This is a genomic window from Vibrio penaeicida, assembly GCF_030689305.1.
Classification (GTDB): Bacteria; Pseudomonadota; Gammaproteobacteria; order Enterobacterales; family Vibrionaceae; genus Vibrio; species Vibrio penaeicida_B.
Genome location: NZ_JAUYVM010000003.1, coordinates 288,357 through 402,622 on the forward strand (window position 1 = coordinate 288,357; position 114,266 = coordinate 402,622).

The 114,266-nt window shown below is 43.1% G+C and carries 110 protein-coding genes (2 of these 110 cut by a window edge); 66 read left to right on the forward strand and 44 right to left on the reverse strand.

What is annotated here, in order from left to right; all coding sequences use genetic code 11:
- Positions 1-445: the 5' portion of a hypothetical protein gene (locus Q8W40_RS07240; protein ID WP_305396526.1), read on the reverse strand. Its footprint begins 173 nt before the window's first position; the window shows 445 of its 618 coding nt (coding positions 1-445); the start codon lies at positions 443-445; its stop codon lies off the left edge, out of view.
- Positions 446-734: 289 nt separating this feature from the next.
- On the opposite strand from Q8W40_RS07240, the gene Q8W40_RS07245 reads away from it, so the two are divergent.
- From Q8W40_RS07245 to Q8W40_RS07310, 14 genes are all read left to right on the forward strand, one after another.
- Positions 735-953: a DUF6500 family protein gene (locus tag Q8W40_RS07245; protein WP_101110134.1), complete on the forward strand. Its 219-nt coding sequence runs from the start codon at positions 735-737 to the stop codon at positions 951-953.
- 824 nt (positions 954-1,777) lie between these two features.
- Entirely contained in the window at positions 1,778-2,299 is a 522-nt protein-coding gene (locus Q8W40_RS07250) for a hypothetical protein (RefSeq protein ID WP_305396527.1), read from the forward strand.
- 1 nt (position 2,300) lies between these two features.
- Positions 2,301-4,523 carry a UDP-forming cellulose synthase catalytic subunit gene (gene bcsA / locus Q8W40_RS07255; protein WP_305396528.1) on the forward strand — a complete coding sequence of 741 codons (2,223 nt, stop codon included), beginning with the start codon at positions 2,301-2,303 and terminating at the stop codon, positions 4,521-4,523.
- Positions 4,516-6,567, forward strand: coding sequence for a cellulose biosynthesis cyclic di-GMP-binding regulatory protein BcsB (locus Q8W40_RS07260; protein WP_305396529.1), 2,052 nt, complete (start codon positions 4,516-4,518; stop codon positions 6,565-6,567). Before bcsA (Q8W40_RS07255) ends, Q8W40_RS07260 begins: the two co-directional genes overlap by 8 nt.
- A complete protein-coding gene (locus Q8W40_RS07265) occupies positions 6,558-7,583 on the forward strand; it encodes a glycosyl hydrolase family 8 (protein WP_305396530.1) in 1,026 nt (341 codons plus the stop codon). Before Q8W40_RS07260 ends, Q8W40_RS07265 begins: the two co-directional genes overlap by 10 nt.
- Positions 7,580-9,037: a hypothetical protein gene (locus Q8W40_RS07270; RefSeq protein WP_305396531.1), complete on the forward strand. Its 1,458-nt coding sequence runs from the start codon at positions 7,580-7,582 to the stop codon at positions 9,035-9,037. The genes Q8W40_RS07265 and Q8W40_RS07270 overlap by 4 nt, the downstream gene beginning before the upstream one ends.
- Positions 9,038-9,154: 117 nt before the next feature.
- The gene (locus tag Q8W40_RS07275) at positions 9,155-9,688 is read left to right on the forward strand and encodes a DUF6817 domain-containing protein (RefSeq protein ID WP_305396532.1); all 534 of its coding nucleotides are present in this window, start codon (positions 9,155-9,157) and stop codon (positions 9,686-9,688) included.
- A gap of 51 nt (positions 9,689-9,739) precedes the next feature.
- Positions 9,740-10,102, forward strand: a complete 363-nt coding sequence (locus tag Q8W40_RS07280) for an MmcQ/YjbR family DNA-binding protein (RefSeq protein WP_305396533.1) — start codon at positions 9,740-9,742, stop codon at positions 10,100-10,102.
- Between the two features lie 352 nt (positions 10,103-10,454).
- Positions 10,455-10,997, forward strand: coding sequence for a hypothetical protein (locus Q8W40_RS07285; protein WP_305396534.1), 543 nt, complete (start codon positions 10,455-10,457; stop codon positions 10,995-10,997).
- A 1-nt stretch (position 10,998) separates the two neighbouring features.
- Complete coding sequence (gene bcsA / locus Q8W40_RS07290) at positions 10,999-13,233, forward strand: UDP-forming cellulose synthase catalytic subunit (protein ID WP_305396536.1); 2,235 nt, start codon at positions 10,999-11,001, stop codon at positions 13,231-13,233.
- Positions 13,226-15,199, forward strand: a complete 1,974-nt coding sequence (locus Q8W40_RS07295; protein ID WP_305396537.1) for a cellulose biosynthesis cyclic di-GMP-binding regulatory protein BcsB — start codon at positions 13,226-13,228, stop codon at positions 15,197-15,199. Before bcsA (Q8W40_RS07290) ends, Q8W40_RS07295 begins: the two co-directional genes overlap by 8 nt.
- On the forward strand, positions 15,196-16,215 hold the full coding sequence (locus Q8W40_RS07300; RefSeq protein WP_305396538.1) for a glycosyl hydrolase family 8: 1,020 nt from the start codon (positions 15,196-15,198) through the stop codon (positions 16,213-16,215). Before Q8W40_RS07295 ends, Q8W40_RS07300 begins: the two co-directional genes overlap by 4 nt.
- Positions 16,212-17,669 carry a hypothetical protein gene (locus Q8W40_RS07305; protein WP_305396539.1) on the forward strand — a complete coding sequence of 486 codons (1,458 nt, stop codon included), beginning with the start codon at positions 16,212-16,214 and terminating at the stop codon, positions 17,667-17,669. Before Q8W40_RS07300 ends, Q8W40_RS07305 begins: the two co-directional genes overlap by 4 nt.
- A 65-nt stretch (positions 17,670-17,734) precedes the next feature.
- Entirely contained in the window at positions 17,735-18,553 is an 819-nt protein-coding gene (locus tag Q8W40_RS07310) for an alpha/beta fold hydrolase (protein WP_305396541.1), read from the forward strand.
- 137 nt (positions 18,554-18,690) lie between these two features.
- On the opposite strand, the gene Q8W40_RS07315 is transcribed toward Q8W40_RS07310, so the two are convergent.
- Positions 18,691-19,122, reverse strand: a complete 432-nt coding sequence (locus tag Q8W40_RS07315; RefSeq protein ID WP_305396542.1) for a hypothetical protein — start codon at positions 19,120-19,122, stop codon at positions 18,691-18,693.
- A gap of 327 nt (positions 19,123-19,449) precedes the next feature.
- Between Q8W40_RS07315 and Q8W40_RS07320 the strand changes: the two genes are divergently transcribed.
- Complete coding sequence (locus tag Q8W40_RS07320) at positions 19,450-20,295, forward strand: hypothetical protein (protein ID WP_305396543.1); 846 nt, start codon at positions 19,450-19,452, stop codon at positions 20,293-20,295.
- Between the two features lie 106 nt (positions 20,296-20,401).
- Here Q8W40_RS07320 and Q8W40_RS07325 read toward each other — a convergent pair whose 3' ends face one another.
- Complete coding sequence (locus tag Q8W40_RS07325) at positions 20,402-20,611, reverse strand: cold-shock protein (RefSeq protein WP_101110120.1); 210 nt, start codon at positions 20,609-20,611, stop codon at positions 20,402-20,404.
- Positions 20,612-20,961: 350 nt separating this feature from the next.
- Between Q8W40_RS07325 and dmpI the strand changes: the two genes are divergently transcribed.
- The gene (gene dmpI / locus Q8W40_RS07330; protein WP_305396544.1) at positions 20,962-21,165 is read left to right on the forward strand and encodes a 4-oxalocrotonate tautomerase DmpI; all 204 of its coding nucleotides are present in this window, start codon (positions 20,962-20,964) and stop codon (positions 21,163-21,165) included.
- 68 nt (positions 21,166-21,233) lie between these two features.
- Here dmpI and Q8W40_RS07335 read toward each other — a convergent pair whose 3' ends face one another.
- Positions 21,234-21,629 carry a rhodanese-like domain-containing protein gene (locus tag Q8W40_RS07335; RefSeq protein ID WP_305396545.1) on the reverse strand — a complete coding sequence of 132 codons (396 nt, stop codon included), beginning with the start codon at positions 21,627-21,629 and terminating at the stop codon, positions 21,234-21,236.
- Between the two features lie 206 nt (positions 21,630-21,835).
- On the opposite strand from Q8W40_RS07335, the gene Q8W40_RS07340 reads away from it, so the two are divergent.
- From Q8W40_RS07340 to Q8W40_RS07360, 5 genes are all read left to right on the forward strand, one after another.
- A complete protein-coding gene (locus Q8W40_RS07340; protein ID WP_305396546.1) occupies positions 21,836-22,771 on the forward strand; it encodes a helix-turn-helix domain-containing protein in 936 nt (311 codons plus the stop codon).
- A gap of 195 nt (positions 22,772-22,966) precedes the next feature.
- Positions 22,967-23,224: a hypothetical protein gene (locus Q8W40_RS07345; RefSeq protein ID WP_305396547.1), complete on the forward strand. Its 258-nt coding sequence runs from the start codon at positions 22,967-22,969 to the stop codon at positions 23,222-23,224.
- 13 nt (positions 23,225-23,237) lie between these two features.
- Positions 23,238-23,738 carry a GNAT family N-acetyltransferase gene (locus Q8W40_RS07350; protein WP_305396548.1) on the forward strand — a complete coding sequence of 167 codons (501 nt, stop codon included), beginning with the start codon at positions 23,238-23,240 and terminating at the stop codon, positions 23,736-23,738.
- Between the two features lie 101 nt (positions 23,739-23,839).
- Positions 23,840-24,250 carry a GFA family protein gene (locus Q8W40_RS07355; RefSeq protein ID WP_305396549.1) on the forward strand — a complete coding sequence of 137 codons (411 nt, stop codon included), beginning with the start codon at positions 23,840-23,842 and terminating at the stop codon, positions 24,248-24,250.
- Positions 24,251-24,406: 156 nt separating this feature from the next.
- Positions 24,407-25,045 (forward strand): hypothetical protein, encoded by a 639-nt coding sequence (locus Q8W40_RS07360; RefSeq protein WP_305396550.1) that lies wholly within the window; start codon positions 24,407-24,409, stop codon positions 25,043-25,045.
- A 78-nt stretch (positions 25,046-25,123) separates the two neighbouring features.
- On the opposite strand, the gene Q8W40_RS07365 is transcribed toward Q8W40_RS07360, so the two are convergent.
- Positions 25,124-25,672 carry a cysteine hydrolase family protein gene (locus Q8W40_RS07365; protein WP_305396551.1) on the reverse strand — a complete coding sequence of 183 codons (549 nt, stop codon included), beginning with the start codon at positions 25,670-25,672 and terminating at the stop codon, positions 25,124-25,126.
- A 97-nt stretch (positions 25,673-25,769) separates the two neighbouring features.
- Here Q8W40_RS07365 and Q8W40_RS07370 point away from each other — a divergent pair, with 97 nt between their 5' ends.
- From Q8W40_RS07370 to Q8W40_RS07390, 5 genes are all read left to right on the forward strand, one after another.
- Positions 25,770-26,684, forward strand: a complete 915-nt coding sequence (locus tag Q8W40_RS07370) for a GlxA family transcriptional regulator (protein ID WP_305396552.1) — start codon at positions 25,770-25,772, stop codon at positions 26,682-26,684.
- A gap of 8 nt (positions 26,685-26,692) precedes the next feature.
- Positions 26,693-27,112, forward strand: coding sequence for an N-acetyltransferase (locus Q8W40_RS07375; RefSeq protein ID WP_305396553.1), 420 nt, complete (start codon positions 26,693-26,695; stop codon positions 27,110-27,112).
- Between the two features lie 21 nt (positions 27,113-27,133).
- Positions 27,134-27,616: a GNAT family N-acetyltransferase gene (locus Q8W40_RS07380; RefSeq protein ID WP_305396554.1), complete on the forward strand. Its 483-nt coding sequence runs from the start codon at positions 27,134-27,136 to the stop codon at positions 27,614-27,616.
- Positions 27,617-27,797: 181 nt separating this feature from the next.
- On the forward strand, positions 27,798-28,538 hold the full coding sequence (locus Q8W40_RS07385) for a substrate-binding periplasmic protein (protein ID WP_305396555.1): 741 nt from the start codon (positions 27,798-27,800) through the stop codon (positions 28,536-28,538).
- An 84-nt stretch (positions 28,539-28,622) separates the two neighbouring features.
- On the forward strand, positions 28,623-30,176 hold the full coding sequence (locus Q8W40_RS07390) for an ATP-binding protein (protein ID WP_305396556.1): 1,554 nt from the start codon (positions 28,623-28,625) through the stop codon (positions 30,174-30,176).
- Here Q8W40_RS07390 and Q8W40_RS07395 read toward each other — a convergent pair.
- On the reverse strand, positions 30,169-31,083 hold the full coding sequence (locus Q8W40_RS07395) for a LysR family transcriptional regulator (RefSeq protein WP_305396557.1): 915 nt from the start codon (positions 31,081-31,083) through the stop codon (positions 30,169-30,171). The genes Q8W40_RS07390 and Q8W40_RS07395 overlap by 8 nt on opposite strands.
- A gap of 98 nt (positions 31,084-31,181) precedes the next feature.
- On the opposite strand from Q8W40_RS07395, the gene Q8W40_RS07400 reads away from it, so the two are divergent.
- Positions 31,182-31,529 (forward strand): DoxX family protein, encoded by a 348-nt coding sequence (locus Q8W40_RS07400; protein ID WP_305396558.1) that lies wholly within the window; start codon positions 31,182-31,184, stop codon positions 31,527-31,529.
- A gap of 63 nt (positions 31,530-31,592) precedes the next feature.
- On the opposite strand, the gene Q8W40_RS07405 is transcribed toward Q8W40_RS07400, so the two are convergent.
- The 3 genes from Q8W40_RS07405 to Q8W40_RS07415 form a co-directional block, all read right to left on the reverse strand.
- Positions 31,593-31,931, reverse strand: coding sequence for a DUF3316 domain-containing protein (locus tag Q8W40_RS07405; RefSeq protein WP_126607627.1), 339 nt, complete (start codon positions 31,929-31,931; stop codon positions 31,593-31,595).
- 315 nt (positions 31,932-32,246) lie between these two features.
- Positions 32,247-34,166: a monovalent cation:proton antiporter-2 (CPA2) family protein gene (locus tag Q8W40_RS07410; RefSeq protein WP_305396559.1), complete on the reverse strand. Its 1,920-nt coding sequence runs from the start codon at positions 34,164-34,166 to the stop codon at positions 32,247-32,249.
- Positions 34,166-34,783: an NAD(P)H-dependent oxidoreductase gene (locus Q8W40_RS07415; RefSeq protein ID WP_305396560.1), complete on the reverse strand. Its 618-nt coding sequence runs from the start codon at positions 34,781-34,783 to the stop codon at positions 34,166-34,168. Before Q8W40_RS07415 ends, Q8W40_RS07410 begins: the two co-directional genes overlap by 1 nt.
- Positions 34,784-35,238: 455 nt before the next feature.
- Here Q8W40_RS07415 and Q8W40_RS07420 point away from each other — a divergent pair, with 455 nt between their 5' ends.
- A complete protein-coding gene (locus tag Q8W40_RS07420) occupies positions 35,239-36,312 on the forward strand; it encodes a serine hydrolase domain-containing protein (RefSeq protein ID WP_305396561.1) in 1,074 nt (357 codons plus the stop codon).
- 271 nt (positions 36,313-36,583) lie between these two features.
- Complete coding sequence (locus tag Q8W40_RS07425) at positions 36,584-37,237, forward strand: Qnr family pentapeptide repeat protein (RefSeq protein WP_101110106.1); 654 nt, start codon at positions 36,584-36,586, stop codon at positions 37,235-37,237.
- 167 nt (positions 37,238-37,404) lie between these two features.
- On the opposite strand, the gene kduD is transcribed toward Q8W40_RS07425, so the two are convergent.
- From kduD to Q8W40_RS07450, 5 genes are all read right to left on the reverse strand, one after another.
- On the reverse strand, positions 37,405-38,160 hold the full coding sequence (kduD, locus tag Q8W40_RS07430) for a 2-dehydro-3-deoxy-D-gluconate 5-dehydrogenase KduD (RefSeq protein WP_305396562.1): 756 nt from the start codon (positions 38,158-38,160) through the stop codon (positions 37,405-37,407).
- A gap of 9 nt (positions 38,161-38,169) precedes the next feature.
- Positions 38,170-39,000 carry a 5-dehydro-4-deoxy-D-glucuronate isomerase gene (kduI, locus tag Q8W40_RS07435; RefSeq protein WP_305396563.1) on the reverse strand — a complete coding sequence of 277 codons (831 nt, stop codon included), beginning with the start codon at positions 38,998-39,000 and terminating at the stop codon, positions 38,170-38,172.
- 88 nt (positions 39,001-39,088) lie between these two features.
- Positions 39,089-40,366, reverse strand: a complete 1,278-nt coding sequence (locus Q8W40_RS07440; protein ID WP_305396564.1) for a TRAP transporter large permease — start codon at positions 40,364-40,366, stop codon at positions 39,089-39,091.
- Positions 40,363-40,992 (reverse strand): TRAP transporter small permease, encoded by a 630-nt coding sequence (locus Q8W40_RS07445; protein ID WP_305396565.1) that lies wholly within the window; start codon positions 40,990-40,992, stop codon positions 40,363-40,365. Before Q8W40_RS07445 ends, Q8W40_RS07440 begins: the two co-directional genes overlap by 4 nt.
- A gap of 70 nt (positions 40,993-41,062) precedes the next feature.
- Complete coding sequence (locus Q8W40_RS07450) at positions 41,063-42,058, reverse strand: sialic acid TRAP transporter substrate-binding protein SiaP (RefSeq protein WP_305396566.1); 996 nt, start codon at positions 42,056-42,058, stop codon at positions 41,063-41,065.
- A 481-nt stretch (positions 42,059-42,539) separates the two neighbouring features.
- On the opposite strand from Q8W40_RS07450, the gene Q8W40_RS07455 reads away from it, so the two are divergent.
- The 4 genes from Q8W40_RS07455 to Q8W40_RS07470 all read left to right on the forward strand — a co-directional run bounded on the left by Q8W40_RS07455 (position 42,540) and on the right by Q8W40_RS07470 (position 49,005).
- Positions 42,540-43,241, forward strand: a complete 702-nt coding sequence (locus Q8W40_RS07455; protein ID WP_305396567.1) for a FadR/GntR family transcriptional regulator — start codon at positions 42,540-42,542, stop codon at positions 43,239-43,241.
- 317 nt (positions 43,242-43,558) lie between these two features.
- Positions 43,559-45,949: a BNR-4 repeat-containing protein gene (locus Q8W40_RS07460; protein ID WP_305396568.1), complete on the forward strand. Its 2,391-nt coding sequence runs from the start codon at positions 43,559-43,561 to the stop codon at positions 45,947-45,949.
- Positions 45,950-45,992: 43 nt separating this feature from the next.
- Positions 45,993-48,320 carry a glycoside hydrolase family 88 protein gene (locus Q8W40_RS07465; protein WP_305396569.1) on the forward strand — a complete coding sequence of 776 codons (2,328 nt, stop codon included), beginning with the start codon at positions 45,993-45,995 and terminating at the stop codon, positions 48,318-48,320.
- A gap of 292 nt (positions 48,321-48,612) precedes the next feature.
- Positions 48,613-49,005 carry a hypothetical protein gene (locus Q8W40_RS07470; RefSeq protein WP_305396570.1) on the forward strand — a complete coding sequence of 131 codons (393 nt, stop codon included), beginning with the start codon at positions 48,613-48,615 and terminating at the stop codon, positions 49,003-49,005.
- A gap of 123 nt (positions 49,006-49,128) precedes the next feature.
- Here Q8W40_RS07470 and Q8W40_RS07475 read toward each other — a convergent pair whose 3' ends face one another.
- Positions 49,129-49,494, reverse strand: a complete 366-nt coding sequence (locus Q8W40_RS07475) for a nuclear transport factor 2 family protein (RefSeq protein ID WP_305396571.1) — start codon at positions 49,492-49,494, stop codon at positions 49,129-49,131.
- A 242-nt stretch (positions 49,495-49,736) separates the two neighbouring features.
- Between Q8W40_RS07475 and Q8W40_RS07480 the strand changes: the two genes are divergently transcribed.
- Entirely contained in the window at positions 49,737-49,943 is a 207-nt protein-coding gene (locus tag Q8W40_RS07480) for a DUF3565 domain-containing protein (protein WP_305396572.1), read from the forward strand.
- A 47-nt stretch (positions 49,944-49,990) separates the two neighbouring features.
- Here the strand turns inward: Q8W40_RS07480 and Q8W40_RS07485 are convergent, their stop codons facing one another.
- The gene (locus Q8W40_RS07485) at positions 49,991-50,500 is read right to left on the reverse strand and encodes a GNAT family N-acetyltransferase (RefSeq protein WP_305396573.1); all 510 of its coding nucleotides are present in this window, start codon (positions 50,498-50,500) and stop codon (positions 49,991-49,993) included.
- Positions 50,501-50,656: 156 nt separating this feature from the next.
- Between Q8W40_RS07485 and Q8W40_RS07490 the strand changes: the two genes are divergently transcribed.
- Entirely contained in the window at positions 50,657-51,190 is a 534-nt protein-coding gene (locus Q8W40_RS07490; RefSeq protein WP_305396574.1) for a MerR family transcriptional regulator, read from the forward strand.
- Positions 51,191-51,195: 5 nt separating this feature from the next.
- Here the strand turns inward: Q8W40_RS07490 and Q8W40_RS07495 are convergent, their stop codons facing one another.
- The 3 genes from Q8W40_RS07495 to Q8W40_RS07505 are packed head-to-tail and all read right to left on the reverse strand — an operon-like array spanning position 51,196 to position 53,761.
- The gene (locus Q8W40_RS07495) at positions 51,196-51,870 is read right to left on the reverse strand and encodes a 3-oxoacid CoA-transferase subunit B (protein ID WP_370693371.1); all 675 of its coding nucleotides are present in this window, start codon (positions 51,868-51,870) and stop codon (positions 51,196-51,198) included.
- Positions 51,864-52,523: a CoA transferase subunit A gene (locus Q8W40_RS07500; RefSeq protein ID WP_305396684.1), complete on the reverse strand. Its 660-nt coding sequence runs from the start codon at positions 52,521-52,523 to the stop codon at positions 51,864-51,866. The genes Q8W40_RS07495 and Q8W40_RS07500 overlap by 7 nt, the downstream gene beginning before the upstream one ends.
- A 26-nt stretch (positions 52,524-52,549) precedes the next feature.
- Complete coding sequence (locus Q8W40_RS07505) at positions 52,550-53,761, reverse strand: acetyl-CoA C-acetyltransferase (protein ID WP_305396576.1); 1,212 nt, start codon at positions 53,759-53,761, stop codon at positions 52,550-52,552.
- Between the two features lie 223 nt (positions 53,762-53,984).
- On the opposite strand from Q8W40_RS07505, the gene Q8W40_RS07510 reads away from it, so the two are divergent.
- Entirely contained in the window at positions 53,985-55,136 is a 1,152-nt protein-coding gene (locus tag Q8W40_RS07510; RefSeq protein WP_305396577.1) for a winged helix-turn-helix domain-containing protein, read from the forward strand.
- A gap of 21 nt (positions 55,137-55,157) precedes the next feature.
- Here Q8W40_RS07510 and Q8W40_RS07515 read toward each other — a convergent pair whose 3' ends face one another.
- The 4 genes from Q8W40_RS07515 to Q8W40_RS07530 form a co-directional block, all read right to left on the reverse strand.
- Positions 55,158-56,039 (reverse strand): LysR family transcriptional regulator, encoded by an 882-nt coding sequence (locus Q8W40_RS07515; RefSeq protein WP_305396578.1) that lies wholly within the window; start codon positions 56,037-56,039, stop codon positions 55,158-55,160.
- 121 nt (positions 56,040-56,160) lie between these two features.
- Positions 56,161-56,775 carry a maleylacetoacetate isomerase gene (gene maiA, locus Q8W40_RS07520; protein ID WP_101110087.1) on the reverse strand — a complete coding sequence of 205 codons (615 nt, stop codon included), beginning with the start codon at positions 56,773-56,775 and terminating at the stop codon, positions 56,161-56,163.
- A gap of 459 nt (positions 56,776-57,234) precedes the next feature.
- Positions 57,235-58,221: a fumarylacetoacetate hydrolase family protein gene (locus Q8W40_RS07525; RefSeq protein ID WP_305396579.1), complete on the reverse strand. Its 987-nt coding sequence runs from the start codon at positions 58,219-58,221 to the stop codon at positions 57,235-57,237.
- A gap of 76 nt (positions 58,222-58,297) precedes the next feature.
- Positions 58,298-59,431: a homogentisate 1,2-dioxygenase gene (locus Q8W40_RS07530; RefSeq protein WP_305396580.1), complete on the reverse strand. Its 1,134-nt coding sequence runs from the start codon at positions 59,429-59,431 to the stop codon at positions 58,298-58,300.
- Positions 59,432-59,695: 264 nt separating this feature from the next.
- Between Q8W40_RS07530 and Q8W40_RS07535 the strand changes: the two genes are divergently transcribed.
- Genes Q8W40_RS07535 through Q8W40_RS07550 form a run of 4 tightly spaced genes read left to right on the forward strand, consistent with a single transcriptional unit; the run spans position 59,696 to position 63,063 of the window.
- The gene (locus tag Q8W40_RS07535) at positions 59,696-60,727 is read left to right on the forward strand and encodes a TRAP transporter substrate-binding protein (RefSeq protein ID WP_305396581.1); all 1,032 of its coding nucleotides are present in this window, start codon (positions 59,696-59,698) and stop codon (positions 60,725-60,727) included.
- Complete coding sequence (locus Q8W40_RS07540) at positions 60,727-61,245, forward strand: TRAP transporter small permease (protein WP_305396582.1); 519 nt, start codon at positions 60,727-60,729, stop codon at positions 61,243-61,245. The genes Q8W40_RS07535 and Q8W40_RS07540 overlap by 1 nt, the downstream gene beginning before the upstream one ends.
- The gene (locus Q8W40_RS07545; protein WP_305396583.1) at positions 61,242-62,546 is read left to right on the forward strand and encodes a TRAP transporter large permease; all 1,305 of its coding nucleotides are present in this window, start codon (positions 61,242-61,244) and stop codon (positions 62,544-62,546) included. The genes Q8W40_RS07540 and Q8W40_RS07545 overlap by 4 nt, the downstream gene beginning before the upstream one ends.
- 52 nt (positions 62,547-62,598) lie before the next feature.
- Positions 62,599-63,063: a MarR family winged helix-turn-helix transcriptional regulator gene (locus Q8W40_RS07550; RefSeq protein WP_305396584.1), complete on the forward strand. Its 465-nt coding sequence runs from the start codon at positions 62,599-62,601 to the stop codon at positions 63,061-63,063.
- A gap of 7 nt (positions 63,064-63,070) precedes the next feature.
- Here the strand turns inward: Q8W40_RS07550 and Q8W40_RS07555 are convergent, their stop codons facing one another.
- Positions 63,071-63,811 (reverse strand): substrate-binding periplasmic protein, encoded by a 741-nt coding sequence (locus Q8W40_RS07555; protein WP_305396685.1) that lies wholly within the window; start codon positions 63,809-63,811, stop codon positions 63,071-63,073.
- A 137-nt stretch (positions 63,812-63,948) separates the two neighbouring features.
- Between Q8W40_RS07555 and Q8W40_RS07560 the strand changes: the two genes are divergently transcribed.
- A complete protein-coding gene (locus Q8W40_RS07560; protein WP_305396585.1) occupies positions 63,949-64,722 on the forward strand; it encodes a ferredoxin--NADP reductase in 774 nt (257 codons plus the stop codon).
- 33 nt (positions 64,723-64,755) lie between these two features.
- Positions 64,756-65,379 carry a hypothetical protein gene (locus Q8W40_RS07565; RefSeq protein WP_305396586.1) on the forward strand — a complete coding sequence of 208 codons (624 nt, stop codon included), beginning with the start codon at positions 64,756-64,758 and terminating at the stop codon, positions 65,377-65,379.
- A 21-nt stretch (positions 65,380-65,400) separates the two neighbouring features.
- Here Q8W40_RS07565 and Q8W40_RS07570 read toward each other — a convergent pair whose 3' ends face one another.
- Together Q8W40_RS07570 and Q8W40_RS07575 are read right to left on the reverse strand one after the other, a co-directional pair.
- Positions 65,401-66,081 (reverse strand): Crp/Fnr family transcriptional regulator, encoded by a 681-nt coding sequence (locus Q8W40_RS07570; protein ID WP_305396587.1) that lies wholly within the window; start codon positions 66,079-66,081, stop codon positions 65,401-65,403.
- A gap of 418 nt (positions 66,082-66,499) precedes the next feature.
- On the reverse strand, positions 66,500-67,429 hold the full coding sequence (locus Q8W40_RS07575) for a DUF3179 domain-containing protein (RefSeq protein WP_305396588.1): 930 nt from the start codon (positions 67,427-67,429) through the stop codon (positions 66,500-66,502).
- 207 nt (positions 67,430-67,636) lie between these two features.
- Between Q8W40_RS07575 and Q8W40_RS07580 the strand changes: the two genes are divergently transcribed.
- The 10 genes from Q8W40_RS07580 to map all read left to right on the forward strand — a co-directional run bounded on the left by Q8W40_RS07580 (position 67,637) and on the right by map (position 75,624).
- Complete coding sequence (locus Q8W40_RS07580; RefSeq protein ID WP_305396589.1) at positions 67,637-68,746, forward strand: ABC transporter substrate-binding protein; 1,110 nt, start codon at positions 67,637-67,639, stop codon at positions 68,744-68,746.
- 4 nt (positions 68,747-68,750) lie between these two features.
- Positions 68,751-69,821 (forward strand): FecCD family ABC transporter permease, encoded by a 1,071-nt coding sequence (locus Q8W40_RS07585; RefSeq protein WP_305396590.1) that lies wholly within the window; start codon positions 68,751-68,753, stop codon positions 69,819-69,821.
- Complete coding sequence (locus Q8W40_RS07590; RefSeq protein WP_305396591.1) at positions 69,821-70,579, forward strand: ABC transporter ATP-binding protein; 759 nt, start codon at positions 69,821-69,823, stop codon at positions 70,577-70,579. The genes Q8W40_RS07585 and Q8W40_RS07590 overlap by 1 nt, the downstream gene beginning before the upstream one ends.
- A gap of 31 nt (positions 70,580-70,610) precedes the next feature.
- Positions 70,611-71,396, forward strand: a complete 786-nt coding sequence (locus Q8W40_RS07595; RefSeq protein ID WP_305396592.1) for a nicotianamine synthase family protein — start codon at positions 70,611-70,613, stop codon at positions 71,394-71,396.
- Positions 71,397-71,399: 3 nt separating this feature from the next.
- Positions 71,400-72,698, forward strand: coding sequence for an opine metallophore biosynthesis dehydrogenase (locus Q8W40_RS07600; RefSeq protein WP_305396593.1), 1,299 nt, complete (start codon positions 71,400-71,402; stop codon positions 72,696-72,698).
- Complete coding sequence (locus tag Q8W40_RS07605) at positions 72,695-73,567, forward strand: DMT family transporter (RefSeq protein WP_305396594.1); 873 nt, start codon at positions 72,695-72,697, stop codon at positions 73,565-73,567. Before Q8W40_RS07600 ends, Q8W40_RS07605 begins: the two co-directional genes overlap by 4 nt.
- 72 nt (positions 73,568-73,639) lie before the next feature.
- Positions 73,640-74,050 (forward strand): GNAT family N-acetyltransferase, encoded by a 411-nt coding sequence (locus tag Q8W40_RS07610; RefSeq protein ID WP_305396595.1) that lies wholly within the window; start codon positions 73,640-73,642, stop codon positions 74,048-74,050.
- A complete protein-coding gene (locus tag Q8W40_RS07615; RefSeq protein ID WP_101110071.1) occupies positions 74,047-74,487 on the forward strand; it encodes a bifunctional diaminohydroxyphosphoribosylaminopyrimidine deaminase/5-amino-6-(5-phosphoribosylamino)uracil reductase RibD in 441 nt (146 codons plus the stop codon). Before Q8W40_RS07610 ends, Q8W40_RS07615 begins: the two co-directional genes overlap by 4 nt.
- 167 nt (positions 74,488-74,654) lie before the next feature.
- Positions 74,655-74,861, forward strand: coding sequence for a ParD-like family protein (locus Q8W40_RS07620; protein WP_104401706.1), 207 nt, complete (start codon positions 74,655-74,657; stop codon positions 74,859-74,861).
- Positions 74,854-75,624 (forward strand): type I methionyl aminopeptidase, encoded by a 771-nt coding sequence (gene map / locus Q8W40_RS07625; protein WP_305396596.1) that lies wholly within the window; start codon positions 74,854-74,856, stop codon positions 75,622-75,624. Before Q8W40_RS07620 ends, map begins: the two co-directional genes overlap by 8 nt.
- 140 nt (positions 75,625-75,764) lie before the next feature.
- On the opposite strand, the gene rsgA is transcribed toward map, so the two are convergent.
- The 7 genes from rsgA to malT form a co-directional block, all read right to left on the reverse strand.
- Positions 75,765-76,808 (reverse strand): ribosome small subunit-dependent GTPase A, encoded by a 1,044-nt coding sequence (gene rsgA, locus Q8W40_RS07630; protein WP_305396597.1) that lies wholly within the window; start codon positions 76,806-76,808, stop codon positions 75,765-75,767.
- A gap of 331 nt (positions 76,809-77,139) precedes the next feature.
- On the reverse strand, positions 77,140-77,604 hold the full coding sequence (locus Q8W40_RS07635; protein ID WP_305396598.1) for a copper chaperone PCu(A)C: 465 nt from the start codon (positions 77,602-77,604) through the stop codon (positions 77,140-77,142).
- 4 nt (positions 77,605-77,608) lie between these two features.
- Positions 77,609-78,217 (reverse strand): SCO family protein, encoded by a 609-nt coding sequence (locus tag Q8W40_RS07640; protein WP_305396599.1) that lies wholly within the window; start codon positions 78,215-78,217, stop codon positions 77,609-77,611.
- Positions 78,210-78,650: a hypothetical protein gene (locus tag Q8W40_RS07645; RefSeq protein ID WP_104401711.1), complete on the reverse strand. Its 441-nt coding sequence runs from the start codon at positions 78,648-78,650 to the stop codon at positions 78,210-78,212. The genes Q8W40_RS07640 and Q8W40_RS07645 overlap by 8 nt, the downstream gene beginning before the upstream one ends.
- A 193-nt stretch (positions 78,651-78,843) precedes the next feature.
- On the reverse strand, positions 78,844-79,761 hold the full coding sequence (locus tag Q8W40_RS07650; protein WP_101110064.1) for a DUF368 domain-containing protein: 918 nt from the start codon (positions 79,759-79,761) through the stop codon (positions 78,844-78,846).
- 674 nt (positions 79,762-80,435) lie between these two features.
- Positions 80,436-81,125, reverse strand: a complete 690-nt coding sequence (locus Q8W40_RS07655) for a hypothetical protein (protein ID WP_305396600.1) — start codon at positions 81,123-81,125, stop codon at positions 80,436-80,438.
- Between the two features lie 88 nt (positions 81,126-81,213).
- Positions 81,214-83,925 (reverse strand): HTH-type transcriptional regulator MalT, encoded by a 2,712-nt coding sequence (gene malT / locus Q8W40_RS07660; RefSeq protein WP_305396601.1) that lies wholly within the window; start codon positions 83,923-83,925, stop codon positions 81,214-81,216.
- A gap of 725 nt (positions 83,926-84,650) precedes the next feature.
- On the opposite strand from malT, the gene Q8W40_RS07665 reads away from it, so the two are divergent.
- The 3 genes from Q8W40_RS07665 (at position 84,651) to glgB (ending at position 91,824) form a co-directional block, all read left to right on the forward strand.
- Complete coding sequence (locus Q8W40_RS07665) at positions 84,651-87,128, forward strand: glycogen/starch/alpha-glucan phosphorylase (protein ID WP_305396602.1); 2,478 nt, start codon at positions 84,651-84,653, stop codon at positions 87,126-87,128.
- A gap of 142 nt (positions 87,129-87,270) precedes the next feature.
- Positions 87,271-89,454, forward strand: a complete 2,184-nt coding sequence (gene malQ / locus Q8W40_RS07670) for a 4-alpha-glucanotransferase (protein WP_305396603.1) — start codon at positions 87,271-87,273, stop codon at positions 89,452-89,454.
- A 195-nt stretch (positions 89,455-89,649) separates the two neighbouring features.
- Positions 89,650-91,824, forward strand: coding sequence for a 1,4-alpha-glucan branching protein GlgB (gene glgB / locus Q8W40_RS07675; RefSeq protein WP_305396604.1), 2,175 nt, complete (start codon positions 89,650-89,652; stop codon positions 91,822-91,824).
- 186 nt (positions 91,825-92,010) lie between these two features.
- On the opposite strand, the gene Q8W40_RS07680 is transcribed toward glgB, so the two are convergent.
- Entirely contained in the window at positions 92,011-93,849 is a 1,839-nt protein-coding gene (locus Q8W40_RS07680; RefSeq protein ID WP_305396605.1) for a methyl-accepting chemotaxis protein, read from the reverse strand.
- Positions 93,850-94,650: 801 nt separating this feature from the next.
- Between Q8W40_RS07680 and Q8W40_RS07685 the strand changes: the two genes are divergently transcribed.
- A complete protein-coding gene (locus tag Q8W40_RS07685) occupies positions 94,651-95,550 on the forward strand; it encodes an ABC transporter ATP-binding protein (protein ID WP_305396606.1) in 900 nt (299 codons plus the stop codon).
- Positions 95,543-96,550 (forward strand): ABC transporter permease, encoded by a 1,008-nt coding sequence (locus tag Q8W40_RS07690; protein ID WP_305396607.1) that lies wholly within the window; start codon positions 95,543-95,545, stop codon positions 96,548-96,550. The genes Q8W40_RS07685 and Q8W40_RS07690 overlap by 8 nt, the downstream gene beginning before the upstream one ends.
- 180 nt (positions 96,551-96,730) lie before the next feature.
- Here the strand turns inward: Q8W40_RS07690 and Q8W40_RS07695 are convergent, their stop codons facing one another.
- Both Q8W40_RS07695 and Q8W40_RS07700 read right to left on the reverse strand, forming a co-directional pair.
- Entirely contained in the window at positions 96,731-97,762 is a 1,032-nt protein-coding gene (locus Q8W40_RS07695) for an acyltransferase (RefSeq protein ID WP_305396608.1), read from the reverse strand.
- A gap of 142 nt (positions 97,763-97,904) precedes the next feature.
- Positions 97,905-98,852, reverse strand: a complete 948-nt coding sequence (locus Q8W40_RS07700) for an AEC family transporter (protein WP_305396609.1) — start codon at positions 98,850-98,852, stop codon at positions 97,905-97,907.
- 239 nt (positions 98,853-99,091) lie between these two features.
- On the opposite strand from Q8W40_RS07700, the gene Q8W40_RS07705 reads away from it, so the two are divergent.
- From Q8W40_RS07705 to ppnP, 3 genes are all read left to right on the forward strand, one after another.
- Positions 99,092-99,679: a TetR/AcrR family transcriptional regulator gene (locus Q8W40_RS07705; RefSeq protein ID WP_305396610.1), complete on the forward strand. Its 588-nt coding sequence runs from the start codon at positions 99,092-99,094 to the stop codon at positions 99,677-99,679.
- 143 nt (positions 99,680-99,822) lie between these two features.
- Positions 99,823-100,671 carry an alpha/beta hydrolase gene (locus Q8W40_RS07710; protein ID WP_305396611.1) on the forward strand — a complete coding sequence of 283 codons (849 nt, stop codon included), beginning with the start codon at positions 99,823-99,825 and terminating at the stop codon, positions 100,669-100,671.
- Between the two features lie 65 nt (positions 100,672-100,736).
- The gene (ppnP, locus tag Q8W40_RS07715; protein ID WP_104402428.1) at positions 100,737-101,018 is read left to right on the forward strand and encodes a pyrimidine/purine nucleoside phosphorylase; all 282 of its coding nucleotides are present in this window, start codon (positions 100,737-100,739) and stop codon (positions 101,016-101,018) included.
- Between the two features lie 202 nt (positions 101,019-101,220).
- On the opposite strand, the gene Q8W40_RS07720 is transcribed toward ppnP, so the two are convergent.
- The 5 genes from Q8W40_RS07720 to Q8W40_RS07740 all read right to left on the reverse strand — a co-directional run bounded on the left by Q8W40_RS07720 (position 101,221) and on the right by Q8W40_RS07740 (position 106,502).
- Positions 101,221-101,883, reverse strand: a complete 663-nt coding sequence (locus Q8W40_RS07720) for a YoaK family protein (protein ID WP_305396612.1) — start codon at positions 101,881-101,883, stop codon at positions 101,221-101,223.
- Between the two features lie 138 nt (positions 101,884-102,021).
- Positions 102,022-102,891, reverse strand: coding sequence for a DMT family transporter (locus tag Q8W40_RS07725; RefSeq protein WP_305396613.1), 870 nt, complete (start codon positions 102,889-102,891; stop codon positions 102,022-102,024).
- A gap of 116 nt (positions 102,892-103,007) precedes the next feature.
- Entirely contained in the window at positions 103,008-103,517 is a 510-nt protein-coding gene (locus Q8W40_RS07730; protein WP_305396614.1) for a YgjV family protein, read from the reverse strand.
- A 655-nt stretch (positions 103,518-104,172) separates the two neighbouring features.
- Positions 104,173-105,735 (reverse strand): diguanylate cyclase, encoded by a 1,563-nt coding sequence (locus tag Q8W40_RS07735; RefSeq protein WP_305396615.1) that lies wholly within the window; start codon positions 105,733-105,735, stop codon positions 104,173-104,175.
- A gap of 158 nt (positions 105,736-105,893) precedes the next feature.
- Positions 105,894-106,502, reverse strand: a complete 609-nt coding sequence (locus Q8W40_RS07740; RefSeq protein WP_370693368.1) for an alpha-ketoglutarate-dependent dioxygenase AlkB family protein — start codon at positions 106,500-106,502, stop codon at positions 105,894-105,896.
- Between the two features lie 66 nt (positions 106,503-106,568).
- Between Q8W40_RS07740 and Q8W40_RS07745 the strand changes: the two genes are divergently transcribed.
- Together Q8W40_RS07745 and Q8W40_RS07750 are read left to right on the forward strand one after the other, a co-directional pair.
- On the forward strand, positions 106,569-106,919 hold the full coding sequence (locus Q8W40_RS07745; RefSeq protein ID WP_126608605.1) for a hypothetical protein: 351 nt from the start codon (positions 106,569-106,571) through the stop codon (positions 106,917-106,919).
- A gap of 121 nt (positions 106,920-107,040) precedes the next feature.
- A complete protein-coding gene (locus Q8W40_RS07750; RefSeq protein WP_180958297.1) occupies positions 107,041-107,187 on the forward strand; it encodes a hypothetical protein in 147 nt (48 codons plus the stop codon).
- Between the two features lie 93 nt (positions 107,188-107,280).
- On the opposite strand, the gene Q8W40_RS07755 is transcribed toward Q8W40_RS07750, so the two are convergent.
- Positions 107,281-107,898: a glutaredoxin family protein gene (locus tag Q8W40_RS07755; RefSeq protein WP_305396616.1), complete on the reverse strand. Its 618-nt coding sequence runs from the start codon at positions 107,896-107,898 to the stop codon at positions 107,281-107,283.
- Between the two features lie 575 nt (positions 107,899-108,473).
- Here Q8W40_RS07755 and Q8W40_RS07760 point away from each other — a divergent pair.
- The 4 genes from Q8W40_RS07760 to Q8W40_RS07775 all read left to right on the forward strand — a co-directional run bounded on the left by Q8W40_RS07760 (position 108,474) and on the right by Q8W40_RS07775 (position 112,915).
- The gene (locus Q8W40_RS07760) at positions 108,474-110,219 is read left to right on the forward strand and encodes a methyl-accepting chemotaxis protein (RefSeq protein ID WP_305396617.1); all 1,746 of its coding nucleotides are present in this window, start codon (positions 108,474-108,476) and stop codon (positions 110,217-110,219) included.
- A gap of 637 nt (positions 110,220-110,856) precedes the next feature.
- Positions 110,857-111,360: a GNAT family N-acetyltransferase gene (locus tag Q8W40_RS07765; RefSeq protein WP_101110041.1), complete on the forward strand. Its 504-nt coding sequence runs from the start codon at positions 110,857-110,859 to the stop codon at positions 111,358-111,360.
- 206 nt (positions 111,361-111,566) lie between these two features.
- Entirely contained in the window at positions 111,567-112,547 is a 981-nt protein-coding gene (gene trhO / locus Q8W40_RS07770; RefSeq protein ID WP_305396618.1) for an oxygen-dependent tRNA uridine(34) hydroxylase TrhO, read from the forward strand.
- A gap of 149 nt (positions 112,548-112,696) precedes the next feature.
- A complete protein-coding gene (locus tag Q8W40_RS07775; protein ID WP_305396619.1) occupies positions 112,697-112,915 on the forward strand; it encodes a hypothetical protein in 219 nt (72 codons plus the stop codon).
- A 94-nt stretch (positions 112,916-113,009) separates the two neighbouring features.
- On the opposite strand, the gene Q8W40_RS07780 is transcribed toward Q8W40_RS07775, so the two are convergent.
- Positions 113,010-114,023 (reverse strand): AbrB family transcriptional regulator, encoded by a 1,014-nt coding sequence (locus tag Q8W40_RS07780; protein ID WP_305396620.1) that lies wholly within the window; start codon positions 114,021-114,023, stop codon positions 113,010-113,012.
- Between the two features lie 54 nt (positions 114,024-114,077).
- Positions 114,078-114,266, reverse strand: the 3' portion of a protein-coding gene (locus Q8W40_RS07785) for a DUF3147 family protein (RefSeq protein ID WP_305396621.1). 162 nt of this gene lie beyond the right edge of the window; the window shows 189 of its 351 coding nt (coding positions 163-351); its start codon lies off the right edge, out of view; it ends in the stop codon at positions 114,078-114,080.

Sequence of the window (114,266 nt, forward strand, 5' to 3'; positions counted from 1 at the left end):
CAACAGCTGCCGCAACGACAACCGCCGCCGCAGCAGCAACAACAGCCGCAGCCGCAGCTAAACCAGGGCCTTCGCCAATAATGGGACCAGCTAAGTCTGTTGGGGGTTTGTTCTCGAAACGGTTACGAATATCGATGATATCTTTGGTCACATGAATGCCCGCTTCCTCAGCAAAATCGATGTCTAGGTTGACGTCGAAAAGCGTCTGATTAACGGTTTTAGCCACAACGTTAGGATGAAGCAAAACACCATGTTCAACTGAGTAAGCCTTGGGATCAGACAGGAACTTCTGCGCTTCATCTGGCTTTTTTATCAGCTCTTTGATGAATGCGACTTGCCCTTCCAAAGGTGTAAACGCCACATTGTTCAGCTTATCCAGTTTTACTTTGCGGGATTTTGCCGTTGATTTGTCAAATTCATTGACCGAACTTGTTTCATCAGGCATGTTATCTCCTTGTTATTGTTGATGTTATTCCATTGATTACAATCCAACAACGACCAATGAAGATGTCGTAAAGCGCACTTGTGAACAAGTACGCAATGGATAACTTAGTCTATAAATTGAGCTCATAAAATGAATAATGTAAGAATATTTGCGGGTTTTTACATAATGTTTATTCACGTATCAATAATGAGATAAAGGAGGCACGGACGAATTTTCAATATGATATTGATAACATATTGAAAAGTAGGCTAAAGTATCTTCAAACTTAAGCAAGACTAAGGAATAGTAGATGCGCGACTCGCTCAGACAAAAAGTGGTACAGGTATGCAACAAAAAAATTGCCCAAAAAGGCGATAACGTAGGCGTATCTTTTTATGCATTCTTCGCGAATAAAAATGATGATCCGGAGTTACTAATGGAAGCCGCAACATGGTGGATTCAAACTCACAAATTGGATCACTTTGAAAAAGCGCACAAAATCATCGCAATGATCGAAGAGGGGAAATAGCATCGCTACCCAACCATCGAAGGACGAGAGCCGAAAGGGTGGGTCTCAATGGCTTTCACACGGTGCTTTCGATTCTTGATGTTGAGCAGCGATGTTTTCAAAATCGCTGCCTTTCCAAAAGTTCAATCTCTAGTCCTTAGAGCCAATTTGAGAATGGCGAAAACAGCGTGTATCGGGTTTAAATGACCTCGCGAAATAAAGGTCTCCCTGTAGTTGATTGGTATAAATCAAACGATCATTCAAGCGACTCTTGGTTCTCTCCATCCATTTTGCTTAGCGGATAAGTGAGATGTTTGTCACATTTTACCACTCTTTATAAAACTAAGCTTAATCAATCAATTAGTGAGATCTCACTCGAATATCCGAAAGAAACGAATAAATCCATTTAGGGCTCAAATGCCAATGCTTTACGCCAAACTGGATCGGGTTGGTGTAATGATTGCGAAATGATTTGCTTATTAACCAAACCACGGTGATTAATTATTGATTAAATCTTATTCAATAGTGTGTTAAGTCACTCATATTCCACAATTGTTTGACATAAAATAATTACTTTGATCTTTCTTTTCTTATTGGCTCAAATCCTATTTTTTACAGCTTTTTTTCAACTTGCGAACCCTCTCGCTAAATTTGATGAACCTCTAAATAATTGAATTATAAATAACAAATTTACGCAATATTGTATTTTTGATTGTCAATATTTAATTTTCATTTGTTTGACATTTATTGTCTTTGTTATAAGAATTGGCGACATTCGTCCCATATTGCAAAATAGTGCGACGGACATTCGGATAAGGTTCGTTGTTAAAAAGAGATAAATGTTGATGAACATTAAAAGGGTATTTCTGTTCAGTGCGGTAAGTACTTTGCTAACTACAGGGTGTCAAAACACTCAACAAGTACGTCAGAGTCGTGTTTATGACCCTACAGTAATTCAATCTAATGAATTGCCTATTTTGGTCGTCAATCAGGATGGTGAGCGCAGTTATCGTCAGGTTAGAAAAACCGAAACATGGTTTTGGACACGTTTGAGAAACGATACCTACTTACCAGGAGAAAACCTGGTTATTCAGGTGCTGGGAGATGCTCCGTTAGAGCAACCTCCGGCTATATTTGCGTTTACTGTACCGGAAAAATTGGGCACATTATCAATGAATCCATTGGGTCCGTTTCAATCTTGGACTCTCACAAAAAAGAGCGGGGAGCGCTGTCTTTCAGCCCGCCAGAATGCCAAAAAAAGTGGCCAGTGGATTTCCATATTTACTCGCTATTGCACTTCCGACCCTCACCAAGATCTGACTTGGATCGAAGACTACACACCGTCTATTCTGCTAGAGAAATACTAATATGAAACCCGGCTTAACAAAGCAGATCTTTAAAGGTCTGCTGATGCTTTGTGCACTCTACGCATTGTACATTTTGGCGACATTAAACATTTCGACAGAGACGCATATTTGGCTTGCGTCCAGTGCCTTTGTTTTATTACTGCTCTTGTCGAAGAACCTATCGACAAGAGCCACAACATTCATTCTGATCATTGGCGCATTCATTTCGTTTCGTTATATCTATTGGCGATTTCAAGAAACACTTCCTTGGGAAAGTAGCCTCGATCTGCCGTTTGCAATGCTGCTTTTTATCGCGGAGTGCTACGGTATTCTGGTCTATATGATGGGTATGTTTGTAACGGTTAAGCCTTATGAACGGAAACGCGTTCCTTTAAATATAGATGCGCATTTACCCACTGTGGATATCTACATCCCTACCTACAACGAGCCTATGGATGTTGTCGGTCCTACCATTTTGGCGGCATCTCGTTTGGAATACCCTGGTAACTTCCGCGTTTACGTTTTGGACGATGGCGGTACACACCAAAAGTTAAACAATGAGAATGCAGAAGAGGCAAGCGAAGCGCGTAGTAGAGCTCAGGCACTGAAGGCATTTTGTGAAGACGTTGGTGCAAGTTACATCACACGAGAAAAGAACATTCAAGCCAAAGCTGGGAACATCAATCATGCTTTGGAGAAAACATCTGGCGAGCTTCTTTTGATTCTGGATGCCGACCATGTACCAACGCGTGATTTTCTGATGAACACGATCGGCTTGTTTCAGAAGGACCCTAAGCTCGGCTTTGTTCAAACTCCGCATTTCTTTGTTACCCCTGGACCGGTTGAACGAAACCTGGGTATTGAAGATAAAGTCCCTTCAGAAAACGAAATGTTTTACAACAAGACACTGGTTGGAATGGACTTCTGGAATGGTTGCTTTTTTTGTGGGAGTGCAGCGGTTATTCGCAGAGTGGCCCTTGAAGAAGTGGGAGGTATATCCACCAAAACCATCACGGAAGATGCCGACACCGCGTTAAACATGCACTCCAATGGATGGAGCAGTGCGTATCTGAATATTGCAATGGTAGCGGGGTTATCTCCGGATACGTTTGGTGCTTACGTTACACAGCGTTCTCGCTGGGCTCAGGGCATGATACAAATATTCTTGCTTAATAACCCTTTGTTTAAAAAAGGTTTATCAGTTCCACAGCGTATTTGTTACCTAAACTCAACGCTATACTGGTTTTTCCCCATTTTCCGATCGGTGTTCCTTGTATCACCGCTGCTCTATCTCCTGTTCGATTTGCAGATATTTGTTGGCAACACGAAAGATTTTCTGATTTACGTTGTGCCCCATCTGGTGATCAGCGTCATGATAACTCAACGATTGTTTGGCAAAACACGACGCGCATTTTTCTCTGAACTCTACGAAACTGCCCTGTCGATATACCTCTGTTTGCCGACGCTTTCTGTATTACTAAAACCGAAGAAACCCAGTTTTGTGGTGACACCAAAGGGAGAAACAACGCAAAAAGTGTCGTTCTCCAAGCTTACGCCTTTCATGGCATGTCTGTTCGGCTTAGTTGTTCTGGCAGAGGTGTGGGGGATTTACCGCTACGTGAGTTTTCCTGCCGAGCAAAACCAACTTATGCTGGTGATCTTGTTCAACACCTTCAACTTGATTTTGATTGTACTGTGTTTGGGGGCAATGCTCGAAACTCAGCAGCGTCGCAGCGAACCGAGACTGCTAGTGAATGAAAAAGCAGTTATTAAGGATGGAGACAAACGCTTCAATGCCACACTGAACGATATTTCACTGAAAGGTGCAAGGCTGACGTTAAGCAGTGTAGAGCACGATATTTTGTCGGGCGATATTGTCACTGTTTCTTACTTTACTGAGAGCGGGCAAGCCGAGAAAGGTCAAAAACCACGCTATAAAATCGTCAGCCTAGATATGCGAGTGGTGGCGATTAAAAATGGTCAGCAAGGTGTTCAAGTGAGCTGTGTTTTAGTTAGCCAACAGGCTGAAGATATGCAGGTACAATACGCTAAGGCATACGGGCAAAGCCGCCGATGGAGCCAGAGAAGGGAATATGAAGAAAGCTTGAAGCAAGGCGTCTTATCGTCCGTTGTTGGGCTTTTCTCACTAGCGTGTCAACACCTTACCCGAGTACTGACAACGTCCGTAAAGCAAAAAGTTGAAACATCAAAAGTTCAGAGTAAAAAGGAGTTTCAAGGTGAATAGTTTTTTTAATGGGAACGGGCTCTTCGCTTTCATTTTGCTGTTCACCAGTTGTTTGGTTCAAGCAAATAAAACGGTGGAAGTCCCACTCGCTTACGCGACCGACAATCAAGGTGACATTGTACTTCGTGGTCAAAACCAAACCATTTCTATCCCAATATCGATTCTAGATGGACAAGAGGTGGAAGAAATAGCGTTATCGTTGTCGATTTCCAATAACAACGACATCGACCAAACTCTGCTTTGGGTAGCCGCAGGCAATAAAACGTTAGCAAAAATTGAATTAAAGCAGCGCAGTCAGCGCCAGAATATACGCATTGAGATTCCACCCGCACTGGTTTCTCAGGAAAATCCGCACCTGATTTTACGGGTGCAACACCTACTCAAAGACGACAAAGCAACGGTTAACTCCACATCGTTGAGTACACTTGTGAGTAGTGAGCATTCATTTTACTCACTCATGTACTCTGAAAGTTCGTCGCTAGACAGCCAAACGCTCTTGTCGTTTGATGAAATGGTGCAAAGCGATCAAAATTACAACTCTAAGGTGCATTTGATTTCGCTAATTGACCGTAGCTCAACACTAGCGTTGGGGACTGCCGCCTCTATTGTGCAAGGTTGGGCACTCAGAAGTGGGTCAGAAGATCATCAGTTTGATTATCGAATCGAAGGGGTACCCAGTACACAAAGGACAATCCCTACGGACTTGACCGGACCAACGGTTGTATTTGGCAATAAGGAAGCGTTGATAGAGCAGGGTTGGATCGATAACACAATTTATCAAAGTATCACTGGTCCATATTTAGGCACGGGGTTATCGCAAACAGGGATAGAGTGGTTACTCGTGGTCTCCGGTAACAGCGATCTCGATGTAAAACGCGCCGCTCAAGCATTTGCGAATAACACTCGAGACCTGCCCGACACGCGTCATATGGTGATTCAGAAAATTGAATCTGCACAAGATCGTTTTCTAAAAAGTGATGAGACTTATCGGTTGTCTGAGTTTACGAGCCAATCGGATCTTACTCATTCACCGTTGGAGCTCCGATTCGTGATGCCGAGCAATATCCTGTTTGGCACCGAAGACACAGCGAAAATAAATCTACTTCTCGCCCATACTCGTGTGGCACCGGGAGAAGGGTCGATGATATTGCGAGTGAACGATAAGTTCATCAGCAGCATGCCACTGCGTTCCAGTTATTGGCGCGACAGCCAACATTACCGCTTGAATATTCCGATGCGAGATTTTAAACCCGGAATCAACAAGGTGAGCGTGGAAGTGTATGGTCCCATCGACATTCGCAGTCAGCAACGTCGATTCACGGCGACGATGTCTGAAAAATCCAATGTAAGGCTGGGGTCATGGGTTCATTTCATTCCTACAGAGAACCACCAAGTTGCCCCAACCGATTTTCTCGTGTTGACGGACAACAATGGTAAATCGGCACAAATTACCGTTGATAAATCTGATCCCATTCAAATGAACGCCCTGTGGCGGTTGCTGAGTTACGTGTCGCATCGAACCCAGCAAACCGCGTCTGATTTACTCATTACAGAGACCGAGAAGCAGCAACGTGAATTTCAGGTGATGCTTCGTCAGCCAATGAAAAGTACTGAACAAAACCTGCAAGAAGAGGGGCGATTAGCAGAAGTGAAACAGCAATTGTTCGATTACGTTGCCCATGAGCAGAAAATAGCAAATGAAGAAAGGCAGGAACAGCAAGAGTCAGAATACGCTGTGGTGGAATCACCGTTTGAATTTGAAGCTGAAAAACGTGCTTTTGTGAAGCACAACAATGGTAACGGTTGGTACCGAATTCAATTGTTGGAAAGTACAGAGTCGCAATTTGATGAATTCCTTAAAAGTGAGCCAACGCAAACGCCGTCTGGCTTATTAAGCGAGCGAGATTTTTCGCGCAGTATCCATCAATTCATAAAAGCGATTTTCATTGGTTACCCAATTGGGCTGGCGTTAGCGGCATTATTTATCATTTGGTGTATGTCCTCGATTGTTACCCGATATCTTGAGGAACGAAAATGCGGATAAAACGATCCATTTTAGTCTTGTCAGGACTCTCTTCTATTTGGGTAAGTGGTGCGAGCTTTGCGTCATCGCAATGCCATAGCGATCAAAGTATGTGGAGCACGTACAAATCCAGTTTTATTACACGCAATGGTCGAGTCATAGATAATGCCAACAAACACATTTCACACAGTGAAGGCCAGGGTTACGGCATGCTCATTGCCGAGTATTTTGGCGACAAAAAGACATTTAGAAAACTTTGGAGTTGGACTCAAAAACACTTAAGCCGAGATCAAGATCCTCTGTTTTCATGGAAATGGCAGTCTAAAACACCCCATGTACCCGACAAAAATAACGCTAGTGACGGCGATATTCTTATTGCTTGGGCGTTGTTACGCGCGAGTAAACGTTGGCCAAATCAAGGATATCAATCCAGCGCCAAGGAAATCATTCAAGAGCTACAGCACTCTCACCTAAAAAGCCGAAAAGGTGAGGTGGTTCTCTTACCTGGTAGCTACGGGTTTGAATTCAGTAGGCGAACGGTTGTTAATCCGGCGTATTGGGTCTTTCCTGCATTTGATGATTTCAGCCAATACAGCGATCAGTGGAAAGCGTTGTCGGAAAGTGGCGTGGCGATGCTAAACGCAAATCTCTACGGTCACCATTTGCTACCACCAGATTGGTTGGAAGTCAGTAACAATGGTTGGAAACCTGCTCAAAATTTCCCGCCTCAGTTTAGTTACTCAAGTTACCGAGTGCCACTCCATCTGGTGTGGGGAGGGCGTTCTCATCGAATCAATTGGCTTTATAACAATTGGTTGGAAAGCAGTAACAAAGCGTGGGTGGATGTGACAACAGGTGAGTTGGCACCTTATCCACCCCCAGAAGGTGCAACCGCAATCGCTCAATTGGTCGAACGCGCCAGTAAACCAAGCGCCTCTCAAAAACGGATCTCTGTGTATCCCAAAGGAAAAGATTATTACTCCGATAGCTTAGTGCTGCTATCGCACATTGCTTACAACGAAAGGATTTGCCAATGAAACGTTACCTTGTCATCGCAGCACTGATATCCCTGCCTGTACATGCGCAAAAACAACAAGACGTTACTGTTTTCGACGAGCGAATTGTTGTCGAAGTGAGCTCAGAATCTCAACCTGAATTTGATGAAAGTATATATTGGGAAATACTGAACAATACAGGCTGGAAACAAGCAAAAGAAGCATCGAAAGGGCTGACTATTTCACCTGCTCTCAAAGAGGAAATTGATTACAAGGAGTCTCTTGAACGTTTGAGCCACCTTGTTAAGAAACGAAGAACAAGTAAGGCGAATGCCTTGATCCTTGCTCATCCAGAGTGGCGCACTTGTGATCGTATTCAATGGCTTTGGTGGGATTTAAAAAATGAAAGCAGCACGGGGTATGGCAGCAACGCGAAATCTAAATATCAATTTATTCTTGATAACTGTGAAGGGCATGAGTTAAGTACCACGCAAAAGCTACTCAGTTGGACTGGGCAAAGTGCACAAAATGACATTTTGGCAAGATACAAAGCGTCCGCCAATTACAATGCAAAAGCGGCGGCTAAAATCCACCACGATTTGCAAATGGATCGGTTTGCCGCGGGAAAAGTCAGCGTAAATGAATTGGTGGATCTCGAAAAAATCGTGATGCGTAAAAAAGACGCAGAACTTGCCGAATTGGTCGCTTGGAAATATCTTGAAAATCAACAGCCCTCAAAAGCGCTAGAGTGGTTTGAATCGGCAATCGGCTGGGCAGGACCAACAGACAAGCGCATTGAAGGAAAATTGCTGAGCCTTCAAAAAATGGGAGAACAAAACCGCTTTCAAGTCGAATACAAGATTTGGTCGAAAGAATACCCTGCCATCGCTAAGTGGGATATTGGTTCCGATGAGGAAATGGATTTGGCGTGTGAAGAATCCACCGTTAAGTGTTTACAATCTTTGCGTGACAAGCCTGAATTGTCTGCGCAGGAATACGCGTTGAAAGGGTGGAAATTATACGAACTATCACGCCCAATATCGGCAAAGTTGGTGTTCGAAAATGCCATTAACCGAATGTCACCTGCTGATGAAGAGTGGGACTTAACTCAATACGGCTACATGCTTTCGCTGGAACAATCGGGTTATGCCGACAAAGCCGATCTACTTGCCCTGCAAATAAATGATTCTGGCAAACGTCGTAAAATAGACAAACAAACCGCATTAAAACAGGTGTATTTCGCGTTCGACAGCAAAGAATACGATGTCGCCCTGTCTCGAATTGATGAGTATGAAACGTTGTATGGAAAAGAGGTCCAGCTGATTGAAATTAAAGCGTGGGCACTTTACAACAGTGAGCGTAAAAAAGAAGCGTTGAGTGAATTCGCTGTACTTGCCGAAGCCTTCCCACATGACGTAAAAATGCAGCATTCTTATTTGGTTATCAAATGCAGTGTTTACGCACACAATGCAGAGTGTCGAAAGTTAGGTTATTAAAAAATGTTGAAACCCTTCCTATTTTGGAAGGGTGTTTAGTTACACTAACTAATAATATGAAATAACACGCATTGTTATCGAATTACCTAAATGGATAGAGAAAGGAATAACAGGTACATGAAGGATAAGTTTGAGGCACTCAAAGCATTAGGTGCAGGGGATTTTCAGCATTTAAATGGCTCGTTAATCATTCATTTGGAAGGGACGCAACGCATTCTTAAGGAGTGGGGTGCATCCGAAGTACTGCAAACGGCGGGGCTGTTTCATGCGGCATATGGAACCGCTGGGTTCGATGAAATCATGGTGTCATTGGACAAGCGCAATGAGATCGCAGGCGTGATAGGTGTAGAGGAAGAAGAACTCGTTTATCTCTACTGCTCATGCGATAGGGATAGTGTATTTCCGCAGTTTGAAGGCAGAGATCCCATTCGGTTCAAAGACCGATTTGTTAGCAAAACATTTGACTTGGACAAAAGCACTTTACGTCTGTTTTGTGAGTTAACCGTCGCGAATGAACTTGAATTGGTGTACGCAAGCGATGAGTTTAAGAAACAGTATGGCAAAGAACGGTTTACTCTATTTGAGGCAATGCAGCCGTACCTCTCACTCAACGCAAAAAGCGCTTATCAAAACGCTCTCGCCAACGTATAAAAAGATAGAGACTAAATCAAAGGTAGATATTGTGAATACGAAGGCTCGCTTATGACATACGAAGAGTTTAACCAATTCTGTGGCTCCTTAGTGGCAACGACTCACGTTGTGCAATGGGGTGATTCTCATGTGTGGAAAGTTGGTGGAAAAGTGTTTGCGATAGGAGGCTGGGGCGATAACAAGCAACCCGCTTATATCTTCAAAACGTCCAATAATAATTTTGATTTTCTAAGCGACCATGATGGCTATCGTCCTGCTCCGTACTTTGCAACCCGTGGTATGAAGTGGATTCAACAAACGGATACAGCCGGCGATAAAGATGAAGAGTTAATTTACTACATTAAAGAATCCTATCGCATCGTTTCACTGGGGCTGACCAAAGCCAAGCAAAAAGAATTGGGCTTAAACCAGTAGCGTTCTCCACCTCAATCCTACCTAAACTTAACTTCGTCTTTAGATAGAAAACAGACCCTAATTAGAGCCGAGGTTATTGATATATTTAGACCAATACCTCGGCTGCTAATACACATTTGAAACGGACCGTTCGAACCCGTTAAGTGTCTCTTTCTTTACGCTGTTTTTCATTTTCAATGTCAGATTGAGAAACTTAAATCGGTACCACCAAAAAATAATCTCTATTTGCTATAGTGATTATTTTGTTTTTATATCCGATTGAAATATAAATAAAAAAACCATAAACCTCATGTGGCAAACATCTTGCTTGTACCTACTCCTACCAAGATTGGATAGACAAGAGCAGGGACACATGGACTTTAAAACGGTATCGATAATAAAGGGGTTGATCGCTCTTTCATTAGGCTCTCTTTTATTAGTGGGCTGTAAAACCACTCAGCAGGCGAGACTTGGGCAAGATAGAACGTACGATCCCAATCAAATCGAAGACTACCAGCTTCCGATATTGGTTGGTGATATTCAAACCCAGCGTAGCTTTCGCCAGCTTAAAGCGCGAGAAACATGGTTCTGGGCACTTCTTACTAACGATGCCTTCCTTCCTGGTGAAAACGTTATTGTTCAAATCATCAGTGATGTTCCTCTAAAGCAGCCCCCAGAAATATTTGCATTCTCGGTTCCCGAGTCAGCAGGGGATTTGGCGTATAACCCTGTCGGTCCCTTTCAATCATGGACAACCAAGACTGAAAGCGGCGGCAAATGCTTACAAGCACATCAAAACATAAAAATGGAAGGTTACTGGATTTCCATTTTTACCCACTACTGCACGCAGGATAAAAACCAAGACCTATCGTGGGTAAACGACTTTCAACGTTCTCCAATGCTAGAAGGATTCTAGAATGACGACTAATCTTCCAAAGCTGCTGTTTAAGGTTTTGCTCGTGTTATGTGCGATCTACTGCCTTTTCATGTTGGCCACTTTAAACATTTCGACCGACACACATATTTGGTTGGCATCGAGCGCGTTTATTTTGATTCTTCTTTTATCAAAAAACATGTCGACTAGGGCGACGACGTTTATTCTGATCATCGGTGCATTCATTTCTTTCCGTTATATTTATTGGCGCTTCCATGAAACTCTTCCATGGGAGAGCCAAATTGATCTGCCCTTTGCCATGCTTTTATTCTGTGCCGAATGTTATGGCATTTTGGTGTATGTCATGGGTATGTTTGTAACGGTAAAACCCTATGAGCGTAAACGTGTCCCTATAAATCCAGATGTGGCTTTGCCATCTATTGATGTGTTTATACCTACCTACAATGAACCGATCAGTGTCGTAGAACCTACGATCTTGGCCGCGAGCAGAATGGAATATCCGGGAGAGGTGCGGGTTTATGTACTGGATGATGGCGGGACGTACAATAAATTGAATGATGAAGATGTAGATGCCGCACATTACGCGAAAAAACGAGCCAACACCCTAAAAGATTTTTGTACAGAAGTAGGTGCAACCTACATGACCCGCAAGAAAAATGAGTTGGCAAAAGCAGGGAATATAAACCACGCGTTAAGTAAATCATCTGGCGACTTAGTATTGGTTCTCGATGCCGATCACGTTCCGACTCGTGACTTTTTAATGAACACAGTCGGCATGTTCCAGAAAGAACCAAATTTAGGGTTTGTGCAAACACCTCACTTCTTTATCACTCCGGGACCTGTCGAAAAAAACCTTGGTATTGAAGACAAAGTTCCTTCTGAAAATGAAATGTTTTACAACAAAATCTTGGTGGGCATGGATTTTTGGAATGGTTGCTTTTTTTGCGGCTCCGCAGCGATTATCCGCCGTGTCGCATTGGAAGAAGTTGGAGGTATATCCACTCGAACCATCACAGAAGATGCGGACACAGCTTTAAATATTCACTCAAAAGGTTGGGATAGCGCTTACTTAAACCGACCCATGGTTGCAGGCTTATCTCCAGATACGTTTGGTGCGTATGTGACTCAGCGGTCTCGTTGGGCACAGGGAATGATACAAATATTTTTGTTGAATAACCCGCTGCTAAAACGTGGCTTGAGCTTAGGGCAGCGAGCTTGTTATCTCAATTCCACCGTGTATTGGTTCTTCCCGATCTTCAGAACGGTTTTCCTAATTTCGCCATTACTGTATTTATTACTCGACCTCCAAATATTTGTGGGCAACGCGACGGACTTTTTGATTTTTGTGGTCCCTCACTTAGTCATAAGCATTATGATCACCCAGCGATTGTTTGGTAAAACCCGACGCGCTTTCTTTTCCGAATTGTATGAAACCGCTTTGTCGATATACCTTTTCTTACCTGCCTTATCGACCCTAATTCATCCAACGAAACCCAGTTTTGTAGTCACCCCTAAAGGGGAAACAACCCGCAAAGTCTGCTTTTCTAAATTGACGCCGTTCATGGCATTTATCTTTGGGCTGGTGGTAGCGGCGGAAGCCTGGGGAATTTATCGATACATGCAATTTCCTACCGAACAAAGTCAGCTGATTTTGGTTATCGTGTTCAACACTTTTAACCTTTTACTCATCATTTTGTGTTTGGGGGCGATGTTGGAAAAGCAACAGCGCCGTAGTGAGCCTCGTTTATTGGTGAATGAAAAAGCGGAAATCAAAGTTGGTGAAAGAAGCCTGAATGCGACCTTGAACGATGTTTCGATCAAAGGGGCAAGACTGACTCTTCACGACCCGGATCATGATATTCATCGTGGCGATACCGTTGATGTGGTCTATTTCACCGAGAACGGGAAATGCAGTACGGGCAAAACACTCTACAAACAAGTGCACTTAAACATGCGAGTTGTCGCCGTTAAAAATGGACATCATGGCATACAAATCTGCTGCTTGATGGAGAGCAATTTGGCGGAAGATATGCAGATTCAATACGCTAAAACGTATGGTCAAAGTAGCCGTTGGGACGACAGAAGACGCTACGAAGAAGGATTGCATCAAGGGCTGTTTTCGTCAGTTTTGAGCTTGTTTTCACTGGTGTGTGAGAACCTGACTCGAGTACTGACAACGTCGATTAAACAGCAAATAGACTCATCGAAAGCGAGCGGCAGTAAAGTGAGCGGTAAAAAGGGATTTCAAAATGACTAGATTCTTCTTCCTATTGTGTTTCGTTGTCTCATTGAATGCGGTCGCAGAAAAAAAGGTGACCGTTCCGCTCACGTATTCCACGGTAAATCAGGGGGACATCGTGTTACGTGGTCAGACACAAATGATCAACCTGCCTATTTCGATACTTGAAGGTCAAAAGGTGGAAAAACTCCATCTTTCTCTAGCGGTATTCAATAATAATGTGGTTGATAAGTCACTGCTCTGGATTTCAACGGGTAAGCGCACTTTGGTAAATATCGAGCTCAAGCAGCGCTCCCAGTTTCAGCAGCTGGATGTGACCATTCCGCCCGAGCTGATATCCAAACGTGATTCAAGTTTGAACCTAAGAATTCAACATATTTCAAATGATCCTTCGCATGTGGTTGATGCGACCGAGCTGACAACGGTGATTAATGCGGAAAGCTCGAACTACTCTCTAACCTACATCGAAAGCACGAATACTGAAGATCAAACGCTGCTTGCATACAACGACATGATTCGAAGCGGCCAAGGGCATGGGTTGCCTGTTCAAATGGTGTCTTTGGTGGAGGACAATCAGGATCTCTCTTTGGGTATTGCAGCCTCTTTGGTACAGGGCTGGACGCTTAAAAGTGGCTCTGAAGACTACAAGTTTGACTATATCACTTCCCTTTCAGCTTCCTTTTCGACCACAAAACCCACAGTGGTGTATGGCACACGGGATCATTTACTTAATGCGGGTTGGATAGATTTGGAGACGCATAGCGCCATTTCTGGTCCGTATCTAAAAACCGGGAAAAATCCGAAAGGTATTGATTGGCTCCTAGTGATATCTGGGAACAGCCCAATGGAAGTGAAAAGAGCGTCTAAAGTTTTTGCAAATAACTTACGTCGGCTCCCTGATAGCGCTTCGACTGTTATAAAAGTCGATGATGCGATGAAAGACACATCATTAAAAAGTGCAGAAAAATACCTCGTATCCGAGTTTACCGATCAGGTAGAGCTTACCGATTCACCTCTCGCGTTATCGCTGATTATGCCGAGCAATATAATGTTCAGTAGTGAAGACAATGCCAAGCTAAATCTCTTGTTACAGCATTCCCGCGTGTCGCCCGGTGAAGGCTCTATGATATTGCGTGTAAACGGAAAATATGCGAACAGTTTGCCCTTGCGTTCCAGTTATTGGCGGGATAATCAGCACTATAGAATCAACATTCCCATGAAAGACTTTAGACCCGGAATCAATCACGTGAGTGTTCAAGTTTATGGGCCCGTCGACATTCGCAACCAACAGCGGCGATTTAAAGTGTTCATGTCGGACAATTCGAATCTTCATTTAAGTTCTTGGGTTAAGTTTATTCCAACAGAAGGTCATAGTGTTTCTCCTACCGATTTCCTCGCCATAACGGACGATTGCGGTAAGCAGGCTCAGATAACATTGGATCCAGATAACCCAGAGCAGCTAACAAAACTTTGGAGATTGCTCAGCCATGTATCTCATCGCACACACAAAGCAATGCCCGGATTATTGGTGACGAGCGAAGCGCAACAAAAGCGCCAACTCCATATAAAGCTAAATGAAACGAATGAAGAAAACTTTGTTTTTGAGCAAACCGAGAATGACTCTAGATGGGAAGAACTCAAACATACTCTGTTTGATTTTATTGCGCATTCAGAAAGCGGAACGGATGATTTTGGGCAATCGTTAAATACTCATGAGCTGGCTTATGTAAGACACACCAATAACAAAGGTTGGTATCGGCTTCAGTTCACAGAAAGTTCGCCGGAAAAGTTTGATGACTTTCTACGCAGTGAATCCAGTGCCCCTCCGAAGGGAGTGCTAAGTGAAAAAGAATTTTCGAGTAATTCATCGCAGTTTTTTAAAGCTGCTTTCATTGGGTATCCTGCTGCACTGTCCGTTATTGCTCTCATCATTATTTGGTGGATATCGGCGTTTGTATCTCGTTTTTTGGAAGCGCGAAAATGAAAAAAAAGACCGGTTTCTTTGTGGTTGCAGCGACGAGCTTAGTGGTCAGTACCAACGCTATGGCGCTTGCCATGTGCAAAAGTGATATTGGCATGTGGCATACGTTCAAGAACAGCTATGTTAATCAAGATGGGCGCGTTGTGGATGTGGGCAACCAAGGCATATCACACAGTGAAGGGCAGGGGTACGGAATGCTTATCGCTGAATATTTTGGTGACAAAGCGACGTTCGACCGCATGTGGCATTGGACCCAAAAAAACCTACAGCGAAAAGAAGACGGCTTGTTTTCTTGGAAATGGCAGCCGAAAAAGCCGCATATCCCCGACAGAAATAATGCCAGCGATGGCGATGTGCTGATTGCATGGGCTCTGCAACGAGCTCAAAAGCAATGGTCTGGTCAGGGGTATGGTTCTAGTGCGAAACAAATCGTTAATGAACTGCAAAAATCCCATATAAAGACGGTGAACCGGCAGAGCATATTACTCCCCGGAGCGTATGGATTTAATTTTGATGATCGTACGGTCGTTAACCCTGCGTATTGGGTGTATCCGGCATTGCAGGATTTCAATCAATACAGCCGCCAATGGTCGAAACTGTATAAAAGTGGTTTATCGATTCTAAATCAAAACCTTTACGGACCTGAAAAACTGACGTCGGATTGGTTGGAATACAAAAATGGTGGTTGGAGACCGGCCTCTGGCTTTGAATCACGCTTTAGTTACTCGAGTTATCGCATTCCGCTTTACGTTATTTGGGGGGGGCAATCGCACCAACTGAATACGCACTATACTAGCTGGCTGAACCAGAATACGGCATGGGTGAATGTACGTTCTGGTGAATCGGCCAGTTACCCACCACCTGATGGTGCCATCGCAATCGCTCAACTTGTTCGACTCTCCCGCGCTTCACGGAAAAAAGGACAAGGCATAAAAGTTTACCCCAAAGGAAAAGACTATTACTCCGACAGCTTGGTGCTGTTGTCCCATATCGCTTATAACGAAAGGATTTGCCAATGAACAGATACATCTTATTGGTAGCGCTAACTGCGTTGACAGCACAGGCTCAAGATCATCATGAAATCACGGTCTTTGACGACCGCATTCAAGTAGAAGTCACAACACAAACCCAAACGGGGTTTGATGAAACGATTTATTGGAAAATGTTGGAGAAAAAAGGGTGGAAGGCGACCCAAAAAGCAACAGAAGGTCTGAACATTTCTTCAGCACTAAAAACAGAACTTAGCTATCAAGAATCGTTATACGACTTAAATCGGCACCTGAAAAATCGCAGACTGACAGCCGCTAAAACGTTACTCGAAAAATACCCCCAGTGGCGAACATGCGATCGCGTCCAATGGCTATGGCTAGATTTAAAAAATGAAACCATGACGGGCTATGGCTCGAATGCACAGGCTAAATACCAGTCGATTCTCGACAACTGTAAAGGGCAAGAGTTGAGTACGACACAAAAGTTATTGAGCTGGACACCGTCAAGTGCAGGCAGCGATATTCTAGCGAGGTATAAAACATCAGCGGGCTACGATAGAAAGTTTGCTGCGCAATTAGAATACGACAATCGATTGAGCCAACTAGAATCAGCGAGTATTTCTGACAGTCAATTAGAAAGTATTGGGCGATCAGCTAAATCGAGAAAAGATGCGAAAACAGCTGAAGTCATCGCTTGGAAATACATGGAGTCGGAGCAGCCAGATGTTGCACTTGGTTGGTTTGAAAGCGCAATCAATTGGGGGGGACCGAACGAAAAGCGTATTGAAGGCAAATTACTCAGTTTGCAGGCGATGGAAGATATAGAACGCTTGCATATGGAGCATCAAGTTTGGTCGGAAAAATACCCATCCATTGCAGAAATGGATATAGGATCTGGCGCTAAAGAAGATCTGGAATGTGAAGAATCTGCCGCGAAATGTTTGGAAAGCCTGAATAACAAACCCAATCTAACTGCCCAAGATTTTGTGATGAAGGGTTGGAAGCTTTATGAACTTCAACGCCCGATGTCGGCATCGATCGCGTTTGAAGAGGCACTCGACATGATGCCAAAAGATGACCCGCAAAGAGATCTTACTCAGTATGGATATGTATTAGCGTTAGAAAAAATGGGGTATTCAGATAAAGCAATCGCGTTGGCCATGCAAATTAATGATGTGGAAAAACGCGTCGAAATAGATAAGAAGGTTGCGGTAAGAAGGGTTTATTCTGCCTTCCAAGCAGAGGCCTATGAAGAAACTCTCGCACGTATCGAACAATACGAACAAGACTATGGCAAAGATGTGAAACTCATCGAAATCAAAGCGTGGGCGCTCTACAACAGCCAACGTAAAGAAGAAGCGTACGCTGAATATACGGTTTTAGCCGAAGCCTTCCCTCACAATGAGGAAATGCAACGCTCTTACTTGATAATAAAGTGTGGCTTTGCTGAACACGCGTCAGTGTGTCACGAACTTGATTATTGAGTATACGTTCCGCAAATTGAGGCTGCTTGGGTATAATGGACGCGGCTTTAATATGAGGATTTGAAATGAGTAAATGGACTTTACCCGATACGTTTGAATTTGAGGGGCGACAAGTTAAATATGGCATTGAAGGTGAAGGGGAGCCTTTGGTTATAGTGCATGGTACGCCCTGGTCTTCTTTTAATTTAAGACACCTGATCAGGGATTTATCTCGCCATTATCAAGTTCACTTTTTTGACCTTCTCGGCTATGGAGAGTCAGACAAAAGCGAAGCGGATGTTTCTCTAGGAATACAAAATACATTGCTGGATGCGTTAGTTGAGCATTGGCAGATCGATACTCCGTACATTGTTGGGCATGATTTTGGTGGTACAACGGTATTAAGAAACCATATTTTAGATAAGCGAAAATACAAAAAGATAGCAGTGATCGATCCTGTTGCCTTATCACCTTGGGGTTCGCCATTTTTCAAACATATCGAGGAGCACGAAGCCGCATTTTCTGGTGTACCGGATTTTATTCATGCGGCAATTGTTGAAGCTTATATAAAGACCGCAGCCCATCAAGAACTCGACGCAGAAACGATAGAGGGCATTCTATCCCCGTGGATGGGAGAGTTGGGCAAGCCCGCTTTTTACTGTCAAATAGCGCAAGCGGATTCAAAGTATACAGATGATTTTCAGGATAGGTTTTTAGAGGTAAGTGCACCCACTCTTATTCTGTGGGGTCAAGAAGATCAATGGATACCTTGCGAGCAAGCTTACCGACTTCAAAATAAGATTGAGGGCGCTAAATTGGTCACAATTCCTAATACTGGTCATTTAGTCATTGAAGAAAACCCGAAAGCACTGGTTGCAGAAATACAAAAATTCTTTGGGAGTTAGAGGCTGTTAACCTTTTGAGGCTAAATTTTGCTTGGGTTCTAGGCTCTTTGATTGGGTGGAATACCTCCCCTCACATAGATGGAGAGGAGGTTTTAACTTAACAAGTTAACTGTCTGCTGAGTTTGCTATCTGTTGAGTTAACTGTCTTTTGAATTGGATGGTGCTTTGTAACCTAGTGTATAGCTGTCGAAATCTCGCATTAAGTAAAGTACAAGGCAGGCGGCGAGCATTGGCCAAGCCGTAAAGAACAACAAATTACCTAGTGGGTCTAGGTATTTCATGAAAGATGAAAAAGTTGAGAAGCTATGCAAAACCAGCGCAATCAGGTATGTCTTAGAGCGTTGAATACCGAGTAAGAATGCACCAACAAATACAAGCTGAACAATGCCAATGACCAAAGAAAAACCAGAGGATACGTCGAGGCCATAGAAAGCTGAAAATACCTTAGTGGAATGTTCCGGTGCGAGGATTTTGTCGAATGCCCAAACAAAGAAAACAAGGGCAATGGTAACGCGTAGAGCCAATAAGCCGAGTGCGAGATGTTTTTGCTGTTGAGGTGAGATGTTCAAGATAAATTTCTCCAATTATATGAATGCGGAGAATACAGACCGAGCAGCTTTTTAATTTATTTCTGAATGACTGGTTATTTTATAAAGTAATCGACGATTTAAAGTTAAATAGGAATGAGAATCACAATGTGAGTGGGTGAGAATAATGCGAGCTACTTCTCCTGTTTATGTGAAACGCCTGTTTATTCAAGATTTTAACCCACGTTCATCATGCTATTCTTCTTGCGACTGGAAAGCTGTTGAATGAAGACAAAGGGTTATCTGTCTATGTATCTTCAGGGCAATGAGCACAGTTTGTATAGAACGTGAAATCATTAAAAGGGATTTATGACTAACCAAGTTTTTCGCTATAGCAAGAAATGGCAAAAAGCCGCCAAAATCTGTGTCGTTGCATTAGCATTGATAGGAAGCAGTTTTTTGTACCTCACTCAGTGCGATACAGAGGGTATCGATGTATTGGGTATTCTGGCTTCAGCACCGTTGCTGTTGCTTGCTGTGGTGTTGGGACATTTGGCACGCAACCTACCAAATAAAGCGATTGAGTTAAACAATGATGGAGTTTGGTATCAACATGAAGGCGAAGTAAACGGAAAAGTGTTATTTGATCGTGTATGCCGTATCAAAGAGCGTTTGATTTTGCAGCGATTGGATTTACTGGATCAGGAAGGTCGTAAGCTGATTAGTATCGATTATAAACTCACAGATTTTGAAATTTTAAGGTATGCGCTGTGTGACAAGATAAACTCGCACCTAACGGCGCAAGATCAGTCCGAATTTAGGAAAGGTACGCTGATTCGTGTTTCTCATCTGATAGGGGTTATCTTGTTTCCTTTCTTGCCTCTGGTCGCGTTTTGGACAGGGCTGAATTGGTTTTTGATAGTGGGAACTGTTTTTGTTGTTGTACTGATCGTGCACGAATATCTTAATACGCCAATCGATTTGGTGATTAGGAAAAATGCGTTGTCGGTGCGTTATCGATTACGCCACACCCATGTTGGGTTTGATGAAGTGATCGGTCTTCAAATGATCGACGAGCTAGAAAATGGTAACCGCATTCCTTATGTTCAATTGACTTGTAGACATTTAAGAAAGCCAATTAAGTTAAAAGGCTTGGGTGTGGATGTGAATAGATTGTTTTCAATACTCGAAAACACAATAACAAAAAAGCAATAATAATGCGTTTATTCAAACAATATCGATAAAAGTGAGGCGGTTTGGGTATAAAAAAATAGCCAGAATCATCTGGCTATTTTTATAAACTAAACATTACTCAAAGGAGTTAAAGAACAGAAATATCTTCCGCTTGAGGTCCTTTATTACCTTGAGTGACTTTAAATTCAACTTTCTGACCTTCTACCAAAGTACGGAAGCCGTCCCCTGTAATTGCTGAGAAGTGTGCAAAAACGTCTGGTCCATTTTCTTGTTGAATAAAACCAAAGCCTTTAGATTCGTTGAACCATTTTACGCTACCCACTACTTTGTCTGACATGATGTTTTCCTAGTTAAAAGATTATTTAATACGTGATTGCATAGGAAGCTACCATAAAAAATAAAGGTAGCAAGGGACAAAATCACATTAACGCGTATTAATAGTTGAAATATCTTAGTGATATTTTTCTTTATATTTATTTGATTCAAGAAAGGCAATCGTCTTTACACAAGAAACATTCTTTTTTGGAATGAGTGTAGATGAAGTGTACCCAGAAGGTTCGAATCGCGAATATGAGAATGTGCTTAAGTTGAAATGTTTTAATCCATGAATATATTGTGGTTAATTTGGCAGGTTGGTAGTGTTGATGAATACTCAGAGCCTCTGGGAAATCACTTAAAAAGGAGTTAATGATGCCCTTTATCGCATTTGAAGCAGGTCAACTTTCTGAAGAAGTAAAAGAAGAGTTGATTCAGAAACTCACAGATGTGTCTGTCGAAGTAACGGGTATTCCGAAAGAGCTATTCTTGGTGGCGATTCGAGAGTGGCCGGATACTAACGTTGCAGTCGGTGGGAAATCCGTTAAACAACTTAAGCAAGAACTTGGAATGTAAACCTATCTGAAAAAAACAAGAAACAAAAAGGGTACTTATTTAAGTACCCTTATTATGGGCTTACCGCGTTATTTCGTAATCAGAGTGAACCCTTCATTCACCCATCCTGTTACACCTCCAATCATTTTCTTCACGGGTCTTCCCAATTTAGCCAGCCGAATTGCCGCTTTTTCTGTCGCGTTGCAGTGTGGTCCAGCGCAATACACAACGAATAATGTGTCCTCTGGGTATTCCAATAGAGTTTTTGGATTAATACGTGAATGGGGCAAATTGACGGCGCCATTTATATAGCCAGTTTCGAAAACCGATTCGCCACGAACATCAAGTAACACAAAGTCCTGTCGGTTGTTGGTCATGGCATGGTGAACATCCCAACAGTCTGTTTCGAACCTTAGCAGTAGCTCGAAATGTGTTAGAGCTTCTTGGCTAGATGCTGCGGGTATTCTTGCAACGATTGATGACATCAGTCTCTCCTTTTCTTAGATTGTCATGTTCGGTGTATTTTAGGTTGTAGCCATTGTGTGTTCTTTCTTGTTGGCTTACGATTGGCTTTTGAGTCATAGTTCGATAACTTCCAGCCAATATGAGAACCAAGTAAGCAATTCACTTACAAGGAATGTGTTTGCAAGGAATGAGGCGAAAGGATTAGGCAAAAAATAAAGGGAAAGGCATGCGTGTAGCGATATTAAGTTACCCCAATGTGGCGCTGTTTGAATTGGCATGTGCAGTAGAGCTGTTTGGTCTGCCAAGACCGGAGTTTGAAAACTGGTATCAGTGCGATGTGGTGTCGTTTGAGTTCGATCCATTTGAATCTACGGCTGGGCTGCTGCTTCAAGCCAAGCAAGTAAGCAGCTTGAAAGGTTACGATATGCTGGTGGTACCAAGCTGGCCTGCTCAAGGTATGGAGATTCCTTCTGCGTTAAAAGAGGCGGTTACCGCGTTCCATCAGGCAGGAATGCGAATGGTCTCTTTCTGCTCTGGTGCCTTTTTACTGGCAGAGCTAGGCGTATTTGATGGTCGGAACACCACAACGCATTGGCGATATGCCGATGCATTTCAACAGCGCTTTAAACACCTTCATTACATTGATGATGTCCTTTACGTATACGATGGAAATATAGGGTGCTCAGCGGGAAGCGCATCTGCGATCGATCTTGGGTTAGAGATCATTCGGCAGGATTATGGCTACGCCATCGCGAACCAAGTGGCGAGAAGGTTGGTGGTATCGGCACATCGGTTGGGAGGGCAATCCCAGTTTGTTGAAACTCCTATTTTGGAAGTCCCCAATCAGTTTTCACATTCGATAGACTGGGCGCTTTCTCATCTCAATGAGAATATTGAGGTTGATGCGCTTGCTTCTCGGGCTAGCATGTCGCGTCGAACTTTCGATCGTAAGTTTCGCACCAGTTTCAATTTAAGCCCCAAAGCATGGCTTACGCAGCAACGGCTTGAGAAAGCCAAAACGCTACTGGAAAACGAGCGCTACAGTGTCGAGAAAATCGCCGAGCTGAGTGGTTTTGAAAATGCCATAACCATGCGCCACCATTTTAGAAAGCAACTCAGTATCTCCCCAAATCAATACCGAAATCAGTTTTCATCGATGTGATACTTCGATTGTTTTTTGTGCGTATTATTTGTTTTCTTTAACGTTACGCTTGATGGACTGAGCTTTTTATAAAACTTCATCGCAATTTTGAAAGTAAGTGTTGCTATGCACTCGAATTGTCTTAGTAACATGATACTGTTTCCAAAAATGATGAGTGCAACAGCACAGCTATGGCGACGGGTTAAGGGAATAATTGTGATTGATGTAATGGCTGTTTCAGGGCTTGTCCTGTTTCTGCTTGGAAGTGTGCTGATAGTCACAGAGGCGTTTCGAAAAAGTAAACTTTGGGGAGTTGGGTGCTTGCTGTTAGGCCCTTTAATGGGCGTTTTGTTCACGTTTCTCAATTGGGAAAAAGCAAAAATACCTACCGCAATGTGGATCTGTGGATTGGTTCTTGTTTTACTGGTTTTCTTCAAACAGCAACTGGGTTTTCAAAGTGGCGTGAGCGTCTAGGAGAAGCGAAGAAATGTATCATACAGAAAGGCTGATCATTCGACATTTTGAATTATCGGATGCGGAATTTATTATTCAGTTACTCAATGATCCATTGTTTGTCCTTTATATCGGCGATAGAAACGTACGCACGATTGATGATGCCGAGGATTATCTAGAGCGAATCACTCAAAGCTATGCCCAATTTGGCTTTGGTTTGAGTATGGTTATGTTAAAAGATACTCAAACACCTATTGGCATGTGTGGCATATTGAAACGCGATGAGCTTGAATTGCCCGATTTGGGGTACGCATTGCTTACTGAATACAATGGGAAAGGCTACGGTACAGAAGCATGCAATGCTGTACTCAAAGATGGCTTGGAAAATCACGATGTCCGTGAAATATTGGCTGTGACTTTGCCAAATAATCTTGCTTCTAATCAACTGCTTTTAAAGTTGGGGTTTACTCACCAAGGCACCCAATTACTCTACGGTGACAACAATAACCTTTATTTCCAAAAGCTTTCAAAATGAAAAAGGATCGTTCAACGCAATAAACCTCTCTACTGTCACATTACTTAGTACTGATTCGCTTTAAAGTATATAAAAAATCAAAAGCTTATGTAGGAAGTAATATGTACAAAGGAAGTTGCTTGTGTGGCAGTGTCGAACTCTCAATACAAGGGAAAATAACCGACATTATTCATTGCCACTGTTCTCTGTGTCGAAAGTCCAGCGGTACAGCATTTGCGACCAATGGGTTTGTGAATACGAGTGATTTTGAAATTACTAAAGGCAAAGAGTTACTCAGCTTCTTCGAAGTAAAGCCCGGTAAAAAAAGACATTTTTGCAAACAATGTGCGTCCCCGATATACAGCTCCAACGACGAAAATCCAAGTCAAATCCGAATCCGATTAGGGATTTTGGATTCAGATATCGAAGAAAAACCCATCTCTCACAACTTTGTTACCTCAAAAGCCAATTGGGATAGCTTAAATGAAGAACTCCCTCACTACGAGCGTCATGAACCAAGCCGCAGTAAGTAGCCGTTAATAAAAGAAAAGATGCGCTAATCTGTCGTCCTAATTTTTGGGATATATAGCATTTTTATAAAGTATCATATGATACTGTATGAGCATTTCAGCGAATGGAGCAATATTTGTCTTTCTTTCCATTCGCAATCTCATAGAGAAGGTATTGATATGAATTCTTTTCCAAGTATGCAGCAGCCAGAAGGCAGTCTATATTGTGGCGCTTACTGTGTTGTTGCAACACTTTATGCTTTCGGTAAGTTGCCATTTACTGCACCTCTATCCTTGAATCGCTATGACGCTCTGAAAAAGTCCTTTACAGGATCAAAAATGGAGATTGTAGACAGTTCCAACTTGGTCGATCTAGCGCTAGAACTCTATAAAGTGACAGGCATTTTAACGCCAGGTCCTAACCCAAGTTATGTTGACGGTGCAGAGAACAACTCACTTGGTGCCATGCTGAGTATCTTGAACCAGTGTGATTTGAAGACGGAGGTTGTCTTTAAAAATGAAGAGACATTGGAACAAATTCGCAGCGCATTTCCAATTGAAATTGAGTTGATTGAAAAGCAAGGCGTCCCCATTTCTCTACTGGACAATAATGACTCTACCCCTTCGGACAGTGTGCTCATTTCAGTTATTGCGTATCCCGAGTTGCATTACGTGGTGAATAATCATCAGGGGGAATGGTTTGACTCGGATTTAGAAGCACACCTGTTCCATTGGGATAGAATTGAAAGCTGGGACGAAAGCAATAATAAGCGTGAAGGGGCATCTTGGTTAGGTGTATCCATTCGAGTATCCGAGTAGTTGCCAACCTATTCAATCATGCCCATGTAACCATGCAACCGAAGCATCAAATGGTGCTCCGGTTCAATGTTTATAAAATTATGCTTTTGACAAAAACGCAGCCAGAGGTTTGATATTCGCAAGTAAGGTTAGTTCCGCCAGTGCCGTTTCATGAACGGTATAGGCTGGAATGGTTTTACCTCCTAACTCTAACGCTTTTGTTGCGCACGCATCCTGAATCACTGTGGTTTGGAAGCCACGTTCCATTGCAGCTCGAGTAGTAGTGCTCACACACATGTGAGTCATCATTCCTGCGATAACGACATGTTCGATTCCTAATTTACGCAGCGTATTTTCAAGATCGGTTTCCCAGAAAGAGTTAGGGTAGTGTTTAGTCAATACGGTTTCCTGAGGCTTGGGGGCGACTGAGGAGTGAATTTCTTGCCCTTTTGTGTCTGGTAGCATAAATCCTAATTCTGGGTTTGCGGCCAAATGTTGGATATGGATGATGGGGCGCTCTGCATTTCTAAACTCATTGAGTAATTGCTGCGCCTTAGTGGCGGCTTCTATCGGGTTTTCTAATGGCAGAGCTCCGCCTTCAAAGTAATCGTTTTGAATGTCGATGAGTACTAACGCTGTTTTTTCCATGAGTCATTATCCTCGTTGAGTATTAACAACAATGTACGCTCTGACTGGTGGATGATTAATGGCGTAAATAGACTTTTTGTGGTTAAATTTCGCCATTATGAAAATGCTTAATATCTATATACTGACGTTTCCCGAAGTAATGCCCTCAGCCTTGCAAGGGCTAAAAGACTTATTTCGAATTGCCAACAAGCATGTTGGCAGTGATTTTTTTATCGTTCAGGAATTGTCTTGTGAGAGTGTGTTACCTCTTGATGGGAAAGGACTCATTTTCATACCGCCTTGTTTATCTGATGAATTACCTGATTTCCAGTCGGAGAATGTGATCTCACTTATCCAAAGCTGGCACCGTGCAGGAGCTGTCGTCGTATCTTCTTGTGCCAGCGTATTTTGGTTAGCGAATGCAGGATTGCTTGATGGAAAATATGCCACCACGCATTGGCGGTTGTGCGACCGGTTGGAAAAAGATCACCCTTCAATTGCTAAAGTCTGCGCGCATGAGATGTTGGTGGATGAAGGAAAGGTGGTTACAGCCGCGGGGCTGTACGCGTTTCAAGATTTGGCGTTGCATGTTATGGCTAGATACGTCAACTTTGAGCTAGCAAAACAAGTTGCGGATTATTGTTTACTGGATTTTAAAGGCCGAATGCAGGCTTACTATCAAAGATTCATACCGGATTTGACTCATGGCGATGCCATCGTTGTGAAAGCGCAACAATATTGCGATGCGCATTATCGGGAAGAGCTATCCGTTTCAAGCATTGCTAAGCACTGCCATATAAGTGAGCGAAGTTTGTTGCGCCGATTTAAAAGTGCGACGGGTTGTACGCCTAAGCAATACATTATTCAGCTTAGGGTAGAGCACGCTAAGCAATTGATAGAACTTGAACACATAACTATTGAAGCTGTTGGCGCATCCGTAGGGTATTTAGACGTCAGTAACTTCACTAAATTATTTAAAAAAACAACGGGAATTACCCCTGCTGAATTCAAACAGCGATCCGGCAAAAAATAAGAAAAACTATGATTAGACCAGTTAAAAGCCAAGAGATTGAAGCCGTATTAGACATATGGCTGACCGCGTCGATTCAGGCGCACGACTTTATCGAAGCAGAGTTTTGGCGAAGCCAACTAGATAACATGCGCAACGTATATCTTCCCGCATCGGAAGTCTTTGTTTATGAACAGGCGAGCGGCGTTGTTGGTTTCTATGCGTTGTATGAAGACAATCTAGCCGCCATTTTTGTTGCGCCAAGTTGTCAGGGAAAAGGCGTGGGGAAAGCGCTGATCGCGGATGCAAAAGCACGGCGCCAATCGCTTACTTTGTCGGTGTACAAAGATAATCAAGCCAGTTACCAATTTTACGTTTCGCAAGGGTTTAACGTGGTCAGCGAGCAAGAAGATGAGCATACTGGGCATCTCGAAATTACGATGACGTTATGATTGATTACGGCAGGATTTTAGATGGAACTGATCCCTTTCAGGCAAGAACACGCAAACACAATTTCCCAATGGTTTCTGACTAAAGAAGAGTTTTTAGCATGGGGAGGACGCGTCTTCATATGGCCACTGACGGCTGAAGCGATTTGCCTGCGCTCATGTGAGACATCGTTATCCTTTTTTGTGTTGATAGATAAGAGAGAACTGGTTGGATTTATTGAACTAAACCGTATTTCGGATAACGAAACTAGGCTGTGTCGCATAGCGGTAAACCCTGATGTCCGAGGTCAGGGCGTCGGCAAGGAACTGGTTCGCTCCGCCATAAGAGAGATACAACAGAGCCACAGTGCTAAACACATCACATTGGCCGTGTTTCATTCCAATAAGTCGGCGAAAAGGTGTTATGAATCTGTAGGGTTCAAAGTGGTGGATAAGCCGCCGTATTACAAAACGTTTGATGGGGTCAAATGGCCAATCTTCCAAATGGCTTTCGATGTTTTGACGTAATGCCTCCCAATTCACCTTTTCTTTTTCCATCGAATCAAAACGATACGCTTCATTCTGAGTTTCTATCGCCTTCAATTAGATCACTATATTGTATAGCTTCTATACTTTTTTAGTATGAAGTTGCTTTACTGCTCATATGGAGCTGGTTAAAGCTCGATGCCAGAAAAGAGAGATAAGAATAATGAAAAAGTGGATCGTAATTTTTTTTGTAATGTCCTGTCATTTCTTCGCAAACGCAAGTGCCGCTGAGGAAAAACCCGTTAATGTTGGGTTTGTTGTGGGTATTCCGCCCTTTGTTGTAGGGGATTCGGGGATTCTAGTGGATCTCGTTACAGAAGCGCTGGGGAGATCGGGGTACAAGGTTGTCAATTATGAATTCCCCAGTAAACAATTCGATCAAGATCCACTTAACGCTTTTGAAGAGCTTGATATCTTCATCGGTACACCACTTAGCTTTAGAGTCGATTATTCTTACGGTAAGGTTTACGAGTTCGATAATGTGGCGGTTTCTAAAGCCTCTAGTCAGTTAAAAATAGACAGGATTTCCGACCTTAAAGGCAAATATATAGTGGGCTTTAACAACGCCAATCAGCACTTAAAAGAGCCGTTCACTACTTTTCATAATCAAGAACTCAAGAATTGGGAAGGATACAAAGAAATAGAAAATCAGCAGTCGCAATTCGACATGCTGATGAAAGATCGCACTCAAGTGATTCTACTTGATAGAAGCATGGCGTATTACTATGCCCGTCGCGCTGGTGTTAAAAATATGGAAGGCTTAGTTTTCCACGAGATATTCCCCCTCAAAAACGCCATTTATGTTGTAGGCCGTGATCAAGAGTACATCCAGCTTATATCATCCAATCTCGAAAGCATGAGAAAAGATGGGAAGCTTGATGAGCTGTTGAAAAACTACAGATAGCGTTTTATGGATAAGGCTGGGGCAACACAATCCAAGCTTCCTAGAGCTAGGTCTATAAATAAACGGTTAGCATTTAGAATCGTTATGTTTAGTTCGCTAGTCACGGTCTTTATTACGGCTTTTCAGCTGTATACGGATTATGCGATTGATAAAAAGAACATCAATTCCAGTCAGGAATACATCTTCTCATCCTACCAAGATGCGTTGCAAACCAGCTTATGGGTTTTAAACAGTGATCTCATTGAATCGCAAGTCAATGGGATCATCAGCATTCCTGAAATAACGTATGTTCATATTGAAAGTAAAGATGGCGACGTTTGGAGTTCTGGCATCAAGTTAGACAAACATATTGTCAAACAATCGGTTGTTTTGCAGCATGAATATCTTGGCGGAAAAGTGATCGATATTGGTACATTGACGATTCAGTCTGATTTGAGTGTCGTTTACCAAAAGCTGCTAAACAAAGGCTTTCTAATCTTGATGTCGAATGGTTTGAAAACCTTCTTTGTTGCAGGGTTCATTATCTTCATCGTGAGCCGACTGGTGACGAATCCTCTCAATCAAATGAGCCAATATTTTAGAGGGTATCAGTTTAAGCAAATTAACCCGCCAATGGTGATTGAAAGAAACAAACAATACGGCGATGAGATTGATTTTATGGTGTCCATCGTAAACAAAATGTGCTCTGAGCTCACACAGTCTTACGATGTATTGATGGAATCCAGAAAGCAATTAGCCGAAGCTTTGGATGACAAGCAGAAGCTGTTAGAGAAAGAGATCCGCTTTAAAGAAAACTTAGAAGTCATGGTTCAAGATAGAACGGCGGCATTAGAATCGACGTTGGATGAACTAAAATCTGCGCAAAAAAGCATTGTCGAGCAAGAGAAAATGGCGTCGCTAGGTGGTTTGGTGGGCGGAGTTGCACATGAAATAAACACGCCGCTGGGGATCAGTATTACCGCGAGTTCATTTCTCGAAGATCAGATAACAGGATTATCAAAGGACTTTGACTCTGGAAAGCTGACGCGTTCAAAATTTGCGGCTTCAATGCAAGACATTTCAGAGTCGGTATCTATCTTAACGTCGAATTTGCAACGAGCCGAAGTGTTGGTTTCGAGCTTTAAGCAAGTAGCCGTCGATCAATCCGATCAGTCCTATCAACGCTTTTTGTTTAAAGAGCATTTAGAGAAGCTGATTGTTTCACTTTCGCACGAACTTAAGTTGCACGACGCGAAAATTGAGGTTCAGTGTGAAGACAGCTTGAGCGTAGAAAGCTACCCCAGTGCCTACGTTCAAATCTTTACAAACTTAATTACCAACAGCTTGAAACATGGGTTTGATGATTGGGGGGGAGAACGGTGTATATCTATCGCCATTGCATCGGATACTGAAAATTTGGTTATTGACTATCGTGACACTGGGAAAGGCATTTCAAGCGAAGTGAACGATCGAATATTTGAGCCATTTGTGACAACAAAACGAGGTAAAGGTGGAACGGGGCTAGGGGCGAATATTGTCTATAACCTTGTAACGCAGTTGCTCAAAGGACAAATTGAAAGCAATAGCGATATTGAATCTGGTGCTCAATTCATCATTACTGCTCCTTTGGACTTGGCTTCTACGTCCTACGTTATTTAGCGTTTCCCCTTTTCTGAATGTCTAGTTGAAGGTGCTCTGCCAAAAAATCGACAAATGCCTTTACTCGAATTGGCTGATAGTCATCAGCTTTATATATCGCATACATTGGCAATCCATTGGATTGATAATGACTCAATACTTCTTCCAACTGTTCGTTGACAAAGTACTCGCTTACCATCCAACGCGGTAGGGCAGTAATTCCCTGGTCAAGCAACGCCATTTTTAGCATCAATTCTGGGCTATCGCTGGTCACATACTCTTTGACTTTTATGGAAGTTTTATCCCCTGAGGACTCAAAAAATGTCCACGTATTGGACGGGGTCATAAGTGAGTAAGTAATACATTTGTGGTTAGCCAGATCTTTTGGAGATGTTATCGGCGGTGCAGCTTCCAGATAGTTTGTAGAGGCAAAATAAGTGATGGGGTTTTCGCCAAGTAAGCGAGCTTTATAGCTGGAGTCTTTAACGTGTGAAGCTCTAATAGCGATGTCTACATCTTGCTCTATCAAATCGATTTGATGGTCATTGACGGAGATGTTAACTGTAACTAAGGGATGCTTTTCTAAAAATAAGGTTAAAGGCTCTGCCAATAATCTGGTTGCCATCGCACTGGGTACTGAAATTTTGAGGTGACCAGCTACAGTATTCAACTCCTGTTTAATTTGCGCCTCTATACAATTCATTTCATCAATAAGCTTTTCGCAATGTTTTAGGTATATTTTCCCTGACTCGGTGATGTGTATTTTACGGTTGTTACGGTGAAATAATGTAAAACCAATTCGACTCTCAAGCCAAGCAATCTTTTTGCTGATGGCACTCTGTGTCTGATTGAATTCATCAGCTGTCGCGGTAAAACTGCCTAGGTGTGCGGTTCTAATAAAGATTTTTATACATTCATACCTGTCCATTTATCATTCCTGTATGGAATATATGATAGTCAAAAAATAGCATTTAATAGTAAGTATGGGAATGGTTTAATGATTCTATTAAGCGAGAGGTAAAGATAATGACAGTGATAATCAGTGTAATTTTGGTAGTATTTTTTACGTTTGCGAGTTCAATTAAGATATTGGGTTGGCAGAAAAAAATCTTTGAAACTCAGTTGGCATTTTTTGTTAAATATGGTCTTAATCGAGCTGTAATGTTTTTGACAGGGTTAGTGGAATTAGCTGGCTCAGGGTTACTTGCGGCTTCTTGGTTTTACGTTGAAAGTTGGATTTTACTTAGTGGTGCGGGGCTATTAGCTCTTACATCGGTCGGTGCAATCTTTTTTCACCTGAGGTTTGACCGTTGGCAGGATGGGGTGCCGGCAACGATAACGTTGATACTATCATCCATACTGTTCATCTTGTAATTAAAGAAACCGGGTTACGTTGCCCGGTTTCTTTATTATGTTTTAGGATTGAACGAGTGCTGATTAGCTGTCTTTGGACTCGTATTGATAGTCGACGTCAACAATGGCGCGATACTGAACTTCACCGCGTTTTTTAGAAAAAGCCTCGATGTGCAATTCCACATCTTTCACTTTTACGCTGTCGTAAATTACAGTGGTGGCTGAAATGGGTAATTTATTCGTCAGTTGGTTTGACGACATTTCGTTGATTTCATCCATGAGAGTATATCCAGCATTTAATGCCTGCTCCTGCGTGGCATAGCCTTCAGTTGTTATCGAAGTCGCGCTACTGTTTAGTTGGTTACTAGCAAATACAGTAGAACTCAGTAGCATAGTTGCTGCTAACACAGTTACTTTCTTCATAACAATACTCCTATAAGCTTATTTACAAACGAATCAGATTTACAAGTGAGCCAGCATTTAGGAACGTACTGTTGCTCAGAAGTAGACCAATTCTTGCGATTGGACCAGCCTGAAAATTGCCTTAACCTCGCTTATCGTTAAGTAAGTCATGGGCTTCGCTATTCCCAAGCTGGTAGTACCTATATTACGGATTGTTATGTAAGGAGTCCGTCAAGCCGTGCAAAACTCCCTAGGGTATTGGTAAAGATCTGCTCTTGAAAAACAAGGGAACGTCAATTCCCTGTCTTTTGTCTATTTTGTTAAGGTAGATAACCCCTAATCTTCAAAATCTTTCAAATAGTCCTTGGGTGGAGGCGTCCAACTCCGCTCGGTTTGATCGTGCGTACCGCGTCTGTTGCTATGTAGCGAAGCTTTCAATGTTTCTTCCAATTGCATAAATAACTTGCGGTAATTGTTGTCGAAACGCTGCTCGCCATCGGATTCATCTAACCAAGCTCTGTAAAGCTGTTCAGAGCCTTCTTGTTCCACATCGATATACGCCGCTTTCTGCTGTTCCACTTGGAAAGGGTGCATTCCAATAGAACGCAGTGCTTCTGCACCGACTTCCAGTGCAGCATGAAAGGTTTCTTTTTCAATAAAATCCGCGCCCGCTTGGCGAAGATGGTATTCATGAACTCGATCATAAGCTCGAGCAAGTATTTTTACCTGTGGGTAGGTGTGTTTCACGTATTGCACGAGTTCTACAGCACTTTCCCGTGCATCCATGGCAACCACTAACAAACTTGCTTCTTCTATACCTGCGGTATGCAGAAGGTCAGGGCGAGTGGCGTCACCAAAATAGGCTTTGGTATTGATTTTACGCAGGTTATCGACTTGCGACGCTTCGCAGTCCAGCACGACGGTTTGAACATGGTTACTCACAAGGAGGCGATTCACGATCTGACCGAATCGACCGACACCAGCAATGATGACTTTCCCCGTTTCTTCGATGGTGTCTTCTTCACGTTGGTTTTCTGTGTCCAAGTACTTCGGCACGATGACTTTATCAAACAGAATAAACAGCCCCGGTGTTAGGAACATAGACAAAGCCACAACCATTGAAAGCGTTTGAGCAAGCTCGGTTGGGATCACGTGGCTTTGAACTGTGAAGCTCAACAAGACAAACCCAAATTCCCCAGCCTGTGCGAGGCTAAGTGAAAAAAGCCATCTATCGCTGGCGCGAATGCCAAACACGAAGCTTAAAATGAGTAGAACGAACGCTTTGAGCAACATGATGCCAATCGTCATCCCTATGATGTCAAAGAATTGGTTACTCAAAATATCGAAGTTAATACCCGCTCCGACGGTGATAAAGAAGAGCCCTAGTAAAAGCCCCTTAAACGGGTCGATATTCGATTCCAGTTCATGGCGGAATTCACTATTGGCTAAAACCACACCTGCAAGGAAAGTTCCAAGTGCTGGCGACAGCCCGACCAAGCTCATAAGCGCTGCAATCCCCACAACCAGCATCAGTGCTGTCGCGGTGAATATTTCACGTAGACCAGAACTGGCAACAAAACGGAAAAGAGGACGGCTGGCATAATGCCCTCCTACCACCAGTGCAACAATGGTCACAATAATGACAGAGCCATAAGCCCAACCGGGCAGCCCCGCCACCAAACTCATTTCTTCATGGTGATCGGCGGCAGCTTGTGCGGCGCTTTGGGCTTTTTCTACCAATTCCGGCAGTGCAAGAAGGGGAATAAACGCCAACATTGGAATAACGGCAATGTCTTGGAACAGCAATACAGAGAAGGCATTACGCCCCCCTTCTGTTTTCGATAGCCCTTTCTCATTAAAAGTTTGAAGAACAATAGCAGTAGAAGAAAGTGCGAAAACAAGGCCAATACTCAGTGAGATGGTCCAGGGTTGCTGCAACCACAATGAAATACCCATAACGGCCGCTGCCGTTAAACCAACTTGCAATCCACCGAGCCCAATTAATCGGTTTTTCATCGACCACAGCATTTTGGGTTCCAGCTCTAAACCGACGAGAAACAACATCATGACGACGCCGAATTCTGCAAAGTGCTGAATGGTGGTGGTTTCTTCACCCACTAGTCCGATAATAGGACCAATAATGACACCGGCAATCAAGTAGCCCAATACGCTGCCTAGTCCTAGACGTTTGGCTATCGGAACCATAATGACGGCGGCGACAAGGTAGATAAAAGCTTGTAAGAAATAGCTGGTCATTACGCATCCCCTTTAAGCAATGGTGAAAGGTCTTGAGTGATTTTCTTCATAGAGGCGGCGGCTTCTAGATCCAGCTTGTCTTCCACCAATGCGGTGAGAAGCGTTTGGTATTTTTCGGCGTGACTGTTGATACGGTTTTCTTCAGATGCCGTACGAGAGCCAAATAAGACAAATGGGGCAAGGTATAGCATCCCTGTTAAAGAAGACATTTGTTGTAGGGGCTGCAATAGCTCACCAACGGTGAAGTGGTTAAAGCCATCGGTGCAGTAGGCTTCTTCTTTTCCTCCCGCTGAAGTGGCGCACATAAAGTACTTGCCGTGCAGCTCGGTTCCTGTCGAGCCATACGCAAATCCGTATTCGAGCACCAAATCTTGCCACTCTTTAAGAATGGCTGGTGTGGAGTACCAGTACATTGGAAATTGGAATATCACAACGTCATGGTCGCGCAGTCTTTGTTGTTCTTTATCGATATCGATGTTGAAACGAGGGTATTCGCGATATAGGTCGATAGTAGTGACACCTTCCACGCTTTGCGCTGCATGAAACAATGGCAGGTTTACCTCTGATTGTTTGTGCGACGGGTGAGCAAACAGAACCAGTACTTTCTTTTGGGGCATTAGAGTTTCTCTTTCGTGTTTTTTATACGAATACCATACAGTTTGTATCAGGTGTGTAACAACATCATTAATTTGAATGATATATTCGAAAAACGAGTGGAAAATTTAGCGCTCGCTCACGGTTCTCACTCATTAATAATCAAAACCCATAAGGTGGTGTCTAGATGGTAACCAATAGTTATATAACACTACTTATCAATGGGTTGGCTATTTATATGAGTTCTGATGTACTGCAATCTAAATAATTTGTGTTTGGTAATAAATAATGCAGTAAATATGATTATTTTAAAGGCGTTGAACTTAATTAACGTTTGTACGTCTTATCTAGAACGTTCAAATTTTCTTCAATGTTGTTTTTACGGTTTTCTATATATTTATCATGAGTGTCAAGTTAGTGGTGGATTATAAGGATAGAAATAAATTGAGTTGGAACTTTATTAGAAAGGATTATATCTATGACTGTCCTAAAGCTTTTTGGGCTTATAATTTTAATTACTATAAGTGGCTGTGGTTCAAATAATGAAAGTTCTTTTGTCGATGTAAAGAGTACTCTTTCTGAAACATTAGATAATTACCTAAACATCACTATCCCAGATTCGGGACCAGGTATAGCAATTTCTGTTATTAAAAATGGAGAAATTCAATATATTGGAGTGAAAGGATTAGCCAATAAACCAGAAAACACTCCAATAGATGCCGACTCGGGATTTCGTATCGCTTCTATAAGCAAATCATTTACGGCATTAGCCATCATGAAGCTTTACGAGCAAGAACGAATTCAACTGAACGACTCGATTTTAAAGTATCTCCCCGAACTACCTTCTTCATGGCAACATATCACTATTCATCATCTACTATCACATCAGTCAGGTATTCCTGATTATAATAATCACACTAGTGTGGCAACTTGGCTTGACGGTCAGACTAATAGCGATGTGTTGCAGTTTTACCTTTCTCATCCAGAATTATCTTTCGAAGCGGGGTCGAGGGGTGAATATAGTAACGTTGGGTATTTTCTACTTGCAGAGATCTTTATTAAGGTGACAGGTACACGTTATGAGGATTATATCCAGAAAGTTTTCTTTGAACCATTAGATATGAAGAATAGCTATGTCTCTGATGAAACCACATTGCCAAGAGCCAATGATGCACTCAACTTCGCACAATATACGACGTTTTATGGCAAAAAGAACTTTACCAATGGTGCTAATGGTATTGTGAGTTCAATTAATGATTTAAATATTTTCGTCTCGGCTTTACTTGAGGAGAAAGTAGTCCAAAGTGAAACTCTCGAATTAATGTTAAAGCACCATACTCCTAATTTAATTGGTGGAAATGATTATGGATATGGTTGGATCCTTGCCCCTCAAGGAAGTGATGCTTTTTCACATGCTGGTGGTCATGATGGATTTAGAACTTGGTTACTTATAAATAGAGATAAAAACATTCAAGTAATAATTCTTGGTAACGGTGGAGAACTAACTGGGGATCACGGAAAGCTATCCAAGCTTATGAGCTCATTTTTATAGAATGCTGTTCAATCTAGGTCAGTCAACTTAATAACGCACTCAAACTATTGGCGAAAATCAGTTTCTCCTAACGTCTCGCTATCGAACTAAACTTTTTTCATCACTTCCATCTTCGCTCATCAAAAAACAAGAGCATTAGGGAAGCCTCTAGGTGCCTTAAAATGGCGATTTTGAGGGGTTTTAAGTTTATGATTTTTAAAGGTTTAAATTGTTTGTTTTTCAAAGAGTTAATCGGTAACGTAGCGGCGTCCAATTAAATGCGAGAGAGAACATGGAATTTAAGCAAAAACACTTTGTATCTGAAAGCTTCGTGCGCACCGATATGTCTGAATGGCGTTTTACCCAATGCACGTTTGACCAATGTGATTTCTCGCGAGCAGATTTAAGTGACGCGGTGTTTATCGATTGTCAGTTTTTTAAGGCGAGTGAGATAGAAGGTTGCCAGTTTCAATACACAAATTTGAAAGACGCAAGCTTTAAGAACTGCCAATTGGCCATGGCACAGTTTGTGGGGGCGAATTGTTTAGGTGCAGAATTTAGAGAGTGCGACCTAAAAGGGGCGAATTTTGTTAAAGCCAACTTTGCCAACCGTGTCAGCCACCAAGTCTACTTCTGCAGTGTCTTTATTACGGGGTGCAATTTGTCGTATGCCAATTTTGAAAATGCCTGCATCGAAAAATGCGATCTGTTTGAGAATCGTTGGACAGGCGCGCTTTTGCAAGGAGCATCACTGCGTGGCTCGGATTTATCCCGCGGAGAATTTTCGGAAGATGCTTGGTCTCAATTCCGTTTTGAGAATTGCGATTTAACCCATACAGAGCTTTACGGGCTCGATCCAAGAAGGATCTCTCTACAAGGTGTGAAGATTTGCGATTGGCAGCAAGAACAGCTTTTAGAGCCACTTGGTGTGATTGTTCTGCCTTAAAAAAAGCCCGATCTAATCGGGCAAAATTGGGGATGCGTAACCGCTAAATTTACAAATACTACAAGTCAGATAATTTAGATAACGTAATTTCTCTTACCTCCTTGTTTCCAAATAAAATGAACATATGAACAACCTCAGCTTTGCTATACAACGTTGAGGCTAAATAGCTATCGCGCCTGCCAACCGCCATCAACGGTAAGCACAGTACCGTTTACATAGTTGGATGCGCGAGAAGCCAGAAACACGACCGCTCCTTCCATGTCTTCCGATTCGCCCCATCGCCCCGCAGGGATTCGGTTTAAAATCTCTCCGTTTCTCACTTTGTCTTTTCTTAGTGCTTCGGTGTTGTCTGTTGCCATATAGCCGGGTGCGATTGCATTTACGTTGATATCGTAGGGTGCCCATTCACAGGCTCCGATACGGGTTAAGCCTAATACACCAGTTTTACTGGCAGTATAAGAAGGTACGCGTATTCCACCTTGGAAAGAAAGCATGGAAGCGATATTGATGATTTTTCCGGGGCGATTTAGCGCGACCCACTGTTTAACCATGGCTTGACTGAGGAAAAATAGAGATTTGAGATTGATGTCCATTACGCTATCCCATTCCTCTTCAGAAAACTGAATGCTGTCGTTTCTTCTGATAATGCCAGCGTTATTCACTAAGATGTCTGGAATAATATCAATCGTTGCAAGAGTGTCTACGATTGCGTCAACTGAATTTTTTTCTCCTAAATCTGCCTCAATACCAACAAAATTTTTGCCAAGCTTTTCTATTTTCACTTGTGTATGCATTGTTGAAGATCGAGCCACACCAACAATGTTGGCTCCCGCTTTCGCTAAAGCGATACTCATTGCTTGTCCCAAGCCTTTCGAGGCACCCGTAACCAGCGCGGTTTTTCCTTCTAAATTGAATAGTTCCATGATGGCTCCTTAACGCATGTCCTGTGGATCGACAAAGTCCATGTCGTTGAATTCTTGATTTTCTCCCGCCATGGCCCAAATAAAGCTGTATGGGTTGGTTCCGACGCCACTGTGAATAGACCAACTTGGGGAGATTACGACTTGTTCGTTTGAAATGACGATATGACGCGTTTCGTCTGGTTTGCCCATAAAGTGGAAAACCTGAGACTCTTCGGACTCAGAGAAATAAAAATACGCCTCCATACGACGAGCGTGGGTATGACAAGGCATCGTATTCCAATTTGAGGTATTAACGAGTTCTGTCAGCCCCATCACGAGTTGAGAGCTGCTGCATATTTCAGGATGAATGTATTGATTAATGATTCTTTCGTTAGAGTTTTTTGGATCGCCTAAATGAATTTGAATGGCTTCCGAGCGCCTTACTAGAGTCGTTGGATTAACATGATGACTCGGTGAACTACATAGATAAAAGCGGGCTGGATGGCTTTCATCAACGCTTTCGAATGAAACAGGATGCGCTCCCTGACCAATGTAAAGGGCGTCTTTATGATCTAAAGAAAATATCTCATCGCCAACTCGGATTCGCCCTTCGCCACCTAAGTTTATAGTTGCAGCTTCGCGACGGCTAAAGAAGGTCAACCCTCCTAATTCTTTACCTTCTGTAAGTTTTAGTGAGATGCTTGCAGGGGATATACCTGCGATAATGAGCCGATCATCGTGACAGTAATATTGCTGTACTTTTCCGTGTTCAAATATCGATTCTATTAAGTAGCGATCGCGCAACGTTTGTGTATCGTAATTGCCGTAATCTTCGGCATGAGTCGAATAATAGCTTTTCATATTTCTTAATCCGTTAAGTTTGAAACGAGTGAACCCAACCCATCAATAGTTAATGGGTTCACTCTGTATTTTTGCTAAATCTGATTTCTTATGGGTAGAGCAGGTTTGGAAGCCACATAACTAAACCGGGCACAAAAGTGACGATGAGCAGAACGAAGACCAACGGTACTAAAAACGGCATGGTAGCGACGACACAGCGCTCGAAACTCAGCTTGGATATACTTGATAAAACATAAAGCACAACCCCAACGGGAGGTGTTAATAGGCTGATCATTAGGGTGAGAACCATAATCACGCCAAAGTGCACGGGATCAACTCCAAGTTGCGTCACGGTTGGAAGCAGAACAGGGACGAGAATTGTCATGGCGGCAATGGTTTCCATAAAACACCCGATAACCAGCAGTAAAAGCAAAATGATGCTTAGAACCACGTATTTGTTGTCGGATAGTGTCATTAGCCCATCAGCCATTGCTGTCGCAATATTATGATTGGTGAGTAGCCAAGCAAATATGGAAGCAGCGGCAACCACAAATAACACGACGGCTGTTGTTTCTATCGATTTTAATGAAACCGCCGCTAACCTTTTTAAATTTAAGCTCTTGTAGACGACAGAACCCAAAAATAGCGCCCAAGCTACCGCAGCAATAGCGGCTTCTGTCGGCGTAAGTACCCCTGTAGTAATTCCACCCACAACAATAATGGGAGTGAGTAAGGACAAGAAAGCGCCTTTACTGCTTGATGCAACTCTTTTAATTGAAAACGCGCTGTCCACTGGGTAATTCCGACGCTTGGCGTACCACCCAATCATGACCATGAGCGCGACTGCCATCATAAGACCTGGAATCAACCCTGCAGCAAACAGCTTACCTATAGACGCTGATGCCAAAACACCATAAATAACCATGGGCAAAGAGGGCGGAATAATGGGACCTATAGTGGAAGACGCGGCGGTGATCCCAACGGAGAATTCGCTGTCGTATCCGGCTTCACGCATGGCTTTTATCTCAATCGCACCGAGTCCACCAGCATCGGCAACAGCAGCACCAGACATACCTGCAAACACCACACTACCACCAACGTTTACATGCCCTAAGCCACCAGGTAACCAACCGACAAGGGATTTTGCAAAGTCGAAAATACGGTTAGTTATCCCAGCTGAGTTCATTAAATTCCCCGCCAGAATGAAAAACGGCACAGCGAGAAGAGGGAAGCTGTCCACCCCACTGACCATTCGGTGTAGCACAACCATGCTTGGTAAACTGGCATCGATCAAAATGAACAGTAAAGATGCGCCAGCTAAAGCAACGGCTACAGGTAAACCTATTAAAATAAATATGGCTGCTGCAATAAATAAAATAGCAATCATGATGGATCCTCCGATGAATGATCATCGCTATTCTTTAGGCGTTTGATTGACCTATAGATTTCAATGATAAGCATCGCAACAAAAGAGGTAGCAACCGCTTGATATATAACACTTCTTGATAAATCGATAGCCATTAGCTTTTGAAATTGCATGGCGTCCGCTACCGTTAAACATAAGTAGATTGCACTGGCAAAAAAGAGGGACTGCAATATCGAGTTAAACCACACAATCTTCTTCTGATGGACAGCTGGGAGCTTGGAAACAAAAAATTGTACGCTAATGTGAGCGTGTCTTTTTAGTGCTAATGCCGCGCCAAAAAAGGTTAGAACAATAAGAATGTTACGAGCAATTTCCTCTGTCCAAACAGCCGAATCGTTAAGAAAATAGCGGGTAAAAAACTGATAAAAAACAACAAACGCCAAAACCCAGAAGGCTAGAATGCAAAACCATTCGAGTATGCCTATGCTGCTCCACGTGAAATTTTTATCCTCGTCTTCTATGAACCCGCTTGTATCATCTTCTTTTTGCACGATGTTTTGCTGTTCATTTTTCTTATCTGGTCTATCCATTTCTTTTTCAATTTCTCGAAAATTTTGAGAAGTACCAGTATTCTCTGCGTCTAACATTTCACGCTCCTAGAGGTTTATACAAAGTGGTTCGATAAGTTCACGCTTAACGAACCACATTGAATTGAAGTTAAAGTTCTTGGAATCGTTTGTAGACATCTTCCGACCAAGATGCATGTTTACCGTTGTGGACGGCCATTGCAGCTTTGCGGAATGCTTTGCGGTCAATGTCTGTGTTTATGTTGACACCTTGCTCAACAAACCAAGCGACCAAGTCTTTCTCTGATTGGCGAATGTCGTTGCTGGCACCAGCCGATGCTTCGACAAATACTTGTTTGAAGATTGCTTTATCTTTATCGGACAGCTTGTTCCAAGTGGGGCCACCAACAACCGTGACTAGGCTATCAATGATATGGCCCGTTAAATTGATGTATTTTTGTACTTCGTAAAACTTCTTAGCTTGGATGGTTGGTAAGGGATTTTCTTGCCCATCAACAACACCCTGCGATAGTGCTAGGTATACTTCAGAGAACGCGATAGGTGTGGCATTAGCTTCGACTGAGTCGGTAAACATCTGGAAGAGTGGTGCTGGTGGGACTCGAAGTTTCATGTCTTTCATGTCAGCAGGTTTAGAGACTGGCTCATTCGACGTCACCATTCGCTGACCATAGTAAGTGAGCGATTGAATGTTGTGTCCTGTTACCGATTTATACCCGTTACTTAGATCCGCGAACAATGAACTGTTCGCGTAAGCGTTAAAGTGATCAAAATTACGAAGCATAAACGGCGCACTCGGTATTGCGAGTGGACCATATGAACGGCCAACAAATGTCGAGCCAGTGTAAATAATATCAATCGTCCCTAAGCTCAAAGACTCGTTAATTTCATTTTCCTTACCAAGCGATGCGGCAGGAAAAACCTGAACTTCGAATTTTCCGTTGCTGCGCTTTCCAATCTCCTCCGCTGCCCAAGTTGCCCATTTATGGTAGGGGGTAGAAGTTTCATACACGTGTGCCCATTTAAGCTTTTCTGCCGAGATTACAGCAGGAGAGAATACGCTAGAAAGTGCCAATGTGGTCGCTGTTAAGCTAAGGGTTACACGTTTTAGCCAATTCCTTTTGTTCATTTTTTTCTCCTTAAAAAATTAAACGTGTTTCTACTATTTTTCAGTTCTGATATGTATGCGTTGTCATCCTTTCGATTAAAAAATTAACACATGTATGTCATCATACAAGTTGTTTTTTTAATCAATATTAGCTCGATTTAGTATGCAATAATATTCACTTCTGAACGTGTAACTTTTTATTAACTTTTTGAAAAAATGAAAGTTTGCAAAACGTGAAATTCTTAATTTGAGCGATATGAGAGATAAATCGAATTCTATTTATTGTGCGCAAAGTCAATATTTATTATTTTTGAGACAGGGTAAGAAGGCAGTATATAGTCCAAATATACTCGTGCGCACTCACTAGATTTTAATGGGTGTTGTTTATTTCTATGAAATTGAATTAGGATGATGTAGCCAAGCGACTTAAAACCAGCTGACCGCTTGAAGCGACTGAACCATAAATAGAAATGATTAAAGTTGGTGGAGGCTATTTACTAAAATGTTAGGCAAGAGAAAAACACTGGCATCTCAACTTATTGAAAAAATAAAGAAAGACATTATTGACGGTAACCTGTCTCCTGGGGATAAGCTGCCATCAGAACAAAGCCTTATTAATCAATATGGTGTAAGCCGAACGGTTGTCCGTGAAGCGATTGCTGGGTTAAGGGCAGACGGAATGGTGGTGACACGTCAGGGGATAGGTGCTTTTGTTACTGAAAACCCTGTGAGTAAGTTAGAGCTATTTAATCCGACGACGTTAAAAGACATCCTGCATGTACTAGATTTGAGGTTATGCTTAGAAACCAAAACAGCGAAACTTGCCGCAGAGCATCGTACCGAAGCGCAATTAGCTAAAATTGCTACCGCTTTGGCTGCATTCAAAAAAGCGGAATACGACTATAGCGAAGTGTCCATTGCTGATTTTCAATTTCATATCGCGATTGCAGAAGCATCGGGGAACCCCTATTTTATCAAGTTACTAGAGCATTTAGGACCTCAAATCATTCCTCACTCCCGTATCGATTTATATCAAATGCCTGATGATGAAGCTGACTTCCTTGATCGAGTTTATTTAGAACATAAGAAAATTTATGAATATATTGCAGAAAGAGATATTGAAAATGCTGGGAATACAATGGCTTCTCATTTAGAAAAGGGTATTTCAAGATATAAGAAGCTGGATTCTGAATCCAATAATTAGGCGTTAAGTCGTTTTCAGTTAATTATTCTTTCACCTTCCCTAATTTCTTTCTAAATACAATGCTTGTTGTGGTTCTTATCACATAAATTAAGAGTTTTTCCTTAATTGTATTGACAGTTTTAACCATAAATTAATAACAATTGTCATGCGTTGTTCATTCTTTGTCGACAACTTCAATGAAAATTGAGGTTGTTCTATGTGGTATTCGACAGAGAAAGAACGTTAAACTTTTAGCCTCTTTTTATGTCGTTTACTTTTCGATTTGTTCTTTGATCTTATCTGAATTAGGTGGATCAAATGATTGAGAGGTAACAACGATGCACTCCTCAATTCAATGTAATCTTCGTAGGTTTAGTGGAGCAATGCTCTTCCCTTTGATGATTGCGCTACCTCAGTACCTAAATGCTGCCCCAGTCTCTAACGATTACGATTTCGTTATTACAGAGGATGGCACATACATCTGGTTTATTGACGAACGAGCCAGAATCAACGACGGTGTGCTTTACACATCTTATGTGAAAATTGATGGTTTTACAGGCATGTCTACGCTGGACTTGGAATCAGGTTCGAGAATCGGTGATGACATAGATCTCAGCAGTTTCCAGCAGGCAGATGATCACAATAACGGTGCCATTCTTCCTTTGCAAAATGGAAAGATGATGTCGCTATACACGCTGCACGATGCTAGGCGAACGCAATACTATCGCGTCTCTAACAACTCTCTGCCGCTGACATTAGAAGACTGGGGTGAAGAGAGGACGTATCCAATCCCTAGTACTGCCACGTACAACAATGCCTATCAACTCTCTGCCGAAAATGGGAAGATTTACAACTTCTTCCGTGTTGGTGCCCGTGACCCTTATTACGTTACTTTTGATGCCAATGGTAATAACCCTACTGAAGCAAAACACTTTATTCAAAATGGTACTCAATGGTGGGATAGAGCGTACGCAAAATACGCATCAAATGGTGTAGATAGAATCGACTTCTTCTTTACCGATGGTCATCCGACTCCAAAACGAACTAGCCTATATCATCTCTACATTAAAAACGGAAAAACATATAAAACCGACGGTACTCTAATCGGAAATTTAGGTGATGCACCATTTACTGTTTCGGAGGGAACGGTGGTCTATCAACAAGGAGAAGATGGCACAAACCGTTCTCCTTGGAATCATGAAGTTCGCTACGACTCTTCAGGTAACCCTGTCCTTCTCTATAGTCATCAATATGACAAAAATACCATTGATTACTACATGGCGACGTGGAATCCATCAACGAACCAGTGGAATAAAATTTGGGTAGCGGATGCTGGAGACTCTCTAATTCCAGAATCGATGACTGCGCCTGATGGAACAAGGTTTGGAGGATCTCAAATAGATTATGCGGGTGGTATTACCCTTAACCCATACAACTCTAACGAACTATTCATTTCTGCCAATGTTAATCCTATTACGGGTTTAGACACGGACAAGTTTGAAATCTATAAAGGCGTTTTGAGTGGAACGAATTTTACTTGGGAAGCGTTAACCGCCAATTCTCCAGACAATAATTACCGTCCGTTTGTTCCTTTTGGTGCAGAAAGCTCTGACGAACAAGTCGTGATTTGGTTTACCGGTAAGTATGAATCCTTTATCAATGGGTATAAAGATCTGCAAAGCACTGGAGAATCTTATTACTTCAAAGGGTATGACTCGAAAATCGTAGGGAAATACATCAATAATCTGAGTGCCTACATTGCAAGAACTTGCCAAGCAGTAAACATTTCCCCTTCCTCATCAAACACCACCGCTTATGGAGGTAGTCAAGATCAGGGAAATGCGACATTCGCTAACAATGGTATTTCGCTGACTGGGAATAGCTGGAAAGCCATTGATATTGACTACCGAGTAACACCGAACACCACGGTCTCTTTTGAATTCAAATCCGACACTCAAGGTGAAGAACATGCGATAGGTTTTGATAACAATTTATCGGTCAGTAACCGCTTGCGTGCCCGTCTATACGGTACCCAAAAAGATGCCAATATTGAAGGTGCATTTGATACTTACCATACCAGTGGTGCTTATTCACGCTTTATTGCTCCTATCGGGAAATCCGTAGCTAATCAGCCGTTTAGTGCTAACTATCTGGTTGTTAATGCCGATGATGATGCGGCTGCGCAAGGTGATTCTACTTTCCGAAATATTTCTATATTTGAAGATTACAGTGACGTTTACTTTAGCCGTAATCAAGTGGATGTTTACGATCCCAATCAAGGCGATGGTGGGACATTTGAGGTATCTCCAGATGGCAGTACTTTATCTATCTCTAACAACGGATGGCGTGTAGTTGAATTGCCCTATGACATTACACCCAATACTGTAATCACATTTGATTTCAAAAGTCCTCAGCAGGGCGAATTTCACGGTATAGCTCTGGATAGAGATAGGGTTCTGAATAATGGTGAAACACGATTCTCTCTCTACGGAACTCAAGGTGACCCGAGTTCAAATGAAAGCTACAAAACCTACGATGCGAGTGGAGAGTTTCAACATTTCACGATCCCTGTCGGTCAACTTGCAACCGCTGAGAGGACAAAATACCTAGTGCTCATTGCCGATCATGATAATGGCGAAAGGAATGGAGAGTCGGTTTTTCGCAATGTCCGCGTTTTTGATGATGTAAATGGAAACCAGATCGATGATCGCTGCGATCCTGCACTTTAAAGGCTTACGAATTCAAATTTATTTTTAACTAAGGACAGTTAAGATGAAAAAATCAACAATGCTTAAGCTTTCGCTGTTAAGCGCTGTATTCCTAAACTCGACTGCTTTCGGGGCGTACAAATTTACCCCAAACGATATGCTAAATACCTCAAAGTTGGTCCATGACTACTGGGTTGATAATGGGTTCTACGACAGTCAATACGCACCAGATACGAATTGGATATATGGGGCATACCATATCGGCGAGTTCGATTATTTCAAGCTGACCGGTAACGGAAAGGCATGGGATAATACCTTAAGCTGGGCAAGAGCATTTTCCTATGAACCTCACGGTTCATGTAGCACGACTCACGCAGATCACCAAGCTGCTGGACAGGTCTTCTTTGAGCTAGCTCCTTTAGCCAATGAGCCCGACGGTATCCTTGGTTGCTTGAAAGAAAGCGTGATGGGCGTTGTGAACTCTTCTTATTCTCGCTATTGGTCTTGGGCCGATGCGCTTTACATGGCGCCAGCTGTTTGGCCTCTAATGGCTGACACGCTATCTAGTGAGTCAGAGAAAGATGCGGTTTATCAGTCGCTATATACTCAATTCCAGTCCACCTATAACGAGCTTTGGAATGAAGAGTACGATCTATGGGCAAGAGATTCTAGATACGTTTATCCGCGGAATCCGAGCCCAGATGGTAACCCAATGTTTTGGTCTCGCGGTAATGGTTGGGTATATGGGGGAATTGCCAGATTGTTAGATCGGTTACCTGAAGATGCACCTCACTACGATGAATATGTGACCAACTTTGTAAAAATGTCTGCAGCCCTTAAAAATGCTCAATTAGCCGATGGATTCTGGGGGGCTGATCTTATTGAGCCGCACCATATCAATGCCCCAGAATCGAGTGGAACCACATTTTTTGTTTATGGTATGGCAATAGGTATTCGACTCGGCATTTTAGACGCCGAATCGTATATGCCAGTCATCGAAAAAGGGTGGTTAGCGCTCGCGAATACCGCACTACAGGATTCTGGTCGATTAGGTTGGGCTCAAGGCGTGGCGCATGAACCTTATATGGCATACGCGAGAGCCGGTTCTAGCCAGCCTTACACGGTAGGTTCATATTTGGCAGCCTCTAGCGAAATCTACCATCTTCTATCAGACAACAATATTGCACAAAACAAATCAGTGACGTGTTCAAGTGAACCTCAACCAACGTTGGCACCTTGTAGCCAAGCGGTTGATGGAAATTTCGCTGGGCATAAACGTTGGTCAGCCAATGTGTTTCCTTCATGGATAGAAATTGATTTGGGAGAGATCAGTGAGCTTTCAGCGTTCAGAGGCAGTTTCTATTCCGATCGCGATTACCAATATACCGTTGAGGTAAAAGTAGACTCGGGTAGCCAATACGAGACAGTACTCGATCAACTGAATAACACAGACGGCCGCGCAAGCCTGATAGGGTTACCTGACAATACCTTTGGTCGATATGTTCGTGTTACCGTGGAAGATGCGGCGACTTACAACGGTAGCTGGGTCAGTATCAGAGAGCTTGAAGTGTTTGGTAAACCATCCGCATTAGAGAGTATTTCATTAAACAAACCGGTAACTTGCAGTGACGAACCGCAACCTCAATACAGTTGCAACCAAGTTGTAGATGGAAATGAAGGTGCCGGAGACCGTTGGTCGGCGATGACGTTCCCACAAAGTGTGGAAGTGGATCTCGGTTCATTACACACGTTGAATGGATTCGCGTTGAGTGCTCTTCATAATCGAGAGTACAACTTCAATATTGAAGTAAAAACGACCGAGTCTGCTGACTATCAATCGGTTAGTGATGTCGTGGGTGGTGATGGAACTGGGCAATATCAAGCTCTTACTCCTGTTGTTGCTCGATACGCAAAACTGACCGTAACAGGCATCGCCGACAATTCGTCTAACTGGGTAAGCTTAAGAGAATGGGATCTGTTTGGACGTGAATATTCTCCTACTATAATCCAGCCAACGTCGTTTACGTGCAACAATGAGCCACAGGCTCAATACGGCTGCGAAAACTTGTTTGATGGCAGTTCGTCGTCTGGAGACCGGTGGTCGACGGATGGTTATGGTGTCGTAGAAGCGGAACTCGGGAATGAGAAATCTATACGAGCTTATAGTCTCAGTACTTTTCAAGACCGAAAGTACGGCTATAAACTCGAAGCGCTAAACTCAAATGGTGAATATGTCACAATCGATGAGCGAGACAGCAATGCATCTGAACCAGGTGTTCAGCACATTCTGCCAAATTCCGTAAGCACATCCAAAGTTCGTCTCACCGTTACGGAGTTCCCACCTGGGATCATTCCATGGACAAGCTTGACAGAGCTTTCGCTATACGAGTAAAACTCGGCGCCCTGCAATAGCAGGGCGTTTTATCTTTTCGGGAGCGAATATTAATGCATCAACGTGTTTACTCGCTCACGTATTTGCATTGAGAATCCCATAGCGTGTATAGATATAAGTCTAATTCTTGCGATATGCCGCAGAATTTTGCCAGCTTCTTGATGGTTTTGTAATCTCGGGCACACCTGATCAATAGGTTATGTGTTAAGTTTTATCTCCACTTGGATATGAGCTTTTTAAACAAGCCATACCCGATCTGAACAAGTAGTTTGCGTTGAAATAGGATGTTTTGATGTTTAAAAAAGTGGATGTTCCGAGTATGACGTCAACAGGGTTAAAAGTAGGTGATTCTGTGATTTCATTAGACCGAATTGAAGAACTGTACGTGAAGGATTACACCACCATAGACAAAGTGAAAAGGGCTGCACTCATTGCATTTGTGTTTGGTTTTGTCGCCTTACTCGTTCACCCGCTGTACGCTGGTCTACCCGTTTTTTTATTGGTGTATTGGTTCGCGTATGCTAAATCCCCCATCTATGAATTGCGCGCGGTTGTTAAATCGGGAAACCCTGAAACCGAAGATTTGGATACCGGATTACACAAAACCGTATCCAGAGAAGATTACATCTTGGTGATCGAAAAATTCCACGCCATTAAAGCATATAACGAAATGACGGCGCATTAGCCCCGTAATACTGGCTGACACTTCTCAACTATCTGGATACCGACAGCATTATGTTTACCGGTATCCAAATTCGTTCTCTTTTAGGTATTCAACATCTCGAACGGGCTTGTTTAGAAGACTGCGTTAGCCCATAAAAGTGACGCGCCTTATCAAGCCATCTTCAACTTCATATGCAGCAATAACCTTCAAGCTATTTTCAATTTCTCCAGACGCCAAACTCGACGATTCTGCCAATTCATGATCAACCAAAAAACGGTCGTGAACAATGCGCTTTAGCGATGTCGCGTTTAAATACGTTAAGCTCGCAAACTTCTTTCCATAACGCTCAATCAACGTGTCTCTCCCTGTGTATTGAAGCCCTTTAGAGAAAGAGTGAATCTCCACATTTTCGTGATAAGTGGCTGCGAAAGCATCAATGTCGCGCGTGTTGTAGGCGTCGAGTTGTTGATCGACGATGGCAATGGTGGCAAGTTCCGTTTCAGTATGCATCTGGTATCCCTTTTTTGTTTGGCGAAGAGGGTATACATAATTAAGTAAAAGGTATAGTCAAACTGATTCAAGATGCTGCGTTCGCCGATTATAGATCCGCTAAAAAGTGAATGATCGACTCGGTCTCCGAGTTTTAGGTAGAATATCGCTCAAAGCACAGTTAACTACTTAATTATAAATCGCTAGACTCCTATGGTAGCCTCACAGCGACTTAAACAGACGTTGCGTGGTTATTGAGAAAGATGAAGCAGCCCATTGTCGGTTACCATAAAGATGAATTTGATGATTGGGTGGCGGAATTACAGTGCGGTCATTTTCAACATGTCCGGAACAAACCTCCCTTTATAAACAGACCTTGGGTTGAAACGGAGACAGGCCGTGATTCTATGTTGGGCTACAAACTGAATTGCAAAAAATGCGATTTAGGTGAACCGAAAGATCAGATTTAGCCAGCTAGGTCTATGTATTGATTGATATTCTTGCTTAGGCTGCCAATTTATACCAATGTCTTTACCAACTCCAAATCGTTGAGAACCACCGAACTTAAACGTTCCTTGCTCCGTTTCCCTGTTTCGATAAATCCATGTTTCTTATAGAAAGTCAGAGCAGATTTGTTTGTATCCAGTGCCCATAACGTGATTTGGCTTACAGATGAGCATGCCAATTTCGATTCGCATTCTTCCATAAGCTTAGAACCAATCCCTTTGTCAAAGTGGCTTGGTAATAGGTAAATAGAGCTGATTTCGATACTCTGAGATGAGAGATTGGGTTGAGCTTTGTCAAAACTGATAAAACCGACGACTTTCTGATTTTCTTCGGCGACAAGTAAATTAGCGAGGCTTTTACTGATCACGTTTGTCCAGAGCTTGGTTCTGCGCTCAATAGTTTGTTGTTTAATAAAATCGTCAGGCATAAGACCGTGATATGCTGCCTGCCACGACGTAACATGGATATGCGCTACGTCGGATACATCTTCTAAGACTGCCTCTCGAATTCTAATCTCCATTCCCCTATCTCCTTGAAATCATGAATATCCTTTGAACGGATAATACTGACTTTAAATGCATTGTGTCTGTTTAAATTGTTTCAAAGACTCAATACTTGACCCGACTATAGGATCAGGGTTCAAAATGGAAGTTAAGAAACAGTGAAGGGGGGAGTTATGTTGACAGTGACACAACTGGCGCGAGAGTTTGGTATTTCGCGTGCCACGATTTTGTATTACGAAAAAGAAGGGTTGCTTTTCCCTGCCAACCGTTCTGATAACGGGTATCGGTGGTATGGCGCTAAGGAAGTGGAAAGGCTGGAAGCCATTACATCTTACCGATCTTATGGATTGCCCGTTTCCCGTATTCGCGTATTGCTGGAGCTGAAAGGCAAGTCTCAGACGCGGATTCTCAAAGAGCATTTTTCTCAGCTTGAGCAAGAAATTCAGACTCTTCGAAACCAGCAAAAAGCGATCGTTACCTTATTACAGGAACCGGAAATGCTTACTCAGAGCATCGTGACAAAAGCGCGGTGGGTGCAGATTATGGAAGCCGCAGGATTCAGTGAAAGTGACATGGTCACGTGGCATCAGAAGTTTGAAGAAATGGAGCCGAGTGAGCATCACAAGTTCTTGCGGTCACTCGGCATCGAAGGTGAAGAGCTTAACCGGATTCGCAACGGATCCCAAAGAGAACCCAGCTCCAAATAACAACATTATGCTGCATTCATTGGCTTTAATGACGGGCTAATTAACAAGGGGGCTTCTGTGATTGCTTGGATAGTGTCGACATCCACGTCACTGGCAATTTCAGTGATGACAATACCTTCAGGGGTTATCTCAAAAACGCCAAGCTCGGTCACAATCAAGTTTACTTGATTGACAGCAGTGAGCGGTAACGTGCATTTTTTGAGTATTTTGGGTTTCCCTTTGGCGGTATGTTCCATTGCTATGATGACTTTCTTGGCCCCGACGACTAAATCCATCGCACCTCCCATACCTGGAACCATTTTGCCCGGCACGATCCAGTTAGCAAGGTTGCCTTGTTGGTCAACTTCCAGTGCGCCTAACACAGTGGCATCGACGTGACCGCCACGAATAATCGCGAAGGAATCGGCACTATTGAAATAGCATGCGCAGTCTAGCGCTGTAATAGCTTGAGCACCTGCGTTCACCAAATCGGGGTCTATATTGGCTTCGCTTGCCATTTCACCAACACCGAGCAGCCCATTTTCTGCCTGAAACAATATCTCTATTTCATCACTGACTTCGTTTGCCACTAATGTGGGAAGGCCAATGCCTAGGTTAACCACATCGCCATCGGTAAATTCTTGTGCGACGCGATTGGCTATGCGTTGTCGTATTTCGGCTTTGGTCAAATTGGTCATGATAGGGATCCTTGCTGGTAGATGTGGTCGACATATAAGCTTGGGGTGTGGATAGCTTCTGGTTGAATTTCGCCTACATCGACGAGCTCTATCGCTTCAACAATGACGGTCTTGGCAGCAGTTGCCATTATGGGATTAAAATTCTGAGTGGTCTTGTTGTAAAACACATTCCCTTTTTTATCGACTTTTGAACCCCGTATTAGTGCCAGATCGGCTTTTAGCGGTTTTTCCAGAAGAAACGGGACATCATCAATCACCACGGTTTGTTTTCCTTCTGCCACGATAGTGCCCAAACCCGTAGGGGTCAGCACGCCACCTAAGCCCGCGCCACCTGCACGTATGCGTTCAGCCAATGTGCCTTGTGGAACCAGCTCCACATCCAGCTCCCCCGAATTCATCTGTGCACCTGTTTCAGGGTTTAACCCGATGTGGGAAGCGAAGAGCTTTTTTACTCGCTTTTGCGCGATCAGCCGGCTGACACCATGTTCCGGATAGCCAGTGTCGGTGCTGATTAATGTGATGTCTTTAATGTCATTTTCAATCAATAAATCAATCAAACCCTCTGGTGCGCCAGTCGACATAAAACCGCCGATCATAATCGTCATGTCATCTTTTAGGAGAGAGGCAACGCCTGCTTTTTCTATCTTTTTCTTCATGACCTTTTCGTCTTTCTGCATGATAGCTATGCCTCGATTCGCTTTAAAATGACAGCGGTTCCCATGCCACCACCAATACACAAAGACGCCAAGCCTATATTTGCTTTTGAGCGATTGAGCTCGTACACCAATGTAGTCACGACTCGGTTGCCGGATGCTCCAATTGGATGCCCCAGCGCAATTGCGCCTCCGTTGGAATTACTGCGTTCAAGAATCCAATCTTTGGAAACGTCGTGCTGCGCACTAAGCTGTTTGATAACGCCAAGAGATTGTGCGGCAAACGCTTCGTTAAGCTCAAAACAGTCAATTTGATTGAGGCTCATATGTGCTTTCTTAAGCGTATTGGCAATGGCATTGACTGGACCAAGCCCCATGATTTCTGGCTCAATGCCTGCTTGACCATATTCAACAAGCTCAGCTAATGGTGTGAGCCCTAATTGCTTAACGGCAGTTTCATTCGCCAGTAATATTGCGGATGCTCCGTCATTGATGCCAGAAGCATTACCAGCGGTGACAGAGCCGGATTTACTAAAGGCAGGGCGCAGTGCTTGCAGTTGTTCCAACGTGCAGTCGCGTTTGGGGAATTCATCTTGAGCAACAACCGTTTCTTTTCGGCGGTTTACTACGGTGATGGGCGCTATTTCTTGATCAAATCTGCCTTCATCTTGGGCGCGAACGGCTTTAAGTTGGCTTTGGAGTGCGTATTGGTCTTGCTCTTCGCGAGAAAGGTTCAGCTTCTCGACAATGTTTTCCGCGGTGATGCCCATAGGGTATTGATAGAATGCGTCGGTGAGCCCGTCATGCATGATGGTATCCACCATGGTTTGATTGCCTATTTTGTGTCCACGGCGGTTATCACCAGAAACAACAAATCCAGCGTTAGACATGCTTTCCATACCACAGGTCATGACGACTTGTGCATCGCCTGCTCGGATATGGCTGGCTGCATCGGTAATCGCTTTCATGCCACTGCCACATATCATGTTGAGCGTGTAAGCGGGTACAGACGAAGGTATGCCTGCCTTAATGGAAGCCTGCCTGCCCGGTCCCATTCCACTTCCAGCGGAAAGTACGTTGCCGACGATCACCTCGTCGATATTCCCGGGAGCGATATTGGATTGCGAGATAGCGGCTTTGATCGCATGAGCACCAAGATCCACCGCGCTGAGTGGCGACAGAGCACCATTGAAATTTCCAATAGGTGTGCGTTTTGCCGCAACGATATAAATGGCTTCCATCTGCTTACTCTTCTTCCTGAATACGTAAATCTCAGTGTATGAAAGAACGGACTGGAGGTGTTATAAGCAGAAATTCAAAGCCACTTTGCATATTTGCAAAGTGGGATACAAATGTATGGGGATTCGAGGCAGAATAGCCATTCTTATACTTGAGGAGTGTCGCGTTGAAAGGGATTCAAACAACTACAGAACCAAGGAAAACTAAGCTGGGGAAATGCGTTATATGATTTCATTAACCCAATCTCAAGCCCAAAAACTAGCGCTACTTTCTCAAGGGTTACCGCCCAAATCTCCAAAGTCTCACTCCACTTCACATACGTTAAAGGTGATTGAGCAGCTTGGTTACATTCAGATAGATACCATTTCAGTGGTTCAGCGAGCGCATCACCATGTGTTGTGGAGCCGCAATCCCAATTACCAACCTGATCATCTTGAAAAGCTTGTTGCTGAAAATAAAGTGCTGGAGTACTGGTCACATGCCGCCTCTTTTCTGCCAATGAAGAATTTTCGGTACACCTTGCCTCGTAAATTGGCCATTAAATCTGGTCAGCAAGGGCACTGGTATAAGAAAGATACCAAGCTAATGAATCACGTTATTAAACGTATAGAGGAAGAAGGACCACTGCTCGCTAAAGATTTTGATTCAAAAGGCACCAAAATTAATGGCTGGGGAGCGAAGCCAGCCAAACGTGCATTGGAATACCTGTTTATGCAGGGAGACTTAATGATTCCGGAGCGTCGAGGTTTTCAGAAAGTGTACGACTTAACCGAGCGTGTACTGACGCCGGAAATCGATACCTCTGTGCCGACATCGCAAGAGCATGCGCATTTTTTAGTTCTTTGCTATTTGAAAGCACATGGGCTTGGAACGCTTTCTGAAATGATCTATTTGCTCAAGGATGTGAAAGCCAATGTCACCCAAGCGCTCCGTGATTTATGCGATGAAGGCACAATTGTTGAAGTAGAAGTTCAGGGGAAGAGTTACTGGGTTCTTTCGGAATCCTTACCCTTATTGGATACACGCCTGAATCGTAAACGAGCAAAAATTCTTTCACCGTTTGATAACCTTCTTATTCAAAGAAAGCGAGCCACTGCATTCTTCAATTTTGATTACTTAATCGAATGTTATGTGCCTGAAGCAAAACGTCAATTTGGCTACTTTTGTTTGCCCATTTTATGGAATGGGGAATTAGTCGCGAGGGCGGATTGCAAGGTGGATAAAGGCACCTCTACGTTGAATGTGATCCATTTATTTATAGAGGCTTCACTGAAAAAGAAATCGGAATTTTTAGAGGCATTAGAACAAGAACTCATGGATTTCAGTGAATTCAATCAGTGTGAAAAGTATGAAATTCTTAAGATCTCTGAACGTTGATTGTTGCCCGCTTTATGGGCGTTACTCAAGCAAGAATGTCTTAAACTGCTTCGCCGCAGGAGAGGCTTTATTTTGTGGCTGGTAAAACAGGTTGAGGCTCCACAAGCTTGTATCGTATTCGCTTAACAGTTGGATGAGCTGTTGGTTTTCAAGAGCGTTTTTCACAATGAATTCGGGCAGGTAGGCAATTCCCGCCCCTTTTAATGCCCCCTGGAGAAGCAGGTCACTGTCGTTCACTTCCAGTGATTTTGGCACCTTCACAATTAGAGTTTCGTCGTCCTTTTTGAATATCCAATCGTTACTGCCGGTTAAGGTGGTCGCGAATAGGCATTGGTGCAAGGTGATGTCGGTAGGAGTTTCTGGTTTACCGTTTTGCGCTAGATATTCTGGTGACGCAACGGCCACAAAGGGTTCCGAAATCAGCTCTCGGCGAACGAGGTGCACGTCTCGGTCTCGATAACCTTGGTAATGCGCGTTGGCGCTGATGATCAAATCGGCTCTGTCGGAATGGTCGAGCGCCCATGGTGTCACCGTAAGATTGAATGTGACTTTAGGGTGAGATTTCATGTAATCAGAAATCTTGTCCATCAAAAAATTGTTGGCATACGCTGGTGTGCAGGCAATGTTAATGTGTCCGTTATTCTCGCTTTGAAAGCCTTCTAACTTTCGGCGTATTTGGTTGCTGCTATCCACTATAGGAGCAAACTCATCAAACAGGGTTTGCCCCGCAGGTGTTGGGGTAAGAAGTCGGTTAGACCGATGGCAAAGCGTCATCCCAAAATGTTGCTCCAACTCTTGTAACCATCGGCTTCCGGCAGACACAGAAAGTTCAAACTCCCTAGCTGCTGCGGAAATAGATCCGGTTCTAATCACCGAAACAAAAAACGCCATTTTATCGAGCATACCCATCCTTGATTACTTTTCTTACTCAATGGACTTTAAACGAAACCAAAATATCTTGGCTGAGATTGGATTGAAAGTGTGAGTTTGAATGGAAAACCGCCCTGCGGTGCAGGGCGATGGATTATTTAGGGCTCGCGTCCGAAAAAGCAGATAACGCTAGGCAGTTACTTTCAATCTCGACCAGCCTTGGGTATGGCGCGAGGTCGAATTCGAAGCGGCGGGCGTTGAATACCTGGGGAACCAAAAAGATATCGGCAAGAGTGGGGCTATCGCCGCAACAAAATGCGGTGTCTGATTTAGACAGCTTCTTCTCTAATCCTTCAAAACCTTGCTGCAACCAGTGGTGATACCAAGCCAGCTTTTCTTCTTCACTTTGCGCCAACTCGCCGGTTAAATGCTTTAACACTCGAAGATTGTTAAGTGGATGCATGTCGCACGCGACGTCGTAGGCTAGGGCACGGCACTGCGCTCGTTTGATTGGGTGCTCAGGTAACAAGGGCAGCTCTGGGTAGAGCTCATCGAGGTATTCGATGATCGCGAGCGACTGAGTAATAATGTCTCCTTGCGTTTCTAAAGAAGGCACCAAGCCAGCGGAATTCACTTCAAGGTATTCCACACTGTTTTGGTCACCATCCAGCAATGAGACAGGAATAGACTCGTAGTCTACCCCTTTCAAGTTTAAGGCAATTCTTACTCGATAAGCCGCAGTAGAACGGACGTAATCGTATAATTTCATTAGCATTTCCTATAATACCAGTATTATACCCAAGTGATCTCAAGATACAGGATTCAGAGCCTCATAGTCTGTTCCAACTCAAGGAAAAGAACGCAGTGGAATGATGAGTCCTTTCCAAGTTCTTTGACGATGAAATGGGACAGGATATGGGCTCCCAAGGGCGAGTTTAACTGGCTTTCATACTGCGTTACCGATTCTTGATTTAGAATGACTAGATCTTCATATCGCTGCCTTGTCTGAAAGCCAGTTAACTCTCGCTGAACCAAGTATCTTGAGGTTACTTGGGTATAGTAAGTAATTACTCATTCTAGCTTGTTAAAACACTCGATAACTGCGTTAAAAAATTTAATTGTAGAATAACTACTTATCGAAATTTTTTGCCTTGTTCTCAAGCGTTTTTCCTTCGCTATTTATGAACACTTACTTACTGTGGTTGGGTATAAGCCACTTAATTCATACTTAATCTATTTGATATTGAGCAACCGTCTGGTCGATCTTACCAAACAAAGAGTTACCCTCTTTATCAAACATTTCAATTTCTACTCTATCGCCGTAGGTCATAAACGGCGTTAAAGGTTCACCAGAATCGATGATTTCAAGCATGCGCTTTTCGGCCAAGCAGCATGAACCTTTACTGCGATCGATGTTGGAAACTGTGCCCGAACCAATGATGGTCCCTGCTGCGAGGTGGCGACTTTTTGCTACGTGCGCGACCAACTGGTGGAAGTTAAACGTCATGTCGACGCCTGCCTCTGGCGATCCAAATTTTTCCCCATTGAGATGAACATGAAGTGGAAGGTGTACCTTACCGTCATTCCAAGCTGTATCCAGTTCATCTGGCGTGATTGCTACGGGAGAAAAAGCAGAAGCAGGCTTTGATTGGAAGAACCCAAACCCTTTAGCTAATTCGCCTGGAATGAGATTACGCAACGAAACGTCGTTGACCAGCATCAGCAGTTTGATGTGTTGTTCTGCGTTTTCAGGTTGGGTACTCATTGGAACATCGCCAGTAATAACGGCAATTTCGCCCTCAAAGTCGCAGCCCCATTTTTCGTCTGCCAGTGCGATATCATCTCTCGGTCCTAGGAATCCATCGGACATGCCTTGGTACATCAACGGGTCGGTCCAGAAACTCTCGGGCATGGTTGCTCCCCGTGCTTTTCGAACCAGTTCAACGTGATTCACGTAGGCGCTGCCGTCCGCCCACTGGAAAGCGCGAGGAAGAGGCGAAGCGCAATCTTCAGGATTGAATGGGAAGGTGGTATTCACGTCTCCAGCGTTTAACGCTTGGTAGCGTACTTCGAGTTGCTCAGATGTATCTGCCCAATTATCCAACGCGTGCTGGAGAGTTGGGGCAATGTCGGTCGCTAACGTTGCTTGAGATAGATCGCGCGAAACGACGATAAGATCGCCGTCTCTTCCATGCTTGAGTGATGCGAGTTTCATCCAGTGTTCTCCTCTAATTTATTATGAGTATTTTTGAAATCTTACAGTCCAATATGAGTTATTTTGTTGATGAACCCTACTTTGCAGGTGTGCGCCATGAGTACACATAATCCGGGTTTTCGACAGACGCTGCCGCTTCCGTTATGTCTAAAGGCGCACGGGTGTCAATCATGACAGCAACTTCATCGGTTTCTTTTTTAGGATTTGCTTGGCTAGCAGCGAGAGCTTTAGGGTGCGGTCCGTGTGGAAATCCACAAGGGTGAAGCGTGATCATGCCTGCATCAATGTTGTCTCGGCTGAAAAAGTTGCCTTTGTGGTAAAACAACACTTCATCGTAGTCATCGTTATTGTGATAGAACGGAACTTTAAGGGCTCCGGGATCCGATTCAATCGGACGTGGAACGAAGGTGCAGATGACAAATCCATCGGCCACAAAAGTGATATGAGCGGATGGTGGCAAGTGATAGCGGTGGCTCATGAGTGGACGAATATCTCGCCAGTTTAAGCGGAAAACTGTGAGGTTTCCTTTCCAACCGACGGCATCTAACGGGTTGAAAGGGTAAGTCACGTTATTAAGGCGATTTCGGCTTTTGATGCGAACTTTCCATTGTTCACTTGTGCTTTTTTGTTGGTTAAAAGCGTCATCAATTTTGGGATGAACCAGAACCGCAGGATCAAAGATGGCGTGTTCACCGAGTATTCCGCGTTCGGCACTCATGTACGAGCTGTTGGTCGCCTCTATCATCAACATAACCACTTGTTCGTTGGTTTCTATGCGCCAAGAAGTAGAGCGGGGGATAACCAAATAGTCGCCTTCACTAAAGGTCATGTGTCCATAGTCACAATACAGCGAGCCTGATCCCTGATGGATAAATAGACATTCATCACCGTCACCGTTTCGAACCAAATGTTGCATATTGGCACTGGTTCGCCAAATTCTGACTTGTACATTGCCATTTTTCAGTAGGCACGGAGCGGACAGCGGGCACGATTCGTCAGCTTCAACTTTATTGGTGTCGAAGGCGTGTGGGCGTAAATCGCCTTCCCACTCACTCCAGCCTGTAGGTGCATGCTCGTGATACATATGAGTCGCAGGACCGAAAAACCCCTCTTTCCCTACTTCTCGTTCAAATGCATTACTGGGTAAGTCGCAGTGTGCCTGAACCGAGGTTTCTCCCTCTTTCAGTGGAAAAGAAAACCATTTACGCATAACCATCTCCTTGGCTTGTCTCTATAGTATATTCTGTTTCTAATTAATAGTTACAAATAAAACTAGTTTGAAGATATGTTAGCCAAATGGATGCAGTAAATGCAACAATTAATTATCAATATGGTTACTTTTTTGTTGCATTTGATACTTCTGTGTGATTTATTTTTATGGCTGGTTATGATTTAACCGAATGGTTTTATCATTAAATAAAGGAATGACTGGCACTAAAAATACAATTACAAAAGAAACCAAATGGAGTTCGACATGAGGAAGTTAAACTGGGTTGCTGGCACGCTAGCAATGGTGTGTGCAAGTGCGTCTTTTCCCTCAATTGCTGCTGAAAAAACACTGCTTGTGAGTTCGTGGGCATCACCAAATCATGGTATCAACAAGGTTGTTTGGCCGACTTGGGGTCAGTGGGTGAATGAAGCAACGGACGGGCGCGTAAAAATCAAAGTGGAATACAATATGGGCCCGCCGCCGGCACAAGCCGATATGATCGCTGACGGCATCGGTGATGTAACTTGGTTTTTCCACGGTTTCAAACCGGGTCGATTTGAACTGACTAAGCTCCCTGAAATCCCTACGTTTGATAACACGCTATCCTCTGAAAATGCATCAATTGCCTATTGGCGCGTATTCGATAAGTACCTAAAAAAAGGAAAAGAACACAAAGGATTAGTCGTCCTTGGTGTGGGTGTCCACGGTCCCGGTTCTATCATTACACGCAAAAAAGTCGACTCTTTCGAGGACTTAAAAGGCAAGAAAATGCGCATTGCAGGTGATGTGATGTCGACGATTGGTAAAAACATGGGGGTTGCACCTGTGGCTCTGCCACCCACCAAAGTATATGAAGCTCTGTCGCAAGGTGTTGTGGATGGTGCCTTTTTCACATTGGAGACGTTAAAGAGTTTTCGCCTCAATGAAGTCGCGCCAAATGTTGTGACATTCCCTGGTGGCTTATATCGCGGCAGTTTCAGTATTTTGATGAACCCCGATACGTTGGATGGTTTGTCGGATGAAGATCGCCAAGCCGTTTTGTCGGTATCTGGAGAAAAGCTTTCCCGTTTGTTCGGTCAAATGATGGATCAAGCCGATAAAGCCGGTGTAGAAGATACCTTGGCGAAAAATGGCAATATACAAGAAGCGTCTCCAGTCATGATAGAGCAAGCGAAGGCGTATGCTCAAGGTCTGGAAAAAGCATGGTTGAAGAAAGCCAAAAAACGTCGTATCTCCGATCCTGAAGGTGCGCTGGCTTACTATCGCGATCAAGTGAAAGCGCTAGGAGCAGAGTAATGAATCTGGTCTTCAACTTCGCGGGTGGGATTCGCCGGTGTTTGGAGGTACTGGCATCAGTGGCGTTGTTACTGATGCTGGTAATAACCGTTATTGATGTGGTGGGTCGTTACTTTTTTAATGCACCGTTACCCGGTGGTGTTGAATTAGTGGAGATCATGCTAGCAATGGTAGTGTTCGCGGCATTTCCTTTAATAACATGGAATGAAGAGCATATCTGCGTCGATCTACTTGATGACTGGTTCCCTAAAGCCATGGTGAGCTTACGCCAATTTGTGATTAGCCTAGGCTGTGCTTTCGCACTTGGATTGGTCGCGTGGAAAGTGTGGGGGCTCGGAACACGTTCACTTTCGTACGAAGAAGAAACCGATATTCTGGCGATTCCACTGGGCTACGTGATGTACTTTATTTCGGTGACGGGTTGGCTCTCAATGGTAATGACTCTGTTATTAGCGGTTTTGTATCTTGCCAAAAAGGGACCCATGTCCGGCAATGAAACGGAGGCAAAGCAATCATGACGGTAACTTTGATTGGTTTTGCGGCATTGCTTGCTTTAGTGCTGCTTAGAATACCTCTGGCGTATGCGATGGGGATCGTCGGGTTTGTGGGGTTTGGTGCGCTTGTTGACTACAACTGGACTGCAACATTATCCATGGCGGCTCGAAGAATCATCGATACGGGGCAAGACTACAGTTTGTCGGTCATCCCCCTCTTTGTCTTGATGGGTAACTTGGTTAATCGTGCTGGTTTATCGCAGGAGCTGTATGCCGCCAGTAACGCGTTTGTTGGGCACCGTAAGGGGGGCTTATCGATGGCGACCATTCTGGCGTGTGGTGGTTTTTCTGCCATTTGTGGTTCGAGCCTTGCAACCGCAGCGACGATGTCTAAAGTGGCGATGCCTCCCATGCGTAAATACGGCTATAAAGACAGTCTAGCAGCGGCATCCATAGCAGCAGGAGGCACTCTTGGAATCCTAATCCCTCCAAGCGTAATGTTGGTGGTGTATGGGCTACTGACAGAAACCAGTATTCGAGAACTCTTTGCTGCCGGCTTGGTCCCCGGGCTACTTGGTGTTGTTCTTTATTTGGCGGCCGTTAGGTGGGCAGTACACCGCAACCCTAACTCAGCACCTCCAATGGAGAAAATGCCTTGGAAAGAGCGATGGGTCGCCTTGAAGGGGGTAGTTTCCACTATTGCGCTGTTTGTACTGGTCATGGGGGGAATTTATGCGGGTATTTTTACGCCAACGGAAGCGGCTGGGATTGGTGCAGCAGGGGCGCTAGTCATTGCTGGTTTGAAGAAGCAGCTTACAGTAAAAGTACTGCATGAAGTGTTGCTGGATTCGGCGAAAACGACAGCTGTTCTATTCAGTGTGGTGATCTCTGCTTTGATATTTTCCAACTTCATCAATCGTGCAGGGTTTACGGATGCGCTGTTATCTTTTGTCACCAGTATGGATATGACGCCATTTATGGTGTTGGCAGTGATTTTACTTATCTACATTCTACTAGGGTGTATCTTTGAAAGTATGTCGATGCTCTTACTGACTGTGCCTATTTTCTTCCCATTAGTGCAAAGTTTAGGCTTTGATTTAGTATGGTTTGGCATTCTGGTGGTGGTGGTCACAGAAATCAGCTTGATAACGCCCCCAGTGGGAATGAATGTGTTTGTATTATCTGGCGTAATGAAAGACATAAAGACCAAAACCATCTTTCGCGGTATTGTACCGTTTTGGACAGCAGACATGCTTAGGTTAGTGCTTATCGCACTTATCCCTGCTTTGTCTTTAGCGCTCCCCAATTGGTTGTATGGTGGATAGCCAGTAAGCAGACCCCTGCTAGATTATTAAAAAGGTAAAGGTAACAAAGGACATGGAGCAATTTACGTTTTCACTGGAAGACTTTCTTCCCTATAAATTGGTTAGAACTGCTGAGCAAGTAGCCGACAGTTTGGCTGAGTTGTACCAAAAGGAATTCGGCATTACCCGACCTGAATGGCGGATACTTGCTAACCTTGGTGCGCGTGAAGATGTGATTGCTCGTGACCTATCTGATGTTACGAATCTAGACAAAGTAAAGGTGTCGCGAACGCTTTCTAAGTTGGAAGAAAGAGGGCTGATTCAGCGAGAGAAAACAGAGAGCGATCAAAGGGCAACGCACATCCAACTGACTGAAGAAGGGCGTCGGCTATATGAAAAGATGATCCCGCGAGTGTTGCAATGGGAATCGGAAATTCTAGATGGGTTAACAGGCTCTCAATACCGTGACCTATTTCGCGCATTGGATGCGCTGAAACAATCGACAGACGTTGTTTATCAAAAGCACTCGGGTGAATAACAAACCGCTATTGGTATCCGTTCAAGTTAAATTCTTTTAACAAGCGATTGTATGTTCCGTCTTTTCTCATTTGATTCAAGCCTCTGTTGAATGCATGCACGACTTCTTGTCCATCAAGAATGTTTTTGGATACCAACAAGTAGAGTGATGATTTACTAAGAGGAGGCTGAATGTAGACTACATCCTCTAACTTGCTGTGATTTAAAGAATTGGTCTCGTATTGAAATACGGCAAAAGAAATGGCAATCATGTCAACGCGTTGGCGAAATAGCTTCCTTACGTTGAGTATTTGATTCGAAGCTTCCTCTTTGGTTAGGTAGTCCGCTTCATCAAACTCTTTTCCATTTGCCCAACCTAAGCTTACACCAATTCGATATGGCGTCAGATCTTGCAATGAATCATAGCGGCTAAAACCGAGTTCTTTTAAAGCCACTAGCCCCACATCAACATCGAATATTGGGTCACTGTACAAATACTTTTCTGCGCGTTCATCTGTGTAATACCCTCCCATCACTGCATCGTATTCACCGTTCTCAACTAAAACTAATGCACGTTTCCATGGAGTAAACCGAATAGTACTTTCCAGATTAGAGCGTCGAAGCGCCTCTTGGACAATGGCTGTGACGACGCCATTTTTTTCTAGCTCAGAACTGTAAAACGGAGCCCAGTCTACGGTGACCATATTGATGGTTCTAGACTGAACGTTAAAAGACATGAGTATGAATAAAATAGGGAGCAAACGTATCATGATTTTCAAAGCCAACTTCAGTATTTGTTTTTTTAAGTATAGAGCTCTTAACAGAAGTGAGAGAAAAACTAACTTGCGTTTTACAGGAGGTAAAGGTAAATCTAATGTATAAATAAACACCATACTGGGAGGTGTGAATGCAAGATGTTCCGCACGGACTAACAAAAGGTGAGGTTACTCAACGCATTGATTGGACGGAAAACGTCTTCACGATTCAAGTGAACGCGAAAATTGAGCCGTATACAGCAGGCCAATTCACCAAGTTGGGTTTAAAGGTTGATGCCGATGATTGGGTGCGTCGAGCTTATTCGATGGTCAATTCTCCCAATCAGCCGCAAGGACCTGATTTTTTGGAATTTCTGATCATTTCAGATTCCGATGGCCAACTTTCCCCTAAACTTCACGAACTGCAAGTCGGCGATTCTGTCTACGTAGGTAAGCAGCCTTCTGGGTTTATGGTTATTGATGAAATCCCCGACTACGCCAAGGAGCTGTGGTTTCTTTCGACAGGAACCGCAGTAGGACCATTTTTAGCCATGTTGGAAGAGCATGAATCTTTCGAAAAGTTCGACAAAGTTGTGCTGGTGCATGCCGTACGAACGTCGCAAGAGCTCATTTATCAAGAAAAAATCACATCGTACCAAGAAAGGTATCAATCCAAATTCCAATATGTGCCTGTTGTGTCGCGTGAAGACAATCCAAATGCACTCAAAGGTCGAATTCCGGAATTGCTTTTAAATGGTGAGTTGCTTGAAATAACTGGGTTGAATTTGGATTCTAATAAGAGTTTCTTTTATCTGTGTGGTAACCCTGCAATGGTTAAAGATACGCAAGAAACCTTGAAAAAACTGGGCTTTGATAAGCACTTGCGCCGTAAACCTGGGCATTTTAGTTTTGAAAATTACTGGTAAGCCAACGTTGGAGAATGTGGCTTAGGATAGCGTATGAACATTAACCGGTTAAAAGCCGCTGAAGAAGATTTCTTAATTCGAGTACCGGGTGGATTTAATAGCCCTGAAATGATTGAGATCGGGAAAAAGCACAAGATGGATCAAATGATCGCTCAGGCCCAAGATGCCTTCAGCGAGGAGAAGTTCACGGATGCGCAAGGTACGGCAGAGATGATGACGAAACTGGTCAGCCGATCTTCGATGGTATCGATGTTTGAAAAGCCTAAGTTCCGTGATTATGTAAAAGGTATGACGCATCAAGAAAGGGAAGGGTTAGCCTATTCTTTAAAAGACATGTTGCATGGCGACCAAGAATACGGATTCAACACCATGCTTGATTTATTGCGACCAGCGAAATTAGCTAAGTGGTCTCTTGTCACTATTCTCCCGAACTATTATGCCCCATTAGACGAAGTTTTCGTTAAGCCGACAACAGCCAAAGGGGTGATCAAGTTTTTTGAATTAAACAACCTTGAATACAAACCGGCACCGACATGGGCTTTTTATCAAGAGTATCGCGCGCAAATTTTAGAAATGCGCAAACATGTTAGCCAAGATCTTTCCCCAAATAATGCAGCGTTTTGTGGGTTTCTCATGATGACGATGTCTTCCGACTAGCCATAAGTGAATGCGTCCGGATTAGCGAGCGAAAATATCGGGTGACAAATCAACCTGCTCGCACAGCTCTGGGATGCTGTTAATCTCAATCCAGTGACCGGTTTCTTTAATTAATCCGCTTTCTTTTAGCCTAGTTAATGTTCTGGATAGCGTTTCTGGTGTCATACCCAATTGAGTGGCCATCAGTTTTTTAGATACCGGAAGAGGGACTTTGCCATCGCATTTTTCGGCTTCTTGGCGGTACACCTCTGCCAATTTCATGACTAACCGTTGAGGTGCGCTGACTTGTGTCAGAATATCCACCGTATTCATCAATTGGTGTATCCGGTTTCCCATGAATTGCATGGTTCGAATGGATATTTCCGGTGTGCTACTAAAGATTCGAGCAACATCCGAATGATGAAATCGCGATAGGGTAGAATCTTGGTCCAAGCGAGCACTCATCGGGTAAGTTCTTGGTTCCATGAACATGGCCATTTCCGCAATCCACTCACCAGACATAAAAACTTTGAACAGCTTTTCATCGCCATTTGGCATCAATCGAAACAACGACACTTTGCCTTTTTCTACACGATACATGTGCGTAGCAGGTTCACCTCGGTGAAATAGGTTTTTCCCAGAGGGGTAACTTTTTTCCACTCGACAAGACAGAAGCTGTGCTTTTTCTTCCTCATTAAGCAAAGAGATTATGGATTCCTTCATCAATACGTCCTCATCTTGATAATGGTCAAGCACTGAAATTCTTTAGCAACACTATCATGTAAATAAGAATCATTAACCATAATAAGCATCAATCAACGAAACTGTGTGTCTGAAAATGCTTGTTAGTAGGTTGCAAACTAGGAGACGTCGTTATGGACGGACTAAGTCCTGCATTTCAGTGGATTGCCAGCGTAACTTTTGGCTTTATGTTTATTACTATCATAGTTTTTGCTTAGGATCTGTATACCTCAAGCATAATTAGTGTCGAGATCTGTGATGAGAGGCTTAAGCGCATATCAGTTTATATCAATATCAGTTTAAGCCTCTGTATGTAATTAAAGTGCCATCTAACTCCGTTATTCCGAAAGTATACTTCCCCTAAGATTCTGCTTATACAGCTCTAAAAAGTGGGGGAGTATCACCCGTCGTAAAGTTCGGTCTCTGGGTAAAAAGCTTGCCATGCAAACCAAAACACCATCACCGATGGGATAAGTTCGCCATTTTCGTCTTTCACCTGCGGGTGTCTCGCTTCTTTTTGGTAACTCACCGTAAGCTTTTTAGAGCCAATCGTATCTTTAAAATTTGGGTTTCCTTCCAGCTTTGATATCGGGTATGCCTTGGCTTTTCCATCGACAATGACACCTACTACCCAGTCTTTCTGAGGTAACTCATTCCTATTTTCTGGTACTGGAAACATCGGCGCGTCCGACGCAAAATATCGCGCATATGCCTGACCAAAATAGTCTCGTTTGTATCCCGTATCCAAAGATAGTACTTCGCCATTTGGGTTGGCTGCTTGCCATGCGTTCCACGTCATGTGTTTTGAAGGCATCCAAGTTAAGCGTTTTCCTGTCTCTAAACCACTGACGGAAGTGAGACCGAGTTGCGTCCATAATGATTCAGTTTCTCGGTCGTACATGAGGACGTCACTTCGATAGAGTAATCCAGACACACCAAACGTTTTAGCCTTACCATCTACTCGTGCATCGAACACCATGCCAGTTCCACAAAGTGGGCAGTAAGTGACGGTAAATGGTGTGTTCTTGATGCGATCGTTGACGATCTCGTGCCAAATCAAAATACGTGTTGGGTATGCTCTTGCCACGCCGTTTACTTCCACACCAATGACAATGTCATCTTTTTGTAAATAGTCGACTTTGCTCGCAGGGATGAATTTTGGCTGATCGATTGACGGTATTCCATCCCGTGGCGGTCCCCCGTGGAGAATCTCATTAGAATCAATAGTTGCTCCGGATAACTCAAAGCCATTCAATGAAAGGGGATATGCTTGAAAACTTAACAATAACAAGCATGTATATAACAATCCATTACGTCTAAAAAGCCTCATAACCGTATCCTTTACGCTATTTCATCAAACTAGATAGACCGTACAAGTGACGGTGAAATTTCGTGTTTTTTCCTATTGATAATTACTCTCAATTCGATTACTTTGCCCGCCATTGTGATGTTATAAAGTTACAGTTTAATCAGTAGAAGCTAATTAAAAAAGCTGAATCGGTAAAAAATTAATCAAAAAACGCTTTGGAGAATAATAATGAAAGGACGTTTGTTAAAGGCTATAGGTGTATTGTCGGTTGCGATTAGCAGCATGAGCAGTGCGGTTGCAGATATTCACTTTAAAGATGTGATTGGCCGTGATGTTCACCTTGAAAAACCAGCCGAAAGTATATTCCTCGGTTTTTATTTTGAAGACTACTTGGCTATTGCGGGACCAGATGCTTACAAAAAAGTATCCATTTTCCCTCGCCACTCTTGGAAAGACTATCGTTTATCTCAGTGGGAAACGTACAGCAAAATCATCCCAGAGATCGAAACCATTACAGATTCAGGATCCATTTATACGGGAACCTTTGATTTTGAAAAATTGCTAGCGACTAAGCCGGATGTTGCTCTAGTGGCTGCGTGGCAGTATAAATCGCTTGGTGACAAAGTTGAGATTCTGGAAAAAAGCGGCATCAAAGTTGTGGTCGTTGATTTCAACGCTCAGACGCTTGAAAAGCACGTAACCAGTGCGCGAGTTATTGGCAAAGTAATGGGTACAGAAGACCGCGCCGAAGCCATCGCTACTGAGTATGAAAATACCGTTAAAGATGTACAAAACCGCGTTGCAAAGTATCTGAAAAATAACGAGCCACGTCGTGTTTACGTCGAAATTGGCACAGGCGGTCCGAATGAATACGGCAAATCATACTCGAACGCGATGTGGGGGAATATCCTGAACATGGCGGGAGCTGATAACATCGCTAACGGTAAATTCAAAGGCTCTGCCCACCTTACGCCAGAATATGTCTTAAGCAAAAACCCAGAAGTTATCTTTGTTTCAGGCGCGCACTGGGCGAAATACAGCGACAGCGCATTACTAGGCTTTGGTACTACGGCGCAAGAGGCCCAATCACGTTACAGCCCATATCTAGAAAGAGCAGGATGGAAGCAATTAACGGCAGTGAAAAATGGTGATGTTTACGGCATGTACCATTCCGGAACACGTACGATTTACGATCATGTTTTCTTGCAGTATTTGGCGAAGTCTATTTACCCAGAAGCGTTTAAAGACATTGATCCAATTAAGTCTCACCAATCTTTCTTCGACAATTACATGCCCCAGAAACTGGACGGTACTTTCATGATCAAAGTAGAAGGCTAATGTCATGAGCGAAGCAGTCAAATCGCCATTGTCTTCAAACGTTTCTGATAAACGTTCGGGTATTTACCATCAGTTGCAAAAGCGTCGTTTGAAAGTGCTGCTTGCAACGGTGGTGGCGATGAGTATTTCTGTTCTATTTGATATTGGTACAGGCTCTTCTTGGCTGGGTGTTGATCAGGTGATCGAAGCGCTTGTTGGTGGACCGTCGGGAGACAGTCTATCAACAACTATTGTGTGGCAGCTGCGGCTGCCCGTTACGCTGACGTGTATCGTTGTTGGTGCCTCCCTCGGCTTGGCTGGGGGGCTTATGCAAACGTTGCTCGCCAATCCACTGGCGAGCCCATATACACTAGGCATTTCGGCGGCAGCAGGATTTGGTGCTGCATTGGCACTGCTTACGGGCTTTTCTGTTTTTGGATTGCATTGGCTCGGTGTGCCATTTGCGGCATTTGTGTCATCAGGCCTAGCCAGTATGGCTATTTATACGATAGGTCGTAGCCGCAACATGGATGCCAAAGTACTGATTCTTGCTGGTATTGTGGTGCTGTTTTTCTTCCAAGCATTGCAATCACTGGTTCAGTATTTAGCCTCACCTGAAGTGTTACAGCAAATCGTGTTCTGGTTGTTTGGCAGCTTACTTAAAGCGAGCTGGCTGTCATTCTTTGTGTCGGGCGCAATATTGTTGGCAGGTTTGGCGATTGCTTTACCAAAAGTGTGGGCGTTAACGGCTCTGTCTTCAGGGGAAGAGCGCGCCCAAGCGTTAGGCATTAATACCCGTCGATTGCGCCTACAAATGTTCTTGCTTTGTTCGCTGCTGACTGCGGGTGCGGTTTCGTTTGTAGGCACCATTGGGTTCATAGGATTGGTTGCGCCGCACCTTGCTCGAATGTTGGTAGGGGAAGATCAGCGCTTCTATTTGCCTTTAGCAACCTGTATGGGGGCGTTATTACTTTGCGCTTCGTCTTTGGTCGCGAAACTCATTGTACCGGGCACGATTATTCCAATTGGCATTGTTACGTCGCTGGTGGGCGTTCCTTTTCTATTATATTTGCTGGTCAGCAAGAGGTTTAGTTAATGAAACAGTTATTGATTCAGGATCTCGCGCTCAAGGTTGGTCGTAAGCAGGTACTTAAGCGAGTAGACGCCCAGTTTAAGGCTGGGGAATTTTCTGCGATTTTGGGGCCAAACGGCGCTGGAAAAACCACGTTACTCAAGGCGGTTATGGGGATATTGCCCTACAGCGGAAACATATCGGCAACGGACAAAAACGGTAACGCATTACCCCCAACGTCTTTTTCTTATCTTTGTCAGCTTAATAAATCACCGAGTCAATTGACCGTGATTGAAGTGGTATTACTTGGCTTGGTTCATCAGCTTAACTGGCGCATTTCAGAAGAGCAGGAGCAAAAAGCGGAAAATATGCTGCGAGACCTTGGTTTGATTGACATAGCCACGCGACCGTTTTCTCAGCTTAGTGGAGGTCAGCAGCAGTTAGTTTCACTGGCACAAGCGTTGGTTTCGCAACCTGATGTCCTTTTACTGGATGAGCCAACCAGTGCGTTGGATCTAAAACACCAAGTGCAAGTATTGGATCTTGCGCGTCAGTACACGCTGACAAACAACACAATTACCATAGCAGTGCTCCATGATTTATCTCTTGCTGCTCGTTACTGTGATCATTTGATATTGCTGAATGACGGAGAAGTTCGGCACAGCGGTTCTCCAGACTGCGTTTTAGAACCCGAAAAGCTCAGCCAAATCTATCAAGTTCATGTAGATGTTGGTTGCTGCATTCATGGTCACACCCACGTTACTCCCGTCCGACCGCTATAAGCGGATTAGGACGTTTTCAAAGGATGTCATTATGACGATGACTAACAGGCACTATCAACTTTTAGTGACCATCTCTACATTTGAATCCCAAATACATGCATTGACTCAATACAGCGCAGAAAGCTGCGATTGTTTTACATTACTTCAGGTAAAGCTGGATGAGCTTTGTGCGTGGATATTACAGGAAAAACAACAAGCCACCAGCGATGAATTGGGCTACAACCCAGAGCACGACAGGCAATTGAAAAAACTGCGTGAAACTGCAATTAAAGCCTTGTGTATACTAGAAAAACACCAATCTCAGTGTGCTCAGAATCACAGCTTAAGTGTGAGCGATTATTTGTGTCAGTTGTCTGAAAATACCCAAATTGAGCTAAGAAATGCAGGAATTGATAACGACTCGAGAGTCCTTTTTGTTGGTTCGGGTTCTTACCCGCTTTCAGTTTTTACTATCTCTCAACTAACAGGCGCAATCGTGCATGGCGTTGATATCGATGAGCAGGCAGTTGCCATGGCAAATCAGTTGAAAACGTCCAATTTAAGCACGACGTTTGGCTGCGAAGATTTAGTCACAGAGTTTGAGAAATTTCGTCCAACGCACATTGTCGTGGCGTCACTGGTTGAACATAAATGGGAATTGTTAAGCCAATTAAAACCGTATTTAGATAGTACGCATAAAGTGATGGTGCGATTTGGAAATGGATTGAAGTCCGCTTTCAATTATCCATTTAACCCAAATTTGATGGAAGGATGGCAAACCGAACTGATTCAAAATAAAGCGGCGGTTTACGATACCGTTTTAATGGGAAGGGAGTAACTCATGTCTTTTTCATTAGGACGAACGTTAATTATTGGAGCGGGTCCGGCAGCGTTTCAAACGGCTAATCTCATCGCCTCATATTGCGAAACGATTGCACTTGCCAGTCGACAGTCTGTTCGTTGGAATGAGCGCTACGCTCTGCTTGAACAAAGTCGTGTTGCCACGTGTGAAGCGGCAAAGCCTTCACTAGAACGTCTTTCAGGGCAAGTGACATTCGATCACGTGTTTCCAGATCTAACAGCAATTACGGGAAGCTGGGATACGCTGATTTTAGCTACCCCTTCTCACGCTTATAAAGAAGCATTGCTCGCGCTGCCTGAGAACGCCCTTAACGATGTTAAGCAGGTAGTACTTATATCTTCAATGTTTGGTGGGCATCAGTTGGTGAATGGATTTTTCCACTCAAAAGACCTGTCACCAAACATCACTGTTTTTTCCAACTACTATGCAGCGACGAAATTCTCTGTATGCGGTAATACGGATGACGTGCAAACAGCTGGTATAAAAGTCATCACTAAGGCTGCAAAAAAGCGAGTGTATGTCCATGAAAAGCAAAAAGGTGGTGACGCCGCGTCAACCTTTGTGCATGTGCTTGGCAACGTCGGGATTGATGTTGTTGAAATGGATAATGCATTCAGTGTAGAAGGTCGAAACATCACTGCCTATGTTCATCCCGCTTTTTTCATCACGCCTTTTTCGCTGAATCATATTCTCAGTCAAAATGGCGACAAAAAGTTCATGTACAAGCTTTTCCCTGAAGGCCCAGTTACTCAATCTGCCATTAAAACGTTAGTTGATCTTTGGCGGGATATATCCACCTTGATATCGCATCACTCTGGTACACCCATTAATTTGCTCCAATTTCTTAATGACGACAATTACCCTGTTCATGAAGAGACTATCTCGCGAGAACAAATTAATGGATTCAGTAGTCTCTCGTCTATTGAGCAGGAATACCTGATATACATCCGCTATACAGCGATATTGATTGACCCATTTTCAACACCGGATCAACAAGGTCGATACTTTGATTTCTCTGCTGTGCCTTATGCAAAAGGTGAAGTGAAAGACGGAAAATTGATACTGCCTCGTGTACCGCTGGAAGACCTACAAACTCTGTACTGGATTCAAGCGTTAGCAACACACTCTAAGCTGCGTTTACCTGCTGTAGAGCGAATCTTAGATATTTTCGAGTCGTGGCTACATGACAATAAACTGCCCACTGCAGTGGTTGAACAACTTCAATCTCAAGCACAGGAAAACTTGTGTTGGGTTACTAAAGGAAATACATCATTATGAACAAAGGTGTGGCTCTCGCCATATTTTCAGCGCTTATTTTCAGTGTTATGAATGCATTGATTAAAGCGGCAAGTTTAACCATTCCAAGTGCGGAAATAGTATTCTTTCGAAGTGCGATTGGTACTGTCTTGATCCTCGGATTAATGTGGCAGGCAAAAGTGCGGTTTTCCACAACGGGTGTCCCTTTACTGGTTTTAAGAGGGCTATTTGGAGCGGCTTACTTGTTGGCATTCGTGTATACCATTGCACATATTCCATTAGCGGACGCCGCTATTCTGGCGTACTTGTCTCCCTTCTTTGTGATTCTTTTATCAAGCGTTGTACTGGGTGAAAAGTTACCGAAAAAAGCCGCTATCTTGCTTCCTACGGTGTTGGTTGGTGTCGCGCTGGTTGTGAATCCATTTAATTTTGACTCTTTTAATGTGTATGCGCTTGCTGGTGTAGCCAGTGCCGTCTTTGCCGCGGGGGCATCGATTACCATTCGCCATCTGAGTAAAAAGCATCACACCTACGAAATCGTCTTCTATTTCCTTTTCACCGCCATGCTTGTTTCTGCTTATTTGATGAAAGATGAGTTTGTGATCCCTCAAGGAATTGCATGGGTGTATCTGGTTGCGATTGGTGTCGTTTCTCTTATTGGGCAAATTTTCTTAACTAAGGCGTTCACTCACGAAAATGCCGCTGTCGTTGCAGTCACTCGATATATTGGGCTGGTGTTCAATGTGCTTTGGGGCGTTATTTTTTGGCAAGAAATTCCAGATTGGATGACGGCATTAGGAGGCGCAACCATAGTGATTGCGTGCATCGCGTTATCTTGGAAAGGTACACCTAAAAAGCCAACGATTGAACCTAAACCGCAGAATTCTTAGTGGGGTTCTGACTGTTAAACTATTTGAACATCGTATATCTTTGTTTTATAGGATTTCGAAACAGAGATGGCAATGAAAATAGTTGAATTAGATTGGACGCAAACCATTCCTGTTAGGCATGAGGTGCTTTGGCCCGATATGCCTGAAGATTTTTGCCATGTGCCTGGTGATGAAGATGCTAGGCACTATGGCGTTGAAGTGGACGGGAAGGTTGTCTGTGTGGCGTCGGTGTTTATTGATGTAGAAGCGAAATCAGCAAGGCTAAGAAAGTTCGCTACCGTGCTTGAACATCGTCATCTTGGGTACGGTTCATCAGTGGTGGAGCATATTCTCAAGCAGCTCCCCAAAATGGGTATCGAGTATTTTTGGTGCGATGCCCGAGAGTCTGCGATGGACTTCTACCACAAATTCGATATGAATGCGGAAGGCGATGCGTTTTACAAATCAGGGGTGGAGTATTACAAAATGGGGCGACATTTATGACCGACAATTCATTGCACGAAAGCTACATGCGACAAGCGTTTGAGCTGTCAAAAAGTGCACTGCCCGGCTGTCGACCGAATCCACCTGTTGGTTGTGTGTTTGTAAAAGATGGTGAGGTTGTAAGCTCCGGTTTTTCTCAACCTCCGGGCAACCATCATGCAGAAGCGGGCGCAATCGCCGCTTATACGGGGAGCTATGATGGGTTAGTTGCGTATGTGACGTTAGAACCCTGTTCATTCCAAGGAAGAACGCCTTCTTGTGCTAAAGCATTAGTGAGGGTTCGACCAGAAAAAGTGTATGTCGCGATTCTTGATCCAGATACTCGTAACAGTGGCGCAGGAATAAAAATTCTTGAGGATGCGGGTATTGATGTTGAGGTTGGGTTACTTGGGGAAGAAGTGGCTTCCTTTCTGAATCCCTATCTAATTAGAAATTAACGGATATTTTTCATTTGAGCCCGCAGCGAAATCTGCGGGCTTTTTTGTGCTTTACGTATGCTGTTTTCATTGTGATTTGTATACAGCGCATTTTTTATATACATAGGTTTACATAATATATGATTCGCATATACTTCATATATTATTCGTATTCAAAGAGTATATTTATGGGAATTGTGAAAATTGGGGATGAGCTGCATGAAGAGATACGTCAATTCAGCAGTGTGATGAATCGCTCGATAAATGCTCAAGCTGAGTTTTGGATAAAAATGGGGCGCTTGGCCGAGCTGAACCCAACCAAAACGTTTCAAGAGTTGATTCTAGAGCAGATGAAAAGCGTGCCTTTGGCTCAGAAAGAGGCAGCGAATGAATAAGGTGCCGATTAAGTCTGCTCAAGAGATCGAATGGATGAGAGAATCAGGTCGTTTGTTAGCTCAGGTCTTTACCTACTTGAATGCCAAGATAGAGCCAGGAGTGAACACATTTGATATTAACGAGTGGGTAGAAGAATATATTTTTGAAGAGCTGAAAGCACGCCCAGCAAGCATTGGGCAGTATGATTATCAATACGCGCTGAACAGTTCGATAAACCATGTGGTGTGCCACGGCATTCCCGATGAACGAGATATTCTCAAAAATAGCGACATCGTTAACATTGACATAACGCTAGAAAAAAACGGCTACATTGCCGATTCCAGTAAAATGTACGTTATGCCAGAAGCGTCACCACAAGCTCGACAATTGGTTCAAGCAACCTACGACGCTATGTGGCAAGGGATTCGGGCGGTTAAGCCCGGAGCGACACTTGGGGATGTAGGCTATGCCATTCAAAAGCATGCCGAAACCCATGGATACAGTATCGTGCGTGAGTATTGTGGGCATGGCATAGGCAAAGAAATGCATGAAGAGCCGCATGTGCTCCATTACGGGCGACAAGGTGCTGGCGTCAAACTCAAAGCGGGCATGACGTTCACAATAGAGCCTATGGTGAATCAGGGAACGCACAGAACTAAGCTTAAATCGGACGGTTGGACCGTTGTGACCAAAGACAGAAAGCTGTCCGCTCAGTGGGAGCATACCGTTTTAGTGACGGATACAGGGTATGAAGTGCTTACACTTCGTCCAGATGAAAAGTGAAGTGCGTAATGGTAGCCGCCGCTAAATCTGAGGGTTATTCGAATAAAAAGAGAGGTTTCAAATGCGAACCATAGGCTCGCCTTCAATGAAGAAATTTGAAACCATCTCTTTTACTGATTTACAGAGCTATTAAATTGACGCTAGTCAGATGACTTTATATTCCTTCGGTGGCTTTGAACATCCCGATACATCTTAGTCAGAGACTTATATTTCTGCTTTTGCTCGGCGAGGCTTGCGCCATTTCGGGCTTGCTCTCGCAAAAGCTTGAAATAGTTTTTCAAACGCCGCTCCTCTAAGTTGCCTTCATCTATGGCTTTTTTAACAGCACAACCTGGCTCAGACTCATGTTGGCAGTCTCCAAATCGACATTCGAGTGCCAGCGTTTCAATGTCGGAGAAGGTGCTGCTTACGCCTTGTGAACAGTCCGGGAGTTGCAGCTCACGCATTCCGGGCGTGTCTAAAATTAACCCTCCATCGGGGATAATGTGCATTGAGCGAGACGTGGTGGTATGGCGTCCTTTATCGTCGTCTTCTCTTATCCCTCCGGTTTTTTGTAACTCGCTTTGAGTCAGAGTATTGATAAGAGTGGACTTACCAACGCCAGAAGAGCCGATAACACCCGTCGTTGTTCCAGATTTACACCAAGGCTTGATCTGATCGACGCTGTCGATATCCAACCCATTAATGCTAATCACAGGTAGAAGTGGATCTATCGCTTGTACTTGTTCAATGAAATCGTCGGTATTTTCACACTGGTCAGATTTAGTTAAAACAATGACAGATTGAATATTGCTCTCTTTCGCTAGGGTTAAATAACGCTCGACTCGGCTGAGATTAAAATCGTCATTCAATGAGCTGACGATAAGTAACGTATCCAAATTCGCTGCAATGTGCTGCTCTTGTAACTTACTGCCCGCGGCTTTGCGTGATATGAGTGTGGAGCGTTCTAGGTGACGAGAGAAACGTCCATTTCCATCTAGCAAAATCCAATCACCAACGGTTAACTCTGGCAGTTTGGAGGTGATGGGTAGTGCTACTTTGCCTTGTTCGGTCCAAAGCTCATATTGGGAGCGATGGTGCGCAGAAACACGTGCAATATGGTGGTGTTCGTAATCTTCTAACGTCAGTTGTTGTTGAAAGTAAGGTTGCCAACCAAGTTGTGGCAAAGTGAAACTAGAATTCATTTGTCTTCCCCAGACAACGCGCACAGAAATGCGCAATACATAAAAAGTATTGGGGTCGAAATTCGTTTAGATTTGCGTCGAGTTAGACGCGAGACCCCGGTTTAGATACACCGGGCAATAGAAAGGGATTCGCTGGTAAGAAAATTGGGTTGCTAGCGAGTAACGATTTCTTTTGCCGGGCGGTTTTTTAATACAATCATGTTGACTCCTTATAGGCGGTTTATTCGATTGGAATGGCTATGTACAGCCAGACCAATTGCGAAGAATCCAGTATGACAATAGAGGCTAGATTCTTCGCTGGTATTATACTCAATAAATGTTAATGAGCAACTTAGTGGTTATGCTTGTGCTTCATTCCAGACATGACTTTTTTGATTGGCGCTTTTACGGTTTTTTTATCGCCGTTTGCGAACGTTAAATTAATGTCGACAGATTCGCCTTCTTTCAACGCTTCTTTCAGGTCGAAAAGCATAATATGCAATCCGCCAGGCTTTAATGATACGTCACCATTTGCTGGAATTTCGATCGTATCGACCTGACGCATTTTCATTACGTCGCCTTCAGTAATCACAGTGTGAAGTTCCACACGACCCGCAGCAGGTGTTGTGGCTGAAACAATCGCACGATCTTTATCAGAACTGTTCATGATATGCATGAATGCGGCACTGGTTGGTGCATTAGGTGGAGTTGCACGGACATAAGGCTCGTGAATCATTAGACCTTTTGATTCATGGTGAGCTGCGCCAACAATAGGGGCTAATGTTAGAGCGGCAAGTAGAAGAGCTTTACGTTTCATGTTGTTATCCTTGGTTATTTTGTGTTGTAAGAATATCTTTCATCGCGGCTAAAACCGGAGCCGGTGAAAGCGCATGCGGAACCTTAGTAATTAAGCTTCCATCGGGCTTCAAAAAGTAAAAGTAAGAGCTGTGATCCAAGGTGTATTGCAAGGCAGAGTCAGCAAGTTCCGTTTTCCGGAAGATGACACCGTACTTACTTGCAAGAGGCTTGGTTGTATCGAGTGGCGCAGACAGTCCCTCGATATCTTTATGAAAATAGGCAGCATATTCACTGGCGAGTTCAGGCGCATCACGCTCAGGATCAAGCGATATGAACATTGGGCGAAATTGCATTCTTTGTTCATCTTCGAGCTGATTAAGTGCACCAGCCATCATGGCGAGAGAAGTCGGGCACACATCAGGACATCGCGTAAAACCAAAATAAATCACCCGTACTCTGGAGTCGGCGAGATCGTTCAAGTTGACAGGTGTGTTGTCGGCACCGAATAAAGTCACTGGCGCGCTGCTACTTTCACTAGCAAGAGGTAAGGCACTTTGTTGGTCGAAATACATCTTCACTGAAATACCAAGAGCGAATGCAACAACGAGTGCTAGAGCCCAATTCTTATTCATGTATCGTCCTCATTTTTAATGCCGTTTGAACTTCTTTTTGTCCATCACTCAGTTGTCCATACCATGTCATCGTATCTATGGTGCAAACTGGCAACATGAGTTCACCTTCATAGTGACCGTTTCCTTGACCTTCGAGGCGAAACTTCACGACCCCCATATCCATCTCCAATCCTTCCATTTCTAACGTTAAAGATTGAGCTTGGCTTTCTGGCCACACGACGAATACTCGAGTAGGCTCCAAAGGTTGTGTTGAATCATGCTCCATCACAATGGTCGTATCACCACTTTTACAAGGCGTGGTCGAAAGCATGCAGTAATCATCTAGATCGACAGCTTGAGTATCTGATTGCATTGCGTCTAATAAACTTGGGGTAAAGTAACCCGCTAGAAGCGCTAAAAATATGAATGTAACAGGTAATAATTTTTGCAACATTTTCTAAGATAAATCACTAATTTATAAACATGGGAATGCTAGCACATAGCGCAGTATGCGTAACGGTTTTTAAGTCAGAGTGTGACTGCTGTTTGATGGCAGGTTGTTGATGAGTCTCCAAAAACAAAGGAGCCAATTTGTAGGCTCCTTTGTGTTGTATTTTCGAACAGGGTCTGCGATTTTTCTGATGCGTTTACTCGGAACGAGAACCAAACTTTTCCAATCCCCAAACCAATCCAATACCCGCGACCATCATAATAATGGCAAGAGTTAATTGAGAAGGCTGCTGAATCACCGTTTCAAATTCAAATGGCGACAAGTTGTGTTGTACGAGAGGAACTTGCTCGCCCTTAGAATTGGTACGCCAAGAAATGGTTTCTTTCCATGGCCAAATTTTGGGCAATGTTCCTAGCATCAAACCGGTTAGGAAAGTGAGCGTGAAGTCTCGGAAACGCTTCAGAAGCCAAGATAGTACATGCGAGAAGCTGAGTATGCCTACAACACAACCAAGCATAAATAGCATCAATACGTCGATCTGTAGCCCTTTTGCTGCCGCAAGAATAGGGGCGTACATGCCTAAAAGAAGAAGAATAAAACTGCCTGAGATTCCGGGAAGGATCATCGCACAAATAGCAATCATACCTGCGATGAAGATATTCAAGCTTGTATCAGCCATTTGTAACGGGCTTAACACGGTGATGGTGTAAGCAAAACCGACGCCTAACAGTAAAAAGAGACCGGTTACGACATTCTTCTTTTCGACTTGCTTAAGAACATGAACAACGGAAATAAGAATCAGGCCAAAAAAGAACGACCAAAGCGGAATTGGGTGGGTAACCAGCAACCACGAAATCAGTTTTGCTAGCGTAAGGATACTTAAGATGATCCCACTAAACAGAGTAATAAGAAACAAGCCGTTGATGTGTTCAAAGGCAGCCTTAAAGCCTTCTTTTCGCCATATGCCTATAATAGATGGGTTAACACGACGGATACTTTCTAACAAGGTATCGTAAATTCCCGTGATGAAGGCGATGGTACCACCTGACACACCAGGTACGACATCGGCCGCGCCCATGGCAATACCTTTAAAAAAGGTTTTCAAAAGATTCATTAAACTCGTTCATTTTCTTCGATAAAAGGTGGGGCGATTATGATATAGAATGCTTTTGAATGAAAGTAACAACTTATTCATACTCGAGTGACCCATCGGTGTTAGGTCTTTCTTGATAAGATACAACCATTTTAAGGTAGATTTCCGACCATTATGTTGTACTAATTCTGCGTTTCTTTTTACTTGATTTGAGCGCATTTGAAAATAATGACAAAAGTTGGCACACCCATTGCAATATTACTAGTGACCCTTATTAAAGCCGAGGGTCACCTAGCCAACTGACGTTGTTAGTGAACCCGATTTGTTCACAAAAAATATAAGCCAATCGCCATTTGCGGTTGGCTATTTTTTTACCTGCCGTTTACTCTATTCAATATAAATCGTTGTAAATTAAAGATATTTCTCTTGTATGCTCAATGGAATCATTGTGCCGCCTTTATGTGATAATGGTCAATAAAACACGTGCAACGCCTGACAATTCAATCAATATAATATGCGTTTTGTTTTACATTTTGCATCGATTTGCAAAATGGGATTTGCATAATGCAAATTATATGGCATAAATGTGTTTTGTGGCTCAAAAGAGCCGAATATGACAATTAGATTTCGATCACAAATTTATATTATAGAAGTGGTTTCTTTGGGGCTTATAAAGGTGAGTGAATTATAGGAAATTAGATATTCTTAAATGCCCAACGATACGCATTATAAATTGCTTCTTTCGCCCCACCTTTTTTGATTAAACCAGTGCTCGACAATATATGATCCGCTGGCCAAGTTAAAACCTCTTGTACTGATACTCTCAATAACGAAGTCTTGTTAATTTGCACTCTATTCCATACTGGTAAGCTCATCGCGTAAGATGCGCCATTTAAAACCGCGTAGAGCCGCTGGCTTAAGGGGAGTTGAGGTTGAGACATAACCAATATATCAGGTAGCAATAGAGTACGACTGACAGGGTCACAGAACAGAACTTTCCTCGGCTGATTAGAACCAAGTATAGAAGCTTGAAATACTTCTCCTTTAAGAAAAGGATGCGTTGATGATGACAGCGCGTCATCGAAATTAAGATCGGAGCGCGTTTGAATGACGGTTGGGGTTGCTAGAAAATACGCGTCCGAATACGCCAACCACCATTCCGACAGCGCATAATGGTAGCTTGGTGATGATACTATTACCTGACCTACCATACCGATCTCAGAAAGGGACAGTTGCAGCTGAGTGGTTAACTCTACTGGGTTGATTACTATCAACATCCCATCATCTCTTTTTAAAACAAACATTCTATGTATGTTGGTTATGCCGAAATGACGGGTTTTGGTATCCCAGTACCAGAGGCGATCGGAGTGCCATTCGATTAACATCAGACCTCCATGTCTGTTGTGTGAGCGACCATTCAAGCTATACCCAAAGTATCTTGAGGTCATACATATTAGCTTTTCGCCGTACGCTCTAGACGTAACCCATTAGGTGAAGAAGATTTTCGGCAGTTTCTACTGCTTCCTTTCTATTTGCAATAGCCAATTTTTGATACAAGTTTCGAATGTGGGTCTTGATGGTGGTGCCTGCAACATCCAGCTCATGAGAAATTTGCTCGTTACTTAACCCTGCATATATTAACCCAAGAACCTGCCATTCTCTTTGAGTTAACGGGCTGGTTTTGACCAATTCTGGTACGTCAGGGTGATTGACTAACTTCTCGATCAGCTGTTCATCAAAATGGACTGAGCGATTACGATGTTTATTGCTTATCTCTTTGATCAACTGTTGAATGCGATGCTTTTCAATATCCCCAACGCTGGCTTTAGCCAACAAGTTTGTCAGTGGGCTAAGCAGTCGTTCTCCATCAACTAAGTAATAACCTATAAAGCCTGTTTGCAAGGTCAGTTTCATTGCTTTTTCCAGTGCATCTTCTGCTTTTTCTTGTTCGTCCATTAAGATATGAATATTAGCTTCCAATACGAGGTTTCTATTTTGATCGGTGACCAAACAAGCGCTAATGGCTTCATTTTGCAAAAATGCCATGGTTTCTTTAGCTTGCTCTACCATATTTAAGCTGAGGTAAGCTCGGCAAATATTGCGCCATTGGAGCTGGCTGAAGTGATTTCGCGCGGCAGTGGGGCGTTGAACTGTACCTAACCAATGTTCAATTTCTGACGACATCCCCTTAGCTTGCCAATACAGCAACAATGAAAGTGATGCGTTGGCACTCCAATCTATGTGATAGTCCGAATGTTGGATTAGGTGCTGAATTTGTTCAACGTAGCGTGCTGCTTTATCCAATTCTCCGCGACCGATGGCGATACGAGCTAGCATAGAGTAGCCAAATAAATGGTTGCTTTGATCGTGCTTTCCAAGAACATCCAGACCACGGAATGCGCAATCTTCTGCCTCGTCTAGCTTGTTCCATCCCCAAAGTACTTGAGCACGAATTCGAAGCAGAAATTCATGGAGAGGAAGTTGGTTTAAATGCTGTTCTTGCACTAAGCGGAATGCTTTGTCTTGGACTTCGTAAGCTGATTGTACAAGCCCTTGTGCGATCAGAATTTCGCTTTGTTGCAATAGCGCCCACAGTGCTTGAGGGACTATTTGGTATTGGCGAGCCAGCTTTTCCGTTTGCTGCATCAAAGGCAGAGCACGATCCAAATGCCCCAAAACATGGTTGACTTCTCCCATGACTGACGTCGCAACAATGCGGCTACGGTAAGTGGTGGTGTTGAGTTGGCTAAGCGCAAGTTCCGCTAATTGCTGTGCACGTTCTGGTTCATTTTGATTAATAGCAACCTGAGCCAATAAAGCGTTTACTTGCCCTTGGTCGTTATTCGTTAGCTCTAGTTCTTTGAGAGCGAGTTGCTTACCCGCTTCGTCCAGCAATGCTCCGACTCTGTCGTATTGGTGCTGACTTTGAGCTATCCACGCTCGCAACAGTGCTAAGCTTGGCTGACTGAATCGCTGGTCGACAGGCAAAAACTCTAAAGCACGCTCCAATAATGCGAGCTCCCCTTTGTTGAACATTGCCCACCCGTGCTCATTTAAAATATGAATCACGAGATCGCCGTCTTTCGATTTTAAGGCGTGATTAAGTGCTTGATCGGAGTTCTGGTGATGCAGCCAAGCCTTTGCTGCTGCGTGATGAAGAGAGGCGTCTTGATTCGGTAAGTGAGTTTGCCTTTCATGTGCGAGGAATTCGCCGAATAAATTGTGGAAGCGATACCAGTTTTGTTCACCTTCTAAAGGATATATGAACAAACCAAACCGGTTAAGGCTTTCTATCATACTCAACGAGTCTTCTCTGCCTGTTACTTGAACCGCGAGTGCGTCGTTAAACATATCGAATACCGAACATTGCATTAAAAAATGCCTTGTTTCTGAATCTAACAAGTCGAACACTTCTTCAACGAGATAATCCCAAAGATGACTATGATTGAAATCCGATATGGTTGCCGCGGATTGAATTAGCGTCCTTTTTTGATGCTGTGCTTGTAAAGCAAAAAGTTGAAGGGCAGAGGGCCAACCTTCTACGTATTGGCAAAGCATATCTGCGGTAGAATCATCAATACCGTCGGTGACTCTTAAGTTAAAGAACCGGGTGGTTTCATCTTTATCAAATGCCAGCGACTCGTTATCGACTTCAATCATCAAATCGCGAACGCGCAAGTTAGCAGCGCCTAACGGAGGAAGAGCACGGCTAGTGACAACTAAGGTGATGTTTTCAGGCAAATGTTTTAGGAAAAATCGTAACCCGTCGTGAATCTCTTCATTGACGATGCAGTGATAATCATCCAGCACCAAATAGCAGGTATCGGTGGTTTGGCTTATTTCAGAAAAGAGTTCACTGAATAAAGATTTGAGCGAAGAAAACTGTCTTTTTTCAGCCAGAGCGAGAGACTTTTTACAGGCGTTACCTGTCGCGTTATTGAGTGCTCGTAAAAAATAGTTAACAAACCGGAAAGTTTCGTTATCCGTATCGTCAATACTGAACCACCCTACATTAGACTGCTCAGTCAGCCATTGCGCTGCCATGGTGGTCTTCCCATATCCAGCGGGTGAGCGAAACAATATCAGTTTACAGAAGGGCGCTTGTTTGAGTAGCTCTAGCACTCTTGGTCTGAGAATAGCGTTGTGTAGGCGTTTAGGACGAGTAAGCTTAGAAGGGATCCACATGGTTATACTTCTAGTTATTGGTGAATTCTAGCTTGGATACTACGAGGAGCCGTTCTCACCTACATTGATCGATCTCTTAAATCCGGGTTTGCGGCTAATAATGGATACGCCTACGCCCTAAAAGTGTGATGTGAGTCTCGTTGATTCATGCGTCAGAATGGAAATTAGGCTAAGAAAACACAAGTTTCGGGCGGGCATAAACAAATTGTCTTGCCCACTTATAGTGCAGTAGCGGGCATCGTTAGGCTTAAAACCTGAATATCGTCATTGTATTTCCGACCCGATTACTTGTGTTGCAAAAAAAATATGAGTTTGATCACCTTAGGCGTTTATGCTGTGCGACATTTGAGTGATAGCTCACCACGTTGATGCATTTCTCAACCCTACGCCCTCTTTCCTCCTCCTTCTCATCCCCTAATCAGGATGATGTTTTCATCCTTTATTACGCGGAACATAGACATGCTACCCAAGCGGTTTTTGTTCGATGGCTGCACTTATTTCGTTAGGTGCAGCTCAAAACGATATTTGCTGTGAGCATGAACACCAGAATCGATATTACTGGCTTGTTTCTCAAAGCTTATTCACCGCTTGGTTATCGTCCCAAGTATGCTTTTTGTGCTGAGTTTTCGTCCGTTAATGGCTTGCCTAATAAGAGTCAACTGCGTTTGGTAGTCTATCGCATAAGGTGGTTTGGGGTTATGGAGAACCAACAATGAGAATTCCAAATGAAGCCTAATAAGCAATCAAATATAGAAAAACAAAAGAATTTTAATAAAGAAGAGTTCAAACAGTCCGTAAAAAAACATTTGGCAGCAACTTATGCAACAACCATTGAAAACGCGTCTGAAAGAGCTTGGTATTTAGCAACAGGTCGTGCGTTGGCTGAGCTTACAACCTTCGACTTGCTTGAAACCGAAAACGATCCAAATATCAAAAACGCGAGAAGCGTCAACTATCTATCCCTTGAATTCCTTATTGGTCGATTAACGGGCAACAACCTAATTAGTATGGGGTTGTATGAAGCTGTCGATGAAGCTGTAAAAGAGTTAGGTCAGAACCTAACAGACATTCTCGAAGAAGAACGGGACCCAGCCTTAGGAAATGGTGGCTTAGGGCGTTTGGCTGCTTGCTTTATGGACTCTTGTGCCGCCCAACAGTACCCAACGGTTGGCTATGGTCTTCACTACGAATATGGGTTATTTCGCCAATCGTTTGAAGAATGCCACCAAAAAGAAGCGCCAGATGCGTGGGCAGGTGTCGAGGGATATCCGTGGGAAATCGCGAGACCAGAATTTGCTCAACAAGCCGGATTTTACGGGTTTGTCGAGACGTACCTCAATGATGCAGGTGTAGAAAAACGCCGCTGGAAACCGGGCATGTTTGTTCAAGGGATGCCGTGGGACATGCCAATTGTGGGTTATCAAAGTCGAACCGTTTACCCACTGAGACTGTGGGAATGCCGCGCCATTGCGCCATTCAGCTTGGCAAGCTTTAACAACGGTGACTATTTCGAAGCGCAGCATGCTCTTATTGATGCCGGTAACGTAACAAAAGTGCTGTACCCGAACGACAACCACGAAAAAGGGAAAACGCTGCGCTTAATGCAGCAATACTTTCATGTGCGTTGTTCAATGGCGGATATTCTACGTCGCCATAAAGCCAATGGCCACGCCCTTGAGAAGCTCCCAGAATACGAAACCATTCAGTTAAACGACACGCACCCAACGGTCGCTATCCCAGAATTGATGCGCATTTTAATCGATGAGCACAATTATGAGTGGGATGCAGCATGGCAGATATGTTCTAGCACCTTTGCGTACACCAACCATACGTTGCTACCGGAAGCGTTGGAAACATGGAGTGAAGCATTGCTTCAGCGTTTACTTCCACGCCATATGGAGATCATTTACCAAATTAACCACTTATTCCTTCTTGAAGTGAAAGAGAAATGGCCTGGTGATGTCGATAAGATGCGCAAGCTTTCCATTATTGAAGAAGGAACTCACCGAATGGTGCGAATGGCGAATTTGTGCGTTGTTGGAGCCTATGCTGTCAACGGGGTAGCAGCGCTTCACTCTTCCCTAGTTAAGAAAGATCTGTTCCCGGAATTTCATGAAATGTTCCCTACGCGATTACAGAACGTAACCAATGGCGTAACGCCAAGGCGTTGGTTGAAGTTTTGTAACCCTGAGCTTTCGAACCTTATCACCAGCAAAATAGGTGAGGATTGGATCGCGGACTTAGATGAACTAAGAAAAATTGAGTCGTTTGCGACAGATACTGAGTTCCAAGCAGATTTCATGCGTGTGAAACAAGAGAACAAGCAGCGCTTGGCGAACTGGGTCAAAGACAACATGGATATTGAGTTAGATTCCAATGCCATATTTGATGTCCAAATCAAACGCCTACATGAATATAAACGTCAGCATCTAAACTTGCTTCACATTCTATCTCTGTATCACAGGCTACTTAACGAGCCTTCGTTTGACATGGTACCTCGTGTTGTTTTCTTTGCCGCCAAAGCCGCGCCAGGTTACCACCTAGCTAAAGAAATTATTTATGCCATCAACAAAGTGGCAGAGAAAATCAACAGTGATGAGCGTGTCAATCACAAACTGAAAGTCGTGTTTATGCCTGATTATCGCGTCAGCATGGCGGAAATCATTATCCCTGCAGCGGATGTATCGGAGCAAATCTCTACGGCAGGTAAAGAAGCATCCGGTACAGGTAACATGAAACTCGCGCTGAATGGTGCGCTGACTATTGGAACCATGGATGGTGCAAACGTCGAGATTCGAGAAGAAGTTGGAGACGACAACATTTACATCTTCGGCTTAGAAGTGGATGAAGTAACGGCTCTGCGTGAGAAAGGCTATAACCCGTATGATTATTACCATGCCGACCACCTTCTGAAAGCATCGCTCGATCTCCTGCTTGGCGAAGAATTCACACCGGGGAAACCTGGCCGTTTAGCCGCTACCTACGAGAGCTTGTTAGACGGGGGGGATCCATACTTGGTTCTGGCTGATTTTGCGTCCTACGTAAAAGCACATGAAGATATGGATGCCCAGTACAGAGACCAACAAGGTTGGGCGAGAAAAGCCATTATCAATACCGCTTTGGTTGGGAAATTTAGCTCGGATAGAAGTATCCGTGACTACGTGAACAACATTTGGAAACTGAAAGCGGTTAAGCGTCAGTAATAGGTAAAACGCCCCTAGGTAAAGATTAAGGGCTCAGTTGGCTAGTTTTGATAAGCAGAAGTGGGTGAATTTGGTGAAGCCATTCCCCTCTTTTGCGTCAGAAACACAGGAAGGTAGGGAACGTCGACCTTCGGAGAACGATATGAAAGAAGTAAGTAAGACCACACCAGAAGCAATAAAACACGTTGCTTCTATGGCAAATATTTCGGAACACTACATTAATGCCATGGGAGAAGAAACAGACGTCTCCGCGGCAACTGTCGAATATTTACTGTCGTCCCTGGGTTACGACGTTTCGAATGATAAAGCGCTGCTAAAATCGGCCGAGAAAAAACACAAGAAGCCCGTTTTACAATCCATACTGGTACTGACGGATGATGAAGATGTACATGTAGATTTGCACCTTGGGGCGAGTGCGCGCGAAAGCGAATTCAGTTGGCGTCTAGAGACTGAAGAAGGTGATGTACTTGAAGGTTACCTGCAATCTCAGATAGTGAGTGATCGCCGCAAAGCAGGCGGACCACTTACCTTTTCTTTACCTAATAACCTTCCTTGGGGATACCACAAACTTACATTAACGCGTAAGCGCCGAAAAGCGCCTTATGAAATGACGTTAGTCATCGCCCCTAAAAGCTGCTACAAACAAGAACCCCTGCTGTGTGATGAAAAAATGTGGGGACCGAGCATTCAGTTATACACCTTACGCACATCCCATAACTGGGGCATGGGTGACTTTGGAGACTTAAAGCAACTTGTTGGAGAAGTAGCAGAAAGAGGAGGGGATTTCATTGGGCTCAACCCAATACATTCCTTGTTTCCTGCAAATCCAGAAGGAGCAAGCCCTTATAGTCCCTCATCTCGACGTTGGTTAAACATACTGTATATCGATGTAAGTTCCGTCCCTGAATTTGCATTGAGTAAGGAAGCACAAGCCCGAGTGGGCAGTTCTGAGTTTCAACAGCGTCTACACCAAGCACGAGAATCCCACTGGGTGAATTACAGTGAAGTGTCTGCTCTGAAAATGAGTGTACTACCGACACTCTACCAAGAATTTAAACGTCGGCATTTAGATAACAATACCGATAGAGCGTCAGAGTTCATGCGGTTTGTTGATAACGGCGGACAAAGCTTACTGCAACAAGCGACATTCGATGCATTGCATGCTCACTTGCGCGAGCAATATGATGATATTTGGGGCTGGCCGGTATTCCCTGAAAAGTACCAGAAATATCATAGCCCATCGGTACGCAAGTTTATTGTTGATGAGGAAGATTCCATTCAGCTATATCTGTATTTGCAATGGATTGCGGATAGTCAGATCCAAGAAGCTCAGCTATTGGCTGAAGAAAAAGGCATGCAAATAGGGTTGTACAGAGACTTAGCGGTTGGGGTTTCCGATGCGGGTTCAGAAACGTGGGCGGATACTGGAGAGCTGTGTCAGGATGTGAGCATTGGCGCGCCACCAGATATTCTAGGGCCACTGGGTCAGAATTGGGGTCTACCGCCTCTCAATCCACAGGAGCTTCAAGCAAGGTCGTACAAGCCATTTATCGATTTGATTCGAGCGAATATGAATCACTGTGGAGCATTGCGAATTGATCACGTTTTAGGGTTACTTCGCCTTTGGTGGGTACCGAAGGGTGAGAATGCATCTGAAGGTGCTTATATTTACTACCCAGTAAAAGAGCTTCTTGCTTTGCTGGCACTTGAAAGCCATCGTTACAAGTGTTCAGTCATTGGTGAAGACTTAGGTACTGTGCCAGATGAAATTGTCGAGTTACTTTCCGACGCGGGCATTCATTCTTATAAAGTGTTCTTTTTTGAAGTAGCCGAAGATGGTGGTTATTACTCTCCAAAGCATTATTCACAGCAGTCTATGTCGGCACTTTGTACGCACGATATGCCGACTTTGAAAGGCTTTTGGCATTGTGACGACCTAAAGCTTGGGCAAGAACTCGGGCTGTACCCGGACGAAGCACAGTTAAATAAGCTGTTTGACGATAGGCTAAGAAGCAAGCAAGAGATTCTTAACAGTGTCGCTTGGCACGGATATCTGCCAGAAGGCATCGGTCGGGATGCAGCAACCGTTCCAATGGATAGGCACTTAAGTGAAGCTCTTCAGTTACATTTAGCTGCGGGTAACAGTGCGTTATTTAGCGTGCAATTAGAAGATTGGTTAGAGATGGATAACCCAGTCAACATTCCTGGTACTGTTGATGAATATCCCAACTGGCGCCGAAAGCTTTCAGTTAATTTGGATAATATTTTTTCTAACGACAACATTCACAGTCTAGCCGAGCAATTAACGGCACTTAGGAAAAATTGAGCTTAGACCTTTTTATGCAAATGATTTCATTTTTAAGTTGAGATGATAGACTGAATTGAAGATAAAAGTGTCTATATAAAACCTGTACTGGTTAAAAATGAACTGGTGCAGGGTTCGGACTCTGCTTATAAAGATCAAACATCAAATATTTCAATAATTATTATTTAGCTAACAACGTTCTTAGGGGACAAGGCATTGAATAAAAAAAGACAACCTAAACGCGCCTATGCCCAACTTTCTCAAGCTGCATTTTCCGATCCATTTTCTTTTCTAGGTCCTTACAGTCAAGAAAGTGGTATCGCGTTAAGAATCTGGATTCCGGGTGCAGACAATGTTCAGTTGGTATTAGACGACAATACTCGCCTTGATCTCGAAAGAGAGGAAGCGAGCGGCTTCATTCTAAAAGGTGATCTAGATTTAACACACATTCATTATCGCTTGGCTGTCGATTGGTCGGGTACAGAGCAGATTGTTGATGACCCTTATCAATATCATGGGCTCTACACCGAATACGATGATTTGCATACCCCCAAGCAAATGTACCAACAGATGGGAGCGCAATTCGTTACCATGAATCGTGGTAGTGAAAAAGTGAGTGGTACTCGGTTTTTAGTTTATGCCCCACATGCTTCAGCAGTCAGTATTATCGGTGCATTTAACCATTGGGACGGGCGTAGAAGCCCATTACAGAAGTTGGATTATGGAATTTGGGGGTTGTTTGTTCCCGATCTACCGGAAGGCACTCAATACAAATTTGAAATGAAAGGACCAGACGGGGAAGGTTTACCTCATAAAGCGGATCCATGGGGATTTCATTCAGAACAACATCCGTCGTTTGCTTCACTGACGTACAATCACCAGCGATACGACTGGGCAGATAGCGCATGGCAAGAGCGTCCAGTCACAGAAAAACGTAAAGAAGCCCTTTCTTTTTACGAGCTACATGCTGGTTCATGGAAGCGCAATGAAAACGGTGATTTCCTCAATTACCGAGAATTAGCCGAGCATCTGATTCCTTACCTTAAAGATTTGGGATATACCCATGTTGAATTGATGCCTGTTTCAGAACACCCATTTTACGGTTCTTGGGGCTATCAACCTGTTGGCTTGTTTGCACCGACGAGTCGCTTTGGATCACCAGATGACTTTAAGTACTTTGTTGATCAGTGCCATCAGGCGGAAATTGGCGTGATACTCGATTGGGTACCTGCGCACTTCCCATCGGACGATCATGGGTTGGCAAACTTTGATGGTACGCCACTTTTCCACGACCCCGATCCGCGGCGTGGCTGGCATCAGGATTGGAATTCATTTATCTATGATATGGGGCAAGAGCATGTCCGCCGTTTCTTGGTCTCGAATGCTCTGTATTGGTTTGAACAGTTCCACATCGATGGAATCCGAGTGGATGCAGTCGCTTCAATGATCTACTTAGATTACTCTCGCAGTCACGACCAATGGGTACCTAACATTGATGGAGGAAACGAGAACTACGAAGCTATCGCGACTCTTAAATGGATGAATGAAGAGGTCTACCGACATTTCCCGAACGCGATGACCATCGCAGAAGAGTCAACGGCATTCCCTGGTGTATCTGCGCCAACCTTTATGGGAGGGCTTGGCTTTGGGTTTAAATGGAATATGGGTTGGATGCACGACAGCCTCTCTTACATAAAAGAAGATCCCGTCCATCGAAAATACCATCACGACACCATCACCTTCCCACTTGTGTACGCGCACAGTGAGAACTATGTGTTGTCGCTTTCTCATGATGAAGTAGTTTATGGCAAAGGTTCAATCCATAACAAGATGCCCGGTGATGAATGGCAGCAAACCGCAAACCTGAGAGCTTACATGGGGTATATGTATGCTCAACCGGGTAAGAAATTGAATTTTATGGGGGCAGAGTTTGGTCAGACCGCGGAGTGGAATCACGATGATCAATTGCAGTGGTTTTTACTTGATTTTGAGCGGCACCAAGGCGTTCGAGACCTCACGCGTGATTTAAATTTCCTGTATCGCAATGAAAAAGCATTACACGATCAAGACAGTCACCCGAATGGTTTTGAGTGGCGCTTGCAAGATGCGAAAGAAGCGAGTGTATTGGCTCACGAGCGTATTGCTGAAAATGGCGACCGTATACTCATAATTAGTAATTTTACACCCGTGCCACATGAACGTTTCCGATTGGGTGTGCCAAACCGCGGAACGTACATGTTGCTTTTGAATACGGATGATGTTGCCTACAGCGGCAGCGGCTTTAAAGTTTATGAGTCGGCAGAAACTGAACGTGTTGTTAGTGAAGGCTTAGATGACTCTTTATTGTTGAGTATTCCACCGCTATCGACGGTGTTTTATAAGCTTCAATAATTATACGTCCTATTAGCAGTGCATCTTGTCTGCTTTACGGTCTATAACTAACATCGTAACCATAATCATCGTAACCATAATCGAAATCATAAAAAGAGCGAGCCGTGTAAACGGTCTCGCTCTTGTTTTTATACGAACACGGCTACTTTGTAGAGAGTTCGATTATGGAGAACTACTCGATTTCTATTACACTCGGAACTGACCGAGTATCTTGCTCACTTGGTTACCAACTTGGTTCAAGCTTTCAGCAGACTCAGTAGTCTCAATAGATTGAGACATTGTCTTGTCTGAGATATCGGACATGGTATTCACGTTGATGGCAACTTCATCCGCCGCGGTTGCCTGTTGACCCGCCGCACTTGAAATCAATCCAATCGAGTCGTTGATTTGAGCAATAAATCCATCAATTGACGTTAACGCTTCTTCGGCTGACTGCACTTGTGCTGCGGTTTCTTCAGCGTTAGAACGACTCTTCGTCATTGCTTGGCTAGCGCTTTCTGAGCGTTGCTGCAAGCTAACGATGATATTTTGAATTTCCTCTGTTGATTCTTGAGTTCTCGATGCCAATGAGCGAACTTCATCAGCTACGACCGCAAACCCACGCCCTTGCTCACCGGCACGTGCTGCCTCAATCGCGGCATTCAATGCCAACAAGTTAGTTTGTTCTGCGATGCTTCGAATAACATCCAGAACCGTACCAATTTGTTCACTGTCAGAGCGAACTTGCTCTACCGTGTCACTGGCATCGGATATTTGCTGAGACAAGCTCTGCATGGCAGTTGCTGCGTTCACAACAACTTGAGTACCTTGTGTTGCCGCATCGGCTGTCGATTGAGACAATTCAGCAGCTTGTAGTGCACTGTTGCTGACTTCTTGAGCACTGGCAGACATTTGAGTCATTGCCGACGCTGCAAGTTGCGCCTGAGATTGCTGCTCGCGGACTTCTTGTTGAGTGCCGCTGGCTTTGACTGTTAATTCCTGTGCTGACGATAGCATGCTAGAAGACGCAGTATTTAATTGCCCAACTGTCTTCTGAAGTTTCTCTGCGAAGATATTGTAATTTGTCGCCAGCTTAGCAAGTTCATCGGTACCAGCAACTGGGATACGAATGGTCAGGTCGCCTTCACCCTGAGCAATATCACTTAACACATCATTAGTGGATTGGATTTTACTCGTAATGGCTTTTGTGACAAAGAATGAGACAAAAATACCGACGATAATCGCAACGCCCACAATCATAAACAGGAATGATGTAGAGGTTTCGGTATTGGCTTTCGCCTCATTGGCCGCTTCTCGCATTGATCCACTGATTGATGCACGTAACTCCGCAATCGCCGTAGCGATTTTAGGTCCTACGGTATCCAGTGTTTTGATACCTTCATTACGGTCGTAAATCATGTTGACAACACTGTTTGCCGCTGTTTCGTATTGGGTGAGCAACTGTTTTGCTTCAGACGTTAATTGACGTCTTTCAGGGTTTTCTAACGTACCCAACAAGGTGTTAATTTCTTTCTCTGATGCATCAAACTCCTTGTTAAAGCGCTCAACCTGAGCGGGTTGGTTCTCTACCAAGAATTTCGATACGTAAAGACGTGAAAGCAAAAGTGCACGTATCGCTCTACCAGCATGGTATGCAGCAACAACATCTCCATCGCGCTTTGCGGTATCCATAACTTTTGTTAGCTTGCGCTCAATTTGAGGACCATTTGCATTTAGTGTTCCATTCACCAACTCGTTTCGGTTGTTCATGTTAGTTACAACCGTCCCGGTAAACGTCGATAAGTAAACAGACTTCATCTCATCAATCGATTTCAACATTTTCACTCGAGTAGGATTTTGAATTTCCTTGTAAGAGCGTGTCATGTCTTCAGTCCAAAGAGCAGCTTGTTGATTGAATTTTTCAACAAACTCAGGTTTCCCTGTTTTTATAAAGTTCTTAACGGTTAACCGCAGTCCGTAAACACTATCTGTAACTTCTGCTGCTAGCTCAGTATCCGGTGCTAAATCAAAAGATATCTTATTCATATCTTGTGATAATCCATTTAGCAAATTCGAGCTCACTACTGCAACAGCGATTAAGATGGCGATCAGAACGGCTGGCGATATTGATAATTTTTTTGAAATGGAAATATTGTCCAAACCCATTGTCTTTTCTCCATAAAAGATAAAGCCGCATTTTTTATTTTTCTATTAACTAAAGTAGCAAAGAATGAAAGACTAAACAGAAAATAGATTAAATAAATGTTTGGTTATGGAATAAGCGTCTACATATCATTGAGTTATAATATTGCCTTTGTTCATTAATTCTCATTAGTTTGAAAAAAATCTTAAATAAGCTACACGTGGTTTAACTTCGAATAAAAGTGCTTGCTTCGATAATATGAAAAAATATGAACAAAATTATAGGTTTTTTATTGAGAGTGTTTGTTAGAAATAGTATGCATAAAAGAGTTAACTAATATGAGTTTAGATGAATTTTCAATCATTTATTGATGATAATTATCATTAAGATTGATTCTAATGCACTTCTTTACTTTAAAGTTCACATATGGCTTATTTATAAAATTGTTATTATTGGCGGTGTGATGATTTAAATAACACAAGATAAAAAATAGATCTTATATTCAAATGATTCGAACTTGCTAAGGCTACCCTATAATCTTTTGTCGACTTTCAATTTAACCTCCAAGTATTTGAAATTGGTCGGTCATTCCGCTGCTCCTTTTCCTTGAACTGAAACAAAAGATAGCGCTTTGATTCCTGCATCTTAGGGTGACTTGAGTATAATGGTGTGATTGGATAGAAGGATAAGAGCTGATAAAAGATATGGAATTTCAATTAGAAGCAGTGTCACTGCATAAACGCTTTAAATCAGTTGTCGCTGTAGATGATGTGAGTTTTGGGGTAAAGGAAGGAACGTGCTTTGGATTACTTGGACCAAATGGAGCCGGAAAAACCACAACGTTGGAGATGCTTGAAGGGATCATGGAACCGACAAGTGGGCAAATCCTGTATAAAGGTCAACCCATAACAAAAGAAGCTTATCACCGGCTAGGAATACAGTTTCAAAATACTGCCCTGCAAGACTACCTTACCGCGAAAGAAACACTCAAGATGTTCCAGTCTTTTTATAGCCATTCTATGCCTTATGATGAATTGGTAACGTTGTGTCAGCTCGGTGACTTTTTAAATCAAGACCACCGAAAACTGTCAGGAGGTCAAAAACAGCGACTGTTGCTGGCGTTAGCGCTGATAAACGATCCCGAGTTAATTTTTCTCGATGAGCCTACAACAGGGCTAGATCCTCACAGCCGTCGACTTTTCTGGGATTTGGTCAATACCATCAAGGCAAATGGAAAAACCGTTTTATTGACGACACATTACATGGATGAAGCGGAGTATTTGTGTGACGAAATAGCGATAATGAATAAAGGAAACATTATTGCTCAAAATACACCTACCCATTTGTTAGACGAACATTTCTCTGGGGCGTTAATTAGCTTGCCAGAATCTCAAACTAGCAATGCTCACCTCAATGGCGAAGTTGTGCATTACTCTGAGGGACGTTGTTTTATTCAATCTGAAAATGTTGAAAATACACTGACTAACTTAATGGCTTCCAATATTTCTTTGGAAGGTCTGCAAGTTAAATCCGCAAATCTCGATGATCTATTTTTGAAATTGACCGGGCATGCTTTGATAGAAGAGGAAAGTCAAAATGTATAGTCGATTCCTGGCTGTTTTAGTTGCTAGAAATTATGAATTCATGCGAGACAGAAGTGCATTGGGTTGGAACCTCGTTTTTCCAATCTTGATGGTGGTTGGGTTTGCGTTCGTTTTTTCTGATGACAATAAAGTGCTTTATAAAGTTGGTGTGATGAACACAGAACAAGAGACGAGCCAACCGTTTCAGGAATTACGTCACCTTGAGTTTGTTGAGTATGCCGATATGAGCACAGCAGAGCTTAAGTTACAGCAACATAAGATTGATATTTTAGTCGACTTTAAAGCGAAATCTTACTGGGTCAATCAATCGTCTGCGAGCGGCTATATTGTTGAAAAGCTACTTCTTGGGCTGCAACCTGATTTTGTAAAATTCACCATTGATGGAAAGGCAATACGTTATTTGGATTGGGTTGTGCCTGGAATCCTCGGTGTAAACATGATGTTTTCCTGCTTATTTGGTGTTGGCTATGTCATCGTGCGCTACCGTAAAAACTCGGTATTAAAAAGGCTGAATGCCACACCGCTTAGAGCGATCGAATTCTTATCGGCCCAAGTATTGTCTCGTTTAGTGATTGTCATGATCATTAGTTCTGGGATCTTTGTCGCTTGCAACTTTGTGTTTGATTTCTATATGCTCGGTAATTATTTCACCCTATTGCTGGTGGCTTTCCTTGGTACCTCTTCCATTATTTCTTTGGCGTTGTTGATCGCTTGCCGATCCGAATCGGAAGAGTTTATAGGCGGTATGCTTAATCTGATTTCCTGGCCGATGATGATGTTATCTGGAGTTTGGTTTTCGCTGGAAGGTAGCCCAGAATTTATTCAGCAGCTGACTAAAGTGTTTCCACTTACTCATATGCTGGAGTCGGCACGAGCCGTAATGTTGGATGGCGCTGGGTTAGCCGATATCTGGGGGCATTTAGTGACTCTTGCTTTAATGACCGTTGTTTTCTTACTGGCGGGTTCTTATTTCTTTAAGTGGCAAGGCGAAGCCCGATAATGCATCTATAGTTTTTCGAACTATATCTTTGGTATAGACGTTTCTCTTTGTTTTGAGTAAACCGCCATTTGTTAAGTAAGCGCCAATACGTTGTATTGGCGCTCTTTTTATCTAAAACAAGCCAGATGGTAATTCTATTCATCCATAGCTGAGGTTAATTTGGCAACCGCTAGATAAAAATTATCGAAATAGAATGCGCTTCAGTGGGGTTTTCGATACTCCCCAAACAAACAGAACGCTAGAAATTAAGGTCCCAGATAGCACAGCAATATCTCTTGAATATCCTTCCAATCCATTAAATCTCACAACGTTGTCGACCAGTATTTGCAAAGGCAAATGCGCAACGTAGATACCTAAAACCAAGCCAGATAAATTGAAGACCCAAGGCTTGTTTCCCCAGTTTGGATTCGCTAACAAAAGAAAAAGAATGCCAGAAGCCCAAATTGGTGTCGCGGCTAAAAAGTCATGGCTGTTAAAGGCAGTGCCATATTGTGCGAGGATTTCGGCTTCACCTAAGTGTAAACTTAGCCCTATTAACGCCATAATGGTTGCATTCAACGCAGGCACTGAGAGCTTTAATCGACGTATTTCGAACCCTATTAGCACCATTAGTGTGCTGAAGAAAGGACCGTTTCGAGTAAAGATAGGGGCTTCCCAATCAGTTAGCACGTTGTAGCTTCCTGCTAGTACTCCGTAGACATAAAGGCTTCCAGCGACAATGACCAAGCCTTTAGACAGCTTAAAATGAACGCCTAGAGCAATAATAGCTACGGCACACAGTAAGCCAGGAATAAACCACAAATGCACTAAACCACCCTCGAATAGTGTGTTTATTGGGTTTTGGAGCAACCAATTCCAGTAGCCACTTCTTTCGGCAATGAAACCTTCCGTTAAAAACTGATACCAGTTAAACGGCATAAGTAGGCAAATAACACTCCAAACTAACCATATTTTTAGCAAAGGAATGCTGTAATGTTTTAGTGTAGAAAGCGGATTAGCACTAAGCTTGGGCTGGATAAGATACCCAGATATTAAGAAAAACAAAGGCACTGCAAACCGTGTTAACTGGTTTAGAACGTACCCAACCCACTGCATCTCACTACTTAAAGAGGAATGAGTTAATACTTGGCTATGCAATAGCATAATAGCAAACATAGCGATAACGCGGCCGAGCTCTAAGCTGGCGATTTTATTGGTATGGTTAGAAGGCATGTAGGGCTCACAGAGAATAAAAATTCAAGAAGGCAGTTTATCTTTTAATTCAATGTTTTATGTTGAGGTGTGTCATGAATTCTTAAGGGTAAGATTAAGAGTTTTTAATCTAATTTGGATGACCTTCTAACTAGGGCATCACCTAAATAAGGTTAAAGCTAGACAGAAATGCTATCCCGAGTGAGCACGTTAACAGTGATACGACGGTAGTTAATGCAATAACGTTTGCTGCCAGTGTTGGATTTCCACCCATCGAGCGAGCCATAACATAACTTACCGCTGCTGTAGGAGATGCCGTCATAGTGAACAGCAGTCCGAGTTCTAATCCTCTGTAGCCCATTAAAACACCGCCACCCACAATAACAAGAGGACAAAAAATGAGTTTTAACGTTGTAGCAAACCAAGCACTGTTTTTTTCTTGTTTTAAGGAACGAAGGTTCAGTGATGCACCTGTACATAGAAGAGCAAGGGGCAGCGTCATATCCGCGAAGTACCCTCCTGCGTGAGTCACTATTTGCGGAATGGGGACGGATAACCCGTAGCAAGCAAACCCTAGTGAGATAGCAATAATTAAAGGGTTCTTGGTGATCGTTTTACCGATCAAAGTCAATGCTTTTAAATGTGATGATTGCTGCTTCGGGCTTAACGCTATTACGGCAAGAATATTATAAAGCACCGTGGTTGCAGCAACGTAGAGAGCAGCACTTGCAACACCTTGTTCTCCATATAGGTTTGCAGTGTAGGCTAGCCCTATAATCGCGGTATTTGCACGAAACCCTCCTTGAATAATAACGCCTTGATCGCTTGAAGATGGGAAAAACGTTTTGGTAGAAACCACCGAGATTATGAAGAAAGTCAAGTTGGCAGCAAGCCCGTACATCACAAAAGGAAGGCTGCTTTTTAAATCATAATCAGATTGAACAATGCTAAGAAACAGCAGGGCTGGTAATGTCACTTTAAACACCAGCTTTGATCCTGTATCTATAAAGCTCTCATTGAGCACGTTTGTTCGTTTTAAAAAGACACCCAGTACCAACATCAAACAGATAGGTCCTGTAATACTAAAGGAAAAGGCGAGCTGTTCTAGCATGAAGAAACCTGTGTCGTGAGTGGGAAGCCGCTGAACCTAGCATCTTGAGGTTACTTGGGTATATGGTGTCATGAAAATCCATTATGCCCAAGCGAACTCTACTCGCGTGATGTGTCTTATGGCACAAAATCAAAGATTGCAAAAAAGAACGACTGTGCTATTAATATAATGCGAGTTGCAGAGTTGACTAGATTCGATTTAAATAGCGGTCAGTCAATCTCAGTTAAACAGAGTGTTTAATGAACAAAGGCAAGGCAACAAAAGAGAACATTTTGAAAACGGCTTTTAATGTGGCAAGCCAAGATGGGCTTGAAAGCCTGACATTTGGTGTGTTAGCGCGGCATTGTGGTTTATCAAAAAGTGGACTTTACGCCCATTTTAACTCGAAGGAAAATCTTCAGGTTATGGTCGTTGAGTATGCCAACCTGAAATTCATTGAGCGAGTATTGCAGCCAGCACGTGACCAATTTTCTAATGATCTTGAATCCAAAATCAGGTTGCTATTAGAAAATTGGTTAAATTGGAACCACTCTTTTCAAGGCAGCTGTATGTTCCTTGATGCGTGGCGCAGTGATACAGATGAAGACAATACTGTGCAGCAAAGCTTGATCAAAGGGAATAATAAGTGGATCCGTTATATGGAAATCCAGATAGAAAAAGCCAAACATACAGGGGTTTTTTCGATGGCTTTGGATACCAAGCAAGCGGTATATCAGATTTACGGCGTGTATTTAAGTAGCCAGTTGTTCTATGCCATTGATGGTGAGGATGAAAGCCGCGAAAGGTTTTGGAAGAGCATTGATTTTTTGTTCCAGCATTGGCGCTAACGATCCATTGTGACAGCCTTAAACCGTTAAGCTACCAAGAGAAAGTGAAACAACATAACAATAAAAGCTGGTGAATACGTATCATCAGCTCATTTTTTAAATGCAAATAGCACGAGCGTTCTATTTTAAAGAGAGTAACGATCATGAGTGAGAAGATTTACTTCAATGCATCAAACAAGTTCAGTTTAAAACGCAGTTTGGTGAATTGCACAACGCGCTTGCATCATACACTAGCGCCCAAACATGCCTTAAAGACCGGGAGAAAACTATTGCTGACTCCTGCACGTCTAACACCAAAAAATATGGCACCTAAAGAGTTGGTAAAAGGGTCTGTCCAAACGAGCCATGGTGCACTTTCTACGTTCTCATTAGGTGAGGGACCAGTATGGGTACTCACTCATGGTTGGTCGGGGAGTTCAAACCAGTTTTACCCGTTAATGGAGCACATTGCTTCCAAAGGTTATCGTGCCTTGGCTTATGATCACCCAGCACATGGAGAAAGTGATGGGGATGTAGGACATATTCCAGCGTTTGTGGAGGGTTTAGATGCCGTTTTAGATAGTGTCGATGACTTAGCCGGTATTATTGGTCATAGCATGGGAACAGCGTCAGTATTAGAAAGCCGACATCAAAAAGCCGAAAACTGCCCGATCATCTTGATCGCTCCTGTGCTGAATTACATTGAAAACTTGTTCTCGAGTATTCGTCGCTCTGGGTACTCCATGAAACTATTTAAAGAAGTGGTAGGGGAAGTGGAACGCCAATATGAATTTCCACTGAAGTCGGTTGATCCCTACCGCCGTCTGATGGAGCGGAAATCAAAGTGCATTATTGTTCACGATAAAGACGATAAATTTACGTCTTATTCGGTTTCTGAAGAAGCGGGTAAAGAAGGTGATAACGTCGAGCTAATTACGACCGAAGGCCAAGGTCATGGTCGAGTAATGAAGTCGTCTGCTGTTATGGAGGCGTTCGACAAATTCTCATCATAATGAGGCTTGCACATTTTTACAGAACGGGGTAAAAACAAAAGGTAATTCAATCACAAGGAAGAAAAATGATTACCGAAAATACCTATTTCGAAGGTGGGGTTAAGTCTTTAGCGTTCGTTCAGTCAGAACAAGAAGTGAGCGTAGGCGTTATGGCTGTGGGTGAATACACATTTGGTACAAATGCACCTGAAAAAATGACCGTTGTAAAAGGCGATCTAACCATTAGACTCAAAGGTGCAGAAGCATGGGAGACATACGCCTCTGGTGAGTCGTTTAACGTTCCTGGTAATTCACATTTCGACGTAAAAGTGGAGCAAATTACAGCTTACTTGTGTGAATACTTGTAGTTATACCCGAGATTGCTAAACCCGATATGGTTATACCCAAGTATCTTGAGATCATTTGGGTATATTTAAAAAAAATGCCACAAAGACAAGTGGGATACACTAACGAGTCCATGTGGCAAAAAAACAAATAAAGATCGAAACCTGATACGCTCGCAATGGCTAAATGGATCAGGTTTTTTTATTGTCGGCGATGCTAACGAAACTAGGCTCTATTTTTTAACGTCAGCGTCATTGAATACGCTAGTGCTGCGAAAAACGCCAATAGTGCGGGTATTAACAGTGCCTTGAATTGCCACAAGTGGTAGAGATAAGCCCCAACAAATCCCCCTAACACAAACCCTGCTACGACAGCTAAGAGCAAACTCACTTTTCTTTTGTCGGCGTGCTCTCCTCGCAAATAGGCTCCGAACATTATTCCTAAATCTGTGATGATCCCGGTCATGTGAGTTGTCCTTACGACGGCGCCGCTGTAAGTCGTTACCATTGCATTTTGCAATCCGCATGCAGCTGAAGCCAAATAATGTCCGGAAATCGAACCTCGGGTTAACGTAATTCCGGCCGCTGTTAGCAATACGCTTTCGAGAATCAAAGCCGTACCGTAATGCCGTCCAAGTTTTAGCGCTGTACTTTGGATGATATAACCGCTAATGGCGGAACCAGCCATAAAGCTAAGAAGAATAAAGATGATATGAATCAGCTGAGAATCAGGAGAAAGTAAGCCTGCTCCAAGCAGTGTGATGGTTCCAGAAAGATGTGAAACGGACTGGTGCTGAAATCCTAGTAAACCTATTGCATTAACGATCCCAGCAATTCCTGCAAGACAAAATGCACCGTATTCAACCCAGCGAGGGAGCTTAGTAAGCATACTGAAACCAAAACAAGGAGAGAATAAGGCGATATTCTATTCCTAGTTTCTGAATTGATCATCTGCAAACGCATCTCTTATTGATCTCTCGCAAAAGCAAACGATTCGCCATACTTAATCTGAGCTCGGTCCAAGGGATTATCCGCCTTCAGTAACTTTAGAATGTTGGGAGGGTTTTCTCTGAGCGTTCAGGTTAATGATATTTCCTGTGAGCATCAAAATCCCACCGAGTAGAACCCACCAATCTAACGCTTCGTTGTAAAGCCACATACCAACCACTGCGATAATGGGCAAGCGGAAAAAATCGAGCGACACCACCACACCAGCGTCAGCGTAGAGCATAGCTCTTGCAATACAGAAGTGAGCAGTTAATCCACATACTCCTACGACGAATAAATAAAACCACTCTATACCTGTAGGTACTTGCCAATCTTGATAAGAAAAAGCGAATCCAATGGGTAATTGAATTAGGCACATTAGGAAAATAATGACTAAAGGCGGTTCGGTTTCTGCCAAGTATTTTGTACACACATACGCAGTTGAAAAGCTGATTGCCGCTAAGATGACGACGAAAGAAGCAGGGTCGAATATATCAGCGCCAGGTTTTACAATGACAAGAACACCAATGAATCCAAGGAACAAAGAAATTACTTTTGTTTTAGTGAATGCTTCGTTTAGAAACCAACAAGCGATGAGAAGTGTCCATAATGGCACAGTAAATTCGAGCGCAAATACATTGGCCAAAGGCAGAAGTGAAATCCCTAAAAACCAAGAATACTGACCAACAAAGTTAATAAGGTTTCTCCCCACATGTATATGCATTTTAGGGGATTTGACCAGATGAAACTGACCAAAATAAGCCAACAATATAGAGACAAGCACCAGTCCAACTACGCTGCGAGTAAACACCAATTGAAAAGGCGTGTAGTTATCACCCAATTCTCTTGCTGTGATCGCCATAAACGTAAACGAGGCGAGTGTTCCCATCATCCATAAAACGGCTTTCATTCACTTTCCTTGTGAGAGTTCGAAGAGTTGTACAGACCATCGCAATATTGCAATGATGTCTGCCGAGGATTTGTTGACCATATAGTAAATTGCGAATCAAATCACTTATACAAAGGTCATAACGTCGCGTGTTGGCTGCGATATAGCCTGAAGATGGTGATGGCGTTAATGATCGCAAAGGTACTTTCCATTAGCACGCCTCCAATAGAGCCCAGCACAATGTTATGCAGTAACCAACAAAGTGTATTGAGAAGCACGGTAGCGCGCATGGCAAGCCCTTCCAACTTGTACATACCCCACGTTGCAACCGATGTGCTAAGTAAAGTAAGGAATTGGTGGGGTTCAGATGCGTTAAGCAGCCCTAAAACCCATATTAATGCGATAAAAAACCACATTAGGTAGGAAGATTGAGTTTTAGTAGAGAAATAGATTCTTAATACGCTTACTGCACATATGGTGGCAGCCGTTATTGCCCCCATTAAAACAAAATGAAGAACGAGTAATATTTGGAATAATGAAAGGTGAACACGCATTCGATAGCTGCATTTATGGGCAAAAGCCGCAGAGCCGAAAAGAAACGCAAGCAAGCCTACTAGCTGAGGAATATCATTAAAAACAGACAACATGATTATTTTTGTGAGCGAACGCAATATGACGTAAGGAACATGATAATAAAAATCGGAAACTTGATGTAAGAAATCTCTCACAAATACTGTAGGAAATCATGATATTTTTTGATACGTCATTATATTAGACATGCCTTATCCTATTGAATGTCATATAAAAAATTGGTTGTTATTTTATGGTTATCAAAAGGTTTTTTAAAATATATAGTCAAAAAGCCGTTATCTAGAACTAATATTATCCATGTCGACAGGATACGACGTTACCCTAAGGAAAGGGTGATAAGGAAGTATAAGCAAGGGCACAGCTTAACAAGGACAATGCTTTGAAGGATTGAAGCGCAAAGGATTGTTGTAAAGGACGCGCAGGGACGGATTGGATAACACCTAAGGATTAGGTTTTCCTCTAGGAATGAGGAAAGGAAGGATTCGCAAGGACACCGCTTCGGAAGGCGCGTAAAGGACAGGCAGCAGGAAGTTGCAACATTTATGGATTATCAACGCAGGATGCGTTAAGTAGCTGGAACGCTGCCAGAAAAATGATTTAACCCCAACACATTTGTGTTGGGGTTTTCTTTTTTTTGGCAATACTTATTATTGAGTTAAACGATATTGGTTTAAGTGTGAGCAGATATTTGACGTGAAAATAAGGCGTCAATTACAGTTCTGAGCATATATAGAATTGATTTTTACCATTGCGTTTCGCCATGTACATTGCGTTATCCGCTTGGTTAAGTGTCTGCTCAAATTCGTTAATTTTTCCCCTAGTCATAACTACCCCAATACTTGCTGAGACGGGATGCTCTTCGCACCTGTGTTCGCCACATGAACACGCATGTTCAATTTTAATCAGTAAATCCTGCAGTATTTCACCAACCTGACTAATGGAATCTAACTCAGTCAACATAAACACAAACTCATCCCCACCAAGGCGGGATGTTATGCCGATACCATCAAAGTGCTCGCTGATGACGCCAGCTATTTGCTTGAGGAATTTGTCTCCTTGCTGATGCCCAAATTGGTCATTGATGTGTTTGAAGTTGTCAAGGTCAAGTAGGCAGAGTGCAGTGAGCTGATCATCCGATAGGTTTAAGCTTGCGACTTGCTGTTGCAGACTTAGACGATTGACTAATCCAGTTAAAGGATCTTTCATCGCTAAATCTTGGAGCACTTCTTTTTGTCGTCGGAGTTGTTCATTGGTATCGGAAATGACGGACGTTTTGTAGAAGCTATAAACCATGGCACTCAGAATAACAAAAGTGAGAGCTGAGAACGCAAAGAGAACCAAATAAGGGATCCAAAGAATTGGCATCGTTTGGGTAAAATGAATATCAAGTTGCCACGTTCTTCCTGGCAAAGTGAGAGGGAAACTATACGAAAGGTGTCCGTCAGGATCTGCTAGATACTGAGGGAAAATACGGAGATGACTTTCTCTCGTAACATCGCTAAGAATAAAGTGAATATGTTCTCGGTTCGCCAAATTGCTCAGTAGTAACCTTTCCGGTTTAAGGAGCATGATCACATAGCCTTTAAGATCATCTGGTGGGAAGTACTTCTCGTTAATGGCGTTATGCCTTTCGTGTTCATCAAATACAGGAAAATAAATCGCTGTCGCGAGTGGTCCATCAGGATCTTGCACGGTGGAAAATGGGCTGGTGGCGTGAACTCGCTTATCAAGAGCGGACTTTCTAATTGCCTGTTGGTTGAATGGTCTTTGTGTTAACTCTAAACCAATGGCATCTTTGTTCGGTTGTAGAGGTTCTGTAAACATAATAGGAAAATAAACGGGGTTCTTGGGAACCGAAAGTGTTTTAGATGCTTCTGAATTAGTGGTGAAAAAACCCGTCGGGGCATAGCCTTCTTGTTTTAAGTGATACTCGACCAATGTACGTTCAGTTTGGTGGATCTTCGGTGCCCACTGTATGGCGAGTATGTTGTACTGTGAACGGAGCATGACATCAGAAAAACTTGCGAACTCATCGCGAGAAACCTGTTCGGAAGCAGAAAACAATGCACCATATGATTCAAGTAAACCCGATACGTCATCAAGTAAATATTGCGCTTTTAATGCTTGTGTATAGGCGATTTCATAAAGGCTTGTTTCAACATTTTGCTTTTCTACGGTCGCGGCTATGCTATAGGCAAACCAAGAGCCTAAACTACCTAAGCAAGTCGTAAAAATAACAAGCAAAGCCTGTATGTGTGTAAGTCTAACCAACATGAAAATTGCAACACCGATTGGAGATAATAAACCTATATTTGCATATGCTAATTTATTTAATAAGTGGCTCAGTTAAATTATTGTGAATTCTTGACGCAGTATCACCGAGTTCCGTACTTTTTTCATAATGAGTATTTACATTGATTAGGTAAAAAAACTTATTTTTCAATAATATGCCTAAATGTAAGGTTAATACGGGGGTTTACAGCTTTTTTCGTTTTGGGAATGGCGTGATACCAGTATTGCTGTGTTTCTCCTGCCATAATAAGCAGGGCTCCGTGCCCGAGTGTAAATTCTTGTTTCTCATTAGAATTTTTATGTTTGAGGACGAAGCGTCTAGGTTCGCCAAGCGATAGCGAAGCAATAATGGGGTTAGGTCCAAGTTCCGGTTCATTATCTTGATGCCACCCCATAGAGTCATTGCCGTCACGGTACATGTTTGCGAGAACGGAATTGAAGCGTTGACCGGATAGTTCTGCACACCTTTTCTCTAAAGCTCGAAGCTCCTCTGTCCATGGGTGAGGATGCATCGTTAACCCTGAATAAGTATAGGAAGCGTTGCCATGCCAAGCTTGCAGGCGAGGTTGCAGTACTTTTCTTCCAAACATATTGATAGATTCTTGTTGCCAAGGAAGAGTATCGGTGAGCTTTTGAAATAAACTATTGGCATATGACTCAGTAAGAAAGTTTGCGTCCCAGTAAATTAAGCTATTTTGGAAGGTTAGCCATTTTCCTGTTTCTTCTTCAAACAAATCGTAATTCTGCACTTAATGATTCCTCGAATCGCCACATGGGTATAAAATACGCCCTTTCCCATACAAGGTAAAAGAAGAATGCAACAACAAGAGTTTGAAGCCCTAGTAAAATCCCTATGCACGCAAGAATCGCTTCCAAAAGCGCTGGAATTGTTGAAAATCTCTGAAGAAAAAGAAGTTGCAGATGCTGCTGAATCTCTCTCTGGTCAGTTTGCGCTAGCAGAAGTGGAAGGTGAATCTCGAATTTATCACGTTACACTTCAAGAAAATGAGCAAGGCGAAGAACAAGAGTTTGTAGAGCACGTGATGAATGAAGGAGATGACATAATAAAATTTGTCGCTTGGTTCTTCTTTAGTATGTTTGAAATTAAAGAGCGAGATACATATCAAGCAGCAGGTAAGACTTATCAGCAACCTAAGCGAGGCTAAGCACATTCGTCCTTTATGATCATCGATTTACTTTTGTTGCAATAAAAATGTGATCTAGATGTTGATTCTGATCCGGTAAAGAGTAAACTGCGACTCAGTTCACGTTATAGGGGTGCTCAAAATGGGATTAGATTTAGGATCGGTATACGTTGCCAACCAAATGGCTAAGAAGATGGTGGAAGAGAAGCTCTATGGGCAGCCATCTTCAAAAATCGAAAGACCTTCTTTATTTCGCCGGTTGGCTTCGAAGGTTAAAAAAACAAAGTAAGGGAAATTATGATGATCGAAGGAACGAATCAAATGCCCAATCATAAAATTGGGCTTTTTCTTTTTGCACCCAAGCGACTTGGGTATTAACGAGTTAACTTGCGTTTTTCGATTCCATCTCTACCACATTGTCCGGAACTGGGCGCAATCCATTTGTTCCAATATGCTCTTCAAGCTTGTCAAAACCACCAACATAATTACCGTCTAGCCAAATTTGAGGCACGGTGACTGGCGTTTTTTCGCCAATGATGGCTTTCACTTCTGGAATCATCCGATAGAGAGCAGAGCTGTCTTTGACGACATCGTGATATTCGTAGTTTATGCCTAATTCATCTAACAAGCGCTTTGCTTTGACACAGTAAGGGCATGTTGCTTTCCCGTACACAATGTTTCCCACAAGATTACTGCGTTTTGCCCACTGTTGAATAACCGATTGGACTAAAACGCCTCGGTTCAATGCTTCACCTTGGCTAACTACTTTGCCTTCCACCACCAGAATCGGAGCGTGAAAAGCGCCATATTTTAGCGGCTCCCACCAATGTGATAACCAGTCTTTTATTTCCAAATCAATGGGAATACCATCCAATTCGTTTTCAAAGGTGTCTTGAAGAATATCTTTAGTTAGTGTGCATTCTCCACAAGGAATGTTCACCTTAAATGGACCCCAACTACCACCCCAGCGGTATAATGTGATCTTGATTGGATTTGCCATTGATGTTTCCTCATAAAGTGTATTGATTTAATAGATCCGGATAACGAAAAAAATCTTTCATCCATTAAAAATATTTTTATCTAGCGTGCGAGAGTGTGGTTGCAAACAAGGTTAGATGGAATCTTAAAATTATAGCAAACAGAGTTAAAGCAGGGTTTTCATTGAGGGCTCATGTTGTTTATTTGAAAGCTCGACCTTTGGCTTCATTTTTTTTTAAAAAAATTAAGCCTTAATTAAATTCGTATATGCTCACATAAATGTGAGCGATTCAATAAAGAATTTGATCAAATTTATGACACTTTATGATTTGAATAAAAAAAGTCTATTGGGAAAGTATTCCATTATATATGTCGTGCTTTCACTAGAATCAGTAAAGAAAGTGCACTTTATAATAAAATTTAAAAGACAGTTAATATGTAATTAGTTTGAATATTTATTGAGCTGTGAGCGATAGCACATTTATTGTCTTTCTTTGTGTTAATGTAATCAAATTATTAATATTTTTGTATATATGAAACCAGTTTATATTACTCCTTGGTTTCATTTTTGGGTAAATATATTAGGGACTATATATTATGGGCAGGCTAAGCTTTAAATTAAAAGTGATAATTCTGATTTCTCTTTCAGTATTAATCACTATTGTTACTTCTTATTTTAGTGTTAATTACTATATCAGCGAGTATATTTATAAGTCGGATGTCCAGAAAATTGAGCATAATACAAAGTTGCTCAATGAGCGTATTGCCGATGAAATGAAGAATGTAGTTTCGTTAGCCGTCAGTTCCAATATGATGATAGACACGCCTGAAGAAGTTAAAGAATCCACCATGTTTGTTAAGGTAGTAAAAGTGGTTTCTGGTGTTATAGCTGTTGGTGACACAGGGCGGCTAGAAGGCGAAGAGAGAGACAAATACATTAACTTAGCTCGCGCAATGGAATCGCGTATTGTGGATGTGAGCAAAGCTGAATTGATAGATGGAAAATTATACTCAACTATTTCTGTAAATAGAGATGGAGGTTCCGCTGACTTTTATACTGTCGATTTAGCAATATTTTCGGAAATTATAAAAAAGTATTCTGTGGATGGAAGTTATATTGAACTAATTTCATCCTCAAATCAGACAATATATTCAGACAAAATTAGCGGCGACTTGAAAACCTTAAGCTCAACCATTGAAATGGATGGGATAAATTGGTCTCTGAACAGCTATGTCGACCTTCAAAGCATAAGGGATAATACTGCCACTCTTAATAATGAGATAACTATAGTTCTGGTGCTAATTGGTCTCATTGTTATCGCATTTAGTACCTTAATGCTTCACCAAGCATTTAGACCATTACTGTCATTGAAGAACATGGTGGCAGAATTATCTAACGGGACCGGAGATTTAACTCAACGCCTTACTGTGAAGTCTAAAGATGAAATTGGAAACATATCTTCTTCAATTAATATGTTTATTGAAAAGTTACAAGAGAACTTTATCGACGTTTCCACGTCCACAAAAAATATAGATAAAGCGATTGAAAAACTCAGCCATCAATCTCAATCGAACTTGAGTACGCTAGACGGACACACGCAAGAAACTGAGCAAGCGATCAGTGCAATAAGTGAAATGAGCGCGACGGCAGATGCAATTACAGACAGTGCAGTAAAAGCCGCAGAACTTACCGATATCACCAATATGAACGCCAATACATCGAAGAAAACGGTACAGCAAGCCGTAGAAAACGTATCTGCGTTAATTAATGAAGTCGGCTCTATGTCGACGTCCATTAGTACAATGAGCCATGATACAGACCAAATTAATTCAGTTCTTCAGGTGATTGGAGACATAGCGGAGCAAACGAATTTACTAGCTCTTAATGCAGCTATTGAGGCAGCACGAGCAGGCGAGCAGGGGCGTGGCTTCGCTGTTGTAGCGGATGAAGTCCGTGCACTGGCGGCCAGAACACAAGAGAGCACATCGCAAATTAATGAAATGCTAGGCAAGCTTCGAAGTGCGACTGATAATGTTGTTACCGCTATGGAATCGACCCGTTCAAGTTGTGAAGAAACCGCGCAAAGCACTAACGAAGTCATGGAATCCTTGAACCTTGTTACGGATTCCGTTGTGGAAATTAATGAAATTAATGCACTCGTAGCAACGGCGGCGAAAGAACAAAGCCAAGTTACGGATGAGGTTAGCAAGAACATGGTTGCGATACAGGATATTGTTCATCAACTAAATGACAATGCATCCGATACACTTACCATCAATGAAGAGTTGAGTGGGACGTCTAACAGTCTAGGAGATGTTGTCGGTCGATTCAAAGTGAGTTGATTTGTCAGAATATCTGTGGAAATTAGGGCGCTTTGGCGTCCTTTTTCTTTGTAAATTAGCGAGCTAAACAACATGTAGAAACCGGAGTGTTTTCTGTCGTTAAAGCTCTTTTTCCGGAGCGGTAATAACCTTTCATTTAGCTCGAATATATGCGTGATTTCTCATAAAACTTATGTATAATTCCACCGCTCACAGCGTAAATGGAATGCGATCCTGTAATTTTTCCGTAAAATGAAGCTTCGCAATTGAAAACTGGTAAGTAATCAAGGAAGAGCCATTGTTAACAACTGAGGTGATTCAGACGTATGATTACGTTATTTTCATTACTGAAATGGGTGGTGCTTTTTGCTTTGGTTAAGGCGGGGATCATTGAAAAGTCGACAGTAGAAAAGATAGCCAAAGGAACGTTTAGGTTATTCAAAAATGTCTTTTTGATCGCAATATCTACTCTCTTTCTCTTTGAAAACCAACCTCTTGTTCACCAGCAAGTATACTTCGAGAGAAAATTCAAAGAGTTTTCTCGATAGCCAGTTGAAGATCGAAGCGTGTAATGACTGAGCTTTGCTATAGTTTTAATTGCAACAATACAATGTTGCCTCTCACCACTTCGCGCTCATGCTTATCTAAAGGAAATCTTATGGTAGAAACGGAACACCTTATCCTTGTGCCAACATCACACAGTGATTTGGATATCTATAAAGAACTGCTTTCCAGTGCCATAGTGACGCGCTATTTACCATCTGGTAAACCTTACACAGATAACCAAATTCAAACGAACATAAAAAATCGCGAGGCACATTGGCTAAAACATGGCTTTGGTACTTTTACTGTTTGTCAAAAATCGGATCGCAGTAAGAAGTTGGGTTATGTTGGAGTGGAAGAATCTCCTGAACCTAACGTTTTTGAGGTTCGGTATGCCATTCTTCCCGAGGCTCAAGGTCACGGTGTGGCTCAAGAAGCGGCGCGTGCATGTTTAGATTTTACTTTTCAAACCAGTAAGTTGAGCAAGATTTATGGTGTCGCTGTAAACGAAAACTACCCCTCTATAAAAGTAATAGAAAAGCTCGGGATGCAACCAGAGCCCGACGCACATTTCTATGACTTTAATGAACTTCTATATTACTCCATTTCGCGCCACTGAATTTCGAGTTATTGAGCGAACAGATATTGTTTATAAAAATATCCATATAACTTGTCCGTGTTTGTGAAAAGCGCTCTCAGCTATACTCCTGCGTCTCGAATCGCTCTCTTTTGATTGTCACTACGCCAAAAGAGGTGATGCGATTTTGAATCATATCGTAATCAACAGCTCTGGATTTACGATCCAGCTCGCTAGAAGGAAAAAAAATGGCTGAGTACGTAGTATGCGCTCTGTATAAATTTGTGCGTCTAGAAAATTATGTAGAACTCCGAGACCCTTTAAAAGCTTTGATGGAAAAGCACGAAGTTCGCGGAACGTTATTGCTTGCAGAAGAAGGCATAAACGGCACAGTTGCCTCTAAGAGAGAAGGCATCGACGCGCTTCTTGAATGGTTTAAGCAAGATCCTCGTTTAGCTGAGATTGTCTACAAAGAATCTTTTGATGCAGTCCAGCCTTTCAATCGCACAAAAGTAAAACTCAAAAAAGAGATAGTGACACTCGGTGTCGAAGGTATCGATCCTCGTCATGTTGTTGGCACCTATGTTAAGCCTCAAGACTGGAACGATCTTATTGCTGATCCTGAAGTTTTTGTTGTCGATACCCGCAACGACTATGAAATTGAAATCGGTACATTCCAAAATGCTGTGAACCCTAAAACAGATACCTTTCGCGAATTCCCTGAGTACGTTGCTCAAAATATGGACCCAGAGAAACACAAGAAAGTGGCAATGTTCTGTACTGGTGGCATTCGATGTGAAAAATCGACTGCTTATATGAAAGAGCAGGGTTTTGATGAGGTTTATCACTTAGAAGGTGGCATTTTAAAATACCTTGAAGAAGTGCCTGAAGAAGAAAGCATGTGGGAAGGTGACTGTTATGTTTTTGATGGGCGAGTTGCGGTAAATCATCAGCTTGAAAAAAGCGGCTATGAGATGTGTAACGCTTGTCGTTTACCAATCACAGAGCAAGATATGGCATCCGCTGCGTTCGAAAAAGGGGTAAGCTGCCCTAAATGTATCGACAAACATTCAGAAGAACAAAAAGCACGTTTTCGCGAGCGTGAAAAACAAGTCCAACTTGCCATTAAGCGTGGAGAAACTCACGTAGGTGGTGAAGCCGACAAAGTGATTGCTCAGCGCCGACAAGAAAAAATCTCGCGTAAAGAGCAGCAGCGTCAGCGAAAGTAAGCGAAATAATATTTTCCGAAAACCCTTAGACACCTAGTGTTTAAGGGTTTTTTTATGCCTTTTTGGGGGAATACAACTTGCTGACTATTGACTAATTTAAGAACATCTCATAACATGTATTTGAAATGCATGTTATGAGATGTTCTGGTATGGATTTTAAGAGAGTCAGTGAAATTGGTGGTACGGTTATGGTCGTTTCTTTGTTGGTGATGACTGCTACGTTGTTAATCAGATTTCCCTTAGCGGACCGATTCAGCATTATTCAGCAGGCAATCGCTCATATCGGAACTATCGTGTTTGCTGGTGTATTCAAAGTGGGTTATGTCGCCTTTATTGTTGGGCGATACGAAAGAAACCTCTCGTTTTAAAGGATGGCTATTATGAACTTTGCGTATTTTTACTATTTTGGAATTGCTGCGTTTCTTGGGCTAATTGCCCCATTTCTCGTTTTGTACTTGGCGGTTATGAATTGAGTTTTTTGAACAAAACGTAAACAGCAGGAGCCAGTTGAAGCACACTCAAGCGTATGACGTGGTGCAGTATTATAAACATCACGTCAAAGCCATTAGCTAGCGCAACAACGACAACGCTTTCCAGTGCTCCCGGTGCATAGGCGAGCGCAACGGAAGTTAGTGATACATCAAATATTGACACCGATAAAACCGTAAAGAGGGCGGTGATAGCAAGGACTAGCACAAAACAGATAGATCCCGCCCTCGTATATTTTAATGCATCACTTCCAGTTATCCCGCCAAAACGTGATCCTATTAAAAGACCAAGAACAACAATTGCAGCGTCCATAAGCCAACTCGGTACCAAGAGATTTTCGATAGGAAGAACTGGCGAAAAAATTAGGCAAGAAAACATTGTTGTTAATAGATAAGGGGCAGGTACGTTCCATTTTTCAAGCCAACGACCGGAAATCATCGAAATGACCGCAAGAAGTACAAAAGTGCTAATAGATTCAAAAGAATAGAGCAGTGGTACCTCTTCTAAAGAATCATATCCATCTGGAATAAAGAAGCTGGCGAAGACAGTCAGCAATACCAGTCTAAATAAATGAACAAATATGACGCTGGCTGAGGCATTGTTTTTGTCTATCACATCCAATACGGCGGCCATTGCCCCTGGGTATGCAGCAAGTATGCTGTCCAACTTTGACCACTTTTCGCGTTTTCGGAGCCACCAATAACCCACCCCGACTTGAACAATTAGACAAGCTAAAAGAACAAAAAGGCTGGGCAGTAGGTTTAAAAATTGCGCTAGTGAATACTCAACGAGTTGAAATCCTGCCGAAAAACCTAGTACCAACTGAAGGAACACGCCGTCCTTTTTACTCGTCTTGGCGTTAGGTATAAATCGAACGAAGATAGCGGCGCCTAACAAAGTTCCTAAAAGCAATCCGTGCGGAATGGCGAGTTGCTGAAATATGATCCCAACAGCCAAGGAGAAAATGAGTAACTTAAGATATTGCACAGGCTCTCCTTTTTATATGGATACACCAATTTACTTTGTTTACAGGAACGAAAGCTAAAGTAAATCTACGCCGAAAGTGCGTGCTATCCAGACAATAATGCCAAACGACACTAGGGTGATGACAATGCCGATTCCAAGTGATGTGAAAAAGTGAAACCGCTGCATGAGCATAGGGAAGGCTAGAAACATCGGCAGTGTGGCCACAACATACCAAAATGTGTAAAACGCATGATTGGCGAGCTT

What these genes read in the sequence shown, in the direction of transcription:
- Q8W40_RS07245 (WP_101110134.1), top strand. Translation starts at nt 735, where the DNA reads ATGCGCGACTCGCTCAGACAAAAAGTGGTACAGGTATGCAACAAAAAA.
- Q8W40_RS07250 (WP_305396527.1), top strand. Translation starts at nt 1,778, where the DNA reads ATGAACATTAAAAGGGTATTTCTGTTCAGTGCGGTAAGTACTTTGCTA.
- bcsA (WP_305396528.1), top strand. Translation starts at nt 2,301, where the DNA reads ATGAAACCCGGCTTAACAAAGCAGATCTTTAAAGGTCTGCTGATGCTT.
- Q8W40_RS07265 (WP_305396530.1), top strand. Translation starts at nt 6,558, where the DNA reads ATGCGGATAAAACGATCCATTTTAGTCTTGTCAGGACTCTCTTCTATT.
- Q8W40_RS07270 (WP_305396531.1), top strand. Translation starts at nt 7,580, where the DNA reads ATGAAACGTTACCTTGTCATCGCAGCACTGATATCCCTGCCTGTACAT.
- Q8W40_RS07275 (WP_305396532.1), top strand. Translation starts at nt 9,155, where the DNA reads ATGAAGGATAAGTTTGAGGCACTCAAAGCATTAGGTGCAGGGGATTTT.
- Q8W40_RS07280 (WP_305396533.1), top strand. Translation starts at nt 9,740, where the DNA reads ATGACATACGAAGAGTTTAACCAATTCTGTGGCTCCTTAGTGGCAACG.
- Q8W40_RS07285 (WP_305396534.1), top strand. Translation starts at nt 10,455, where the DNA reads ATGGACTTTAAAACGGTATCGATAATAAAGGGGTTGATCGCTCTTTCA.
- bcsA (WP_305396536.1), top strand. Translation starts at nt 10,999, where the DNA reads ATGACGACTAATCTTCCAAAGCTGCTGTTTAAGGTTTTGCTCGTGTTA.
- Q8W40_RS07295 (WP_305396537.1), top strand. Translation starts at nt 13,226, where the DNA reads ATGACTAGATTCTTCTTCCTATTGTGTTTCGTTGTCTCATTGAATGCG.
- Q8W40_RS07300 (WP_305396538.1), top strand. Translation starts at nt 15,196, where the DNA reads ATGAAAAAAAAGACCGGTTTCTTTGTGGTTGCAGCGACGAGCTTAGTG.
- Q8W40_RS07305 (WP_305396539.1), top strand. Translation starts at nt 16,212, where the DNA reads ATGAACAGATACATCTTATTGGTAGCGCTAACTGCGTTGACAGCACAG.
- Q8W40_RS07310 (WP_305396541.1), top strand. Translation starts at nt 17,735, where the DNA reads ATGAGTAAATGGACTTTACCCGATACGTTTGAATTTGAGGGGCGACAA.
- Q8W40_RS07320 (WP_305396543.1), top strand. Translation starts at nt 19,450, where the DNA reads ATGACTAACCAAGTTTTTCGCTATAGCAAGAAATGGCAAAAAGCCGCC.
- Q8W40_RS07325 (WP_101110120.1), bottom strand. Translation starts at nt 20,611, where the DNA reads ATGTCAGACAAAGTAGTGGGTAGCGTAAAATGGTTCAACGAATCTAAA.
- dmpI (WP_305396544.1), top strand. Translation starts at nt 20,962, where the DNA reads ATGATGCCCTTTATCGCATTTGAAGCAGGTCAACTTTCTGAAGAAGTA.
- Q8W40_RS07335 (WP_305396545.1), bottom strand. Translation starts at nt 21,629, where the DNA reads ATGTCATCAATCGTTGCAAGAATACCCGCAGCATCTAGCCAAGAAGCT.
- Q8W40_RS07340 (WP_305396546.1), top strand. Translation starts at nt 21,836, where the DNA reads ATGCGTGTAGCGATATTAAGTTACCCCAATGTGGCGCTGTTTGAATTG.
- Q8W40_RS07350 (WP_305396548.1), top strand. Translation starts at nt 23,238, where the DNA reads ATGTATCATACAGAAAGGCTGATCATTCGACATTTTGAATTATCGGAT.
- Q8W40_RS07355 (WP_305396549.1), top strand. Translation starts at nt 23,840, where the DNA reads ATGTACAAAGGAAGTTGCTTGTGTGGCAGTGTCGAACTCTCAATACAA.
- Q8W40_RS07360 (WP_305396550.1), top strand. Translation starts at nt 24,407, where the DNA reads ATGAATTCTTTTCCAAGTATGCAGCAGCCAGAAGGCAGTCTATATTGT.
- Q8W40_RS07365 (WP_305396551.1), bottom strand. Translation starts at nt 25,672, where the DNA reads ATGGAAAAAACAGCGTTAGTACTCATCGACATTCAAAACGATTACTTT.
- Q8W40_RS07370 (WP_305396552.1), top strand. Translation starts at nt 25,770, where the DNA reads ATGAAAATGCTTAATATCTATATACTGACGTTTCCCGAAGTAATGCCC.
- Q8W40_RS07375 (WP_305396553.1), top strand. Translation starts at nt 26,693, where the DNA reads ATGATTAGACCAGTTAAAAGCCAAGAGATTGAAGCCGTATTAGACATA.
- Q8W40_RS07380 (WP_305396554.1), top strand. Translation starts at nt 27,134, where the DNA reads ATGGAACTGATCCCTTTCAGGCAAGAACACGCAAACACAATTTCCCAA.
- Q8W40_RS07385 (WP_305396555.1), top strand. Translation starts at nt 27,798, where the DNA reads ATGAAAAAGTGGATCGTAATTTTTTTTGTAATGTCCTGTCATTTCTTC.
- Q8W40_RS07390 (WP_305396556.1), top strand. Translation starts at nt 28,623, where the DNA reads ATGTTTAGTTCGCTAGTCACGGTCTTTATTACGGCTTTTCAGCTGTAT.
- Q8W40_RS07395 (WP_305396557.1), bottom strand. Translation starts at nt 31,083, where the DNA reads ATGGACAGGTATGAATGTATAAAAATCTTTATTAGAACCGCACACCTA.
- Q8W40_RS07400 (WP_305396558.1), top strand. Translation starts at nt 31,182, where the DNA reads ATGACAGTGATAATCAGTGTAATTTTGGTAGTATTTTTTACGTTTGCG.
- Q8W40_RS07405 (WP_126607627.1), bottom strand. Translation starts at nt 31,931, where the DNA reads ATGAAGAAAGTAACTGTGTTAGCAGCAACTATGCTACTGAGTTCTACT.
- Q8W40_RS07410 (WP_305396559.1), bottom strand. Translation starts at nt 34,166, where the DNA reads ATGACCAGCTATTTCTTACAAGCTTTTATCTACCTTGTCGCCGCCGTC.
- Q8W40_RS07415 (WP_305396560.1), bottom strand. Translation starts at nt 34,783, where the DNA reads ATGCCCCAAAAGAAAGTACTGGTTCTGTTTGCTCACCCGTCGCACAAA.
- Q8W40_RS07420 (WP_305396561.1), top strand. Translation starts at nt 35,239, where the DNA reads ATGACTGTCCTAAAGCTTTTTGGGCTTATAATTTTAATTACTATAAGT.
- Q8W40_RS07425 (WP_101110106.1), top strand. Translation starts at nt 36,584, where the DNA reads ATGGAATTTAAGCAAAAACACTTTGTATCTGAAAGCTTCGTGCGCACC.
- kduD (WP_305396562.1), bottom strand. Translation starts at nt 38,160, where the DNA reads ATGGAACTATTCAATTTAGAAGGAAAAACCGCGCTGGTTACGGGTGCC.
- kduI (WP_305396563.1), bottom strand. Translation starts at nt 39,000, where the DNA reads ATGAAAAGCTATTATTCGACTCATGCCGAAGATTACGGCAATTACGAT.
- Q8W40_RS07440 (WP_305396564.1), bottom strand. Translation starts at nt 40,366, where the DNA reads ATGATTGCTATTTTATTTATTGCAGCAGCCATATTTATTTTAATAGGT.
- Q8W40_RS07445 (WP_305396565.1), bottom strand. Translation starts at nt 40,992, where the DNA reads ATGTTAGACGCAGAGAATACTGGTACTTCTCAAAATTTTCGAGAAATT.
- Q8W40_RS07450 (WP_305396566.1), bottom strand. Translation starts at nt 42,058, where the DNA reads ATGAACAAAAGGAATTGGCTAAAACGTGTAACCCTTAGCTTAACAGCG.
- Q8W40_RS07455 (WP_305396567.1), top strand. Translation starts at nt 42,540, where the DNA reads ATGTTAGGCAAGAGAAAAACACTGGCATCTCAACTTATTGAAAAAATA.
- Q8W40_RS07460 (WP_305396568.1), top strand. Translation starts at nt 43,559, where the DNA reads ATGCACTCCTCAATTCAATGTAATCTTCGTAGGTTTAGTGGAGCAATG.
- Q8W40_RS07465 (WP_305396569.1), top strand. Translation starts at nt 45,993, where the DNA reads ATGAAAAAATCAACAATGCTTAAGCTTTCGCTGTTAAGCGCTGTATTC.
- Q8W40_RS07470 (WP_305396570.1), top strand. Translation starts at nt 48,613, where the DNA reads ATGTTTAAAAAAGTGGATGTTCCGAGTATGACGTCAACAGGGTTAAAA.
- Q8W40_RS07475 (WP_305396571.1), bottom strand. Translation starts at nt 49,494, where the DNA reads ATGCATACTGAAACGGAACTTGCCACCATTGCCATCGTCGATCAACAA.
- Q8W40_RS07480 (WP_305396572.1), top strand. Translation starts at nt 49,737, where the DNA reads ATGAAGCAGCCCATTGTCGGTTACCATAAAGATGAATTTGATGATTGG.
- Q8W40_RS07485 (WP_305396573.1), bottom strand. Translation starts at nt 50,500, where the DNA reads ATGGAGATTAGAATTCGAGAGGCAGTCTTAGAAGATGTATCCGACGTA.
- Q8W40_RS07490 (WP_305396574.1), top strand. Translation starts at nt 50,657, where the DNA reads ATGTTGACAGTGACACAACTGGCGCGAGAGTTTGGTATTTCGCGTGCC.
- Q8W40_RS07500 (WP_305396684.1), bottom strand. Translation starts at nt 52,523, where the DNA reads ATGAAGAAAAAGATAGAAAAAGCAGGCGTTGCCTCTCTCCTAAAAGAT.
- Q8W40_RS07505 (WP_305396576.1), bottom strand. Translation starts at nt 53,761, where the DNA reads ATGGAAGCCATTTATATCGTTGCGGCAAAACGCACACCTATTGGAAAT.
- Q8W40_RS07510 (WP_305396577.1), top strand. Translation starts at nt 53,985, where the DNA reads ATGATTTCATTAACCCAATCTCAAGCCCAAAAACTAGCGCTACTTTCT.
- Q8W40_RS07515 (WP_305396578.1), bottom strand. Translation starts at nt 56,039, where the DNA reads ATGCTCGATAAAATGGCGTTTTTTGTTTCGGTGATTAGAACCGGATCT.
- maiA (WP_101110087.1), bottom strand. Translation starts at nt 56,775, where the DNA reads ATGAAATTATACGATTACGTCCGTTCTACTGCGGCTTATCGAGTAAGA.
- Q8W40_RS07525 (WP_305396579.1), bottom strand. Translation starts at nt 58,221, where the DNA reads ATGAAACTCGCATCACTCAAGCATGGAAGAGACGGCGATCTTATCGTC.
- Q8W40_RS07530 (WP_305396580.1), bottom strand. Translation starts at nt 59,431, where the DNA reads ATGCGTAAATGGTTTTCTTTTCCACTGAAAGAGGGAGAAACCTCGGTT.
- Q8W40_RS07535 (WP_305396581.1), top strand. Translation starts at nt 59,696, where the DNA reads ATGAGGAAGTTAAACTGGGTTGCTGGCACGCTAGCAATGGTGTGTGCA.
- Q8W40_RS07540 (WP_305396582.1), top strand. Translation starts at nt 60,727, where the DNA reads ATGAATCTGGTCTTCAACTTCGCGGGTGGGATTCGCCGGTGTTTGGAG.
- Q8W40_RS07545 (WP_305396583.1), top strand. Translation starts at nt 61,242, where the DNA reads ATGACGGTAACTTTGATTGGTTTTGCGGCATTGCTTGCTTTAGTGCTG.
- Q8W40_RS07550 (WP_305396584.1), top strand. Translation starts at nt 62,599, where the DNA reads ATGGAGCAATTTACGTTTTCACTGGAAGACTTTCTTCCCTATAAATTG.
- Q8W40_RS07555 (WP_305396685.1), bottom strand. Translation starts at nt 63,811, where the DNA reads ATGATACGTTTGCTCCCTATTTTATTCATACTCATGTCTTTTAACGTT.
- Q8W40_RS07560 (WP_305396585.1), top strand. Translation starts at nt 63,949, where the DNA reads ATGCAAGATGTTCCGCACGGACTAACAAAAGGTGAGGTTACTCAACGC.
- Q8W40_RS07565 (WP_305396586.1), top strand. Translation starts at nt 64,756, where the DNA reads ATGAACATTAACCGGTTAAAAGCCGCTGAAGAAGATTTCTTAATTCGA.
- Q8W40_RS07570 (WP_305396587.1), bottom strand. Translation starts at nt 66,081, where the DNA reads ATGAAGGAATCCATAATCTCTTTGCTTAATGAGGAAGAAAAAGCACAG.
- Q8W40_RS07575 (WP_305396588.1), bottom strand. Translation starts at nt 67,429, where the DNA reads ATGAGGCTTTTTAGACGTAATGGATTGTTATATACATGCTTGTTATTG.
- Q8W40_RS07580 (WP_305396589.1), top strand. Translation starts at nt 67,637, where the DNA reads ATGAAAGGACGTTTGTTAAAGGCTATAGGTGTATTGTCGGTTGCGATT.
- Q8W40_RS07585 (WP_305396590.1), top strand. Translation starts at nt 68,751, where the DNA reads ATGAGCGAAGCAGTCAAATCGCCATTGTCTTCAAACGTTTCTGATAAA.
- Q8W40_RS07590 (WP_305396591.1), top strand. Translation starts at nt 69,821, where the DNA reads ATGAAACAGTTATTGATTCAGGATCTCGCGCTCAAGGTTGGTCGTAAG.
- Q8W40_RS07595 (WP_305396592.1), top strand. Translation starts at nt 70,611, where the DNA reads ATGACGATGACTAACAGGCACTATCAACTTTTAGTGACCATCTCTACA.
- Q8W40_RS07600 (WP_305396593.1), top strand. Translation starts at nt 71,400, where the DNA reads ATGTCTTTTTCATTAGGACGAACGTTAATTATTGGAGCGGGTCCGGCA.
- Q8W40_RS07605 (WP_305396594.1), top strand. Translation starts at nt 72,695, where the DNA reads ATGAACAAAGGTGTGGCTCTCGCCATATTTTCAGCGCTTATTTTCAGT.
- Q8W40_RS07610 (WP_305396595.1), top strand. Translation starts at nt 73,640, where the DNA reads ATGAAAATAGTTGAATTAGATTGGACGCAAACCATTCCTGTTAGGCAT.
- Q8W40_RS07615 (WP_101110071.1), top strand. Translation starts at nt 74,047, where the DNA reads ATGACCGACAATTCATTGCACGAAAGCTACATGCGACAAGCGTTTGAG.
- Q8W40_RS07620 (WP_104401706.1), top strand. Translation starts at nt 74,655, where the DNA reads ATGGGAATTGTGAAAATTGGGGATGAGCTGCATGAAGAGATACGTCAA.
- map (WP_305396596.1), top strand. Translation starts at nt 74,854, where the DNA reads ATGAATAAGGTGCCGATTAAGTCTGCTCAAGAGATCGAATGGATGAGA.
- rsgA (WP_305396597.1), bottom strand. Translation starts at nt 76,808, where the DNA reads ATGAATTCTAGTTTCACTTTGCCACAACTTGGTTGGCAACCTTACTTT.
- Q8W40_RS07635 (WP_305396598.1), bottom strand. Translation starts at nt 77,604, where the DNA reads ATGAAACGTAAAGCTCTTCTACTTGCCGCTCTAACATTAGCCCCTATT.
- Q8W40_RS07640 (WP_305396599.1), bottom strand. Translation starts at nt 78,217, where the DNA reads ATGAATAAGAATTGGGCTCTAGCACTCGTTGTTGCATTCGCTCTTGGT.
- Q8W40_RS07645 (WP_104401711.1), bottom strand. Translation starts at nt 78,650, where the DNA reads ATGTTGCAAAAATTATTACCTGTTACATTCATATTTTTAGCGCTTCTA.
- Q8W40_RS07650 (WP_101110064.1), bottom strand. Translation starts at nt 79,761, where the DNA reads ATGAATCTTTTGAAAACCTTTTTTAAAGGTATTGCCATGGGCGCGGCC.
- Q8W40_RS07655 (WP_305396600.1), bottom strand. Translation starts at nt 81,125, where the DNA reads ATGTTAATCGAATGGCACTCCGATCGCCTCTGGTACTGGGATACCAAA.
- malT (WP_305396601.1), bottom strand. Translation starts at nt 83,925, where the DNA reads ATGTGGATCCCTTCTAAGCTTACTCGTCCTAAACGCCTACACAACGCT.
- Q8W40_RS07665 (WP_305396602.1), top strand. Translation starts at nt 84,651, where the DNA reads ATGAAGCCTAATAAGCAATCAAATATAGAAAAACAAAAGAATTTTAAT.
- malQ (WP_305396603.1), top strand. Translation starts at nt 87,271, where the DNA reads ATGAAAGAAGTAAGTAAGACCACACCAGAAGCAATAAAACACGTTGCT.
- Q8W40_RS07680 (WP_305396605.1), bottom strand. Translation starts at nt 93,849, where the DNA reads ATGAATAAGATATCTTTTGATTTAGCACCGGATACTGAGCTAGCAGCA.
- Q8W40_RS07685 (WP_305396606.1), top strand. Translation starts at nt 94,651, where the DNA reads ATGGAATTTCAATTAGAAGCAGTGTCACTGCATAAACGCTTTAAATCA.
- Q8W40_RS07690 (WP_305396607.1), top strand. Translation starts at nt 95,543, where the DNA reads ATGTATAGTCGATTCCTGGCTGTTTTAGTTGCTAGAAATTATGAATTC.
- Q8W40_RS07695 (WP_305396608.1), bottom strand. Translation starts at nt 97,762, where the DNA reads ATGCCTTCTAACCATACCAATAAAATCGCCAGCTTAGAGCTCGGCCGC.
- Q8W40_RS07700 (WP_305396609.1), bottom strand. Translation starts at nt 98,852, where the DNA reads ATGCTAGAACAGCTCGCCTTTTCCTTTAGTATTACAGGACCTATCTGT.
- Q8W40_RS07705 (WP_305396610.1), top strand. Translation starts at nt 99,092, where the DNA reads ATGAACAAAGGCAAGGCAACAAAAGAGAACATTTTGAAAACGGCTTTT.
- Q8W40_RS07710 (WP_305396611.1), top strand. Translation starts at nt 99,823, where the DNA reads ATGAGTGAGAAGATTTACTTCAATGCATCAAACAAGTTCAGTTTAAAA.
- ppnP (WP_104402428.1), top strand. Translation starts at nt 100,737, where the DNA reads ATGATTACCGAAAATACCTATTTCGAAGGTGGGGTTAAGTCTTTAGCG.
- Q8W40_RS07720 (WP_305396612.1), bottom strand. Translation starts at nt 101,883, where the DNA reads ATGCTTACTAAGCTCCCTCGCTGGGTTGAATACGGTGCATTTTGTCTT.
- Q8W40_RS07725 (WP_305396613.1), bottom strand. Translation starts at nt 102,891, where the DNA reads ATGAAAGCCGTTTTATGGATGATGGGAACACTCGCCTCGTTTACGTTT.
- Q8W40_RS07730 (WP_305396614.1), bottom strand. Translation starts at nt 103,517, where the DNA reads ATGTTGTCTGTTTTTAATGATATTCCTCAGCTAGTAGGCTTGCTTGCG.
- Q8W40_RS07735 (WP_305396615.1), bottom strand. Translation starts at nt 105,735, where the DNA reads ATGTTGGTTAGACTTACACACATACAGGCTTTGCTTGTTATTTTTACG.
- Q8W40_RS07745 (WP_126608605.1), top strand. Translation starts at nt 106,569, where the DNA reads ATGCAACAACAAGAGTTTGAAGCCCTAGTAAAATCCCTATGCACGCAA.
- Q8W40_RS07750 (WP_180958297.1), top strand. Translation starts at nt 107,041, where the DNA reads ATGGGATTAGATTTAGGATCGGTATACGTTGCCAACCAAATGGCTAAG.
- Q8W40_RS07755 (WP_305396616.1), bottom strand. Translation starts at nt 107,898, where the DNA reads ATGGCAAATCCAATCAAGATCACATTATACCGCTGGGGTGGTAGTTGG.
- Q8W40_RS07760 (WP_305396617.1), top strand. Translation starts at nt 108,474, where the DNA reads ATGGGCAGGCTAAGCTTTAAATTAAAAGTGATAATTCTGATTTCTCTT.
- Q8W40_RS07765 (WP_101110041.1), top strand. Translation starts at nt 110,857, where the DNA reads ATGGTAGAAACGGAACACCTTATCCTTGTGCCAACATCACACAGTGAT.
- trhO (WP_305396618.1), top strand. Translation starts at nt 111,567, where the DNA reads ATGGCTGAGTACGTAGTATGCGCTCTGTATAAATTTGTGCGTCTAGAA.
- Q8W40_RS07775 (WP_305396619.1), top strand. Translation starts at nt 112,697, where the DNA reads ATGGATTTTAAGAGAGTCAGTGAAATTGGTGGTACGGTTATGGTCGTT.